This is a genomic window from Streptomyces sp. NPDC060002 (assembly GCF_042737245.1).
Taxonomy (GTDB): Bacteria; Actinomycetota; Actinomycetes; order Streptomycetales; family Streptomycetaceae; genus Streptomyces.
In genome coordinates, this window is record NZ_JBHWUW010000003.1 from 170,933 (window position 1) to 285,085 (window position 114,153).

The window sequence follows — 114,153 nt, forward strand, 5'->3', positions numbered from 1 at the left end:
GCTCTCCGGGAGCACCGAACTGACCACCCTCCTGGGCATCCCGGACCTGCACCGCCACGACCCGGCCGGCCTGTGGGCCCGGCACACCGGGCCGATGCGGCTGCGGGTGCCGATCGCGGTCGGCGCCGACGGCACCCCGGTGGAACTGGACATCAAGGAGTCCGCGCAGGGCGGCACGGGCCCGCACGGCATGCTCATCGGGGCCACCGGCTCCGGCAAGAGCGAACTGCTGCGGACGCTGGTGCTGGCGCTGGCGCTGACCAACTCCTCGGAGACGCTGAACTTCGTCCTGGTCGACTTCAAGGGCGGCGCGACCTTCCTCGGCCTGGACGAACTCCCGCACACCTCGGCGGTCATCACCAACCTGGCCGGTGAGGCCGCGCTGGTGGGCCGGATGAAGGACGCGCTGCACGGCGAGTTGATCCGCCGTCAGGAACTGCTGCGGGCCGCCGGGAACCACACCTCCGCGCTGGACTACGAGAAGGCGCGGGCCTCCGGAACACCGCTGGCCCCGCTGCCCAGCCTCTTCGTCGTGGTCGACGAGTTCAGCGAACTCCTCGCCTCGCACCGGGAGTTCATGGAACTCTTCGTGATGATCGGACGGCTCGGCCGGTCCCTGGGCGTCCATCTGCTGCTGGCCTCGCAGCGGCTCGACGAGGGTCGCATGCACCAGTTGGAGAGCCATCTCTCGTACCGCATCGGCCTGCGGACGTTCTCCGCGATGGAGAGCCGGGGCGTGCTCGGGGTGCCGGACGCCTACGAGCTGCCGCCGCAGCCCGGCAGCGGCTTCCTGAAGTCCGGTGTGGAGGCACTGGCCCGGTTCCGCGCCGCGTATGTCTCCGGGCCGTACGAGGAGCGTGGGGGCAGCGCCAACCAGGCCCGGGTGGCGAGCCAGTTGGCGCCCTGGACCGCCGGCTGGGTGGTGCCCCGGCAGGTTGCCGAGCCCGCGCCGGAGCCGGAGCCTCAGCCGGACGAGGGCGGCGAGACCCTGCTGTCGGTGGCCGTGGGCCGGCTGCTCGGCTCCGGCCCGCCCGCCCACCAGGTGTGGCTTCCGCCGCTGGACCTGCCGTCCACCCTCGACCAGGTGCTCCCCCCGCTCACCCCGCACCACGACCTCGGCCTGACCACCGTCGGCTGGCCGCTGCGCGGCAAGCTGACCGTGCCCATCGGCATCATCGACCGGCCCTTCGAGCAACTGCGCGACCTGCTCACCGTGGACCTGTCCGGAGTGGGCGGGAACGTGGCCATCGCGGGCGGCCCGCAGAGCGGCAAGTCGACCCTGGTCCGCACCCTGCTCACCGCGCTCGCCCTCACCCACACCCCGCGCGAAGTGCAGTTCTACTGCCTGGACTTCGGCGGCGGCACCCTGTCCGGACTCGCCGGACTCCCGCACATGGCGGGGGTGGCGAGCCGGCTGGACACCGAGCGGGTGGGCCGTACCATCGCCGAGGTCACCACGCTGCTGGCGGCGCGCGAGCAGTTCTTCCTCGACCACGGCATCGACTCGATGGCGACCTACCGCAGGCGGCGGGCGGCCGGCGAGTTCCCCGACCAGGAGCACGGCGACGTCTTCCTCGTCATCGACGGCTGGTCCACCGTACGGCAGGACTTCGACCGGAACATCCAGACGTTCAGCGCGATCGCGGCGCGCGGGCTCAACTACGGCGTCCACCTGATCGTCACGGTCGCCCGCTGGGTGGAGCTGACGGCGGCGGTACGCGACCAGGCCGGCACCCACCTGGAACTGCGGATGGGTGATGCCATGGACTCCGAGGTGGACGCCCGGCGGGCGGCCACCGTGCCGCGCATCCCCGGGCGCGGCCTGACCCGGGAAGGCAAACTGCACTTCCTCGCGGCCCTGCCCCGCATCGACGGCGTGGAGGACTCGGAGGACCTCACGGACGGCGTCGCGGCGCTGGTCTCGGCGGTCAAGGAGTACTGGCCGGGCGAGGCCGCCCCCCGGGTCCGCATGCTGCCCACCCTGCTGGCCGCCACAGAGCTTCCGTCCCCCGAGGGCGACTTCCGGATGCCGCTCGGCATCGAGGAGAACGAACTCTCCACCGTGTGGCACGACTTCGGCGAGAACCCGCACATGATCGTGGTCGGCGACACCGAGAGCGGCAAGACCAACACGCTGCGACTGGTGGCGCAGGCGATCATGGACCGGTACTCGCCGGCCGAGGCCCGGATCATGCTGGTGGACTACCGGCGCGATCTGGTCGAGGCGATCCCCGACGCGTACCGGCTGGGGCACGCGGTCTCCGTCGACGCGCTGAAGGACCTCGCCGACGGGGCCGCCAGGGCGGTGGGCGCCCGCGTGCCGGGCCCGGACATCGCGCCCGGCCGGATGCGACTGGCCGACTGGTGGAACGGGCCGAGGCTGTTCATCCTCGTCGACGACTACGACATGGTCGGCACCGGCCCGATGAACCAGCCCTTCGACCCGCTCCTCACCCACCTCGCCCTGGGCTGGGAGGTCGGCCTCCACATGGTGGTCGCCCGCTCCGCGGCCGGCGCCGGCCGCGGTCTCGGCGAGAGCCTCCTACGTCGCCTCCAGGAGGTCAACACCCCTGTCCTGCTGCTGTCCTGCCCCCCGTCGGAGGGCTACGTCCTCGGCAACGTCAAGGGCCAGAACCTTCCGCCGGGGCGGGCGACGCGGATTGCCCGGCGCAAGGCGGTGCGGATGCAGACGGGGCTGGTGGACCGGGCACCGGGGTCCTGACCGGGTGGGGGTCGGTACGGGGTGCGCCTGCGACGGCCGTACCCCACACCCCCTCACCCTCCACACACCGGCACCCCACCTATCCGCCCGCCGCCCGCCACCCCCGGGCCCGCCCCCTCGGCAGAACAACGGCCCCGGCCGCCACCAGCACCACCACCCCCACCGCCACCCCCGCGACCAGCAGCGCCCGGCCACGGGGCCCGGCCGGAGCGGAGGCCACCGACTCGGCCGGCCCGGCGACGGGAACCGCGCCCCGGGAACCGGCACCGGCAAGCACGGCCGACAGCGAGGCGTACGCATCCAGCCGGGCCGGGAGGGCCGGATACGCCACCGACGTCAGCCGGTGGGCCGTCTCCGCCGCCGACAGCCCGGGATACCGGGCCCGCACCAGGGCCGCCGCCCCGGCCGCCTGCGCGGCTGCGAAGGACGAGCCCGAGCCGATGAAGTGCCCGGTCCCCGCAGGCCCGACGCCCACCACCGAGTCGCCCGGCGCCGCCAGATCCGCGCCCGCCACCTGCGGCGCGCCCTCGGGGCGGCCCCCGTCCGGGCCGAAGTCCAGCACCGACACGGCCCCCGGGGCGGCGGCCGGCCAGTACACCGGCGCGGCGGACGCCGTACGGCCCGTGCCGGGGTCCACGGGCAGCGTGTCGGGCGCGACCGGCGCGACCACCAGCGCGTCCCGCCGCGCCGCGTAGGCGACGGCGGCCTTCAGTTCGTCCTTGCCGGCCGCCAGGGCCTGGCCGACGTAGATCACCCCGGCGCCCTGGTCGGCGGCCGTACGGATCGCCGTCGCCAGCCGGGCCGGCGTGGTGGCGCCCCGCCCGTCCGTGCCGCGCACCGCGAGGATCCGGGCCTCCGGGGCGAGCCCCGCCACCCCCGTGCCGTCCTGGGGGGCGGCGGCGATCAGCCCCGCCGCGAACGTCCCGTGCCCCACACAGTCCGTACCCGCCTCCCCGACCGCCGTGACCCGGCCGGAGAGCGCGGGGGCGGCCGTGCCGACACCGGTGTCCACGACCGCGACGGTCACCCCGGCACCCCGCGAGAACTGCCACACCCGGGTCAGGCCCAGTGCCTGCCGGGTCCACGGGGCGTCGGTGGCCCGCTCGGTGGACGGCTTCGCGCACGCCCCGTCCGCCGGGAGTGCGGAACCCACCGCGGGCAGCCCCACCTCGCCGGCGGCCTGGGCCGGCCCTCCGGCCACTAGCGGCAGGGCGGCGGTCAGCGCGGTCAGCAGGGCGGTGACCATCAGCCGTGCCACCGGGGGGTGTCGATCACCAGCGCGTCGCATGGCGCGCATGCTACGTGAGGCCCCGCCGCCCGCCGTTCCGGTTGTCCACAGGGGCAGAATCCGCTGCTGAAAGGGGCAGTCCGGGCCAACGGGCAGCCCCTGCGGGGGATCCTGGCAGCCGGTGCCCGGTCTCACGTGACCTGCGCTGCGGGCATCTCCCTGGCCGCCCGCAGCGTGCCCCCGTGCCCGCGCACCCCGGCCGTACCCTTCCTTCCGTGTCCCCGCCCACGGGCGAGCCCGGCGACTGCGCCACCCACCAGGAGGTCCTTGCGTGTCACGGCAGTTGCTCACGGTCTCGGCGGACCGGCCGGACGACTTCCGGACGATCGGCGAGGCCCTGGCCAAGGCACGCTCGGGCGCGGTGATCCGGGTCCGCCCCGGCCGCTACCGCGAGAACCTCACCATCCGCACCCGGGTGACCATCAGCGCCGACGGCGACCCGGGCAGCGTGGAGATCTGCCCCCGCAAGGGCACCGCCGTACTCCTCGTCGCGGACGCGGTGATGCTCACCGACCTGACCCTGCGCGGCGGCAGCGAGGACCTGCCGGTGGTCGACGCGCCCCGGGGCCAGGTCGCCATGGACGGCTGTACGGTCGTCGGCTCCGGCTGGACGGCCGTCATCGCCCGCCAGGAGGGCTCGGTGGCGATGCGCCACTGCCGGGTCTCCAACCCGGAGGGCGCCGGCTTCGTCGACACCGCGCCCACCGGCAGCGTCATCGACGACTGCCGGTTCGAGAACCTGGGCACCAGCGCCGTCGTGCTGGGCGAGGAAGCCCGTACGACGGTCCGCGACTGCACGATCCGCGACGCCCAGGCCAACGGCGTACTCGCCAACGGCGAAGCGCAGGGCCTGGTCGAAGCCTGCGTCATCTCCGGCACCGGGAAGCCCGCCGTCGCCCTCGAAGGCCGCTCCGCCACCCGGGTCGTCCGCACCACCGTCCAGGACACCTCGTCCGGCGTCTACGTCACCAGCGCCAACCGTCCCGCCCTGGAGGACGTCACCGTCACCGACACCACCGGCCCCGGCATCATCCTGGCCGCCGGCGCCGACCCGGAGCTGCTGCGCTGCCGTACCAGCAGGACCAAGGACAGCGGACTCGCCGTCACCGAGCGCTCCCGGGGCACCTTCCAGGACTGCGCGTTCGACTCCGCCGCCGCGTCCGCGATCCGGGTCACCGGGTCGAGCGCGCCCCTGCTCAGGGGCACCGTCGTACGGGACTGCGCCGACAGCGACGGAGCGGTGCTCCTCACCGGCAGCTCCCAGGCGGAGTTCGAGGACCTGACCGTGGCGGACCCTGCCGGCACCGCCGTCGCCGTGCGCTCCGGCGCAGACCCCCTCCTGCTGCGGGTCAGGATCACCGGCGCGGGCGGCCACGGTGTGGAGATCACCGAGGACGGCCGGGGCCGCCTCGAGCAGTGCATGGTCATCGAACCGGGTGCGGCGGGGCTGCGCACCGCCGACGGCGGCCGGCCCGTGGTCCGGGATCTGACCGTACGTGACGCCACCGGGCCCGGTGTCTCCGTCGGCGACGGCGGCCTCGGCACCCTCACCGACTGCGAGGTGTACGGCGGCCACGGGTCCGGCATCGCCGTGGAACGCGGCGGCCGGCTCACCCTGACCCGGGTCCACGCCGACGGCGCCGGAGCGCACGGGCTGCTGGTCGGCGACGGCGGCCGGGCCGAGCTGGACGGCTGCCGGATCAGCCGCAGCACCGGCGACGGCATCCGGGTGGACAGCGCGGAGCCCGTCTCGGTGGTCGGCTGCGTCGTCCAGGACAACCGGGGCGCGGGTCTGCGCCAGACCCGGCCGGGTGAGCGGCTCACCGTGGAACGGCTGAGCAGCAGCGGCAACACCCTCGCCGACGAGTGGGGCGCCGTCACCGGAAGTGGGCCAGGCGCCGTCGGCGACCACAGGCCGGCCGCGCCCGCCGGCCCGCTGGACGAACTGGAGGTCCTGGTCGGGCTGGCCGACGTCAAGCGGCAGGTACGCACCCTGGTCAACCTCAACGAACTCGCCCAGCGTCGTGCCAGACTCGGCATGCCCACCCCGCCGATGAGCCGGCACCTGGTCTTCTCCGGCCCGCCCGGCACCGGCAAGACCACCGTCGCCCGGCTCTACGGCGGCATCCTCGCCGAACTCGGCGTGCTGCGCTCCGGGCACCTGGTCGAGGTGTCCCGGGCCGACCTGGTCGCGCAGATCATCGGCGGCACGGCCATCAAGACCACCGAGGCCTTCGAACGGGCTCTGGGCGGTGTGCTGTTCGTCGACGAGGCGTACACCCTGCTGTCCGACAGCGGCAACTCCGGCGCCGACTTCGGCCGGGAGGCCATCGACACCCTGTTGAAGCTGATGGAGGACCACCGCGACGACGTGGTGGTGATCGCCGCCGGCTACACCGCGGAGATGGGCCGCTTCCTGTCCTCCAACCCCGGCCTCGCCTCCCGCTTCACCCGCACCATCGACTTCGCCAACTACTCGGTGGACGAACTGGTCACCATCACCCGCACCATGTGCGAGACCCACCGCTACGAACTCGACCCGCACACCTCGGACGCGCTCGCCCGGCTCTACGAACGGATGCCGCGCGACGCGACGTTCGGCAACGGCCGCGCCGCCCGCAAGGTGTTCGAGGAGATGGTGGACCGGCAGGCGTTCCGGCTGGGCTCCATGGACTCCCCCGCCGAGAGCGACCTGTCGCTGCTGCTGCCCGAGGACGTGGGAGGGGACAGCGCCGCCGACGCGGACGCGGTCCCCGACTCCGCGCAGCTGCTGGCCGAACTGAGCGCCATGATCGGCCTGTCCGCCGTCAAGCGTGAGGTGACCGCCCTGGTGAACGTGCTCACCGCCGCCAGGCACCGGCGGGCAGTCGGCCTGCCCACCCCCAGCGTCGGCCGGCACCTGGTCTTCTCCGGTCCGCCCGGCACCGGCAAGACCACCGTCGCCCGGATCTACGCCGACCTGCTGCGCTCCCTGGACGTCCTGCCCAAGGGCCAGCTGGTGGAGGTGGCCCGCGCCGACCTGGTCGGCCGGTACGTCGGGCACACCGCGCAGCTCACCAAGGAGGCCTTCGAACGAGCCCTGGGCGGTGTGCTGTTCATCGACGAGGCGTACACCCTGACCCCCGAGTCCGCTGCTTCGGACTTCGGCCGGGAGGCCGTCGACACCCTGTTGAAGCTGATGGAGGACCACCGCGACGAGGTGGTGGTGATCGCCGCCGGCTACACCGAGGAGATGGGCCGCTTCCTGTCCTCCAACCCCGGCCTCGCCTCCCGCTTCAGCCGGATCGTCGAGTTCGAGCACTACACCACGGACGAACTCGTCGCCATCATCGGCAGGATCGCCGCCGGCTCCGGCTACGACGTCGGCTCGGACACCCTGCGCTCCCTGCACGCCTACATCGACGCCATTCCCCGCGACCGCTCCTTCGGCAACGCGCGCACGGCCCGCCAACTGATGGACGCCATGATGACCCGGCAGGCCGGTCGGCTCGGCGCCATGGCCGTCCCAGGCCTGGAGGACCTGCGCACCCTGCTCCCCGAAGACCTGCCCGGCCAGGACCTGGCAACCGCCTGAGGGGCGACGCGGGGGATTTTCGGCCTGGCCGGCGGTGATCCTGAACTCTTGTACTCAGTACTCCATTTGAGCCATCGCCCTGTCCGCCTCCACCAAGCGCGTACACGACAGAGTGGCCGGATCCCGGAAAGCTGACGGAGGAGTCCTCAGCCTCACTCGGGCGACCTCGGACGAAAGGCCGGGCCGGGGACGCTCTCGATGTCCTTCGCCTGCACCGCGTGGCCTCGTTCGCAGCGGATCTGGACATCGACGTGCGCGCCGCACTCGCGGTGTCGCGCCAGTACGGCCGGCCCCTCCGGGTCGGCACGGTAACGGTCACCCCACTGCAGCAGCCCCATCACGGCCGGCACCAGATCCATGCCCTTAGAGGTGATCACATACTTCGGCCGACTCCGCGAGCCGGGCTCCTTGTACGTCTCGGTCGCCAGGATCCCTTCCTCCACCAGCATCCGGAGCCGTGCCGCGAGAAGGTTGCGAGGACAGCCGAGGACGCGTTCGAAGTCGCTGAAGCGGGACGAGCCGTACCAGACCTCGCGCAGGATCAGGATCGTCCACTTCTCGCCCACGACCTCAAGAGTCCGCGCGATCGAGCAGTTGGACGTGTCCCGGTCGAGTCTGTCGTCCATGCCGGTGCCTTGAAGAACTTCGGTCCACGCATCCATGGAAGCGATTCTAACCGAGTTTGAGTTTACTTTTAGATACCCAGCCACTGGTCCGTGATGTCGCCCAGCGCCCGGCGAAGCGCACACCCCTCACCGACGAGGAAGTCACGGCCGACAGGGACTCGAGGACTTCGTTCGCGGCCATCTGGCGCCCGAGCACCGTGCCCGGCCCGGCACCGGATGCCCCTCCGCCGCACTGCTCGACGAGATCGGCCGTTGCGCGGACGTCACCAAGCAGGCGCACACCGAAGGCGCGACGGCCGTCGTGGAAGAGACCGCCGGCCGTCTGGCCCCTGCGGATCCACAGTCCGCTCGCGGCAAGGCCATCGGGCTCTTCACCATGATGGCGGGGGACGCTGCGACCGTCCCGCGCCCTCGCCGACCGTGAGTTCGCCGACGAGGTCCTCGAGCAGGGAAATCGAGAACGCGCGCACGTTCATGAACCGAGAGTGACGACCGAGCCGCGACAGCGGGGTGGGCGACCCCCGCCGGGCGATGCGCGAGGGCATTGAGCCGAGCCCGGATGCGACAACCGTTCCACACGTCCGGGCATCGCCACTCGCGGCCACTCGAGGACTGGTGAAGCGGCCTCTCCCACCTCGGCTCATGACCGATTGACGGGCGTCGACCACCTGGGCCGGAGAGGCCCCCAACGCCCCCGGCGCACGTACCGCCCGCCCCTGACGCCCACTACCGCTCAAGGAAGTCGAGGGCTTCCGCCACGAACTGCTCGTGGAACTGGAAGATGCCTCCGTGGCCGGCGTCGGGGTAGACGACCAGGTCGGCGTTCGGCAGTCGCCGGGCCAGTTCGAACGAGTTCTTCGTCGGCACCATCCTGTCGCTCTCGCCGTTGGCGATGAACACGGGCTGACGGATGACGGAGAGGTCCTGGGACCGTGCGAGTCCCCAGCGGTGGATGGCCTTGAGCTGGGCGAAGCAAATCAACGACTGACTGGTCAACGGACTTCGGAGACATCAGAGATGTCGGGCACCGGGAGACATCCGGGTGGGATCGGCGCCCTTGAGGCCGGACCGGGAGGTCAGGTGGGCAGGCGATTGTTCTTGCGGATCTGCTTGTCGAACACTCCGGCGGGGACGAGGCGGCGCGCCGTGGTGACGCGTGAGGCCAGCGGACCGGCGGTGTATCGCAGCTTCGGCTTCTTGTCGGTGGCCGCGGTGACGATCACCTTGGCGACGACGGCGGGGTCGTCGCCGTCCTTCATCGCGTCCGCGATCACCTCGTCGAAGATGCGCCGTCGCTCCGCGTACAGAGGCAGCGGGGTGTCGGGCTGCGCGGCGTTGGTGTCGAAGCTGGTCCTGGTGAAGGCGGGCTGGACGAGGAGGACCCGGACGCCGTGCTCGCGGACCTCGTGGTCCAGCGACTCGGAGTAGCCCTCGATGGCGTGTTTCGCGGCGACGTAGACGGCCATGAAGGGCTGGGGGGCGACCCCGAGGACGGACGAGATGTTGATGACGCGTCCGCCACCCTGGGCGCGCATGTGCGGCAGGACGGCCTTCGTCATGCGGATGACGCCGAGGACGTTGATGTTCAGGACGTTCTGGGCCTGGGTGACGGAGTTCTCCTCCACGGCGCCCGCCGAGCCGATGCCCGCGTTGTTGACCAGGACGTCGATGCGCCCGAACCGGTCGATCACCGCTGCGACCGCGGCGGTGGCCGAGTCGTCACCGGCCACGTCGAGATCGAGGTACGTCACACCGGCGGGCGGGGTGAGTCCGGAGGTCTTGCGGCCGGTTCCGATCACCTCGAAACCCGCCGCGACGAAGGCGCGGGCCGCCTCCTTGCCGATCCCCGATGAGGCACCTGTCACGAGCACCACTGGCCGAGTTGTCGCCATCACGAACTCCCTGGTTTGAATTACGTCCGTATGTCTTACGTTCGTACGACTATATGGGGATCGTCGGTCGGCGGCAAGGGGTCACGTCCGGCGACCCGAGAAAGCTCCGGGAAACATGGTCTGCGTTACGGGAAGGAGCACGCGCGGACGACGAGCAGCCGACCGTGACGGCCGGCCCTCGCATCACCCGGAACGGCAAGCGAACGGTTCGGGATCACAACGGGTGCCGCAGGGCGCACCACCGGACAGGACTGCGACGACCTGGACGTCGACGGGGTCGTCGGGATCCGACCGGGGAACAGCGCGTCCCAGAACTCCGCACGGGACTCCCCAGTGGCCAGGGCGGCCATGTGGGCCCTGGTTCCGGCCGCCGCACGGGCCACGCCGTCAGGGAACCGTTCGGACAGTCCGGGAGCGCCGAGCCAGTGATCGCCGCGACCGTGGATGAATCTCCGCGACGCCCCGGCCGGCCCCGTCCCACCAGGCGAGCACCTCCTGGAGGATGTCCCAGCGCTCGGCGGTCTTCCCGTCCTGGAAGCGGAAGATGTCGAAGACGGCCATCCCGGGGGCGCCGGGGACCAGGACGCCACTGGAGTGCAGGAGCACCAGGTCGCCCTCGGACAGGGCCCGCCGGACGTCGAACGTGGCGTCCGGGAACCGCTGCCGCATGGCGGCGCCGAAGGCTTCATGACATGAAAACCACCGACCAGCCCGTGGACGAGATCGCCGGCCGAGTCGGCTTCGCCGGTGGCACGTCACTACGAGAACACCTGCGTGCCGCCGTCGGCGTCTCATCCCTCACCTACCGGCGCACCCTCCGCGGCGCCCTGTCCCCCACGCACTGAGCACCACCGCGCCTTGGTCCGGATGCCGTCGAGGGGCGCGGGATACGGATTCGGACGCGAGTGTGCTGCGCGCCTCGGTGGAGGTGCGGGCGGCCGCACCGGCGAGGCAGCCGATCGTGCTCAATGAGGACCAGCCTGGGGCCAGGGATGTGGTGCGTCAGATGCGCTGCCCGGCGTCCAGCAGGGCGAGGGCGTTGCTTATCCCCTGATCGAGGAGTTCATGGGCGAGTTGGCTGTCGGTCAAGGCGCGGGAGAGCTGCAGTGTCCCGGCCATCAGGCCGAGGAGGCTGAGCGCCTTCACACGTGCGGAGGACGGGGCCTCGGGTGCCATGCGGGTGGCAATGCCGTCGATGAGGACCAGCACGCCGTCGGTGTATGCCTGCCTGGTCGTGTCGGTGCAGCGCCCGATCTCGTCGAGCAGGGCGGCGTTGGGGCAGCCGTCGCCCAGGCTGTCGCGGTGCCGGGGCGACAGGTACGCACGCACAATCTGCTCGAGTCCGGTACGGCCAGGCGCAGCCCGCGCGACGACGCTCTCGGCCTGCGCCCTCAACTGGGCGGCGATTGCCGTGGTGACGAGGTCGTCTTTGGATTCGAAATGAGCGTAGAAGGCCCCATTGGTCAGCCCCGCGTCCTTCATGAGCGTCGAGACCCCGGAGCCGTCGATACCGTCTTGCTTGAACCGGCGGCCCGCCGTCTCGATGATCCGCCGCCTCGTCTCCGACTTGTGCTCTTTTCCGTACCGCACCACAGCACACACTCCTTCGCCGGCCGCGAGGACCGGTTGCCCTCCACCGACTTCACCAGTCTATGGTATTGCGAACGTACTCCAAAGAGTCGACAGCGGCGACGCTCGGCCGCCTTTTCGTCGCCAGCGCCCCCTGCGGCAAGGACGACGGGCGAGCGTCGGGCCTTCACCAGTGAGGGCAGGCACGGACCCGGCATCCGAACTCGCCTGTCGGCGAGCTTCATGGCGCCGGCCGTCACCATGAAGCTCGCCCACCGACCCACAGGCGAGCCGGCGCCCGTCGCCCAGGACGCCGTCCACCTGCTCCCGTCCGCCCAGGCATGACCGCGACACGCACCAGCCTCACAACCGACGAGTCACCGAGGGGCAGCGGGCCGCCGCCGAGTGGCATATCGACGCGCCCCTGGTGTCCCGGCCGCCCCACAGCCCGAGGGCCCTGCCCACGGAGTCACACCCGAGGGGCGGGCACCGGGAAGAGCATGCAACTGCTGGTGGCGTGGGCGAGGAGACGGCCCTTCGCGTCGACCAACTGGGCCTGGGCGAGGGCGGTTTGGCGGCCCTTGCTGACGACCGTGCCGATGGCGCGCACCGTGCCCGTGTCCACGGTGACCCGCCGCAGGAACTTCACCGTCAGGTCGAGCGAGGTGTACCCCATGCCCTCGGGGAGGAGGGACTGGACGGCGCAGCCCGCCGCCGAGTCGAGCAGCGTGGCGTAGACACCGCCGTGCACGCTGCCGATCGGGTTGTAGTGCTCCTCGCCCGGCGTCAGCGAGAAGACCGCCCTGCCGGGCTCCACCTCGTCCAGGGCGAAGTCGACGGTATGGCTGATCGGCGCCCTCGGCAGCCGCCCCGCCTGCACCTCGCGCAGGAAGTCGATGCCGGCCATGCGCCCGGCGGCCTCCGCCGAGATCGCGGGATCGTCCCAGTGATACGTACGCGTTCGCCCCACGGTCCAGCGCCCTTCCCTCTGACTGTCAGCTGACTTTCTCAAGTGAAGCTAGGCTTTTGGCCACCTGACTGTCAATGACGAAGGCAGGTCCCTTACGATGGCGGGATGGAGTGGCTTGAGGCGAGCACCGAGAACTGCCCCGTCCAGCGCACGCTCGACGTGATCGGGGAGAAGTGGACGCTGCTGATCCTGCGTGACGCCGTCAACGGAGTGCGCCGCTTCGACGACTTCCACCGCCACATCGGCCTGTCGGAGGCCGTCCTCAGCGACCGCCTCCGCAAGCTGACCTCGGCCGGCATCCTGAAGACCGTCCCCTACCAGGAGCCCGGCACCCGCTCCCGCAACGAATACCGCCTGACCCGCAAGGGCTGGGACCTGTGGCCCGTCCTGATGGCGCTGAGCCAGTGGGGCGAGGCATACACCCTCGGCTCCGAGGGTCCTCTACTGGACGTCCGCCACACCGAGTGCGACGGCCCGGTCCGCGTCGTCGTCGAGTGCTCCACGGAACACTCCACCCTCACTCCCCGTGACGTGACCGCCCGGCTGGGAACAGGCGCCCGCCTCGGGTCGTGAGCCATCGACCTCGCGGGCGGGCCGGACAGCCGTGAGACATCAGCCGGGTGTTGCGCTCCGCCGCCGTTACCCCTCGGCGCACGATCGAGTTCGGTGCCCCGCCGAACCGAACTCGATGGGCGCTCCGGTCGCAGGGTTCAGCGCCAGGCGGTCCTCGCCGCCGCCGTCGCCGGACACCGGCCGCACCGATGAGCGAGTTCTACGGTGAGCGTCAGACCTGTGCGGTAGATCTGCAGGACAGCGAGGCCGAGCCCGCAGCCGGCCCACTCGTTGTCGCCTCAGCCGCGAAGCGGCCGAGAGGTGCAGGGGACCACCGCGGTGTCGTCCTCGTCGCGCTCGACCGTCTGGAACGTCACCCGCTGCTCGGCGACGACCACGGCGTACGACTCCGGCGTCCCGTCCCCGGCCCACGGCTCGCCACCGCCCTCGATCAGGAAGGATTCGCCACAGCCTTCGGCCGCTTGTCACCCGGCTGGATGCCACGCGAGACGAGCAGGTTCGCGACCCGGTCGGCCGCGGCGTCGAGAGCTCGAGGTCGGCGGGGAGGCTCGTCGGCTGGACTGGGGCCCTTGCGCCGGTTGTCCGCAGCACGGTGAGTACGTCGTCGACGGCTGCGGCGACGTCGCTGTCGACGGGACGCGACGGATCCTCGGCCAGGACGGCGACCCGAAAGTCGGCGAGCTTGGTCGCGCACGGCGGTGCGCGCGCGTAGCTGAAGCCGCTGTCGTCGTCAGCCGTCCCGACCGTCGCCTGCCGGACCGGGACGAGGTCCCGGGCGTCCCCGACCTGCGCGCTGCCGCAGGCGGTGTCGGCGTCCGTCCACCGTCCCGGTCCGGCAGGCGCGCGGATCTTGCGACTGCCGCACCCGGACCGCTCGCTCAGATCTTCGTCTTCTCCCGGACCCACGCGCCGATCTGTGCGATGGCGGCGTCGGTCTCCGGAATCCGGCCGGCACCGTAGACGTACGAGTGCTGGCCGCCGGGGACCACCACGGTCGCCGTGTCGATTCCGGCGTCCTTGACGCGGGCGGCGAACTCCTCGTCCTCGCCGGCCAGGACCTCGTACGTTCCCCAGGAGACGAGGGTCGGGGGCAGACCGCTCAGGTCCGCCCGGTTCAGATTGATCCGGGTGTCCGTGAACTCGATGCCCGTGCCGCCGATCCAGGCATCCCGGAAGAACTCCAGCAGCTCCTTGCCGAGGATCTTGTCCGTCCCGGCGTTGGTCGCGATGGTCTCGTTGGCGATCTCGAGGTCGCACCAGGGGGAAATCGACACGATGGCGCCGGGCAGGGGCTGCTTGTCGTCGCGGAGGCGAAGCGCCAGGGCGACGGCGATGAACCCGCCGATCGAGTGGCCGATCGTGATGATGTTTCCGGGCTCATACCCTTCGGAGAGCAACCAGTTGAAGGCCGCCTCCGCGTCGTCCACCTGAGCCGGGTACTTGTGTTCCGGTGCCCGCCGGAAGTCCAGGACCAGTACGGGGGCCCCTGCGGCCTTGGCGATATGGCCTGCGAGCTTTCGGTCGACGTGTGCTGACGCCAGCACGGAGCCCCCGGCGTGGGTGTGCAGGAGGACGTAGTCGGTGTTGGCGTCGACGGGTTCGCACCAGATTCCCGGAACGCCGCCCGCGTCCACCTCCCGATAGGTGACGCCTTCCGGCTCCCGGGCCGCGAGATGGACTTGCTCCGCCTGGATGCGCGCCGCATCCAGTTCGGACGGGGGATTCTGCCCTGCGGCCAGCCACTCCGCGAATTCGATCGCTTCCGGGCTCAGTTCAACAGCAGCGTGCTCGGACACGTGGTACCTCCATGGGGCCATGTGGCGATACCGGCCCGCCAGGACCGGTATCGCCGGGGATTGTCAGGCGGCGTGGGTGGGGTAGTCGGTGTAGCCGGCCTCGCCGCCGCCGTAGAAGGTGGCGGGGTCGGGGGTGTTCAGGGGTGCGCCGGTGCGTACACGCTCGACGAGGTCGGGGTTGGCGAGTGCCATCACGCCGACGGTGACGACGTCGGCCAGGCCGTCTTCGATGTCCTTGGCGCGGGTGGCGATGTCGGTGCCGGCCCGGTTGAGGACGAGGGTGGTCGGCCACAGCTTGCGGAGGGTGTGCAGGAGTTCGTCGTCGCCGCCGTGGCCGATGTGGAGGTAGGCGAGGTCGAGCGGGGCGAGGGCGCGCACGAGTGACGGGTACAGCTCGTGGGTGTCGCTCTCCACGATGTCGTTGAACGGGTTGCCGGGAGAGATCCGGAAGCCGGTGCGGCCGGCGCCGATCTCCTCGGCCACGGCGGTGGCGATCTCGACGGCGAAGCGGATGCGGTTGTCGATGGAGCCGCCGTACTGGTCGGTGCGCTGGTTGGTGTTGTCGGCGAGGAACTGGTGCACGAGGTAGCCGTTGGCGCCGTGGATCTCGACCCCGTCGGCGCCGGCCGCGATGGCGGCCGCGGCGGCGCGCCGGAAGTCGTCGACCGTCGCGGCGACCTCCTCGGTGGACAGCCCGCGCGGTACCGGCAGCTCCTGAGGGCCGGACGGGGTGAACATGATGCCCGACGGCTGGACCGGGGAGGGGGCGACCGGCTGCCGGTGGTGGGGGGTGTTGTCGGGGTGGGACATCCGTCCGGCGTGCATGAGCTGGATGACGATGCGTCCGTCGGCCTTGTGTACGGCGTCGGTGACCTTGCGCCAGCCGGCGATGTGCTCCTCGGAGTAGATGCCGGGGGTGAGCAGGTAGCCCTGCCCATCGGCGTTGGGCTGGGTGCCCTCGGTGATGATCAGGGCGTGCGAGGCACGCTGGGCGTAGTACTCGGCGTTCAGCTCGGTGGGTATGCCTTCCGGGGTGGACCGGTCCCGCGTCATGGGGGCCATCGCCAGACGGTGCGACAGGGAGATCTCCCCGGCGACGATCGGGTTCCACAGGGCGTTCAACATCGGTTTTCCTCAAGATGTAAGGGGAAGAGAGTTGCGGGGCGCCGGGCTGCCGTGAGTAGCGCGTACACGGTGACCGGCCGGGACGGGCCTGGTGACCTTCCACCGTGGAAGGCAGACCGCGCGGCGGGGCAGTCGACGGTGCGGAGGAGCTTGCCGCGGACGCGGCCGCCGCCAATGGAGGGCTGGGCCCCGGCTGTCCGTCCAGAAAGGACGCCGAGTGCGTCGGTCCTCACCCACGCCCCAGGACGCATCGGTCGTGTGCGGCAGCGGCCGCACCGTTGTCACAAAAGGACTCCCGCACCGGCGTCGGAGCGGCGGTCAGCCACGGTAGCGATCGGCCGGGACCCTCAGCGACAGGTTCGGCACGAGCGTCTGACGCGCCTTCTCGAACGACTCCCAGTCGCTGATCTGCGGCAGTGACGGGATGGTGACGGGCTCCCCGGCGTCGAGGCCGGCGAGCGCCGCGTCGACGACGTCGTCCGCGCTCATGATCCACTCATCGGGGAACGCCCCGAGGTCGGCGCCGGAGCCGTCCCAGAACTCCGTGCGGACAGCGCCCGGCAGCACGGCCTGCACCGTGACGGGGCTCTCGGCGAGTTCCTGCTGCAGGGCCTGGGTGAACGTCAGCACGTAGCTCTTGGTGCCGCTGTAGACGGCGCTGACGGGCAGGATGTTGAGAGCCAGGGCAGAGGAGATGTTCACCACGGTGCCGTGCCCGCGGGCCGTCAGGCCCGGCAGGACCGCGGTGGTCAGCCTGGTCAGCGAGGTCACGTTGAGGTTGATCAGTGCCTCGGAGGCCGCGGCGTCGGAGGTTGCCAGCGGGGCGAACAGCCCCCCGCCGGCGTTGTTGATCAGTATCGCGATGCTCTCGTCCGTCCGCAGACGCTCCTCGACCACGGAGATCTGCGCCGCATCGGTGAGGTCGGCGGTGACGACGTCCACTGCGCGGCCCGTACGGCTGCGGATGTCCGACGCCAGCGTTTCCAGCCGCGCAGTGTTCCGGGCCACGAGGATCAGGTCGTAGCCCCGGTCGGCAAGCCGCTGCGCGTAGGCGGTACCCAGGCCGGCGGACGCGCCGGTGACGACAGCGGTCTTGTTCTGCGTGGTCATGGGGTGGATCTCATTTCTGGTCTGGCGGATGAGTGGGGCCGAAGCGTCGGCCTCGCTTTAGATTACGATAGATATCTAAAGCGGTCCAGTCAACGGCCCCGACGCCGTCGGCCACCGCCCGCGGTCGGAGACTGCTCGACGCGCAAGCGCGGGGCCACAGGGTCGACAGTCGATCAGATCCGGATGGGGACTCCTCGGGCGCATGGTCGGCGTGGACGGTTTCGTGTACCGCCCTCACGACGAGCGCGCGGGCACGGCGAACGACACCCCTGCGCAGACACGCATGCCGCACACCCGCCGAGCACGACGTGATCCGCCTCCAACCAGCGTCGGATCACCCCCGGCCACTGAGGGGCGAGCAGCGCGGCCCTCGGCTCGACAGCCCCTCGGCTTACCGCGTTTGGACTCACGAGCCCAGGGACGGGGCCCACTTGTCGCCAGAGGTGCTGAAAGGCTCCGTCAGCCGCTGTACATGCGCTCCACGAGCTTTCGCATCGGCGTCTGCTCTCAACCGCACCCGGGAACGCAGGCATCGCACGGTCGGAAGTCGCCGCCGGTCCGGATGCGGCCCACGAGCTCCTCGCCTTGCGACGAGAGAGAGCCGTACGGAAAGAGGGGCGCTGCGGCCGCCCGCCGACACTTCGCGTACGATAGATGCACTTTACTATCTATCGTGGGCAGGTGCCTGATGAGTCGCGTTTCGCAAGCACAAGCGCTCGAGAACCGCAGGCGCGCGGTCGCCGCGGCCTCCCAGCTCTTCCGGGAGCGCGGCGTGAACGGCATCAGCGTCGCCGATCTGATGAAGTCCATCGGGCTGACCACGGGCGGCTTCTACAAGCAGTTCCCCTCCAAGGAAGCCCTGGTGGCCGAGGCGGCTCAAGCCGCCTTCGGGGACCTTGACCTACTCCTGGCGGAGTTCGATACGGCCCACGGCGATCACGACATCGCGCGCGGCGCCCTCGTCGACTTCTACCTGTCGGCCGAGCACCGCGACCAGCCCGGCACCGGTTGTCCCACGGCGGGGTTCGCGGGGGACATGGCTCGCGAGCCCACAGCCGGGGAGGTGCGCGAAACGTACGCAGCCGGTGTCCAGGAATTCGCCGCGTGGCTGTCTACCGACGCCACCGACGGCCTTCCCGTGGTGGCCACTCTGGTCGGCGCGATCCTGCTTGCCCGGGCCACTGCGGGCACAGAACTGTCGGAGAAGATCCTGGAATCGGCCCACAAAGCCCTGACCGCATCACAAGGCCTTGACCCGGAATCCTGAACACGGGTCATTCGACCGGGGCCGACGCCACGGGTGAGCGGGCATGTGCGCCCTGCGCTTCCTGGACCGCTCCCCGCCCACAACCGCCGCCGGCGCTCCGTGTCCCGCTACGGCGACCGCGCACCAAGGTCCGCCTCCACCAGGCCCGCGGCCAGACGGAGTGGGCACACCCCGGCAGACCGAACCCACCGGCAGACCGAGCCACCGCGAGCTCCTGGCGCAACCGCGCTCAGCTCACCCGGCGGGCCTCACGCGAAATGCAGGGCCGGTGACGCTCTCGATGTCTTCCGCCCGCACGGCGTGGCCTCGTTCGCAGCGGATCCGGGCGTCGACGTGCGCGCCGCATCCGCGGTGCCGGCGCCAGTACGGCCGGACCCTCCGGATGGGCGCGGTAGCGGTCGCCCCACCGCGGGAGCCCCATCACCGCCGGGACGAGGGCCATGCCCTTGGGCGTGATCACGTACTTCGGCCGGCTCCGCGAGCCTGGTTCCTTGTAGGTCTCGGTGGCCAGGATCCCTTCCTCACCAGCATCCGGAGCCGCGCCGCGAGGAGGTTGCGAGGACAGCGGAGGACGGGTTCGAAGTCGCTGAAACGGGACGAGCCGTACCAGACCTCGCGCAGGATCAGGATCGTCCACTTCTCACCGACGACCTCAAGGGTCCGGGCAATCGAGCAGTTCGACATGTCCCGGTCGAGACGGGGGTCCATGCCGGCGTCCTGAAGAGCTTCGGTCCTCCGCGTCCATGGGGGTGACCCCAGTCCTAGCTGAGTTTACTTTTCTATACTCAGTAGGTAGCGTCATGCCCAGCACCTCAACCCGGCCGCATGCGAGAAACGGGCGCGCAGGGGGACCTGCGCGAAGAATCAAATCGACTACCGGAAGACCCACGCAGAAAGGCGGCCGGCATGAAGGCATTCGTCGTCGAGGAGTACGGCAAGGACGGCGCGCGCGCCGCAGTAGTACCCGAGCCCACGGTCGGAGACCGCGACGTCCTGGTCAGAGTGAGCGCCGCCAGCATCAACCCGCTGGACAAAATGGTCCGCAACGGGGAGTTCAGGCAGCTCCTGAAGTACAAGCGTCCGTTCGTGCTCGGTCACGACGTGGCCGGCGTCGTGACGCGGGTCGGCTCCGCCGTACACGGCCTCACAGTCGGCGACGAGGTATACGCCCGTCCGCGCGACCTGCGGATCGGCGGTTTCGCGGAGTTCATCGCGATCGACATGGACGACGTCGCGCCCAAGCCGGCCTCCCTCACCCTCCAAGAGGCAGCCGCGGTTCCGCTGGTGGCCCTGGCCGCCTGGCAGGTCCTCGTCGACCGTGCCCACGTGAAGCCGGGTCAGAAGGTGCTCATCCACGCCGGTGCCGGTGGCCTCGGCTCGACAGTCATCCAGCTCGCCAAGCACCTCGGCGCCACCGTGGCGACGACCACGAACACCGAGACCGAGAAGTTGGTCAGGAGCCTCGGCGCCGACGTCGTCGTCGACTACACCCAGGAGGACTTCTCGAAGGTACTGTCCGGCTACGACCTGGTGCTGGACTCCCTGGGCGGGGCGAACCTCGAGAAGTCGCTGACCGTGCTGAAGCCCGGCGGCCTGGCCATCAGTGTCGTCGGTCCGCCGGACGCCGGCTTCGCCGAGCAGCTCGGCGCCCCCTCCTTCCTGGGCCTGGTCATGAACACGCTCAGTCGCAAGATCCGTAAGCGGGCCGAGGCCCTGGGCGTGCGCTACCAGTTCTTCTTCATGCAGGCCGACGGCTCCCAGCTGCGCAAACTCGGCGCCCTCTACGACAGCGGGAAACTCCGCCCGGTCATCGACAGCACCTTCCCCTTCGACCAGACACTCGAAGCGATGGCACACGTCGAGCAGGGCCGCACCAAGGCCGGCAAGGTCGTGGTCTCGATGGTGCCCGACCACGGCTGAGACCAGGCCGGGCCGCCGACCCTCCGTCCGGCACGGTCACCGGAGGGAGCGACGACGCCGTAGGCGGTCCCATGGCGCCTACGGTCGCGGAGAGCCGCCGCCGCAGGCGTCTCGGTGCCGTTCCGCACGCCGTACGGCTCGCGACGCAGCGCGCCACACGGTTCTACGCCGACCCGAGCCGTGGTCAAGCCCACGCACCCGTTGCGTGTCAGGAGTGTGATCACGGCGGACGGACCGCCACGCGTGCGTGGGCAGACATGCTCAGGGCGGCAGCGTCCGTCCGTCGAGCGACGTACGTTGCCGGTCGGGAGTGCGGTCCTTGTCGACCAGGGCCGCCACGGACGCCCTCCACGAAGTCCGGCGTGCGGATGGTCGTGCGCGTGAGGGCCAGTTCGTGGCCCAGGCACTCGCGCACGGTGCGCCGCCTGCCCCGGGCCAGCAGGGCGTGCGTGATCTCCAGGCTCCGCCGCGAGGCGGACTCCAAGGCGGCCGGCGCGGCTGCCGCCCAGGGGGTGCCGAGGCGGCGCAGGCGTTTCTCGATCTCGCCGAGGGTCGGCGCGCCAAACGCCCAGTCCACGTCCCCGCGTACCTGCGCCGGTCTGCTCGCCCCCACCGGGGAGCGGCCGGCGAGGCGGTTGAGGACGACATCCACCGGGTCGCCAGGGGTTGTCGGCCAGGGCATCGCCGACCGCGTCGAGCCCGTCCGCGGGGACGAAGTGCGTGGCCGCCCCGTGTACAGCGCTTCGGCCGCGTCGAGCCGGTGCCCGGTCAGTCCGATCCCTGCCCCGAACTCTGTTTCGATGTCCGCTGGTTGACGGGCACCGTCGCCGCTGAGGGCCGCGACGGTGCAACCGTCACCGCGCCTGTCGCGATGCTCCTGCACCTCGTCGCCCAAGTCACCGAACACTGGGGCACACGGCACAACCGCGAAGGCGAGGTCATCTGGGCGGAGCAGCTGATTCCAGCCCCTCTTACCGAAGTCTCCCCCGCTCCGGCATGAGGTTCTGCACCTCCTGCGGGCCCTCCCGCTGTCCACCTCGCCTACCTCCACATCGGCCACGGCGACGAGCACGAACTCCTGCAGCAACACGATTCGTAGGCGTGGAACACAAGGCACGGCTACGCATTCCGCTGGGGTCGGCCTCCGGGGCGCATCCAGATCAAACCTCTGAACAGGCCTTTTACACCGGCCCTTCCGCGAGACGGAAGCCGTATTGCGCCCCCGTGACGGCCGCCCCGACGATGCGACCACCACCAGAGACGGGAGCCGCAACGATGCCGCACACCACCGCATTCGCCAGGAACCAGTGGTACGTCGCCGCCTACAGCACGGAGGTCGGGCGCGAGGAGTTGCTCGGGCGGACGATTCTGGGCGAGCCGCTCGTCTTCTACCGGACGGAGGAGGACGGGACGCCCGTCGCACTGCACGACCGCTGTGTGCACCGCCGCTTCCCGCTGTCGGAGAGCCGGCTCGACGGCGACCGCATCGTGTGCGGCTACCACGGCTTCACGTACGACACGACCGGCGCCTGTGTGTACGTGCCGGGGCAGAAACGCATCCCGCGCACCGCCCGGGTCACCTCCTACCCGGTGGTCGAGCAGGACTCCCTGGTGTGGGTGTGGATCGGTGACCCGGGGCTCGCCGACCCACGGACGATCCCGCGTGCCCGGCACCTCGACTCCCCCGGCTGGACCACCGTCCAGGGCATGGAGCCCATCGACGCGGACTACGGGCTGCTCGTCGACAACCTCCTCGACCTCTCCCACGAGACGTATCTGCACGGCGGTTACATCGGCACCCCCGAGGTCGCCGAGACGCCGATCACCACCGAGGTCGACGAGGGCGCGGGGATCGTGCGGGTGAGCCGGCACATGGCCGACGCCGAGTGCCCGCCGTTCTACGCCCGTTCGACCGGTATCGAGGGCCGGATCACCCGCTGGCAGGACATCGAGTACCACGCGCCCTGTCTGTACCTGCTGCACAGCCGGATCGCGCCCGTGGGCGTCCTGCCCGAGGCCGACGGCAGCGACCCGAACGGCTTCCACACCGAGATCACCTATGCGATCACGCCGTCCGCCGACGGCAAGGTGTACGACTTCTGGATGGTCTCGCGGGACTGGGCGACGGACGACGACGAGGTCACCGCGTTCCTGCGGGGCAACAACCACACGGTGGTCATGCAGGACGTCGACGCGCTCAACCTCCTGCAGCGCACGCTCGGTTCGGAACGCACCGGCTACCAGGAGCTGAGCATCAACATCGACACCGGCGGCCTGGCCGCGCGCCGGATCCTCGCCCGGCTGGTGGAGGAGGGCGACAAGCCCGCGGAGAAGGTCCTGTGAGCACGGGTCCCACCGGCGAGATCTACCGCATCGACTGGCTGCCGGGCACCGACGTGCTGCACGGCATCTGTCACTGCGGCGCCGAGCACACCTCGCAGGACCCGGTCGAGATGTGGGAGTGGATGCTCGGCCACCCCGAAGGACACCGGCCGCGAGGAAACGACTCATGAACGTGTACGAAGCCGAACTGGTCGTCGCGAGCCGCGAGTTCGCCGCCGACGGGGTGCTCGCCCTCACCCTGCGCCACCCGCTGGGCGAGCCGCTCCCGGTCTGGGAGCCGGGCGCCCATGTGGACCTCGTCCTCGGCCCGGAGCTGGAGCGCCAGTACTCGCTGTGCGGCGATCCGGCCGACCGGTCCGCGTGGCGGATAGCGGTGTTGCGCGAGCCGGCCGGGCGGGGCGGATCCGCCCTGGTGCACGAGCAGTTGAGGCCGGGCGACAAGGTTCGGGTGCGCGGCCCGCGCAACCACTTCGCGCTGCGCCCGGCAGCCCGCTACCGCTTCGTCGCGGGCGGTATCGGGATCACCCCGATCCTGCCGATGCTCGCTGCGGCCGAGGCGGCGGGCGCCGAGTGGAGCCTTCTCTACGGCGGCCGCACCCGGGCCTCCATGGCGTTCGCCGGGGAGTTGGCGCGGTACGGCGACCGGGTCACCGTCGCCCCGCAGGACGAGAGCGGTCTGCTCGACCTCGGTTCCGTGCTCGACGCGCTGCCCGAGGGCACCCTCGTCTACTGCTGCGGCCCGGGCCCGCTGCTGGACGCCGTGCAGGAGCGCTGTCCGGCCGACGCGCTCCAGGTCGAACGGTTCCAGGCGAGGGAACAACCCGGCGGTCAGGACGGTGAGTTCGAGGTCGAGCTCGCGCAGAGCGGCCGGACCCTGACCGTCGCGGCGGGCGTGTCCGTGCTGGACACCGTGCGCGCGGCGGGGGTCGAGGTGCTCTACTCCTGCGCGGAGGGCACCTGCGGCACCTGTGAGACCGACGTGCTCGAGGGCACGCCGGAGCACCGGGACTCCGTCCTCAGCCCGCAGGAGCGGGAGGCCGGGGAGACGATGATGATCTGCGTGTCCCGGTGCCGGGGGCGCAAGCTGGTCCTGGATCTGTGATCCGAGGGGCGGCGGCGCCTCTCGCCGGGCCGGCGACGGGAGGTGTGGCGGCGGCTCCTGTCGGGTCGGTGATCCGCAGGTCGGCCTCGATCCGTGCCACGGCCGCCAGCAACGGCGGCAGCAGATCCCGGCGGACGGCGGCCACCGAGGTGCGGCCGGCGTGGACGGCTATGTTCACGGCGGCCACCACCGCGCCGTCCCGGCCGCGCACCGGGGCGCCCACCGACCGCAGCCCCTCCTCCAGTTCCTGGTCGACCAGGGCGTACCCCTGCCGCCGTACCCGTTTCAGTTCCGCCCGCAGATCCTCCGGCGCGACCAGCGTCCGTGCGGTGAGCGGGCGCAGCTCCGCCCGGTTCAGGCGGAGTTCGAGCTCGGCGTCCGCAAGGGCTGCGAGCATCACCCGGCCCACCGAGGTGACGTGCGCCGGGAAGCGGGTGCCGACCGTGACGACGGCCGACATGATGCGGGCGGTCGGCACCCGGGCGATGTGGACGATGTCGTCGCCGTCCAGGACGCACAGCGAAGAGGATTCCTTCACCTGTACGACGAGGTGCTCCAGATGCGGCTCGGCGACCTGCGGCAGCGTGAGGCCGGCCAGGTAGGCGTAGCCGAGTTCCAGCACCCGCGGGGTGAGCCGGAAGAGCCGGCCGTCGCCGTGGACGTATCCGAGATCCACGAGGGTGAGCAGCAGGCGCCGGGCGGCCGCCCGGGGCAGCCCGCAGGCGCGGGCGACTTCGCTGAGGGTGCGTGCGGGGTGCGCGGCGTCGAAGGAGCGGATCACGGCGAGGCCCCGCTCGAAGGACCTCACGAAGTGCGGTGCTCGGGCCGGGATGGACATACCACCCTCCCAACTGTCAACAATTTCGTCAGCTAAACCCATTGACCCCGTCGGACGGCGGGCTCTACGTTCCCTGCACGCCAGTTGAGCACTACTGTGCGGTGTGCGCACAGCCTGTCGGAACACCCGTTCTCTGCACAGGAGGAGCCTTGCGTCGTCTGTTCGCCGGTCTCGCGGCCGGCACCTTCCTGCTCGCCACGGCGGCCTGTGGCTCGTCCGACGACTCCGGTACGTCCACCGGGAGTTCGTCGTCCGCCGGCACCACGACCGTCAAACTCGGACTCATCCCCATCGTCGACGTAGCGCCCGTCTATCTGGGCGTGGAGCAGGGCTTCTACGAGAAGCACGGCCTGAAGCTGTCGATCACCACCGCGCAGGGCGGCGCGGCGATCGTGCCCGGCGTCGTCAGCGGCCAGTTCCAGTTCGGCTTCAGCAACATGACCTCCCTGCTGGTCGCGCAGTCCAACAACGTGCCCGTGCAGGCCGTTTCGAACGGCATCGCCTCGACGGGCGTGCAGGGCAAGGACTTCGGGGCGATCACGGTGAAGAAGGGCAGCCCGCTCAAGTCCGCCAAGGACCTGGAGGGCAAGAAGGTCGCCATCAACACCCTCAAGAACATCAACGAGACCGCGGTGCGCGAGTCGGTGCGCAAGGCGGGCGGCGACCCGGACCGGGTGAAGTTCGTCGAGCTGGCCTTCGACCAGATGCCCGCCGCCCTGGACAGCGGGCAGATCGACGCGGCGATGGTCGTCGAACCGGCCCTCGCGACCGTCAAGAGCCAGGGCGGTGTGGAGATCGCCTCGCCGCTGGTGGACGTGGCCCCGGACCTCACCGTCGCCATGTACTTCACCTCCACGCAGTACGCGCAGAAGAACCCGGACCTGGTGAAGAAGTTCCAGGAGGCCACCGCGGAGTCCCTCGCCTACGCCGACGCGCACCCGGACGAGGTGCGGCAGATCGTCACCACGTACACCAAGATCCCGACGGCGGTGCTGGCGCAGGTGACACTGCCCAAGTGGCCCGCCGAGGCCAACCGTTCGTCGATCGAGGCGCTGGAGAAGCTCGGCGAGCAGGACAAACTCTTCAAGTCGACCCCGGACCTGGAGAAGCTGCTGCCGTGAGAGGCGAGAACCTCGCACTCGGTACGGCCGGGCTCGCGGCCTTCCTCGCCCTGGGCGAGGCGGTGCCGCGGCTCGGCCTGGTCAAGGAGGCCTACTTCCCGCCGACCAGCCGCGTCGCCGGGGCGCTCGGCGACGAACTCGCCGACTCCGCCTTCTGGACGGCGCTCGGCGACACCCTCACCGCCTGGGCCCTCGGTCTGGCGATCGCGGTGGGAGCCGGGATCGTGGCCGGTGTACTGATCTCCGTCGTCCCCTGTCTCCGCGAGGCGACGGCCTCGACCGTCGAGTTCCTGCGCCCGATCCCGTCGGTCGCCCTGATCCCCCTCGCCGTGCTCCTGTACGGCACCGAACTGCGCTCGGTCCTGCTGCTGGTCGTCTACGCCTCCTTCTGGCAGATCCTGATCCAGGTCCTGCACGGCGTCCAGGACGTCGACCCGGTCGCCGAGGAGACCGCCCGCTCCTACGGGCTCGGCACCTGGGCGCGGGTCCGGCACGTGCTGTGGCCGACCGCGCTGCCGTACGTCATGACCGGCGTGCGGCTCGCCGCGGCCGTCGCGCTGATCCTCGTCATCACCGCCGAACTGGTCATCGGGGCACCGGGGTTGGGCGCACGCATCGCTGTCGCGCAGACTTCTCAGGCGGTCCCCGAGATGTACGCCCTGATCGTCGTCACCGGGGTGCTGGGGCTGCTGATCAACGTGGGCGCCCGGACGGTGGAGCGGCGCGCACTGGCCTGGCACCAGTCGGTGCGCGGGGAGGTGGCGGTGTGACCGGGACATCCCCGCTCCGGCCGGCGTCGGGAGCCTGGCGGCGCGTCCTGCGGCGGCTGCTTCTCACGCTCGCCCTGCCGGCCGTGCTGCTCGCCGCGTGGTGGATCGCCTCCGACGACAGCACGAACGTGTACTGGCCGCCGCTGCGCACGATCCTGAAGACCTTCCCCGACGTGTGGACGGCGGAGCGGCTGCGCACCGATGTGCGGCCTAGCGTGCTGCGGCTCCTCGGCGGCTACGCGACGGCTGCCGTCGTCGGGGTCGCGCTGGGCACGGTCATCGGGTCCTACCGGCGGGTGCGGGCGGTGTGCGAGCCGGTCCTGGAGTTCCTGCGGGCGGTGCCGCCGCCCGTCCTGGTGCCGGTCATCATGCTGTTCGCGGGCATCGGCGACACCATGAAGGTCGTCGTCATCGCGAGCGGCTGCGTGTGGCCGGTCCTGCTCAACACGGTCGAGGGCGTGCGGGCGGTGGACCCGGTGATGGCGGAGACGGCACGGTCGTACGGCATCACGGGCGTCGCCCGGTTGCGCGGCGTGGTGCTGCCGTCGGCGAGCCCGCAGATCTTCGCGGGGCTGCGCCAGGCGCTGTCGATCGGCATCATCCTAATGGTCATCAGCGAGATGTTCGCCGCGAGCAACGGGCTCGGCTTCACCATCGTGCAGTTCCAACGGGGTTTCGCCATACCCGACATGTGGACCGGAATCCTGGTGCTCGGCCTCCTGGGCTTCGTCCTGTCGGTGCTCCTGCAGGTCGTCGAGCGCCGGGTGCTCGGCTGGTACCACGGTCTGCGCGCATCCACCCGGCGGTCCCCGTGACCCTCGCGAAAGGGCGTTCCATGCACCCGCGTCTTGCTGTGTCCGGCCTGCGGAAGGTCTACGAGGGGTCCGGACGCCGGGTCGAGGCGGTGCGCGACCTCACCTTCACCGTCGAGGCGGGTGAACTGGTCTGTCTCGTCGGCCCGTCGGGCTGCGGCAAGACGACCCTGCTGAAGTGCATGGCCGGGCTGCTCACCCCGACCTCCGGCGAAGTGCTCCTGGAGGGCCGGAAGGTGACCGGACCACCGCCGGACATGGCGTTCGTCTTCCAGGAGTACGGGCGGAGCCTCTTCCCGTGGATGCGGGTCGGCGCGAACGTCGAACTTCCGCTGAAGCAGAAGGGGTTGTCCAAGGCGCGGCGGCGGGAGCTGGTCATGGACGCCCTCCGCTCGGTCGGCCTGGAGGACGCGGTCTCCGCGTACCCGTGGCAGCTGTCGGGCGGGATGCAGCAGCGGGTGGCGATCGCCCGGGCGCTCGCCCACGAGCCCCGGGTCCTGCTGATGGACGAGCCGTTCGCGGCGGTGGACGCGCAGACCCGCGCCGATCTGGAGGACCTGGTCCGGGGACTCTGGAGGGAACGCGGGATCACCATCCTGTTCGTCACGCACGACATCGACGAGGCCGTCTACCTCGGTGAGCGGGTCGTCGTCCTGTCCGCCTCCCCGACGGTCGTCCGGGAACAGCTGAAGGTCGACCTCCCGCCGGAGCGCGACCAGTTGCACACACGGGTGGCCCCGCGCTTCGCGGAACTGCGGACCCATGTCTACGAGCAGGTCCAGGCGGCGAAGCGCGGGACTCCGGTGGACCGCCTCACGAAGTCGGACACGCCTCCCCCGCACTGACCGTGCGCCCGGTGCCGACCAGGGCGCCGTCGGCGACCTGAACGCCGACGGTGCCCGGTCAGGCCTCGGAGGCCGGGACCACGCTGAGGTGGCTCGCGGTTCGGCGCGCGCCGCGCGTTCTGCGGAGCACGGGAGCCGGGCGGTTGGCGCGCAGCACCATCGTCAGCCGGGTGTACCCCATCTCCTGCAGAGTCCTCGGGGTGTCGGCCACGATGCGGCACTCCGTGGCGCCCCAGCGGGGGTCGGGGTGCAGCAGGGGCCGGACCGCCCCGTCGTGCTCGACGGCCTCCTCGCCGACCGCGCGGATCCAGTGCGGCAGCCCGTGCCGGTAGGCCGCCTCCATGATCGGATCCTGGGCGATGTCGCGGCGGATCGCCTGGAGCCCGTGGTCGTGACCGTGCCGCTCCATGGCCGCGGCGAAGCGGGCGAGCATCGGCAGGCACCAGCCGGGCTCGTGGTCGCCGAGGACCGAGGGGGCATCGGGATGGAAGAGGACGAAACGCAGGAAGTTGTCGCCGGGCAGGGCCGTCGGATGCGGGCCCACGTCCCGGAAAAGTGACGCGAAAGCGTCGTTGGAGAGAACGACGTCCCAGCGGTGGTCGAGGACGACGGACGGGAAGGGGACGGCCTCCAGGTATGTGGCGTAGTCCTGCAGATACGCCTGGGCCTCGAGACTCTCGGGGACGGGCCGCGGTGCGGACCGCTGCCCTCCTGCCTGATATGCCATCGGGAGGTCACCCCTCTTGCCTATGCGGCCTTCACGCGGCGTCCCGATCCTGCTGCCCCGACGCGAGCGGTGTCAACTATCGTGGCATTCCATGCTGGTTGACGGCTGAAATTGGCCACAGTTGTGGCGAGACCTGGATGTGAGTTCGAAAAACCCGTTACCCTCCACGCAGTTCACGGCGACCGTCAGTATTGGTGATCGTGTGCCTGTGAGAGGGACGTGAGAGACCTAGGAGACCTGTCGGTGGCGGAGGATGGCTTCGAGGTTCCGGGCGCCGCGGCGACGGTGCTGATGGCGGCCGTCGTCGCCCGGGTCGCCGCGCTCGCCGACCGGCTGGGCGTGCCGCACGCTGAGGTCTTCGGCACCGGGCGGCTGTCCGTCGCCTCCGGTGTCCCGGAGTCGGTGGTCAAGGCCCTGCTCAGCGGCCGGCCCGCCGGTGAGCCCGATGTACAGGCCCGCTTCCTGCAGCGCCTGGACCTGCTGCGCCGTACCCGGCTCAAGCCGAACGGCCGTAGGTACACCCAGCAGGAGATCGCCGACGGCGCCGGCATGTCGCGCCAGCAGGCGGGCGCCCTCATCAACGGCGACCGACGGCCCACGATGGAGCACTGCGACGCCCTCCAGCGCTTCTTCCGCGTGCACGCCGGCTTCCTCACGGCCGAGGACCCGGAGGCGCTCGCGGGAGCCCTGCAGCACATCGAGCAGGAGCTGCTCCAGAAGCTCGCCGCGCGGGAGGCGGCCGCGGCCGCCGCGGACCCGCTGGAGCGGCTGCTGCAGGACCACGGCGTACGCGGGATCGCGTGGCGGGCCGCTCAGCTGCCCACCGACCAGCACCGCGACAAGGTCGCCGAGTGGCTGGACATGCTCCTGGAGAGCGTGAAGCGGCCCGAGTCGTGATCCGGGGGAGAACTGTGAGCATCGCGAGGGAAATGCGCCGTCTCAGCGGCGAGCTGGTCGCGGAACTGACCCTGCCGGCCCCCGCCGTGCCGGCCGACCTGTACACCGCCCTGTGCGCCGGGATGAGCAGACGGCGCGGCCGCCCCGTGCATTTCCGCATGGCCTCCTTCCCGGCCGACACGGCCAGCGGGCTGTGGCTGGACATGGCCGACCAGGACCTCGTCGTCATCGAGGAACGCACCGCGCCCGAACATCAGTTGGTGATCCTGGGGCACGAGCTGTGGCACATGAAGGCGGGCCACTGCGGCCACCACGTCGAGGGCGCCGCGGTCGCGGCCCGTCTGCTCAGCGACGGGGCGGATCTCCAGGCGACGGTGCGCAGCGTCGCCGCGCGCACCCGTTTCGACCTGACCGACGAGAAGGAGGCCGAGAGCTTCGGCCTGCTGCTGGCCAGCAAGTGCCGTATCTGGCTGCCGGGTTCGTCACCGCGGGAACGGGGCCAGCGGGACCACCTGGCCGGCCGGATAGAGGCGTCGCTCGGCTATCTGGGACCGTAGGCCAGCCTGCCCGGGCGCTGGACCGCATTCCCGGGCGCTGGACCGCAAGCCCGGGCACTGGACCGACCGCAAGCCCGGGCAGCTGCCTCCCGGACCCCCTTGCACGGCCGTCAGGTGGCGCTGCGCTCGCTCGCCCCGCGCAGGTTCCGTGCCGCGCCGTCCGGCGGACCCGCCGTCCCCGTCCCGGGCCGGCCCTCGCGCAGCAGCCGGCGCCAGTGGTCGCGGCTCCAGTCGGCCGGGGCCGTGGTGCGGGTGAACTCCTCGACGAGGGCGCGGAACCGGGCGGGGTCGCTGTGGAACGGGAAGTGGCCGGCTCCCTCGAAGATCTCCAGCCGGCTGCCGGGCATCGCCTCGTGGGCGCCGTACGCGTGCCGCACGGGCACCACGCTGTCCCGGTCGCCCCACAGCAGCATCGTCGGCATGCCGGCCGTCAGATAGCAGCGGTCGAGCATCGTGACGACCTGGCCGCGCCAGTCGACGACCGCGCGCAGGGTGCGGATGAAGGCGTTGCGCGCGGTCTCGTCCGGCAGGGCGTCGACGAGGTGGAGCAGGTCGGGGGCGTCCTGGCCGAGATCGGTGTCCAGCAGTTTCATCAGACCGACGGCGAGGCCGACCTGGAAGCGTGCGCCGGGCAACCGGAGGGCGGGCAGCGCCAGATGGGCGCCCGGCAGCGAGACCAGCCGCAGGGCGGGGTTGACCTCCCGGCCGACTCCGCCCGCGCTGACGAGGATCAGCCGTTCGGTGCGCTCGGGGAACTGGTAGGCGAACTGCATCGCCACTCCGCCGCCCAGCGAGTGCCCGACCAGGGTCGCCGACTCGATGCCGAGCGCGCTGAGCAGATCGCGCAGACCGTTGGCGTACGCGGCCACCGAGTAGTCGGCGCGGGGCTTGTCGGAGGCGCCGTGACCGAGGAGGTCGGGGGCGATGACGGTATGGGTGCGGGCGAGGTCGGGGATCAGTTCGGCCCAGGTCTGCGAGGAGTCGCCGATGCCGTGGACGAGGACCAGCGCCGGGCCCTCGCCGGCCATGCGGAAGGCACGCCGGTAACCGTGCACGACCCGGTACCGCAACTCCAGTTCCGCGTCGCCCACCGGGCGCAGCCGGGTGCCGCGCGCCGGCCGCCACTGCGGGACATCGACCACCCGCTCGCCTCCTGTCGCCCTGGCCGCCGGCCGTCCGCCGAAAGCCTTCACCTCAGCGTAGAACCCCTTTCCGCCAGGGGATTTCAAGGAGGTTTCGCCTCCGCTAAGCGGGCGAACCAAGGTCGGGTCAGGCCGGATTGTCAGTGGTGGGCGGCAAGCTGGGGGGTGCGCCGCCGTACGGGGGCGTACGCGCCGTCGGGCGCGGGGGACACGACGCCGACACGGGGAGAGCCGATCGATGCCCACTGCCGTACTCACCGACCGCGAGCGCACCGCCGTCCAGGCCTACCTGCGGCTGCTGCACACCGTCCGTGCCGCCTTCGGCGACGAGGGGGACGACGAGGGCGTCGGCGCCCCCGCTGCGCCGCAGGACCGGCTGCCCCCGGTGGTCCCGCCCGCCGTCCTGGCCGAGGCGGAACAGGCGCTGGCCGCCGCGGGCCTGGCGGGCAACGAGGAGGAGTTCTTCCGGCTGCTGCACGGTTGGTGCCCGGGCCGGTGACCCCGGAGGGCGGTCGACGCCTCAGCCGTGGTGCACGGTGACCGCCGTGGCCACCAGCCCCCGCCGGACGGTCCAGCGGCCGTCGAAGTGCCCGAGCCGGTGGCCGCCGACCACCGGTCCGGGGACCAGCAGCCGGGCGCGGAAGACGCCGTGCGCGTCCCCGGCGGGGCCGGTGGCGTGGGTGAGGTCGATGTCCGCCTCGCTGAAGTCCAGCCACTTGCGGGTGAGGGGGAACCACGCCTTGTAGACGGACTCCTTGGCACTGAACAGCAGCCGGTCCCAGTGCACCTCGGGACGCCCCGCGGCCAGCGCGCCGAGCCGCTCCACCTCGGCGGGCAGGGCGACGGCGGACAGGACGCCGTCGGGAAGGGGCTCGTGGGGTTCGGCGTCGATACCGAGGGACGCCAGGTCGGCGGCCCGGACGAGGGCGGCCGCGCAGTAGCCCTCGCAGTGGGTCATGCTGCCCGTCAGGCCGTCCGGCCACTGCGGGGCGCCGCGCTCGCCGGGCAGCACGGCCTGTGCGGGCACGCCGAGCTTCTCCATGGCGCGCCGGGCACAGGCGCGTACGACGGTGAACTCGCGACGGCGCTTGGCGACCGCACGGGCCACCAGCGCCTCCTCCTGCGGGTACAGCGGCGCGTTCCCGAACTCGCGGACGCCCTCCTCGCCGAAGGCCTCCACCGCCACCACCGACTCCGGCAACAGCTCCTCGATCACTCGGTCCCGGCCTCCCTGGGCAGGATGCGGCGCAGCCGGCCCGGCGGCTGCGTCCGCTTGCGCCATTCCCGGGGGTAGCCCACCGACACCTCCTCGAAGCGCACGCCCTCGTGCCAGGTGGTCCGCGGGATGTGGAGATGGCCGTAGACCATGGTCTCGATCCGGAACCTGCGGTGCCAGTCCGCCGTGAGCCCGGTGCCGCACCACATGGCGAACTCGGGGTGCCACAGCACGTCCATCGGGTGCCGGTGCAGCGGATAGTGGTTGACGGGGACGACGGGCAGGCCGTCGGGGATCTCGGCGAGCCGCCGCTCGGTCTCGGCGACGCGGGCCCGGCACCAGGCCTCGCGGGTCGGATACGGGTCGGGGTGCAGCAGGTACTCGTCGTTGCAGACGATGCCGGTGCCCTCCGCGTAGGCCAGCCCCTCCTCCTTGGTGGCACAGCCGGCCGGGAGGAACGAGTAGTCGTACAGCAGGAACAGCGGCGCGACGACCACCGGGCCGCCGGGGCCCTCCCACACCGGGTAGGGGTCCTCGGGCGTGGTGACACCCAGGTCGCGGCAGACCTCGACGAGGTGCTCGTAGCGGGCGACCCCGCGCAGGGTGACCGGGTCCGTGGGATGGGTCCACAGCTCGTGGTTGCCGGGCACCCAGACGACCCTGCGGAAACGGCCGGCGAGGGTCTTCAGCGCCCAGCGGATGTCGGCCACGTTCTCCGAGACGTCGCCGGCGACCAGCAGCCAGTCCTCGTCCGACTCCGGGGCCATGGCCTCGACCAGAGCGCGGTTCTCCGGATAGCCGATGTGGAGATCGCTGACGGCCAGCAGTTGTCCGGCGCCACCGGCCGTCGACGTCACCTTCCGCCCCCGCTCACGAGCCCACTCTCCGCATCCTCACGAATACACCAGTGCCACCACGAGAACACATTCACGCGTGCGGTACAAGGTCGGATCGGGCCTCCCTCAGGGGCCGGACACGGTCCCACCTGCGCCGTAGCGCGCCCCTACCCGAACATGCGCCTCACGTGAACAAGATCGGAAAATCCGTAACACGCGCGTTGCACGCCGCACCCCCGGGAAGCCGTATGATCGCCCCAACACCACCGCCATGGACGTCCCTTCCGCAGGGCGGTTTGGTGACCCACCAATCCCCCTGCCCGGGCCGGGCCCGCTTTGCCCTGCCCGCGAACCGTGAAAGGCGGCCTGCATGGTCTCTCGCGTACGCGTCTGGCTCAACCGCACGTACGCGGAGAACGTGTTCTTCTCGGATCAGCTGCGACGAAATCCCAGTGACCGCGCGGTCGAGATCCACGCCACGCACGGTGACGCGGACTCCCCCGTACTGGCGGCCGCCGACACCGCCGAGCTGGAGCCGGAGGGCCTCTCCCCGGCCGCGTACGTCGAGTACGCCCTCGCACAGTGCAAGCGCCGCAGCATCGACGTGTTCGTGCCCCGGCTGCACCAGGCGGCCGTCGTGGCGCACCGGGCCGACTTCGACGCGATCGGCACGGCCCTGCTGGCGCCGCCGCCAAAGGCCGTCGCCGTCTTCCACGACAAGGTGATCGCGTACGAGGCCGTGCAGGCGATCGGCGTGCCCGTGCCGCCGTGGTTCCGGGCCCGGACGGCGGACGAACTCGTGTCCGCTGTCGAGGAGTTGGAAGAGGCCGGGCACCGGGCGTGCTTCAAGCCGGCGTCCGGCGCGGGCGGGGTCGGATTCCGGGTGATCACCCGCACCCCCTTCTCGCTGATGCACCTCAGCGGCTTCCCGAGCCCGTACGTCCAGCTCGACATGGTCGTCGAGGCGCTGAAGCGGGCCGAGGAAGAGGGCGAGGAGCAGATCGACTGGCTGGTCATGCCGCGCCTGGAGCAGCCGGAGGTGTCCGTGGACTGCCTCACCGGCCCGGACAACATCCTGCGGATGGCCATCGGCAGGACGAAGAACGGACGCCGCCGCGGGTTCACCCTGCACGAGCAGTGGCTGGAGCCGGCGCGTCTCATCGCCGAGGGCTTCGGGCTGCACTACCTGTCCAACATCCAGTTCCGGATGTTCGGCGACCGCCCGGTCCTGATGGACGTCAACACCCGCCCGGCCGGCGGACTCCACCAGCTCTCGCTGTGCGGCGTCAACGCCCCTTGGGCAGCGGTGCAGTTGGCGCTCGGCGAGGACCCGGGCGAGATCGTGCCGCCGTTCCTGGGGCAGGACTACACGGTGGTGTCGGGGCCGCGTCCGCTGCGCACGGTCACGCTGCCGCACCAGCGGGTGGAGGAGACCGCCGAGCCGCTGCTGCCGGCCGTGCCCGCGCCCGCCGACTCCGTCGAGGTGACCACGGCGGGCGCCGCGCAGGCACTGCCGCTCTAGGCACGACCGGGCAGGAGCGTCCGGGCACGAAGACCAAGAAGGATATTTCGCTCACCGGTATGGACCAGTTCCGTCTCTCTCCTTGACAGACGGATTGGTCCATACCAACTTTGTCGCGCACCCTCTTGCACTCCCCTGCACTCCCGAACACCCCCATTCCTTCAGGGAGATCGCGTGCGCACCAGATCCCTCGGACGCCCATGGCGTCGCTTCCTCGCCCTGCTCGGCACCGCCGCTCTCGCCCTCGCCGGGGCCGTGGCCCTGCCGGGCACCGCTCAGGCGGCCAACATCCTCACCAACCCCGGTCTCGAGTCGGGCGCCCTCTCGCCCTGGTCCTGCACCGGCAACCTCGGCTCCGTCGTCTCCTCGCCCACCCACGGCGGCTCCAAGGCCCTCGCGGGGGCGGTGAGCTCGAGCGACATCGCCAAGTGCGGCCAGACCGTCCCGGTCCGGCCGAACACCACGTACGCGCTGACCGGCTGGGTGCGCGGCTCCTACGTCTACCTCGGCGTCGACGGCGGCGCCTCCACATGGGCGTCGTCGCCGTCGGCGTACGGCCGGCTGTCGGTGTCCTTCACCACCGGGGCCTCGCAGACCAGCGCCACGATCTACGTCCACGGCTGGTACGCCCAGGGCACCTACTACGCCGACGACATCAGCCTGGACGGGCCCGGCGGCGGGGGCGGATCCGACACCCAGGCGCCGACCGCGCCCGGCGGGCTTACCTCGACCGGCAAGACGTCCTCCAGCGTGTCGCTGTCCTGGAACGCCGCCACCGACAACGTGGGCGTCACGGGCTACGACGTGTACAGCGGGTCCGCCGACGTGCTCACCGTCTCCGGCACGTCCGCCACGGTCAGCGGACTGTCCGCGAGCACCGGGTACACCTTCACCGTGAAGGCGCGCGACGCGGCCGGGAACACCTCCGGGGCCTCCAACTCCGTGAGTGTCACGACGAACGCGGGCGGTGGGGGCGGGACCGGGTTCAAGCAGGCCGCGCCCTATCTGTTCGAGGGCTGGGGCGACCCGCCGAGCGTGTCCACGGTGATGAGCTCGACCGGCATCAAGTGGTTCACGATGGCGTTCATGCTGGACGGCGGCGGCTGCAACCCGATGTGGGACAGCAACCGGCCGCTGGCCGGCGGGGTCGACCAGAGCGTCATCAACCAGGTGCGCTCGGCGGGCGGTGACACCGTGCCCTCCTTCGGCGGCTGGCAGGGCAGCAAGCTCGGCGCCAACTGCTCCTCGGCGAGCGCGCTGGCGGCCGCGCTCCAGAAGGTGATCGGCGCCTACTCCCTCAAGGCGATCGACATGGACATCGAGAACACGGACGAGTTCGAGAACGAGGCCGTGCAGGCACGGATCCTCACCGCTCTGAAGACGGTCAAGGCCAACAACCCCGGCCTGAAGACCATCGTCACCTTCGGAACGTCCACGACCGGGCCGACCTACTACGGCAACCGCCTCATCGAGCAGGCCAAGTCGCTCGGCGCCGACATCGACGTCTTCACCATCATGCCGTTCGACTTCGGCGGCGGTTCCGACATGTACGGCAACACCGTGAACGCCACGGAGGGGCTGAAGAACAAGCTGAAGTCCACCTTCGGCTGGGACGACGCGACCGCCTACGCCCACATCGGCATCTCCGGCATGAACGGCCTGTCGGACCAGCAGGAGAACACCACTCCGGCGATCTGGACCCAGATCCGTGACTGGTCCAACAGCCACCACATCGCCCGGCTCGCGTACTGGGCCGTCAACCGCGACCGGCCCTGCCCGGGCGGTGGCGTGGTGAGCAACTGCTCCGGCATCAGCCAGAGCACCTGGCAGTTCACCTCGATCACGGCCGGCTTCACCGGCTGAGCACCCCCGGACGCGAGCGAAAGTCCCCCGGACCACGGTCCGGGGGACTTTTTCCGCGAAGGGTGTATCAGGATCCGGGGGAGCCGCTCTTAAGAGTGAAGGGCCCCACGGGGGAGCAACCGGGGAAGCACGGGGCTCCAGGGGGAAGCACAGGGATCAACGGGGGAAGTCCGGGAATCGACGGGGGATTCCCGGCGGTACGGGGGATCGGGTCGGTCGGCCGCTGTCACGGGGAGCGGCCGGCCGGCCCGAATCGCTGCGCCCCGCCGGTCGTACGGGCCGGCTCGGCAGCTCCCGGCTCACGCGGTCCCGGCCAGGCCCGGACGGGTCCTCAGAAGCGTCCCGCCCCCCGGTACAACTCCAGTTCGCCGTCCAGTTCCAGGGCGAGGACCGTGGCGTGCGGGTCGAGATCGGAGCCGGCCGGCGGATCGATCCACAGCACGCCGACCGCCTCGTGCAGTCCGCCCACGACACGGTGGCCGAGTTCCGTTCCGGTGCCGAGCACGGTGACCCTGCGCACCGGCGTGACCAGACCCCGGACACCGATCTCGGAGCGCGGGATGTCGAACAGCGTGAGGTAGAGGGTGCGACGGTCGGCGGAGAGGGTGCTGGGCCCGTAGTGGTGCCCGGCCGGGAGCCCCCGCACCGTCCCGTACACGGCCTCCGCGTGCTTGCGGATCCACTCCCCCAGTCCTTCGAGGCGCTCGACCTGCGGCTGCGGGACGGTGCCGTCCTCCATCGGGCCGACGTCGAGCAGCAGGTTGCCGCCGCCGCCGATGGTCTCGGTGAAGTAGCGGATCAGCCGGGCGAGCGACTTGTGGTTCCGGTCGTGGTGCCGGTATCCCCAGGAGTCGTTGATGGTGAGGCACAACTCCCACGGCCCGGCCGGGGGTTCGATGGGGGCGCCCTGTTCGGGGGTGGCGTAGTCCCCCTCGCTGAGCATGCGGGCGTTGAAGACGACGTCCGGGGAGTACGAGCGGATCAGCGTGGCGAGTTCCTTGATGCGCCACTGCTCCTCGCTGCGGTCCCACTCGCCGTCGAACCACATCAGGTCGGGCCGGTAGCGCGAGGCCAACTCGCGGATCTGACCGTCCCGGTAGGCGAGGAACCGCTCCCAGGCCGGAAGGTCCTCGTCCTCGGCGGAGCACTCGGAGTAGCGGTTGTCCTCCATCTCCGGCGAGCGGCCCGGCTTGCGGGTGGTGGCGTAGTCCGGGTGGTTCCAGTCGGAGTGCGAGTAGTACAGGCCGACCTTGAGGCCCTTCTCGCGCAGGGCGTCGGCGTAGCCGGTGAGAAGGTCGCGGCCCACGTTCAGATCCCCGTACGCCGTGTCCCACAGGGCGACGCCGTCGTGGTGGCGGCTGGTGAGGACGGCGTATCCCGCGCCGGCGCGGGCGAACAGGCCGGCCCAGGCCCGCGGATCGTAGTGCGCGCCGGTGAAGCGGTCCAGCTGGGACATGTACCGGTCGTGGGGCACGATGTCGTCGTAGAACGACCAGGACTCCTGGACGCCGTCGACGGCGTAGATGCCCCAGTGGACGAAGATCCCCAACTTGGCATCGGTGAACCAGGGTTGCATGGGCACGGCTGAACTCCTCAGCAGAGCGGAGCACTTCGGGGGCGGGGGCGGGCGCGCGCCGGGTCGCGCCCGCCCCGGGGGCCGCTGCTAGCGGCCGGTGGCGGCGCGCTCCAGGCGGAGCGTCAGGATCTGGAACGGCCGCAGTACGACGGCGACCGTGCCGTCCTCGCCGACGACCGCGGGCTCCAGCGGCCGCTCCAGCAGGTCGGTCACCTGGGCGCCCGCGAGCGGGAAGCCCGTGCGCAGGGTGCCGGTGGAGCGGCCGCCGCGTGACTCGTAGAGCCGGACGACGACGTCCCCGGACTCGTCGTCGGCGAGCTTCACCGCCTCGACGGTGACTCCTTCGCCGTCCACCGAGACGACGGGCTCGGGGGTGGCGTCCGCCGCGTCGGCCACACGCAGCGGGAGGTTGAGGGAGTAGCCCTCGGCGACCGCGTCCTCGATGCTCGCGCCGGGGAGCAGCGCGTAGCTGAAGCGGTGCCGGCCCTGGTCGGCCTCGGGGTCCGGGATCCGCGGGGCGCGGACCAGGCTGAGGCGGACGGTGGTGGTCGTGCCGCCGTCCTCGCGGACCGTGCGGGAGACGTCGTGGCCGTAGGTCGAGTCGTTGATGACCGCGACGCCGTAACCGGGCTCGCCGATGTGCACCCAGCGGTGGCCGGAGACCTCGAACCGGGCCGCCTCCCAGCTGGTGTTGGTGTGGGTGGGGCGCTGGATGTGGCCGAACTGGATCTCGGCGGAGGAGTGCGGCGCCCGGATGTCCACCGGGAACGCCGCCTTGAGGATCTTCTCCGCCTCGTGCCAGTCGATGTCGGTCTCGAAGTCGACGCGGGGACTGCCGGCCCGGAGCGTGATGGTCTGGGTGATCGTCGAGCCCTTGCCGAAGGCGCGCGTGACCCGGATCGCGCCGACGAGCGGGTCCTCCTCGACGACCGTCACCGCGTCCGGCTCCAGCAGGTCGGTGTACCGGTTCTGGTAGTGCTTGTCGATGTCCCAGGCGTCCCAGCAGTTCGGGAGGTCGGTGTGCAGACGCAGCAGGTTGCCCTGGTCGGCCAGGACTTCACGGTCGGCCCGCAGATCGTATACGGACGACAGTGTGCCGTCTTCCGCGACCTGTACACGCACCAGCCCGTTGTCGAGGACGCGCCCGGAGACCGTCACCGGCCGCGGGGGCTCCGCGCCGGTCAGCGGCGCGCTGCCGCTCGCGGGCACCTCGACGTACGCCGGCGCGCCCTCGGGTGTGCGCACCACCTCGGCACGGCCGTACGGGCTGGTGTTGAACACCCGGAGCGAGCCGCTCTGCCGCTCGCCGCCCAGCGCGGTGACCGCCTCGGCCGTCAGCACCTCCAGCTCCTCGGCGACCCGCGCGTACTCGGCCTCCGCCTCGCGGTGCACCCAGGCGATCGAGGAGCCCGGCAGGATGTCGTGGAACTGGTGCAGCAGCACCGTCTTCCAGAGACGGTCGAGCTTCGCGTACGGGTAGGCGTAGCCCGGCGCGTGCAGTGCGGCCGTCGTCGCCCACAACTCCGCCTCGCGCAGCTTGTGTTCGCTGCGGCGGTTGCCCTGCTTGGTGCGGGCCTGGGTGGTGTACGTGGCCCGGTGCAGCTCCAGGTAGAGCTCGCCGACCCAGACGGGGGCGTCCGGGTACTCCGCGCGGGCCTTCGCGAAGAACGTGTCGGGGTGCTCGACGACGACCTTGGGCGAGCCCTCCAGGTCGGCCAGCCGACGCGCCCGTTCCATGATCTCGCGGGTGGGTCCGCCACCGCCGTCGCCCCAGCCGAAGGGGGCGAGTGAACGCGTACCGCCGCCCTTCTCCGAGTAGTTGCGCACGGCACGGTCCATCTCCTCGCCGCTGAACCGCGCGTTGTAGGTGTCCACGGGCGGGAAGTGCGTGAAGATGCGGGTGCCGTCGATGCCCTCCCACCAGAAGGTGTGGTGGGGGAACTTGTTCGTCTGGTTCCAGGAGATCTTCTGGGTGAGGAACCAGTCGTTCCCGGCGAGCTTGGCGAGCTGCGGGTAGGCGGCGTTGTAGCCGAAGGAGTCCGGCAGCCAGACGCCCTTGGTCTCGATGCCGAAGTGCTCGATGAAGAACCGCTTGCCGTGGACCAGTTGGCGGGCGATCGCCTCGCCGCCGGGCAGGTTGCCGTCGGACTCGACCCACATGCCGCCGACCGGCGCCCACTGTCCCTTCTTCACCGACTCCTGGATGCGCGCCCACACCTGGGGGTAGTTGTCGCGCACCCACTCGTACTGCTGGGCCTGCGAGCAGGCGAAGATGAAGTCGTCGTACTCCTCGGCGAGCGAGGTCACGTTGGAGAAGGTGCGCGAGGTCTTGCGCTTCGTCTCGCGGATCGGCCACAGCCAGGCGGAGTCGATGTGCGCGTGACCGACGCCGGAGATGGTGTGGGCGCTGGCGTGGGCGGGGCTGGCCAGCACGGGCGCGAGGACCTCCCGGACGGCCGCGGCGCTGCCGGAGACGTCGTCCAGGTCGAGGGCGTCCATGGCGCGGTCCAGGGCGTGCATGATCTCGTGGCGGCGCGGCTCGTGCTCGCCGAGGTGGACCATGAGCTCGCGCAGCACCTGGAGGTCGAGGTCGAGGTGCCAGACCTCCTCGTCGAGGACGGCGATGTCGGCACGGCGGAATGTATACAGTGGACGGTCGCCCGCCGTCAGTACATCGCCCAGCAGGGTCGGGCCCGCGAAGTCGTTCGCCAGGATGTCCGGGTTGGAGGCCGCCTCGACCAGGTAGTCGATGCTCTCCCCGCCCGCCGCCGGGTTGCCGATCGGCACGTACTGGTTGAGCGGGTTGACCGCCTTCAGCGGCGTCCCGTCGGTCAGGTGGACGAGGGCCTCGGCCTGGTTGCCGGGCCAGTCGCCCACGAAGCCGAGGTCGATGACGGCCTCGACGCGCCTGCCGGCCCACTCGGCGGGCACCTGCCCGCGCATCCGGAACCAGGTGGTGCCCCACGGCGGGCCCCACGGGGTGTCCATCGCGAAGGGCTCGTAGACGGCGGCCTCGGCCTCCGCGAAGGGGACGGGCTCCCCCGGCGCCTGCCAGGCCTCGACCTCGAAGGGCACGCGGGCCGCGTAGATCGCGGGCTTGACGCGCTGGTTGTGGACGCGCTCGACGCGCTCCTCGATGCGGCGGCGTTCGTCATGCATGGGGATTCTCCAGAGAGGGACCACGAAGGGCGGGTAGGCCGGGAGGCCGGGGGGCGAGCTGCTCGGAGGGAGGCGGGGAAAGCGCTTTCCCTCCGAGACTCACCTAAGGTACGCCAGCCCGGGGTGGACGTCGGTGTAGCCCTCGACCAGCTTGCGGGCCACGTTCACCGAGTCGACCAGCGGATGCAGCGCGAACGCCTTCACGGCCGTCGCGCGCGAGCCGGACCCGGCGGCGGCCAGCACCTCGCGCTCGACCCCCTTCACCGCGCAGACCAGCCCGGTGGCGTGGTCGGGCAGCGGGGCCACGGCCACCGGATGCGCGCCGTTGGCGTCGACGAGGCAGGGCACCTCGATGACGGCGTCCGCGTCCAGCACCGAGAGGGTGCCCTGGTTGCGTACGTTGAGGATCAGGGTCGTGCGCTCGTCCCGGGCGATGGCCCGCATCAGGGCGAGGGCCACCTTCTCGTACCCGCCGGAGAGGTCGTCGGCGTCGCGCTCGCCGGCGCCGGCCGTCTCCCGGTTCTCCGCCATGTAGGTGGCCTCGCGTTCGGCGCGGGTGCGGTCCCAGGCGGTCAGGGCCGCGGCGTCGGGGCGCTTCATCTCCTCGTAGAAGCGGGCCTGCTGGTCGGCCAGGAAGGCGCCGCGGGTCTTCTCGACCTGCTGGTAGGCCCGTACGGCTTCCCGGTTGAAGTAGTAGTAGTGCAGATACTCGTTGGGGATCGCGCCGAGCGACTGGAGCCAGTCGACGCCGAACAGCTTGCCCTCCTCGAAGGAACCGAGCAGGTCGGGGTCGGCGAGCAGCCGCGGGAGCTCGTCGCGGCCGGCGACCCGCAGACCGCGGACCCAGCCGAGGTGGTTGAGGCCGACGTAGTCGATCCACGCCTCCTTCGGCTCCGCGCCGAGCACGCGGGCGATCCGGCGGCCGAGCCCGACCGGCGAGTCGCAGATGCCGATCACCCGGTCGCCGAGGTGGCGGGACATGGCCTCGGTGACCAGACCCGCCGGGTTGGTGAAGTTGATGACCCAGGCGTCGGGGGCCAGGCGGGCCACCCGTCGGGCGATGTCGACGGCGACGGGAACCGTCCGCAGACCGTAGGCGATGCCACCCGCGCCGACCGTCTCCTGGCCGAGGACGCCCTCGGCCAGGGCCACCCGTTCGTCGTTCGCGCGGCCTTCGAGGCCGCCGACGCGGATCGCGGAGAAGACGAAGTCGGCGCCGCGCAGGGCCTCGTCGAGGTCGGTGGTGGCGGTCACCCGGGGCGCGTCGGGGACGACGGCCGCCTGCTCGTTCAGTACACGGGCGACCGCGTGCAGCCGGCTGTCGTCCAGATCGTGCAGAACGACTTCCGTGACCCGGCCCTCGGCGCGGTCCGTCAGGAGCGCCCCGTACACGAGCGGCACCCGGAACCCGCCGCCGCCCAGAATCGTCAGTTTCACGCTTGCACCTTTCCTGCCACGACCACCTCGACGCCCGCCTCCTCGAAGGAGGACCGGGTCGCCGGATCGACCGGCGTGTTCGTCACCACCACGTCCAGGTCCTCGGGACCGCAGACCTTCGCCATGCCCGTACCCGGGAACTTCGCCGAGTCGGCGAGCAGGACGACCTTGTCCCCGGCCTTGATCATGGCTCGTTTCACCGGTACCTCGACGACCGTCGTGTCCATCACCTGCCCGCCCGGGCGCACTCCACTGGTACCGAGGAACAGCCAGTCGGCATGCAGCTGGCGCAGGTTGTCCTCGGTGAGGAAACCGACCAGGGAGCGGTACTCGCGGCGGACCATGCCGCCGAGCAGGACCAGCTCGATGCCCTCGTCGTCGGCGAGCTCCTCGTAGACCACGAGGTTGCTGGTGATGACCGTCAGCCGGCGCCCGTGCAGCTGCCGGGCCAGGCGGTAGGCGGTGGTGCCGATGTCGAGGAGGACCGACTGACCGTCGGCGACCATCGCCGCCGCGTGGGCGGCTATGGCGTCCTTCTCGCCCACCCGCACCCCGGCGACCTCGGCGAAGGGCTGGTCGCCCTCCTCCGCTACGGCGCCGCCGTGCACCCGGGTGAGCAGGCCGTCCTCCTCGAGTTTCACCAGGTCACGCCTGATCGTGGCCGGGCTCACGCCCAGCTGTTCGGAGAGATCGGTCACGGCTGCGGGGCCACCGGAGCGCAGGGCCCGCAGGATGAGTTGATGTCGTCGTTCTGCCAGCACGGCGTGAACACTACTCGTCATCTTCAATCAAATCCATGCTCACTTCTGCTGAGGTATTGACCAATGTCGCCGAGGGGCGCACGATTCCGGTCACCGAATTGAAGAGTTCTGACGAGCTCCCCCATGAGACGAGCTCCCCCGACGAGGAGGATGTGCGGTGGACGACGACCGGCCCGAGGTACTGCTCACCGGGCTGCTCTTCTACGACCTCGTCCTCACGGGGCTCGGCGGACCGCCGGTGCCGGGCGAGGAGATCTGGACGGCCGGCATGGGCTGCGGCCCCGGCGGCATCGCCAACCTCGCGGTGGCCGCCTCCCGCTTCGGCCTGCGGACCTCGCTGGCCACGGTCTTCGGCGACGACTTCTACGGCGCCCACTGTCACGAGGTCCTCGCGGGCCAGGAGGGCGTCGACCTCGGCCTGTCCCGCGTGGCCGCCGACTGGCACACGCCGGTCACCGTCGCCCTCGCACTCCCCCACCCTCGGCTTCGCCCGAGCGGGGGGACCCCTACCCACGACCGGGCCCTCGTCACCCACGGCCAGGAGCCGCCGTACTCGCAGGACACACTGATGGGCGACCCGCCCGAGGCGCGCACGGCCCTCGTGCACCTCGAGGCGGAACCGCGCGCCTGGCTCGCCAAGGCGGCCGCGAACGGCACCCAGATCTACGCCGACGTCGGCTGGGACCCCACCCGGCAGTGGTCCACCGACCTGCTCGACCAGCTCGCCCTGTGCCACGCCTTCCTGCCCAACGAGACCGAGGCGATGGCGTACACGCGCACCGACAGCGCGATCGCCGCGCTCGGCACGCTCGCGGAACTGGTGCCGGTGGCGGTGGTCACCCGGGGCGCCGACGGCGCGATCGCGGTCGACCAGGCGACCGGGGAGTACGCCGAGGTCCCCGCCCTTGACATCGATGTCCTGGACGCGACGGGCGCCGGCGACGTGTTCGGCGCGAGCTTCGTGGCCGCCTCGCTCGGCGGCTGGCCGCTGGTGGAACGGCTGCGGTTCGCCGTCCTCGCCGCCGGGCTCTCCGTACAGCACCACGGCGGGGCGCTGGCGGCCCCCGGCTGGTACGGCGTCGACCGCTGGTGGCGCTCGCTGCGGGACCCCGAGCTCGAACGGGCGTACGGCTTCCTCGCCGACCGCATCCCGCCGGACGTGGGACCGCCCGTGCGGTACGCGCCGGTCACCCCGCCCGCCCCGCGGCCCTGACCGCGCCCGCATCCAGAAGACAACCCCACGCATGCCCCTCGAATTGCACCCCGTCTGCGAAGACGCGAACAGATTTGAAAGGCGGTGGGAGCTGTGCGGCTCTCACGTAGAGGCCTGCTCCGTGCGGGCCTGGCCGGTTCGGCCGCCACGGCGCTCGGCGGCCTGGCGTCCGGCTGTGCCGTTCCGACCGGTTCGACCGGCCGGAACATGGTCCTGTGGTACTGGGACGGAGGCCTGGGCGACACGGTCGTCAACAACGCCAGGGCCCGCTACGACAGCTCGGTCGACCTCCAGGCCATCAAGATCGGCGGCTACTACCGGTCGAAGCTGATCACCACGATGGCCGGCCGCGCCCACGTCCCCGACATCGCCGGCCTGAAGGGCGAGGACATGGCGTCCTATCTGCCCAACGCCGACCAGTTCGTGGACCTGCGCACGCTCGGCGCGGACAAGTACAAGCCGCAGTACCTGCCCTGGAAGTGGGAGCAGGGCATCGCGGACGACGGCACGATGGTCGGCTTCCCGATCGACTGCGGGCCGGTGGCGCACTTCTACCAGTACGCCGTCTTCCGCGAGGCGGGCCTGCCCTACGAACCCGCCGACGTGTCGAAGGAGCTCGACACCTGGGAGAAGTTCTTCGCGGCGGGCGAGCGGCTCCGGCAGCGGATTCCGGGGACCTTCCTGCTCACCGACGTCAACAGCGTCTTCGAGAACGTGGTCCAGCAGGGCAGCGCGCGGTACGTCGACAAGGACCGCCACTTCATCGGCGACCAGGAGCATGTGCGCAACGCCTGGGCGCTCGCCGTGGAGGCCAAACAGCGCAAGATCGTGTCGAACCTGGTCAACGGCACCCCGGACCAGCTGTCGGCCGTCGAGGACGGCAAGCTGCCGAGTCAGCTGGGCGCCTCCTGGGCCACCAGCGACATCAAGAACGGCGTGCCGAAGACCAAAGGCCGGTGGCGGGTTGCCGACATGCCGGTGCGGCCCTCCAACAACGGCGGCTCCTTCCTGTCGGTCACCAAGGCGTGCCGGGAACCCGGGCGGGCGTTCCAGATCATCAGCTGGATGCTCGACGCGGGCAACCAGGCACAGGGGTTCGTGGACGCCGGGCTCTTCCCCTCGACCCCCGCCTCGTACGGCCTGAAGCAGGTGCGCGAGCCGGACGAGTTCTTCGGCGGGCAGGTCACGATGGACATCTTCGGTCCGGCCGCGCAGAAGATCGTGGTCGCCTACAACAGCCCGTTCGACGGGGCGCTCGGGCAGCCCGTCAAGGACGAGATCAAGAACGTCGGCGTCCTCGGCAAGGACCCGGAGCAGGCCTGGAGTGACGCCATGAGCAAATGCCGGCGCATCGCGAAGCACCTGGGGGTGAGCTACTGATGGCCACCCTCCCCACGCTGGAGAAGCCTCCGGTGGTCGTGGCGGACGTCCCCGTCACCCGGCCCCGGACGGGCTTCAGGAAGTACTGGCACCTCTACGCCGCGATCTCCCCCTTCTACCTGCTCTTCCTCTGCTTCGGCCTGGTACCGGTCGGCTTCTCGCTCTACCTCTCCTTCCACCGCTGGGACGGCCTCGGCTCGATGGAGTGGGCGGGCCTTTCGCAGTACCAGTACCTGCTGGACGACTCCGAGTTCTGGAGCTCGATCGGGACCACGATCGTCATCTGGGCGCTGGCCACCTTCCCCATGATCTTCCTGGCGATGGTGACGGCCGTGATGCTCAACTCGGCGGTCCGTTTCAAGAACCTTTACCGCGTTGCGTACTTCCTGCCGAACGTCACCTCGGTCGTGGCGATCGCGATCATCTTCGGCTCGGTCTTCTCCACCAACTTCGGCCTGGTGAACGCGTTCCTCCAGGCAATCGGTTTCGACCAGATCGCCTGGCTGAACACACCGTGGGGCATCAAGGTCGCCATCGCGACGCTGATGACCTGGCAGTGGACCGGCTACAACGCGATCATCTTCCTCGCCGGGCTCCAGACCGTCCCGGGCGAGCTGTACGAGGCGGCGCGCATGGACGGTGCGGGGCCGGTGCAGACCTTCTTCCGGATCACGCTGCCGATGATGCGGCCGGTGCTGCTGTTCGTGCTCGTCGTGTCCACGGTCACCGGTCTGCAGAGTTTCTCCGAACCGCAGGTGCTGCTCCAGAACACCTCGAACGACTCCACGTTCTCGGGCGGTCCGGGCCACGCCGGCCGGACGATGGTCCTCTACTTCTTCCAGCAGACCTTCGACAACAACGACTTCGGCTACGGCGCCGCCGTGGCGTGGGGCATCTTCCTCGTCGTCGTCCTCTTCTCGATCATCAACTGGCGCCTGGTGCAGCGCCGGGGCGAAGAATAGGGAGGCCCGCACACCATGGCATCCATCCAAGAAACACGGCGCACCAGGCGGATCGACGGGTCCCGCCGCAGAGGGATCGGGCTGCACGCCGCCCTCGTCGTCGGCGTCCTGCTCTCGGCCTTCCCGTTCTACTGGGCCGTGATCATGTCGACGCACACGTCGTCGGAGATCTTCTCCTACCCGCCCAAGCTGCTGCCCGGCACGCACTTCCTGGAAAACGTCCGCAGCCTTTTCGACAACATCGACTTCTTCGGCTCGATGTTCAACTCGCTGCTGGTGGCGGGATCGGTGACCTTCCTGGTCCTGTTCTTCGACTCGCTGGCCGCCTTCGTCTTCGCCAAATTCGAGTTCCCGGGCAAGCGGTTGCTGTTCGTGTTGCTCATGTTCATCTTCATGGTCCCGGCGCAGCTCCAGGCCATCCCCCAGTTCGTCATCATGGCGAAACTCGGCTGGATCGGCTCGATGACGGCGCTGATCGTGCCGGCGGCCGCCAACGCGTTCGGCATCTTCTGGATGCGTCAGTACATGAAGGGCGCGATCCACGACGAGCTCCTCGACGCCTCCCGCATCGACGGCGCGAACTTCCTGCGCCAGTACTGGCACGTGGCCCTCCCGGTGGTCCGGCCCGGCCTGGCCTTCCTCGGCATCTTCACCTTCATGGGCCAGTGGAACGACTACGCCTGGCCCCTGATCGCCCTCACCAACCCGGACAACGTGACGCTCCAGGTCGCGCTGTCCCAGCTCAACGGCACCCACGGCACGACGGACTACGGAATGGTCATGACGGGCGCGCTGCTCGCCCTCGTCCCCCTGTTGATCGTGTTCGCGATCGGCGCCCGCCAGATGATCGGCGACCTCGCGAAGGGCGCGATCAAGTGAGCGATCCGCTGCTGGCGCTCCGCCCCTGGGAGGCACCCGAGGTGACCTCGTGGGGACGGCTGCCCATGAACGCCGTCGACCGGCGCTCCGGAGCGAACTCCCTGGACGGCGACTGGCGGTTTCGGTTGCTGTCCGCTCCGGACGCGCCGGTCGGCGGCCCCTGGTCGACGGCGTCCGTGCCCGGCGTATGGACCATGCAGGCCATCCAGGGCGCTGACGACCTTCCGCAGTATCTGAACGTCCGTATGCCGTATACAGAATTCCCCCCGCTGTCGCCCGCCGACAATCCGACGGGTGTGTACGAGCGGGAGATCGACGTCCCCGCCGAGTGGGCCGGGCGCCGCGTCGTGCTCCAGGTCGGGGCCGCCGAGAGCGTGCTGCTGGTCCATGTGGACGGGCGGCCCGTCGGCATCTCCAAGGACTCCCATCTGGCGGCCGAGTTCGATCTGTCGGGCGTCGTACGCCCCGGCGGCCGGTCCGTGGTGCGGCTGACGGTCGTCAAATGGTCGGACGCCTCGCACATCGAGGACCAGGACCACTGGTGGCATGCCGGGATCACCCGCTCGGTGCTGCTGTACGCCACCGACCCGCTGCGGCTGGCCGACGTGACCGTGCGGGCCGCGCGGGACGGCGAGCTGCGGGTCGACTGCCAGGTACGGGACTCGGGCGGGGCGCTGCCCGCGGGCTGGTACGTCAGCGGCGAACTGGACGGGCTGCCGCTGGCGCAGGACGCGGAGTTCGACCTGGCCAACGCCGAGGAGGAGCGCGTCTCCGCCTTCCTCGGCGAGGCACGGCTGCGCGCGCGGGTGCCCGAGGTGCGTACCTGGACGGCCGAGACGCCCGAGCTGTACGGCCTGACGGTCCGGCTGCACCGCGCCGACGGCACCGTCGCCGACGCCTCCCGCCACCGGGTCGGCTTCCGCGACGTGGCGATCGTCGGCCGGGATCTGCTGGTCAACGGCGAGCGGGTCTTCATCAGGGGCGTGAACCGGCACGACTTCCACCCCCTGACGGGGCGGACGGTGTCGTACGACGACATGCGCGCGGACCTGGTCCTGCTGAAGCGTTTCGGCTTCAACGCGATCCGCACCGCGCACTACCCGAACGACCCCACGCTGTACGACCTCGCCGACGAACTGGGTTTCTACGTCGTCGACGAGGCGGACATCGAGTCCCACGACCACGCCCACGAGATCGCCGACGACCCGCGCTATCTGAACGCCTTCGTCGACCGGGTCTCGCGGATGGTGCTGCGGGACAAGAACCACCCGTCGGTCATCATCTGGTCGCTGGGCAACGAGTCCGACTACGGCGCCAACCACGACGCCGCCGCGGGCTGGGTGCGCCGGCACGACCCGACCCGGCCGCTGCAGTACGAGGGGGCCGCCAAGCGCGGCTGGGCCGACCCGGAGGTCGCCTCCGACATCGCCTGCCCGATGTACGCGCCCCTGGCGGACTGCGTGGCGCACGCGCTGTCCGGGCAGCAGACCAAGCCGCTCATCCAGTGCGAGTACTCCCACGCGATGGGCAACAGCAACGGCACGCTGGCCGACCACTGGGCCGCCATCGAGGTCACCCCGGGGCTTCAGGGCGGGTTCATCTGGGAGTTCTGGGACCACGGCATTCTCCAGCGTGTGAACGACGGAAGACCGGTCGGGCGTGGGGGCGCCGGACTCTATGACAACGCTGTCGCCGCGCCCGGACACCGCTGGGCGTACGGCGGCGACTTCGGCGAGAAGGACCACGACGGCGCGTTCGTCGCGGACGGTGTCGTCTTCCCGGACCGCACCCCGAAACCGGTGATGTACGAGCACCGGGAGCTCTCCGCACCGGTACGGCTCCAGAGCGTCCGGCCGGAGGGGGTGACGGTCTCCAACCACCAGCACTTCCGGGGCCTGGAGTGGCTCGCGGGCGAGTGGGAGCTGTCGCTCGCCGACGGCGCGACGCTCACCGCACCGGCGGAGCTGCCCGAGCTGCGGCCGGGCGGTACGGCCGTGCTGCCGCTGCCGTTCGCGCTGCCGGACGACGGCGGCGAGGCCTGGCTGACCCTGCGGGTGACGACGGCGCAGGATCTGCCGTGGGCTCCGCGGGGCACTCAGGTCTGCACACCACAGGTCCGGTTGCGGGCGCCCGCGCCCGTCGAGGACCCGGCAGGTTCCGGGCGCGTCGAGATCGACGCCGACGGACTCCTCGTCCACCCCCTGCTGACCTCCGCGCCCGCGCTGTCGCTGTGGCGGGCGCCCACCGACAACGACGAGCTCGGCGGGACGGCTCTGCGCTGGCGGACGTGGGGCCTCGACGCCCTCGTGCGCAGGCTGGTGTCCGTGCACCAGGAGGGCGACGGGGCGACCGTGCTCGCCGAGTACGCCGGGACCACCGGTGTCGTCCGGCACCGGCAGGTCTTCACGCCGGTCGAGGGCGGCGTCCGGATCGACGAACAGGCGGAGCTGCCGGCGGAGTTCGACGATGTGGCGCGCGTCGGCTCGGTCTTCGAGACGGTGGCGGGACTCGACCTGCTGGAGTGGTTCGGGCAGGGCCCCTGGGAGTCGTACCCCGACCGGAGCGCAGGCGCGCCGGTGGGCCATCACCACGCCCGGGTGGACGAGTTGTTCACCCCGTACCTGCGTCCGCAGGAGAGCGGCGGCCGGCACGGTGTGCGGCGCTTCACGCTCTGCGCGCCGGACGCCACGGGCCTCGCCGTCACGCTGGACGAGCCGCGCCAGGTCTGCGTCACGCGCTACCGCGCAGAGGACCTGACGGCCGTCACCCACCACGACGAGCTCGTCCCGCGCGCCGGCTGCGTGGTGCACCTCGACGCGGCGCACCGCGGCCTCGGCACGGCGTCGTGCGGCCCCGACACCCTCCCCTCCTACCTCGTCGCACCGGGCGTCCACCGCTGGAGCTGGACCCTGCGCGTCCTCTGAACCCCCTTTCCCAGCAACGGACTCACCTACGGAGCACACGTGTGTACTTCGCATGCCCACGATCAGGGCGAGGCCGCGCAGGCCGGTGCCGGAAGACGTGGTTTCCTCCGGGCCACCGCGCTGCTCGGCGCGGCCGCCACGGTCGGCCTCGCGACTCCGGCGACCGCCGAGGCGGCCTCCGCCCAGTGGCGCCCGGACCCGGAGAGCCGCCGCTTCACACTCGCCGTCATGCCCGACACGCAGTACCTCTTCGACGGCCCGAGCATCGACAAGGCACCGGTCGAGGCGTCCCTGCGCTACCTACTGGAGCGCGGCGACGACGACGGTGCCGAGAACCTCGTGTTCCTGTCCCACCTCGGCGACCTCACCCAGAACGGGGCGAAGGACGAAGTCACCGCGATCAGCGAGGCGTTCGGGCTGCTCGACCGGCGCGGGGTCGGCTACAGCGTGCTGGCAGGCAACCACGACGTGAAGTCGTCGACGACCGACCAGCGCGGTGCGACCCCGTACCTGGACGCCTTCGGTCCGCGGCGCTTCCAGGGGAAGCCCACGTTCGGCGGGGCCTCCCCCGACGGCTACAACACCTTCCACCTGTTCCGGGCGGGCGGCCGGGAGTGGCTGGTGCTGGCGCTGGACTGGCGGCTGTCGGAGAAGGGGTACGCCTGGGCCGCCGACGTGCTCGCCCGGCACCCGAGGACCCCGGTCGTCCTGACCACGCACGAGCTGGTCGTCGAGGACGACTCGCTGTCGGCGTACGGGCAGCAGCTGTGGGACCGGCTGATCGAGGACCACGACCAGATCTTCCTCACCCTCAACGGGCACTACTGGCCCGCCGGCCGGGCGACGCGCCAGAACACGGCCGGACATGACGTCCACCTGCACCTGACGAACTATCAGAACCGGTACTTCGGCGGCGCGGCGATGATCCGCCTCTACCGATTCGACCTCGACCGGAACGTCATCGACGTGGAGACGGTCTCCCCGTGGATCCTCGGCCGGGCCGCGAAGGGGCTCAACGAGCTGGAGCGGCAGGAGACCGAACTCAGCGGCGACGCCGACCGGTTCACGGTCGACATCGACTTCGCCGAGCGCTTCGCGGGCTTCCATCCGGTGCCCGCGCGCCCCTCCCGTCCCGTGTCGAGGGTACTGGTGCGCGACACGGTCGCCTACTGGCGGTTCGACGGCCACGACGACGGTACGGCGGTCGGCGGCACCGTACGCGACCTGTCCGGACGCGGTAACGACCTCGCCCTCGTGACGGTGGGCGACGGCGCCCTGACCTGGTCGTCCGACCACCACCCCGACCAACCTGGCCACGGCAGCCTGGAGTTCCGGGGATACAAGTCCCCGCTGAAGGGCGCCTACCTGCGCACGGTCGACGGTGCCCCGCTCAACTCGGCGACCTTCAGGAACGGTTACACCATCGAGGCGTTCTACCGCCTCCCCGCCGACTGGGACCCCTCGCACCACGCCTGGTCGGGACTGGTCAGCCGGACCGGAACGGGCGGCGCCGCGGGCAGGAGCGGCGACGACCCCGACGAGCCGCTCGCCACCCTCTCCCTGTCCGACGACCGGGAACCGCAGTGGGCCATGCGTCCGCTGAACCAGGAGGGCATCGCCACCAACTGGGCCCAGGAGACCCCGCTGGAGACCTGGTGGCACCTCGCGGTCGTCAACGACGGCAGGCACACCACGCTGTACGTCGAGGGCTGCCCGGCGGTGCGCAACCCGAAGGCGGCGTCCGTGGGCATCACCTCCGTCGGGCTGCCGTGGCTGCTCGGCGGCTACGAGTACGGCGGACAGATCGACCAGATCCTGCACGGCCGCCTCGGCGACGTCCGGATCGTCTCGCGGGCGCTGCCCGTCACCTCCTTCATGAACCACTGACCTTCTTCACGAGGATCACCGTGACCGAGCAGCAGCTGCCCGCCTGGGCCGACCCGTCCGTCCCGCCCGCCGTTCTCGACGCCCAGGGCGTGTCGAGGCGCGGACTTCTGCGCCGCGCGGGCCTCTTCGGCGCCGCGTTCGCCCTCGGCGGCGCGGCCACCCCGGCCGTCGCCGCCGCCGGCCGGGGCCACGGCGGTGACGACCCGCGTCTCGCCTACCTGGTGGGCGACCACCACGTCCACTCCGTCTACAGCCATGACGCGAAGTACACCTTCTCCCAGCAGGCCCGGGCCGCCGCCCGGTACGGCCTCGACTGGATGGTGTTCAACGAGCACTCCAACTTCGGGCACGCCTCCTACGGCGCCGCGCTGGAGCACGAGGAGATCCTCGGGGCCCGCGCCGCGAACCCGCGCCAGCTGATCTTCCAGGGCCTGGAGTGGTACATCCCGGCCGCCGAGCACTGCACGGTGTTCGCCGCCCCCGGCCCGCACGAGACGGACCTGCTCACACGGTTCGAGCTCGCCTACGACGGCAAGCTGCTCAACTACACCGAGGGCGCCGCCGGCGCGGCCGACACCGCCCGCAACGAGGCGCACGCCGTCAAGGCCGTCAGATGGCTGGCCGAGCAGCGCCGCACCGGCTACGTCGACGACGTCCTCGTCTTCGCCAACCACCCGCTGCGCCTCGGCATCGACTCCCCGCACGAGATGCGCAACTGGCGCGACGCGGCCCCCGAGATCGTGATCGGCATGGAGGGCGCGCCGGGCGCCCAGGGCGCGGCGATCCCCGGCCTGCGCGGCGCCACGTCCATCCGCGGCGAGTACGAGAACAAGCCGTCCGCCCAGTCCTGGGCGGGCTACCCGGCGGACGCCTACCTCACGTACGGCGGCTTCGACTGGGCCACCGCGACCGTGGGCGGCCTGTGGGACTCGATGCTGGCCGAGGGCCGGCTGTTCTCGGTCACCACCAACTCCGACAACCACCGGACCGTCCTCGACACCTGGAAGAACGGCGACTGGCCCGCCGGGCAGAACTTCGACAACACCGGCAGGCTGCCCGATCCGGTGCACACCGACACCCCGCAGCCCGGCAGCGACTTCTGGCCGGGGCAGTTCAGCCGCACCCACGTCGGCGTGACCCGCTACGGCTACCGCGCGGTGATGACGGGCCTGCGCGAGGGCCGGGTCTGGCTGGACCACGGGCATCTGCTGGACGGCCTGGAGATCCGGCTGCGGCGGGAGCACGGCACCGGGCGGGGCGTCACGCTCGGCGGCCGGCTGCGGGTACGCAAGGGCGAGAAACTGACCCTGGAGATCACCGTCACCAGCGCCTCCCGCCCCAACCCCCAGGGAATCCTGCCGCAGTTGGCGCACGTGGACGTGATCCGGGGCGCGGTGCGCGGCGCGGTGTCCGACCGCGACACCTGGCGGGCTCCCGACACGAGGGTCGTCCGCACGACGGACGTGAGCGGCCGCAAGGGGACCTACACCCTGCGGATCCCGGTCGCGGTGGGCGACGAGTCCTGCTACCTCCGTCTGCGCGGCAGCGACGGCAACCGGAACGGAACCGGTTACCTGGGCGCTTCCGTGGACCCGCACGGCCCGATCCCGCACGAGCCGGGCAACGGCGACCCGTGGGCGGACACCTGGTTCTACTCCAACCCGATCTTCGTGGACGTCGTGGGCTGAGGCGCCCCGAAGGGGGCGCGGGGAACTGCGCGACCAGCCACAGCGGTCCCGCAGTTCCTCACCACGTCAAGCCCTGACGGCGCAGCCTTACGCGTAGAAGCGCGACAGGCTCTGCAGCACCGCGGCCGGCTTCGCGCCCCCCTCGATCTCGATCGCCCCGTCGACGGCGATCTGCACCCCGCCCGGCACCTCCTCGACCTCCGTCAGCTTCCCGGTCAGCCGGATCCGCGAACCGACCTTGACCGGTGAGGGGAACCGCACCTTGTTCAGCCCGTAGTTGACCTTCGTCGTGACGCCCTGGACGTCCAGCAGCTCGGTGAAGAGCGGGATGAACAGGGAGAGGGTCAGGTACCCATGGGCGATCGGCGCTCCGAAGGGCCCGGCGGCCGCCCGCTCGGGATCCACATGGATCCACTGGTGGTCCCCGGTCGCGTCCGCGAACGTGTCGATGCGCTCCTGGGTGACCTCGATCCATTCGCTGGTGCCCAGGTCGCTTCCGGCCAGCTTCTTCAGCTCGTCGAGACCGTTGACGGTGATGCTCATATTCCGTTCCTCACAGGAGAGTCGTTCAGGAGTCGGTGCCGAACCGGGAGCGCACCCGGGACTTCAGGAGCTTTCCGGAGGCGGTGCGCGGGAGTTCGTCCGCCACCACCACCGACTTGGGGATCTTGTACTTGGCGAGCCGCCCGGACAGCGAGGCCAGCACCTCGTCGGGGTCCAGCGAGGCGCCCTCGCGGGGCACGACGACCGCGCGCGGCACCTCGCCCCACTTGTCGTCGGACACGCCGATGACCGCGCACTCCACGATGTCGGGGTGGGCGAGGAGCAGGTCCTCGATCTCGGCGGGGTAGATGTTCTCCCCACCGGAGATGATCATGTCCTTGATGCGGTCGACGATATGCACGTAACCGTCCTCGTCGACCCGGGCCGCGTCCCCGCTGCGGAACCAGCCGTCGGCGAAGGCGGCGGCCGTCTCCTCGGGCAGCCCCCAGTAGCCGGGCATGACGTGCGGCCCGCGGACGACGACCTCGCCGGTCTCGCCGACCTCGACGGGGGTGAGGTCGGGGCGCAGGACGCGTACGTCGCTGAAGAAGTGCGGGACGCCGGCCGAGCCCGCCTTGCTGACGGAGTGCTCGGCGTCCAGGAACAGCGTGCCGGGGGACGCCTCGGTCATCCCGTAGCCCTGGAGGAAGGTGAGCCCGCGTTCCTGGTAGGCGGCGATCAGCGGCGTCGACACCGGGGAGCCACCGCAGGTCAGGATCCGCAGACTGGACAGGTCCGCGGCCGCCCAGCGCGGGTGCCGGGCGATCTGCTCGAACATCGTCGGCACCCCGAACATGAACGTGATCCGGTGCTGTTCGATCAGGCCGAAGGTGGCCTCCGGGTCGAAGGCCTTGACCAGGACGCAGCAGCCGCCCTTGAGGAGCACCGGCAGGGTGAGCATGTTCAGGCCCGCCGTGTGGAACAACGGCGCGGAGACCAGGGCGCGTTCGTCGGCGGTCAGATCGGTGTCGACGAGGACGTTGACCGCGTTCCAGGTGAGGTTGCCGTGCGTGAGCATGGCGCCCTTGGGGCGGCCGGTCGTGCCCGAGGTGTACATGATGATGCAGGTGTCGTCCGGGGTGACCGGCGTGTCGATCGGCTCGTCGGAGGCCGCGGCGAGCTCCCTCTCGTACTCGGCGCCGACCTCGAGGTAGGTCCGGACGTCCGTGTTCCCGGGCAGTCCGGCGACCAGACCGGCGTGCGAGGGGCCGTAGACGAGCGCCTTGGCGCCGGAGTCGGCGAGCTGGTAGGCGATCTCGGGGCCGGCGAGGCGGGTGTTGAGGGGGACGAACACCGCGCCGAGGCTGCCGGCGGCGAACAGGGTCTCCAGGTAGGAGGGGTGGTTCGGGCCCAGGTAGGCGATGCGGTCGCCGCGCCGCACGCCCCGGGCGCGCAGGGCGTGGGCCAGGCGCGTGGTGCGTGTATGCAGTGTGCGATAGTCCGTCGACTGCTCACCGTGGACCAGGGCGGTGCGGTGCGGGGTCTTACGGGCCCGGCGTGCGGGCCAGGACCCCAGTCCCTCGTTGCGCATCTTCCACGCCCCTTACGGTGTGGTCAGCCCGAGCAGACGGGCGGCGTTCTCCTTGAGGATCTTCGGCTTCACCTCGTCCTTGATCGTCAGCTTGTCGAAGTCGGCGAGCCAGCGGTCGGGGGTGAGGACGGGGAAGTCGGAGCCGAAGAGGACCTTGTCCTTCAGCAGCGTGTTGGCGTACTGCACGAGCTGCGGCGGGAAGTACTTGGGCGACCAGCCGGACAGGTCGATGTGCACGCCCGGCTTGTGCGTGGCGACGGCGAGGGCCTCGTCCTGCCAGGGAAAGGACGGATGCGCCAGGATGATCTTGAGGTGCGGGAAGTCGGCCGCCACGTCGTCCACGTGCAGCGGGTTGGAGTACTTGAGCCTGATCCCGCCGCCGCCCGGGACTCCGGCGCCGATGCCCGTCTGACCGGTGTGGAACAGGGCGATGGTCCCCGTCTCCTCGATCACCTCGTACAGGTCGTACGCCACCGAGCGGTCGTTGGGGAAGAAGCCCTGGATGCTGGGGTGGAACTTGAAGCCCTTCACCCCGTACTCCTCGACCAGGCGCCGGGCCTGCTTCACGCCCGCCTTCCCCCGGAAGGGGTCGATGGAGGCGAAGGGGATGAGGACGTCGGCGTTGGCGGCGGCGGCCTCGGCGACCTCCTCGTTCGGGACGGGCGCCGTGCCGGTCGCGGACTCGGCGTCCACCGTGAAGATCACGGCGGCCATCCTCCGCTCACGGTAGTAGCGGGCCGTCTCCTCCAGGGTGGGCTTCCGCTTCCCCTCGACCTTGAAGTAGGCGGAGGAGGCGTCGTGCAGGTCGTCGTCCAGCGAGGAGTGCCCCTTGGAGGACACCTCGGCGTGGGTGTGGACGTCGATCGCGACCAGTTCGTCGACGTTCATGGACGGGGTCGCGGCGGGGGTCGTGGAGGGGCTCATCACGCCTCCGGGAACGTGGGGGCCGGGATGCCGACGGTCTGGAGCTCGGCGCCGACCGAGGTGGGGAAGACGTCGGCCAGCGTCTCGGGCGTCCAGCCGCCGTCGGCGTAGGCCGTGCGGATCTCCTGCGGATGCGACCAGAGTGCCACCTTGTCGCCGCCGATGCCGATGGCCTGGCCGGTGATGCCCCGGGCGGCCTCGGAGGCCAGGAAAGGCACCAGGGCCGCGCAGTCCTCGGGGGTGCCGAAGCCCTCGCCCTTGCGCAGGAAGTCCGGGAACGGCTCGCCGTTCTTCAGGGCCTCGACATAGGGGGCGAAGGCGGGGATGGTCTCGGTCATCGCGGTCGCGGCGACGGGGACGATCGCGTTGACGGTGATGCCCGCGCGGCCCAGCTCCATGGACCAGGTGCGGGCGAAGGCCGCGATGCCGGCCTTGGCGGCCGCGTAGTTCGTCTGGCCGAAGTTGCCCCGCTGACCGGCCGGGGAGCCGACGAGGATCAGCGTGCCGCCCTCGCCCTGCTCGCGCATCCGTACGGCGGCGGCGCGGGCGCAGGTGAAGGTGCCCTTGAGGTGGGTGGCGATCACCGCGTCGAAGTCGTCGTCGGTCATCTTCCACAGCACCTTGTCGCGCAGGATGCCCGCGTTGGTGACCAGGATGTCGAGCCGGCCGAACTCCTCCACGGCACGGTTCACCAGCCGGTCGGCGGCCTGCGTCGTCCCGACCGGGACCACCTCGGCGACCGCCCTGCCGCCGGCCGCGACGAGGGACTTCACGGCCTGCCCGGCCACGGCCTCGTCGACGTCGTTGACGACCACGGACGCGCCGCGGGCGGCCAGGGCATGGGCGTAGGCGAGGCCGAGGCCCCGGCCGCTGCCGGTGACGACGGCGACCTTGCCGGTGAGATCGATGCTGGGCACGACGGTGTCCCTTCACATGGGGTGCGCGGGGTGCTGACTACGAGATCGAAGCTAAGAGCAATAATTGTTGTCGTCAATAGTTGTTGTCGTCCTATGGGTGCGTCATGCTGGAATCCGTACGTCGAACCACCCCGGAAGGGGACCGAGCCCAGGGAGCCCGCCATCGCCCGCCAGGACAACGCAGTGAACGCCGCCCCGATCGACGCGGACGAGCCCTGGATGCGCGGGCTGCACGCGGACACGGGATACCTGCTGTACCGCCTGGGACTGCGCTCGGGTCAGCTGTTCAACACCTTCCTCCAGGAGTCGGGGGTGCGGCTGCGCCACTACGCGGTGCTGCGCTTCCTCGCCACCTGCGAGGGCGCCCTCCAGCGGGAGCTGAGCGCACGGCTCGGCTATGACCCCAGCGCGATCGTCGGCCTGGTCGACGACCTGGAGAAGCTGGGCTTCGCCGAACGCCGCCCGGCACCGGACGACCGCCGCAGCCGGATCGTCGCCCTCACCCAGGACGGCCGCGCGTTCCTGCGCGGCACCGACGAGGCGGGCCTGCGGGTGACGAACGAACTGCTGGACCCCCTGGACCCGGCCGAACGCGAGACGCTGCACAGCCTGCTGCGGCGGATCGCCGAGGACGGACTCGCCTGATGCCGTGAGGAGGACCCGATGGACCAGGGCGCCCTCGCCGTGACCGCCCGCTCCGCGCCCGGACGGCTGCTGGCCGTGCTCGCCGCGTTCGACCACACGCACCCCGCGCTGTCCCTGACCGACATCAGCCGACGCGCCGGCCTGACCCTGACGACCGCGCACCGGCTGGTGAGCGCCCTGACCGAGTGGGGCGCCCTGGAGCGGGACCCGTCCGGCCTGTACCACGTGGGGCTGCGGCTGTGGGAGGTCGCGGCACTGGCCCCGCGCGGCCTGGCGCTGCGGCAGGTCGCGCTGCCGTTCCTGGAGGACCTGTACGAAGCCACGCACGAGAACGTGCAGTTGGCGGTGCGGGACGGGTCCGAGGTGGTCTACACCGAGTGGTTGTCGGGGCGTTCGGCGGTCGGTGTGCACATCCGGGTGGGCGCCCGCTGGCCGCTGCATGTCACCGGCGTGGGGCTCGCCCTGCTGGCGCACAGCGACTTCGAACTCCAGGAGGCCTACTGCGCTGGGCCGTTGGCCGCCTACACCGCTCACACCATCACCGATCCGGTGCGGTTGCGCCGGGTGCTGGCCGAAGTCCGGCGGGCCGGCGTCGCGGTGAGCAGCCGTCAGGTCACCGAGGACGCCCTGTCGGTGGCGGCCCCGGTGCGCGGCCCGGGCGGTGCGGTGACGGCCGCCGTGTCGGTCGTCGTCCCGCACGCCGACGCACAGGTACCGGTGCTGGCACCGGCCGTACGCCTCGCGGCACGCGGGATCTCCCGGGCCCTGGGCTGGCAGCCCGACAGCCGGGGGCCCGGGTGAGTCGCCGCACCCTCCCCACGGCACACCCGAAACCCCCGCGGCACACCCGAAACCCGGTTGGTGACTCGGGGGCCCCCGGCGAGAATGCACGACCATGATGGAGATCGGTCCACTGGGCCCCGAGGACCGCGCCGCCTGGGAAGTGCTGGCGCGCGGCTACAAGGCGTTCTACCGCACGGAGGTGCCCGACGACGGGTACGAGGAGATGTGGCGACGCCTTCAGGAGGGCAGCGAGGTGCACGCCGTCGGCGCCCGGACGGACGGGAGGCTGGTGGGCATCGCCCACTACCTGTTCCACGCCTCGGCCTGGATGGCGGACAGCTGCTACCTCCAGGACCTCTATGTCGACGAGGCGGTGCGTGGCAGAGGGGTGGCACGGGCGCTGATCGAGCGGGTGGCCGAGGCGGCGCGGGAGCGGGGCGCCGCCCGGCTGTACTGGTCCACCCAGCAGCACAACACCACCGCCCGCACCCTGTACGACAAGGTGGCCGCCTTCAACGGGTTCATCCGCTACGACCACCCGCTCTCGTAGAACACCACGGGCCGGGAACGGGGACCGGCGGCGGGCGTGGGCCCGAGCCAGGCGCAGGCCGAAAGCCCGGCGTGAGCCCGAAAGCCCGGCGTGAGCTTGTGGGGCAGGTGTGGCCGGGGCGGGTCGCCCCCTCCCCCGTGCGGCGAGCCGCGGCGGTCCCCTCCCCTACGAACGAGCCCTCGCACCTTCCTCCGGCGATCCGGTGCGTGCCGGCCCCGCCGGACGAGTCCGGGGGTGTCACCCCGGTGGGCAGCAGCGCCTCTCAGGCCGTCCTCACAGGAATCTCAGGTTTCGACCCGGGGATTCAAAGGATCGCCCCATCTGGGAGGCGCAGGATGCACGCGCAAAGGTGGACAACTCAGGAAGGCGTGCCGTGGGCGTCTCGCACATATCGAACCGGTCCGAACAGCAGCCGGGGGGCTGGTCCCGGCGCGGGATCCTGGGCGTGCTCGGGGCCGTACCGGCCGTCGCGCTGACCGGGTGCAGCTCCGGGTCGGAGGACGCCTCGGAGAACACGACGACAGGGGCCGGGACGTCGGGTTCCGCGTCCACGAAGGCCTCGGCGGCCGCCAGACAGCCGGTGATCTCGGTCACCCCCGCCGACGGCACCAAGAAGGCGGCCTTCACCAGCCCCGTCGAGGTCACCGTGACCGACGGCACGCTCGCCTCCGTGAAGGTGACGGGCAACGACGGCTCGACGCTCGCGGGCTCCCTCGACGAGGCCGGGACCACATGGAAGTCCACGGCCCACCCGTACTCCGGGACGAAGTACACGGTCACCGCCCAGTTGGAGGGCGCCGACGCGCAGACGGCCACCTTCACCACCAAGTCCCCGGGCGAGACCTTCGTCGGCTACTTCACCCCCGAGGCGAACTCCACCTCCGGCGTGGGCATGCCGGTCTCGATCAACTTCTCGCACGCCGTGTCCGACAAGGCCGCCGTGGAGAAGGCGATCGCGGTGACCGCCGAGCCGGCCGTGGAGATCGTCGGACACTGGTTCAGCGACACCCGGCTGGACTTCCGGCCGAGGACGTACTGGGCGGCCGGGACGACCATCACCCTCGGGCTGCGGTTGAAGGACGTCGAGGGCTCGAATGGTGTATACGGCATGCAGTCGAAGGACGTCACGTTCCACATCGGACGCGCACAGATCAGCACCGTGGATCTGTCGAGCAAGACGATGGTGGTGAAGCGCGACGGCGCGACCCTGGCCACCTACCCCGTCTCAGGCGGCGACTCCGAGCACACCACCTGGTCCGGGATCATGGTGATCAGCGAGCGGTTCAAGCAGACCCGGATGGAGTCCTCCACCGTCGGCCTCGGCGACGAGTACGACATCTCCGACGTCCCGCACGCCCAGCGTCTGACCACCTCCGGCACCTTCATCCACGGCAACTACTGGGCCTCGACCTCGATATTCGGCAGCCAGAACACCAGCCACGGCTGCGTCGGCCTGCACGACGCCAAGGGCGCGAGCGACAGCTCGGTCGCGGGCTACGAGTACTACGTGAGCTCGATGCTCGGCGATGTGGTGATCGTCAGGAACTCGGGCGAGAAGACCGTGGAGGCGGCCAACGGCCTCAACGGCTGGAACCTCTCCTGGGCGGACTGGACCGCGGGCAGCGCGCTTTAGCACGTTTGCGTGGTTCAAGCCATGAACTTCCTTGCCCCGAGAGGACTTTCCTTGCTTTAAGTCTTGACGGCCTCCGGGACGGAGAGCACATTGGGCCCACTTTGAGAGCGCTCTCAAGCACTCTTGAGGACACCCGCGCCCATCACTCCGTACCCGAGAGGCCCACCCCCATGAGTGCAACCTCCGGCATACCCAGACGGCGACGCGCACTCGTCGCCGTGCTCAGCACCCTCGGCCTCGCGGCCGCCGCCGCGGCGGCCGTCACCCTGCCCGCGAACGCCTCCGCGCCCACGCCCCCGACCGGCTGGACGCAGGTCTTCCTCGACGACTTCACCGGCGCCTCGGGCACCGGGGTGAACACCTCCAACTGGCAGTACAGCACCGGGACTTCGTACCCCGGCGGGCCTGCCAACTGGGGCACCGGCGAGGTCGAGACGATGACCAACAGCACCGGCAACGTCTCACTCGACGGCAACGGCAACCTGCGCATCACCCCACTGCGCGACTCCGCGGGCCGCTGGACCTCGGGCCGCATCGAGACCACCCGCACCGACTTCCAGCCCCCGTCCGGCGGCAAACTGCGGGTGGAGGCCCGCATCCAGATGCCGAACGTGACCGGCACCGCCGCCGAGGGCTACTGGCCCGCGTTCTGGGCGCTCGGCGCGCCCTACCGCGGCAACTACCAGAACTGGCCGGGCGTCGGCGAGCTGGACATCATGGAGAACGTCCAGGGCCTGAACAAGGTCTGGTCGACGATGCACTGCGGCACCAACCCGGGCGGCCCGTGCAACGAGACCACCGGCATCGGCAACTCCGTCGCGTGTCCGAACACCACCTGCCAGTCCGGCTTCCACACCTACAGCATGGAGTGGGACCGCTCGGTGAGCCCCGAGGCGATCCGGTTCTACGTCGACGGCGTCAACTACCACACCGTCACGGCGAACCAGGTCGACGCGACGACATGGACCAACGCGACGAACCACGGTTACTTCGTGATCCTGAACGTCGCGATGGGCGGCGGCTTCCCGGACGCCTTCGGCGGCGGTCTGGACGGCGACACCCAGCCTGGCCACCCGATGGTGGTCGACTACGTGCAGGTACTGCAGGCCGCGGGCGGCGGGGGCGGCACCACGACTCCCCCGCCGACCGGCAGCCGTGACGCCTACGGCACGATCCAGGCCGAGTCGTACGACAGCCACTCCGGCACGGTCACCGAGACGACCACCGACACCGGCGGCGGCCAGGACATCGGCTCCCTCGCGAACGGCGACTACGCGGTGTACAAGGGCGTCACCTTCGGTTCCTCGGCGGCGACCCAGTTCAGCGCGCGGGTCGCCGGCGGTGCGGCCGGCGGGGTCAGCGGGCTGGTCGAGGTACGTCTCGACAGCCGTACCGCCACGCCCGTCGGCAGCTTCGCGGTGGCCAACACCGGCGGCTGGCAGTCATGGCGGACGATCCCGGCGAACATCAGCTCCGTCACCGGGACCCACGACGTCTATCTGACCTTCACCAGCGGCCAGCCCGCGGACTTCGTGAACGTCAACTGGTTCACCTTCGGCCACTGACCGAGGGCCGCGCGGCGCCGGGCGGTCGACCTGTGGACACAGGTCGGCTCCCGGCGCCGCGGGTGCGACGAGCGCGACCTGCCGCCGAGACGTTCAGCCGCGGCCGCGGCCGCGGCTCGTCGCGGACCCGTACGAGGGCCGCTACGTGAGGAAGGGCGCCGCCCCGGTCTGACACCCTCGGTCGAAACGCACCCCGGTCGCCTCAGCGCAGTTCCGCGCGAAAGGCCACCGGGGTGTTTCCCGTGTGCAGTTGGAAGAACTTGGAGAAGTTCGCCGGGTCGGGAAAGCCCACCGCCGCACCGACCCGGCCGATCGGCAGGTCCGTGTGGGCCAGGAGCCGCTTCGCCTCCAGGACGACACGCTTGTCGATGAAGCCCTTGGGCGTCTCGCCGGTGGCGGCGCGGACCGCGCGCACGAGGGTACGGCGGGAGTAGCCGAGCGCGTCGGCGTAGGCGCTGACGCTGTGGTTGGTGGCGAAGTCCCGCTCCACGGCGTCCCGGAAGAGCGTGAACGTGGTGTCGGCCCGGCTGCGCGCCGCCTCCGCGCTGCTCGCCGCGAGGTGCGCCAGCCGCAGCAGGAACGCGGTGAGGGAGTGCCGCAGCACCGCCGTGTGCAGACTCAGGGGCAGCGTGCCGTCGGCGCCGCCGTCGTCGTACTCCCCGCGCAGATACGTCAGTGCCGCGCGCAGGCCCGCGAGCTGGCGCCCGTCCGGGTGCAGCAGCGGCGGCACGTCGTAGCGGTACAGGCCCGCGGCCTCGACGGTGGCGCGGGGCAGAAAACCGGGCTGCATGGTCAGGACCGTTCCGCGGTACCCGCTCGACTGCGAGAAACGGTGGACCTGCCCCGGGCGGATCCACAGCACGTCGCCGGCCCTCGCCTCGTGCTCGGCGAAGTCGATCATGTGGCGGACGGGGCCGTCGTCGAAGAGCATCACCACGTGGAAGTCGATGCGGTGCACACGGTCCAGCGGTGCGTCGGTGTGCCAGGTGCGGCCGGTGCCCATCGGGCCCACCTGCATGCCGACGCCGCCGACGCTGAGTTCGACGGGAAAGGGAAAGGTCCTGATGCCCTCACCGGTGCCGTCTTGGGTACTTGTGTCCACCATGTCCTGTCCGTGCCGCCCAGTTGCCGCTCCGTGGCGCTCATGTGTCGCCGACGGGTGTCCCACTTTCACCACAGGCTGACACAGGGAGACCTTCCTTCGTAAAAGTCAGACTTTTAGGTTTGAACACAGAAGAGCAGCAGACCCCCTCCTATCGAGGATTTCTTGAAGATGAGCACGCAGACACCGAACAACTTCGAGTGGACCGAACTTGACCGGCGTGCCGTCGACACCGCACGCCTTCTCGCGGCGGATGCCGTGCAGCAGGTGGGCAACGGCCACCCCGGAACGGCCATGAGCCTGGCCCCGGTCGCGTACACGATCTTTCAGAAGGTGATGCGACACGACCCGGCGGACCCCGAGTGGACGGGTCGCGACCGCTTCGTCCTGTCTCCCGGCCACACCTCGCTGACCCTCTACACCCAGCTCTTCCTCTCCGGCTACGAGCTGGAGCTGGAGGACCTGAAGAGCTTCCGTACGCACGGCTCGAAGACGCCCGGCCATCCGGAGTACGGGCACACCGCCGGCGTCGAGACGACGACCGGACCGCTCGGCCAGGGCGTCGCCAACGCCGTCGGCATGGCCATGGCCGCCCGCTACGAGCGCGGTCTGTTCGACCCCGACGCCCCGCGGGGCGAGTCCCCGTTCGACCACACGGTCTGGGGCATCGTCTCCGACGGCGACCTGGAGGAGGGCGTCTCCGCCGAGGCCTCCTCGCTCGCCGGCCACCAGAAGCTCGGCAACCTCGTCTTCGTCTACGACGACAACCACATCTCCATCGAGGGCGACACCGCCACCGCCTTCTCCGAGGACGTGCTGAAGCGGTACGAGGCCTACGGCTGGCACACGCAGCGCGTCGAGCCGACCGAGGACGGCGACGTCGACGTCCCCGCCCTGTACGCGGCCCTGAAGGCGGCGCAGGCCGAGACCGGACGCCCTTCGATCATCTCGCTGCGCACGATCATCGCCTGGCCCGCGCCGAACGCCCGCAACACCGAGGCCTCCCACGGCTCGGCCCTCGGCGCGGAGGAGATCGCCGCCACCAAGCGGCTCCTCGGATTCGACCCGGAGCAGAGCTTCGAGGTCTCGGGCGAGGTCCTCGCGCACACCCGCGCCGCCCTCGACCGGGGCGCGCAGGCCCACGCGGTCTGGGACAAGCAACTGGAGAAGTGGCGCGGCGCCGACCCCGGGCGCGCCCAGCTGTTCGACCGGGTCCTGGCAGGTCAGCTGCCCGAGGGCTGGGAGGACGCGCTGCCGGTGTTCGAGCCCGGCAAGCCGGTCGCCACCCGCGCCGCCTCCGGCAAGGTGCTCCAGTCGCTGGGGGCGGTCCTGCCCGAGCTGTGGGGCGGCTCCGCCGACCTGGCCGGCTCCAACAACACCACCATCGACAAGACCTCCTCCTTCCTCCCCGAGGGCAACCCGCTGCCCGGGGCGAGCCCGTACGGCCGTACGGTCCACTTCGGCATCCGCGAGTTCTCGATGGCCGCGGAGATGAACGGCATCGCGCTGCACGGCAACACCCGCGTCTACGGCGGCACCTTCCTGGTGTTCTCCGACTACATGCGCAACGCCGTCCGGATGTCGGCGCTGATGCAGCTGCCGGTGACCTACGTGTGGACGCACGACTCCGTCGGTCTCGGCGAGGACGGCCCCACCCACCAGCCGGTCGAGCACCTGGCCTCGCTCCGTGCCATCCCGGGCCTGAACGTCGTCCGCCCGGCCGACGCCAACGAGACGGCGATCGCCTGGGCCGAGATCCTGAAGCGGCACGCCACCCGGCCGGCCCCGCACGGTCTGGCCCTCACCCGTCAGGGCGTGCCGACGTACGCGCCGGACCCGGACGCGGCGAAGGGCGGTTACGTCCTGGTGGACTCCTCGACCGCGACCCCCGACGTCGTCCTCGTCGCCACCGGCTCCGAGGTGCAGCTGGCCGTCGCCGCGCGCGAGACGCTCGAGGCCGAGGGCGTCGGCGCGCGGGTGGTGTCGATGCCGTCCGTGGAGTGGTTCGAGGAGCAACCGCGCGAGTACCGCGACCGCGTCCTGCCGCCGGCGGTGAAGGCCCGCGTCGCGGTCGAGGCGGGCATCGGCCTCACCTGGCACCGGTTCGTGGGGGACGCCGGACGCATCGTCTCCCTCGAGCACTTCGGCGCCTCCGCCGACGCCGACACCCTGTTCGCCGAGTACGGCTTCACCGCCGAGAACGTCGCCGCCGCGGCCCGGGAATCCCTCTCCGCCGCGCGTGGCTGATCCGACCGCCAGAAAGAAGATGATCGAAGTGACCGAAGCAACCGCGACCGCGGGAGCACTGGACCGCCTCTCCGCCGAGGGCGTCTCCATCTGGCTGGACGACCTGTCACGCGAGCGGATCGCCTCCGGCAACCTCGCCGAACTCGTCGAGACGAAGAACGTCGTCGGCGTCACCACCAACCCGTCCATCTTCCAGGCCGCGATCGGCTCCGGCGAGGGTTACGAGGAGCAGCTCGCCGACCTGGCGGTGCGGGGTGTCACGGTCGACGAGGCCGTACGGATGATGACGACGGCCGATGTGCGGGCCGCAGCCGATATTCTGCATTCTGTATACACGGCTACGGGTGGTCGTGACGGCCGGGTCTCGATCGAGGTCGACCCCCGTCTGGCCCATCACACCGCCGCCACCGTCGCCGAGGCCAAGCAGCTCGCCTGGCTCGTCGACCGCCCCAACGTGATGATCAAGATTCCGGCGACGCGGGCCGGTCTCCCGGCGATCACCGAGGTCGTCGGCCTCGGCATCAGCGTCAACGTCACGCTGATCTTCTCGCTGGAGCGCTACCGCGAGGTCGTCGACGCCTATCTGGCGGGCCTGGAGAAGGCCGCCGCCAAGGGCCTGGACCTGTCCACGATCCACTCGGTGGCCTCCTTCTTCGTCTCCCGCGTCGACTCAGAGATCGACAAGCGGCTCACCGCGCTCGGCACCGACACGGCCCGCACGCTGAAGGGAAGGGCGGCGCTCGCCAACGCGCGGCTGGCCTACGAGGCGTACGAGGAGGTCTTCGCGGGCGACCGCTGGACCGCGCTCGCCGGGGCCGGGGCGAACGAGCAGCGTCCGCTGTGGGCATCCACCGGTGTGAAGGATCCTGCATACAAGGACACGCTGTACGTGGACGATCTGGTCGCACCGGGCACGGTCAACACCATGCCCGAGGCCACGCTGAACGCCACCGCCGACCACGGCGACATCACCGGTGACACGGTCACCGGCGGCTACGCCCAGGCGCATGCCGACCTCGCCGCCGTCGAGGCGCTCGGCATCTCCTACGACGAGGTCGTCACCCAGTTGGAGGACGAGGGTGTCGCCAAGTTCGCGGTGGCGTGGCAGGACCTTCTGGACGCGGTCACGAAGTCGCTGATGAGCAAGGGAGTTGACGCGGAATGAGCACCAGCAGTCTCGGCGCGGCCTGGGAGAACCCCCTGCGGGACGTCGGCGACCGGCGCCTGCCCCTCATCGCGGGCCCCTCCGGCCTCGTCATCTTCGGCGTGACCGGCGACCTGTCCCGCAAGAAGCTGATGCCGGCGGTCTACGACCTCGCCAACCGCGGTCTGCTCCCGCCGGGCTTCTCGCTCGTCGGCTTCGCCCGCCGCGACTGGGAGGACCAGGACTTCGCGCAGGTCGTCCACGACGCGGTGCGCGAGCACTCCCGCACGCCGTTTCGCGAGGAGGTCTGGCAGCAGCTCGCCGAGGGCATGCGGTTCGTCCCCGGCGACTTCGACGACGACACGGCGTTCAAGCAGCTGCGTGACGCGGTCGAGGAGCTGGACTCCTCCCGCGGCACGGGCGGCAACTTCGCCTTCTATCTCTCCGTACCGCCGAAGTTCTTCCCCAAGGTCGTCGAGCAGCTCAAGAAGCACGGGCTGGCCAGGGGGCCGGAGGGTTCCTGGCGGCGGGCGGTCATCGAGAAGCCCTTCGGGCACGACCTGGCCAGCGCGCAGGAACTGAACGCGGTCGTGCACGACGTGTTCGAGCCGGACCAGGTGTTCCGCATCGACCACTACCTGGGCAAGGAGACCGTCCAGAACATCCTGGCGCTGCGCTTCGCCAACACCATGTTCGAGCCGATCTGGAACCGGTCGTACGTCGACCATGTGCAGATCACGATGGCCGAGGACATCGGCATCGGCGGCCGGGCCGGCTACTACGACGGCATCGGTGCCGCCCGTGACGTCATCCAGAACCACCTGCTCCAGCTCATGGCCCTCACGGCCATGGAGGAGCCCGCCGCCTTCGACGCGAACGCGCTGCTCACCGAGAAGCTCAAGGTGCTCAGGGCCGTGAAACTGCCGGAGGAGCTGGGCAGGCACACCGTGCGCGGGCAGTACGCGGGCGCCTGGCAGGGCGGCCAGAAGGTGCCCGGCTATCTGGAGGAGGACGGCATCGACCCGGTCTCCACGACGGACACGTACGCCGCCGTGAGGCTGAACGTCGACAACCGCCGCTGGGCGGGCGTGCCGTTCTACCTGCGGACCGGCAAGCGCCTCGGCCGCCGGGTCACCGAGATCGCGGTCGTCTTCCAGCGCGCTCCGCACTCCCCCTTCGACGCCACCGCGACCGAGGAGCTCGGCGCGAACGCCATCGTCATCCGCGTCCAGCCGGACGAGGGCATCACGGTGCGGTTCGGCTCCAAGGTGCCGGGCACCTCGATGGAGATCCGGGACGTCACGATGGACTTCGCCTACGGCGAGTCCTTCACCGAGTCCAGCCCGGAGGCGTACGAGCGCCTCATCCTGGATGTGCTCCTCGGCGACGCCAACCTGTTCCCCCGCCACCAGGAAGTGGAAGAGTCCTGGAAGATCCTCGACCCGATCGAGGAGTACTGGGCACGGCACGGCAAGCCCGCGCAGTACGCCTCGGGCAGCTGGGGACCCGAGGAAGCCGACGAGATGCTCGCACGAGACGGACGGAGCTGGCGCAGGCCATGAAGATCGACCTGGACGACACCACGGCAAGCAAGATCAACAAGGCGCTGGTGCAGGGTCGCCGCGCCATCGGCACACCGGCCGTGGGCATGGTCCTGACGATGGTCATCGTCACGGACGAGGAGAACGCCTACGACTCGATCAAGGCGGCCGAGGAGGCCTCGCACGAGCACCCCTCGCGCACCCTGGTCGTCATCAAGCGGCATGCCCGCAGCCCGCGCGACCGCACCAACTCCCACCTCGACGCCGAGGTCCGGGTGGGTGCCGACGCGGGCACCGGCGAGACGGTCATCCTGCGGACGTACGGGGAGGTGTCCGACCACGCCGACTCCGTCGTCCTGCCGCTGCTGCTGCCGGACGCCCCGGTCGTCGTGTGGTGGCCGGTGGACGCGCCGGTGAACCCCGCCAAGGACCCGCTGGGCGCCCTCGCGCAGCGCAGGATCACCGACATGTACGCCGTCGAGCGGCCGCTGACGGCGCTGGCGGCGCGCGTGAAGTCGTACGCGCCCGGCGACACCGACCTCGCCTGGACCCGGCTCACCCCGTGGCGCTCGATGCTCGCGGCGGCACTGGACCAGGCCCAGGTGCCGATCACCTCGGCGGCCGTCGAGAGCGAGGCCGACAACCCCAGCGCCGAGCTGCTCGCGCGCTGGCTGGAGGCCCGGCTGAACGTCACCGTCGACCGGGTCGTCACCCCGGGACCGGTCGTCACGGCCGTCCGGCTCGGCACCGCGAACGGCGAGATCGTCATCGACCGCCCCGAGGGCCCGCTCGCCACGCTGACCCTGCCCGGCCAGCCCTCGCGCACCCTCGCGCTGAAGGTCCGCGCCACCTCCGAACTCATCGCCGAGGAGCTCAGGCGCCTCGACGCGGACGAGATGTACGCCATCGCCCTGCGCGGCGAGGGCACCAAGGAGACCCCCTCCCATGTCTGACACCCCCCGGCTCGACCAGCGGCCCGAGTGGACCGCGCTGAAGGACCACCGCGCCCGGTGGCAGACACCTCTGCGGGAGCTGTTCGCGGCGGACCCGGAGCGCGCGGAGCGGTACGTGGTGCGCGTCGGCGACCTGCGCATCGACTTCTCCAAGAACCTGGTCACCGACGAGACGCTCGCCCTGCTGCGCGAACTCGCCGCCGCCACCGACGTGTTCGGGCTGCGCGACGCCATGTTCCGCGGCGAGAAGATCAACATCACCGAGGACCGAGCGGTCCTGCACACCGCGCTGCGGGCCCCCGCGGACGCCGTGGTCGAGGTCGACGGCGAGAACGTCGTGCCCCAGGTCCACGCCGTCCTGGCCAGGATGAGCGGCTTCGCCGAGCGTGTGCGCTCCGGCGAGTGGACCGGTCACACGGGCCGCCGTATCCGCAATGTCGTCAACATCGGCATCGGCGGCTCCGACCTCGGGCCGGCGATGGCGTACGAGACGCTGCGGGCCTACACGGACCGCTCGCTGACCTTCCGGTTCGTCTCCAACGTCGACGGCGCCGATCTCCACGAGGCGGTCCACGGCCTGGATCCCGCCGAGACGCTGTTCGTCGTCGCCTCCAAGACCTTCACCACGATCGAGACGATCACCAACGCCACCTCGGCCCGCACCTGGCTGCTGAAGGGTCTGGGCGGTGAGGAGAAGGCGGTCGCGAAGCACTTCGTCGCGCTGTCCACGAACGCCGAGAAGGTCGCGGACTTCGGCATCGACACGGCCAACATGTTCGAGTTCTGGGACTGGGTCGGCGGCCGCTACTCCTTCGACTCGGCGATCGGCCTGTCGCTGATGATCGCCATCGGCCCGGAGCGGTTCCGAGAGCTGCTCGACGGGTTCAGGATCGTCGACGACCACTTCCGGACCGCGCCCGCCGAGTCCAACGCCCCACTGATCCTGGGCCTGTTGGGCATCTGGTACGGCAACTTCTTCGACGCGCAGTCGCACGCCGTACTCCCCTACAGCCACTACCTCTCGAAGTTCACCGCCTACCTCCAGCAGCTCGACATGGAGTCCAACGGCAAGTCGGTGGACCGCGAGGGCCGGCCCGTGCGGTGGCAGACCGGGCCCGTGGTGTGGGGCACCCCGGGCACCAACGGGCAGCACGCCTACTACCAGTTGATCCACCAGGGCACGAAGCTGATCCCGGCCGACCTGATCGGCTTCGCCCGACCGCTCGACGAGCTGAGCGGCGAACTCAAGGCACAGCACGACCTGTTGATGGCCAACCTGTTCGCGCAGGGGCAGGCGCTCGCCTTCGGCAAGACCGCCGAGGAGGTCCGGTCGGAGGGCGTGCCCGAGGAGCAGGTGGCGCACCGCACCTTCCAGGGCAACCACCCCACCACCACGATCCTCAGCCCCGAGCTGACCCCCTCGGTGCTCGGTCAGCTCATCGCCCTCTACGAGCACAAGGTGTTCGTGCAGGGCGCCGTGTGGGACATCGACTCCTTCGACCAGTGGGGCGTGGAGCTCGGCAAGGTGCTCGCCAAGCGCGTCGAACCCGCCCTCACGGAAGGCGCCGAGGTCCCCGGCCTCGATCCCTCCACCGCCGCTCTCGTCGCCGCCTACCGCGAACTCAGGAAGTAGTGAACTGACATGACATCGATCCAGCTGGGCCTGATCGGTCTCGGCAAGATGGGCGGCAACATGCGCGAGCGCATCCGCCGCGCCGGCCACACCGTCATCGGATACGACCGCAACCCCGAGGTCTCCGACGTCAGCGATCTCGCCGAACTCGTCGACAAGCTCGAAGCGCCGCGCACCGTCTGGGTGATGGTCCCGGCCGGCGCGGCCACCCAGTCCGTCATCGACGAGCTCGGCGGACTGCTCCAGAGCGGCGACACGGTCGTCGACGGCGGCAACTCCCGCTGGACGGACGACGAGAAGCACGCCGAGGAGCTCGGCGCCAAGGGCATCGGCTTCGTCGACGCCGGTGTGTCCGGCGGCGTCTGGGGCCTGCAGAACGGCTACGCCCTGATGGTCGGCGGCGAAGCCGAGCACGTCGCCAGGGTGCAGCCGATCTTCGACGCGCTCAAGCCGGAGGGACCGTACGGCTACGTCCACGCGGGCAAGGTGGGCGCCGGGCACTTCTCGAAGATGGTCCACAACGGCATCGAGTACGCCATGATGCAGGCGTACGCCGAGGGCTGGGAGCTCCTCGAGAAGGTGGACTCCGTGGAGAACGTGCGCGAGGTCTTCCGGTCCTGGCAGGAGGGGACCGTCATCCGGTCCTGGCTGCTCGACCTGGCCGTCAACGCCCTCGACGAGGACGTGCACCTCGACAAGCTGCGCGGCTACGCGGAGGACTCCGGCGAGGGCCGCTGGACGGTCGAGGCCGCCATCGACAACGCCGTACCGCTGCCCGCCATCACGGCGTCCCTCTTCGCGCGGTTCGCCTCCCGCCAGGAGGACTCGCCCCAGATGAAGATGATCGCGGCGCTGCGCAACCAGTTCGGCGGCCACGCCGTCGAGTCGGCGAAGAAGTAGGCCCGGCCGTGGGGGATCTGCTGCTGGTCCGCCACGGGGAGACGGAGTGGAGCCTGTCGGGACAGCACACCAGCTTCACCGACCTGCCTCTCACCGGACACGGTGAGGAGCAGGCCAAGTCGCTCGCTCCGCTCCTCTGCGGCCGGACCCTCTCGCTCGCCCTGACCAGCCCGCTGCACCGCGCGACACGCACCGCCGAACTCGCCGGCATCACCGGCGCCCTGCCCGAACCCGACCTGCACGAATGGAACTACGGCGGCTACGAGGGCGTCACCAGCGACGAGATACACCGCACCCGTCCCGCCTGGGACCTGTGGACCGACGGCGTACCTCCCGGCCCGGACGGTCGCCCCGGCGAGTCGCCCGAGGAGATCGGCCGGCGCGCCGACCGGGTGCTGGCCCGGGTGGACACCGCGCTGGCGCGCGACGACGGTGACGTCGTCCTCGTCGCCCACTCCCATTTCCTGCGGGTGCTGACGGCTCGTCGGCTCGGCCTGCCGCCCGCCGAGGGACGGTTGTTCCAGCTGGCCACGGCCACGCTGAGTCGTCTGTCGACGGAGCACGGGCGGCCCGTGATCGCCGAATGGAACGTACGGGCATAGGCGGTTGACACCGCTCGGCAAGGCCCGCCAGAGTCGCGGCTGATGGAGATCAACGATCTGACACCGGCCGAACGGCGACTCTGGCGGGCCTTCGCCACGGGGGCGGCCGTGGACTTCCGGGCGCAGGGCGAGGAGTACGGCCCCGAACGCAGCGTGCGGGCCGCGGTGTTGCGGGCTCTGCTGCTCAACGGCCCCCGTGAACCTGGGGAGATAGCCGCCCTCAAGCTCGCCGGCGCGCGCGTCACCGGTCTGCTCGACCTGCGGCACGCGGTCGTCGACAGCATGTTCCGCCTGGTCCACTGCCGCTTCGACGAGGCTCCGCGGCTCGTCGGCGCCCAGCTCAACTACGTCAGCCTGCGCGACTCCGAGCTGCCCGGTCTGGACGCGTCGCACACCCGGATCGACGGGGGGCTACGGCTGACCCGCTGCCGTATCGGCGGCCCCGTGCACCTCAGCAGAGCGCAGATCTCGGGTGCGTTGTACCTCGACGGGGCGGAGGTCACCTCGACGGACCCCGCCCAGCCCGTCCTCCAGCTCAACCAGGTCTCCATCGACGACGACCTCTGCGCCCGCGGTCTGCGCACCCAGGGCCTGATCCGGCTCGACGGCGCCTCCGTCACCGGCTCGATCGACCTGGAGGACGCCGAACTGAACAACCCCGGCGCGCAGGTGCTGAGCGCGGAGTCCCTCGACGTGGGGGCCAACCTGCTGGGCCGGCGGCTGCGCGCGCACGGCCGGATCGATCTGCGCGGCTCCCGCGTCCCCGGCCGGGTGGACCTGCTGCGCTCCCGCCTGTCCAACCCGGGCGGCACCGCGCTGCGGGCCAGCAGCTGCGTCATAGGGGAACTCTGGCTGCGCGAGGGCGCCCCGGTCCAGGGCCGGCTCAATCTGCGGCGCGCCGAGGTGGGCCAGCTCCAACTGGAGCCGGAGATGCTCCCCGACCAGGTGCGGCTGCTGGACCTCACCTACACCTTCCTCACCCCGCACGAGCCCGCCGAGCGGCGGCTGCCGATGCTGGAGCGCGACGACGGGGCGTTCGACCCGCACGCCTACGAGCAGCTGACGGCCGCCTACCGGCGCATCGGCGACGATCGCGCGGCCCGGGTGGTGCAGCTGGCCAAGCAGCGCCGGCATCGCGGCACCCTGCCCTGGTACGGCCGGGTGTGGGGCCACCTCCAGGACGCGGCCGTCGGCTACGGGTTCCGCCCGCTGCGCGCGGCCGTCTGGCTGCTGTCCCTGCTGGCCGTCGGCTCGATCGCCTACGCCGGGCACCACCCGCCCCCGCTCAAGGCGGGCGAGGCACCCGACTTCAACCCGGTCTTCTACACCCTCGACCTGCTGCTGCCCGTGATCTCCTTCGGACAGGAGAGCGCGTTCGCGCCGAGAGGCTGGTACCAGTCCCTGTCGTACGTCCTCATCGTGACCGGCTGGATCCTGGCCACGACGGTCGTCGCCGGTGTGACCAGGACGGTCAGCCGGCAGTAGGTCAGCGCACGGCGTGCTGGGCGGCCGGCCGCACCGGCGCGTTGACGGCGCCGTACCCCTGGTAGCCGCCGTCGCGCTGGACGAGTTCGAAGAAGACCCGGCCGACGGTGTGCGTGTAGCAGTGCCGGAAAACGCCGTGCGCGTCCCGGTCGTAGAGGATGCCGAGGTCACGGTAGGTCTCCAGCTCCCCGTCGGCGAACTCGAAGCGGGCCGCGAGGTCGTCGTGGTAGTTCGCCGGGATGGGCAGCAGGCGTCCGCCGGCCTCGGTGAACCGGCGGGCCGCGGCGACCACGTCGTACTCCGCGACTGCGCAACTCCGTGAAACGGGATTTCCGCGACACCCGGTTCCCCGACTCCGGGTCCTGCGACTCCCGGTCCCGTGACACCCGGTTCCCCGACTCCGGGTCCTGTGACTCCCGGTCCTGTGACTCCCGGTCCCGCGACACCTGGTCCCGCCACTCACGGGCCCCCGGCCGCCTTCCTGGCGCCGGGGGTTCGGCCGTGCATACCGGTGATGAGGTGGGGTGGGGGTGGGGGTGGGGGCCGGAGTGACGCTCACCCCTGGGGGACGCCCCGCTCGACGGCCGCGTCCAGCAGGGGAGCCAGCTCCGTCGCGACCGTCGTCAGTGCCCGTGCGTCCCGTTCCGCTCGGGCGATCAGGATCGCTCCCTCCAGGGCGCTGACCATGAGGGTGGCGAGTGAGCCGGCCCGGGTCGCCGGGACGCCCATGCCGGTCAGAGCGTCGGCGACCGGGCCCGTCCAGGCGGCGAACGCGGCGGCCGCGGCCTCCCGGGTGGCGTCGCCGGAGGCCGCGCGGTCGACGGTCGCGGCGGCCACGGGGCAGCCGGCGGCGAACCCGGACGCCGCGTACTCGTCCGTCCACTGGCGCACCATCGCGGCGAAGAGCCCGCCGGGAGTGGGCTCTCCGGACTTCGCCGGCTCGTCCAGGAAACGGGCGACGCGTTTGCCGGCGTAGCGGCCCGCCCAGCCCACGGCCTCGTTGACCAGCTGCTGCTTGCCGCCGGGGAAGTAGTGCTGGAGCGAGCCCCGGGGCGCACCGGCGTGCACGGCGACCTCCCGCATGCCGGTCGCGCCGACTCCGTCGCGGCGGATGAGCTGGGCCGCGCTGAAGACCATCCGCTCACGGGGTCCGCGTTCGGGCACCGGCATGGTCGGCCTCCTTCGAGATCGGGCATTCCCCCGAATCCTATGACCGGCGTCATAGGATCTGCCACGCACCCGCTACTATGACCGCTGTCATAGACACGGAGGCGACGGAAAGGCGGCCGCCATGCAGGTCGGATTCATCGGTCTCGGCGTGATGGGCCGCCCCATGGCGCTGCGGCTGGCCCGCGCCGGGACACCCCTGGTGGTGTGGAACCGCACGGCGGCCTCCGCCGAGGCTCTGCGCGCGGGCGGCGCCGAGGTCGCGGCGGACCCCGCCGACGTGTTCGCGCGCGCCGACGTCGTCATCCTCATGCTGGCCGACGGGGCCGCCGTCGACGCCGTCCTCGGCCGCGGCACCCCGGACTTCGGCGCGCGCGTGACCGGGCGGGTGGTCGCCACCATGGGCACGACCTCACCCGAGTACTCGCGCGCACTGGAGGCGGACGTGCGCGCGGCGGGCGGCCGGTACGTCGAGGCACCCGTATCCGGCTCGCGGGTCCCGGCCGAGGAGGGCCGGCTGGTGGCGATGCTCGCCGGCGAGGAGGCGGCCGTGGACACCGTACGGCCGCTGCTCGCCCCGATGTGTCACGAGACGTTCCGCTGCGGTCCGGCGCCCGGCGCGCTGCTGATGAAACTCGCGGTGAACCTGTTCCTGATCACGCAGGTGACCGGCCTCACCGAGGCGTTCCACTTCGCGGAGCGGCAGGGACTGGACCGACGGCTGTTCCTGGACGTCGTGGCCGCCGGTCCACTGGCGAGCGGGGTGTCGCGGATGAAGGCGCCCAAGCTGCTGACGGGCGACTTCGCGGTGCAGGCCGCCGCGCTGGACGTCCTCAAGAACAACCGCCTGATCGCCGACGCCGCACGGGCGTCCGGCCTGGCCTCCCCGCTCCTCGACACCTGCCACGCCCTGTTCGAGGAGACCGTGGCCCTGGGCCACGCGGGCGCGGACATGGTCGCCGTCCTGCACGCGCTGGAAGCCCGCAGCGACGACCATGCCCATCACGGCAACAGGGCTACCGCCTAGCCGTCGTTGGTTCCCTTGGGGATGCCGTACGCGCGCTCCACCCGCAGACGCAGCACCAGGCGGCGGTCGCGGACCATGGCGGCGCGGTAGTCGTCCCAGTCGGGATGCTCGCCCAGGATGTCGCGGTAGAGGCGGACGAGTTCCTCGACGGTGGCGTCGTAGGGGTCCTCCGCGACCGGTGAGAGGTCGGCGGTGGCCTCGGCGACCGTGTAGGCGCGACGGTCCGAGGCGGTGACGTGGTACGACGCCCGGGGGTCGCGGCGCAGGTTGCGGGTCTTGGCGCGGCCGTCAGTGACGGAGATCCGGATGACGCCCTCGTCCGGGTAGTAGCGGTGGCTGACGTTCGACAACTGGGGGCGGCCGTCGTGCTTGAGGGTGACCAGCACCCCACCGCGGCCCTCGGAGAGCAGTGCGAGCAGCGCGTTCTGCGTCGTGTCCTGAGTCATGTCGGCACAACCGGCGCCACCCCGGAACGCATTCCCCCGGGCCGTATTGCCCGCTCCCCCAGGTCGCCGCGCACTCAGCGAGCAGGCACCGCCTACCCACGCTGAGTAGACACTGTCTACTCCTGCCTGGTAGACAGTGTCTATGAGTGACTCCGAAAAGCCGGATCCTGAACCGGACCCCGATCTGCGGACCCGTCTCGTCGACGTCGGCGTTGACCTGGTCTCCCAGGAGGGCGCCGGAGCGCTCACCCTGCGGGAGATCGCGCGCCGGGCCGGCGTCTCGCACGGTGCGCCCCGCCGCCACTTCCCCACCCATCTGGAGCTGCTGTCCGCCATCGCCCACCGCGGCTTCGCCCAGCTGGGCTCCAGGGTCTCGGCGGCTCCGAGCGACGGCACGGCCGATCCTCGCGCCCGGCTGAACGAACTGGCGCGTGCCTACCTGGAGTTCGCGATGGCCAACCCGGGCATGTACGAGCTGATGTTCCGTCACGATCTGCTGGAAAGCGGACACTTGCGGTTGCGGGACACCAGCCTTCCGTTGTTCGGAGTCCTGGTGGACCTGGTCGGCCGGGTCCGGCCCGACTGCGACGCCCGGTCGGTCGCGGGAGCTCTGTGGGCGAACCTGCACGGCATCGCCCAGCTCTGGCGCTGGGGAAGCCTCCAACTCGCCACGGGCGCGGACGACTTCGCACCCCTTCTGCGCACCGCCCTGGACGCGCATCTCGGTCCGCAGGCCGGCCGGTGAAGCGTTCCCGCCTCTCCCCGCCACTCACGCTGGCGAGCAGCGTGGCCGGTGCCATGGTGGTCGCCCTGGACGGCACCGTGCTCACCGTCGCCCAGCCCACCCTGCGCCGCGACCTGGGCGCCTCCTTCACCCAGGTCCAGTGGACCAGCACCGGGTATCTCGTCGCGGTGGCGGGTCTGCTGGTGTTCGCCGGACGGCTCGCAGACCGCTACGGACACCGGCGCACCTTCGCCCTGGGCATGCTCGGCTTCGGCGCCGCCTCGGCGGGCATCGCGCTGGCGCCGGACGTCGGCTGGGTGATCGCGCTGCGCGTCGTGCAGGGGGTGTTCGGAGCGCTGTTGCAGCCGGCCACGCTGGGGATGCTGCGGGATGCGTACCCGCCCGAGCGGCTGCGGACGCCGATCGCCGTGCGCACCGCGTCCATCGGGGTGGCGGCGGCGGCCGGGCCGGTGGTGGGCGGCGCGCTGGCCACCGAGTTCGGCTGGCGGGCCGTGTTCCTCCTCAACATCGTGCCCACGCTGGTGTTCGGCCTGCTCGCCCTCGCCTCCCGGGACCGACGGGACCGACCGCGTATGGCCGCCGGTGTCCCGCTCGACCTGCCCGGTGCCCTGCTGCTCGCCGTCGCCCTTGCCTGCCTGGTGCACACCCTCGTCACCCTCCCCGGCGTGACATGGTCGGCGCCGGTCGCCCTCCTCGCCGGCGCCGCCTTCGTACGGCACGAGCGCCGGACCGGCTCCCCGCTGCTGCCCCCGGAGATCGTGGGCTCCCGGGCGGTGGGCGGGGCCCTCGGCGTGCTCGTCATCGCGTCCGCGGCCCTCAACGGCTCCCTGCTGACCTGCGTCTACGTGCTCCAGGACGACCTGGGGCTGACCCCGCTGCGCAGCGCGCTGCTCAGCCTTCCGCTGGCCGCGCTGCTGGTGGCCGCCGCGCCCGCCTCCGCCGTCCTGCTGCGCCGGTGCGGCGCTCGCGTCACGGTCGCCGCAGCGATGATCGTCCTCGCCGCCGGTCTGCTCGTCCTCGCCCGGGCCTCGGCGCCGGTGGCTCTGTGCGCCGGATTCGCGCTGGTGGGCGCGGGATTCGGCACCGTGATGGTCGCGGCGACCCATGTCGTCGTACGGCAGGCCCCCGCCGAGTCGGCCGGGGTGGCGGGCGGGTTGCAGCAGACCGCGATGAACGTCGGTCCGCTGCTGGGCGTGGCTTCGGCGACCGTGCTCATGGACCTCGGCGCGGTGCGCTCGCCGCTGGTCGTGCTGGCGTTCGTGGCCGCGGCGGCGCTGCCGGTCTGCCGGGCCCTGCCGGGCGGTCCGCGTCCCGGCCCGGCCGGCCTTCCGCTCGGCACTGCGGCTGGTGGAAGCGACGCAACGCACACCGATCACGACGTCGAAAGGGGTCCGCACTCGCGTTCCCTACGCGACCATGAGGTCTGAGGTCGTCCGGGCGGGGTAGGCCGGGACCGCACCTTGAACGAGCGCACCGGAGGAGAACGATGGCACTGCTGCGGCAAGAGGTCGACCCGAGCGAGGTCGGGCTGGACGCGAAGGCGCTGGACCGGCTCGACCAGCACGTCGCCCACTTCGTCGACGAGGGGCGCCTGCCCGGGTTCCTCGTGGCCGTCTCCCGCGGCGGCCGGGTCGCCCACGTCACGGCGCACGGCCACCGTGACATCGCCGCGGGACTGCCCGTCGAGGCCGACACCCTCTACCGGATCTACTCGATGACCAAGCCGGTCACCTCGGTCGCCGCGCTGATACTGGTCGAAGAGGGCCTGCTGCGCCTCGACGACCCGGTCGCCGACCATCTCCCGGCCTTCGCGGAGCAGCGGGTGTACACGGGCGGCTCGGGCGCCGACCTCACCACCCGCCCGGTGGGGCAGCCCCTGCTCGTGAAGCATCTGATGACCCACACCGCGGGCCTGACCTTCGCCTTCTACCACTGCCACCCCGTCGACGCCCTGTACCGCGAGGCCGGTCTGGAGTCGGCGGTGCTGCCGGGCTCGGATCTGGCCGGGACGGTGGAGGCCTACGCGCGGCTGCCGCTCCAGTTCGAGCCGGGCACGCAGTGGAACTACTCGGTGGCCACCAACGTCCTGGGCCGGATCATCGAGGTGGTCTCCGGCCGGCCGCTGGACGAGTTCATCGCCGAGCGGATCCTCCGCCCGCTCGGCATGCCGGACGCGGGCTTCCAGGTCACGGACGAGCAGGCCGGCCGGCTGGCGGAGCTGTACGGCGACGCCGACAGCGGCGGTATCGAGCGGATCTTGGGCCTGCCGCTGTTCGGCCGCCCCCGGTTCCTGTCGGGCAGCGGCGGCATGGTGGCGACCGCGTACGACATCCACCGTTTCAGTGAGCTGCTGCGCCGCCGCGGCGAGCTCGACGGTGTGCGGCTGCTCAAGCCCGAGACGGTCGACCTGATGACCCGCAACCATCTCCCCGGCGGCGCCGACCTGCGCAGCTTGGGCAGCCGCCCCGCCCACGACGAACCCGGCAACGACGGTGTCGGCTTCGGTCTCGGGGTGTCCGTGGTCATCGACCCGAGCCGTACCCAGGCGCCCTCCGGACTCGGCACCTACGGCTGGAGCGGCGTCGCCACGACGACCTTCTGGGTCGATCCGAGCCGCGATCTCACGGTCCAGTTCCTGACGCAGCTGAGGCCGAAGAGGTCGCTGAAGCTCTACCCCGAGCTCAAACGACTGGTCCACGAGGCGGTCACCGACTGACCGCCCGTCAGCCCTCGATCCGCAGCGTGAACTCGAGTCCCTGGTCACCGAGTTCACGAAGCCATTCCTCGGAGCGCGGCGCCGTCCCGGCCGCCCGGCTCAGCCCGGCCGGCAGCGAGCCGTCCAGAATGTGCCGGACGCCCAGGGCGAGCGGTCGGGAGACACAGCGTGCCATCGCGCTCTCCTCCTCGTCGCCCTCCAGGTCCAGGAGGTAACTCCCGGACCACGCCGTACCGTTGCCGACGCCCTCGGCCCGGTCGCCCGAGTCGCCCGCGCCGTCCCCGGGCACGCGCACCTCCAGCGACACGGCGAGGACCACGCGGTCGCGGTCGGTGTCCGTGGTGGGGTGGGCGGCCGCCAACTCCCGGGCCATCGCGGCGATCCTGGTGTCGTCGCCCGTCCTCAGCTGCTCGAAGACCGTGTCCCAGGCCCGCAGCCAGCCGTCCAGGCGCAAGGTTCCGCGTACGAAGGTCAGCGGCTTCCAGGCCCGTGGCAGCTCGTACTGTTCGATGAACGGCACGCTGTCGCGGTTGGGGTACACCTCGAAGGTCTCGCCGTCGACGAGGTGTTCCCGCGTGGCCTCCCAGGGCCGGTCGACCACGGTCTCGATGCCGTGCTCGACGTAACGCGCGGGTGACCGCAGCGCGTTGAGGACGCCGAAGGGGGCCCAGCTGAAGCGGTACCTGAAGTCGTTGGGGACGGCCGGGATGCCTCCGCAGTACGAGGTGAGGCGGTACGAGGCCGCCGTGCCGTCGCCGATCACCTCCCGGGCGCGCGCCACGAGGCTGTGCGCGAAAAGGTGGTCGATGCCCGGGTCGAGCCCGGCCTCGGTGAGAACGACGATCCCGGCCCCGGTGGCCGCGGGCACCTGCTCCAGCACCGCGTCGCAGACATAGCTGGAACACGCGAAGTGGGCCCGCCGGGCCACGCACACCGCCAGCAGCGCCGCGTGCTCGGACGCGGGCAGCATCGACACCACGACGTCCCCGGGGGCCAGTCGGTCGTCCAGTGCGTCGAGGGTGTAGGCGAGCGGCTCGGCGCGTCCGGTCAGCCCCAGCCGGTCGAGGGCCTCGGCCGCCCGCTCCGCCGTGCGGTGCCACAGCCGTACGCCGTCGGTGTGCTCGCACAGGGCCGCCAGGCCGCTGCCCGTGGAGAGGCCGGCGCCGACCCAGTGGACGGTGCCGGTCGCCGGAACCAGGTCAGACACGGCCGGACTCCTCGTCTGCGAAGCCGAGTTCGCGGGAGGCCCGACGGAAGCGGTCCAGACAGCGGCCCCACGGTCCGCCCACGCCGAAGTCCAGCAGTCGGGGCGTGAGGTCGGCCGAGAAGTCGACGCTGGACTCGCGCGGCAGCAGGGACGGCAGGTTGTCGATGGCGATCAGGTCGAGCGGGGGTTCCTTGCGCAGCCGGCGCACGGGGTCCGGCCACTCGGTGGTGCGGTCGTAGACGGGCAGGACGTTGAGGGGCGAGCCCACGTCGCAGGTGACGTCGGAGAGGGTGCGCAGCCTGCGGGCCGGGTCGTCGAGGTCCTCCTCGCGGACGAACGGCGGCACCGGGGTGGTGGCGAGAACGCAGTTGACCATCACGTCGTGGGCCAGCAGGGCGGCGCGGTCCAGGTCGCTCGTCTCCGCCAGGTCCCAGCAGGTGGGGTCGGCTCCGGCCGTGGCGAACGCGGCCCGTGCACCCCGGCCGCTGCGGCCCAGGGCGCCGGTGACGAGGGCGGTGAACTCCTCGTCACCGGGTGCCGGACGCAGCGTCTCGTCCAACTCGTCCTTGGCGGTGGGACGCAGGGGGGCGGTCAGCCGGCCCCGGTGCTGGAGGACCGCCAGCGCCGCGCCCTGGTAACCCGCCCAGAATCCGAACGCGGCGAGGCGGCGGCCATCGTCGTCGACCAGGTACTCCAGGTCCAGGAGGGCCCCTCCCCCGGCGGCGAACCGGCGCAACAGGTCGACGGCGCCCGGCTGTTGTTTGTAGGCGTGCCCGAAGAAGATATGACGGTGCCTCAGTTGGGCGGGCCGGTCCGGGAGTTCCTTCAGGCCGAGGACGACCGTCTCGGACGGCGCCGAGACCCAGGAGCCCGCGGGGGCGATCCGGGCGCCGACGGCCTCGTACTCCCGCGTCGGGAAGACGCGCTGCGGGGAGTCCTCGACGGTCAGTTCCAGGCCGGCCTTGACGAGGCGGCGGGCGTCGTCGGGGACGACCGGGGTGCGCCGTTCGGTGGTGCGGACCTCGTGCCGCAGCCACAGGTGCAGTTCGGTCATACGCGGTTGACCTCCGGACGCGGGGCGTCGGCCGCGAAACGGTCGGCGCTCAGGGGGGTGACGTCCACGAAGGGTACGCGGCCGAGAATCAGGTCGCGGACGACCTCGCCGACGGCCGGCCCCTGGAGGAAGCCATGGCCGGAGAAACCGGTCGCGTACAGAAAACGGGATACCGAGGACGACTCGCCGATCAGCGCGTTGTGGTCCGGGGTGACCTCGTACAGCCCGGCCCAGCCACCAGTGCGGCGCAGGTCGAGGAGGGCTGGGGCGCGGCGCTCCATGGCCGCGGCGAGGCGGGGGATCCACCGGTCGTGGGTGTCGGTGGCGAAGCCCGGCCGTTCGTCGGGGTCGGACATGCCGACCAGCAGACCGGGGCCCTCCGCGTGGAAGTAGAGGCTGCTGGTGAAGTCGATGGTCATGGGGAGGCCCGGCGGCAGGCCGGGGACCGGTTCGGTGACCGCGATCTGGCGGCGCAGCGGCTGCACCGGCAGCTCCACGCCGGCCATCGCGCCGACGGCCCTGGACCAGGCGCCGGCCGCGCAGACCACCGTGTCGGTGGTGAAGCGGCCGAGGGTGGTCTGCACGGCGGTGATCGTGGCGCCCTGCCGTTCGATGCCGGTGACCGCGGTGTGCCGCAGGATGCGCGCCCCGTACCGGCGGGCGGCGGCCGCGTACCCGTGGACGACGGCCTCCGGGGTGCAGTGCCCGTCGTCGGGCGAGAACGCGGCCGCGAGTAACCCGTCGGTGCGGATCAGCGGGGAGAGGCGCCGCGCCTCGGCCGGGTCGATCATGCGGCTGGGCACACCCAGCGCGTTCTGGAGCCGCACACCCGCCTCGAAGGAGGCGACCTCCTCGGGCGTGGACAGCAGGAAGAGATAACCGACCCGGTGCAGCCCGATGTCGTACCCGGTCTCCTCCTCGAACCGCCCGAACGTCTCCAGGCTGCGCGCCCCGAGCTGGATGTTCAGCTCGTCGGAGAACTGGGCGCGCACCCCGCCGGCGGCTTTCGAGGTCGAGCCCGCGCCGAGTTCGTCGCGCTCCACCAGCAGGACGTCACGGACGCCGGCGGCGGCGAGGTGACAGGCGATGCTCGTGCCCATCACCCCGCCGCCGATGACGACTACCGAGGCATGCGTGTTCACCGGAGCGGCTCCTTGTCACGGCGGCACCGGCCCGAACGCCGGGACCGGGGCTGTCGTACGCCATGGCCGCCGTGATCCCTACCCGTCGGGGCGGCGGTCCCAAGCGCGATCAGGACCAGTGCGCCACCGCGTCCAGGTGGGGCAGCCGGTGGTCCAGGCGCTCCCGCTTGGTGCGCAGATAGGTGATGTTGTTCTCGCACGGCTCGATCAGCAGCGGGACCTCCTCGGCCACCCGGATGCCGTTGTCCACCAGCGCCTCACGCTTGCGCGGGTTGTTCGACATCAGGCGGACGGAGTCGACGCCCAGGTCGCGCAGGATGTCGGCGGCCACCTTGTAGTCGCGGGCGTCGACGGGGAAGCCGAGCGCGACGTTCGCCTCGACGGTGTCCAGGCCCTCCGCCTGCAACGCCATGGCCCGCAGCTTGCCGAGCAGCCCGATGCCCCGGCCCTCGTGACCGCGCAGGTAGACGACTATGCCGCGGCCCTCGGCGACGACCGCCCGCAGCGCGGACGCCAGCTGGTCGCCGCACTCGCAGTGCTGGGAGCCGAACGCGTCGCCGGTCAGGCACTCCGAGTGCAGCCGGGTCAGCACGTTCTCGGCGCCGATCTCGCCGTAGACCAGGGCGACTTGCTCGTCACCACGGTCGTGGTCCATGTAACCGACCGCCTGGAAATTCCCGTACACGGTGGGCAGGGGTGCATTCACCACGCGTTCCACACCGGTGCGCTGCGGGGTCTTCGTGCCGAGTACGCCAATTTTTTCTGTCATGATCTGGTTCCTAAGCAGAGACGAAGGGCCGGGAAGAAATGAGTGGTTCGGAAATACGGTCGGCGGCGTACGGACTGGTGCCGACGGACACCACCGAAGACGTACGGACCCGGGGCGCCGGCGTCTCGGCACAGGTGGCGGTCCTGCCCGTCGGAAGCTTCGAACAGCACGGGCCGTACCTGCCGTTGGCCACCGACACGCTGGTCGCCTGTGCCATCGCCCGGGAGATCGCCGGGGCGTACCCGGTGCACCTCCTCCCGCCGGTGACCATCGCCTGCTCCCACGAGCACGCGGCCTGGCCGGGAACCGTCAGCATCTCCTCCGTGACCCTTCACGCGGTGGTACGGGACATAGCGGCGTCGCTGCGCCGCTCGGGCGTCGAGGCCTTGGTGCTGGTCAACGGACACGGCGGGAACTACGTCCTGGGCAACGTCGTCCAGGAGTCCTCCGCCGCAGGTGAGCGGATGGCGCTCTTCCCGGCCCCGGAGGACTGGGAAGCGGCGCTGGAGCGGTCCGGGGTGTCCACCTCGCTGCTCACCGACATGCACGCCGGGGAGATCGAGACCTCGATCCTGCTGCACGCCCACCCCGAACTCGTCCGGCCCGGATACGAGTCGGCCGATTTCGTCGCGGACGACCGCCGTCATCTGCTCACGCTGGGAATGTCCGCCTATACCGATTCGGGCGTCATCGGCCGTCCTTCCCTGGGGTCCGCGGAAAAGGGGAAGGAACTCCTGGCGAGCCTGACGGATTCCTTCGGCGCGTATTTCTCCTTGCTCACCGCGGGCGCTCCGACGGCTTCGGGAACCGAAACCCGCACCGCCGCCGCAACGAATGAGTCCGACGCCGGTGACGACTCCGGAACGGGTGCCGCGACGTCGTCGTGACGCCGCTCGTCGAGCCCGGGGCCCGTCGCTTCGGCGGCCCCGGCCCGCAGCCCCGCGTACCAGCGGGCGACCAGCACGACCGCCCCCGGCAGCGCCGCCACGAAGCTGAGCACGCCGTAGACGACGGCGACCGCGAGGCCGGTGCTCGCGCCGAGCCCGGCGGCGCCGAACGCCCAGGCGGTGACGCCCTCGCGCGGGCCCCAGCCGCCGACGTTCAGCGGCAGGCCCATGGCGAGCAGGGCGAGGACGGCGATCGGCAGCAGTTCGAGGACGGAGGCGCCGGAGCCGGCGACCCGCGCGGCGACCACGAACATCCCGAGGTGCCCGGCCAGGACGACCGCCGAGGACACGGCGACGCCGGGCCCGTTGCGCCTCGACAGCAGTGACTCGCGCGCCTCGGCCAGTCCCGCCCGCAGCCGGCCGCCGCGCCGCGGTGCCGAGGAGTTCATCCGGACGGCGAGGACGACGGCGAGCGCGCCCACGCCGGCCAGCAGGACCAGCGGGGCGATGTGCCGTACGTCCTGCATCACCGGGGAGGGCAGGGCGAGCAGGACCGTTACGCCTGCGACGGCCAGCACGAGCTGTCCCGCGGTGCGCTCCAGGACCACGGCCCGCACGCCGCGTCCGACATCACCGGCGCTCTGCCCGTGCCGTACCGCGCGGTGCACGTCGCCGAGGACGCCGCCGGGCAGGGCCGCGTTGAGGAACAGGGCCCGGTAGTAGTCGGCGACGGCCGGGCCGAGCGGCAGCCGGATGCGCAGCCCGCGGGCCACCAGCGCCCACCGCCAGGCGCTGAACACCGTGGTGACCGCGCCGATCCCGAGCCCCACCAGCAGCGTGGGCGCGTCGATCCGGCGCAGTCCGTCCATGAAGACGCCGGTGCCCAGCCGCCACAGCAATACGCCGAGGATGGCGACTCCGGCGACCGTCCCGAAGTGCGTGCGGAACGCTCGGTTGCCGAGCAGCGCGCGCAGCCGGGAGGGCTTCTTCGCCCGCGGCTCGGTCACGATGACACCGATACGGGCCTCGGACACGGCGGCGCCGGTGCGGGCCACCGAGGGGCTGCGCGGGGGCCGGCGGGCGACCGCCCTGGCTCCCTCCGCCGCCCACCCGGGCGGCGGCACGGCCGTCACCCGGGGGCCCACCGTCTCCGCGCTCATCACGCCCCGCCCGTCGGCCGGGCCAGAGCCAGCAGATCGCTGTGGTGGACGGTGACGTGCAGTTCGCCGGCCGCGCAGGCCGCCAGCCGGGCTGCCAGGTAGGCCTCGGCGCGCTCGGCCAGTGCCGGGCGCTCCTCCACGGCCGCGCCGACCCAGCCGCGCAGCCACTGGGCGGTCAGGCCCACGTTCTCGGGGCCGAGCCGCCACGGGCTCGGGTGCACCTTGACGGTCGCGCCGTGGGCGGCGAACGCCTCGCAGGCCACGGTCACCGAGTCGGGGCCCAGGAGGCCGCCGCGCCGCTGGTGGTCGTTGAAGGCGGCGGCGATCTCGTCGTCCAGCGGGTCCGGGGCGCTGAGCTCGACGCGTCCGGCGACCGAGAGGGTCAGCAGCGCCGGGCAGCCGGCGCCCGCACAGGCCGCGGCGAGCGTCTCGACCTCCTCGCGGGTGAGGACGTCCAGCAGCGCGGACGCGGTGACCAGCGAGGCGCCGAGCAGGGCGTCCGGGGTGAGGCGGGCGACGTCGCCACGCCGGGTCTCGACGGTGACCCGGCTGCCGTCGGCGGCCGCCCGGGGAGAGGCGACGGCCGCGAAGTGCAGGAGGTAGGGGTCCCGGTCGTGCAGGATCCAGTGCTGGGCGCCGTCCAGGCGGGGGGCCAGCCAGCGGCCCATCGAGCCGGTGCCGCAGCCCAGGTCGTGGATGGCGAGACCGCCGCGCCCGGGCAGGTTGGCGAGCCGGATCCGCAGCGGGTCCAGCAGCTCCATCGACCGGGCGGCGGCGTCGGCGGGCTCGCGCAACTCCAGCCATTCGGGGGCGTAACGGGGCTGCTCGTCCGGCCCGACGTCCCGCAGCCGTACGGTCGGCCGCTCGCCGGTCCGGCTCACCGGTCCGGCGCCGGCGATCACGCCGAGCACCGCGTCGTCGGCGCCGGAGGCCACTGCCTGCGGCGCGCCCTCGGAACCCGCCGGCTGCGGTGCGGACTCCGCGCCCGGCGCCACCGCACGCGCCGCGGTGCCGCCGTCGGGGATCAGGGACTCCGCCATGGAACCAGGCTCCTTCCGGACCGGCTGTGCCGGGATGCCGCCCATGCGTCGTGCCACGTCGGCCGGGGTCGCCGTCGTCTTCCTCATGCCGCCCTCCGGGGTTCGCTGGGAAGCCGGCCCAGGACGCCGGCCAGGCTCTGGGCGGTCGTCGCCCAGCCGTTCAGGGCCGCCCGGCGGCCCCGCGCGGCGGCCTTGAGACGACGTCGTACGTCGGCCTCGCCGAACCAGCCGCGCAGTTCGACCGCGAGGGCGGCCGGGTCCTCCGGCGGGACGAGAATGCCGGGGACGCCGCCGTCGGGGGCGCGGCCGACCGCCTCGGGCAGCCCGCCGACGTCCGTCGCGAGAACGGGGATGCCGCGGGCGAGCGCCTCGGTGACGGCCATGCCGTACGTCTCCGCGTACGAGGTGAGGACCATCAGGTCGGCGGAGGCGTAGGCGGCGTCGAGCTCGGCGCCGGTCTTCGGGCCCGCCAGCTCCAGCCGGTCCTGGAGGCCGTACTTGGCGATCAGGCCGCGCAGATGGGTGACGTACTCCGGGTCCTGCCCGAGTCCGCCCACGCACACGCAGCTCCACGGCAGGTCTCTCGCCGCGGCCAGTGCCTCGACCAGCCGGTGCTGGCCCTTGCGCGGGGTGACGGCGGCCACGCACAGCAGACGCGACACGCCGTCGGTGCCGGAGGCGAGGGGGGCGATGTCGGCGCCGGGGGCGGCGACATGGACCCGGTCGGGGGCGAGCCCGTGGTGGGAGACGAGACGGCGGACCGCCCAGTCGCTGGTGGCGATCACCGCGGGGACGGCCCGCAGCACGGCCCGCTCCTTGGCGTCGAGCTCGGCCGCCACCTCGGGCGCGAGGCCCCGCTCGTCGCCCAGCGGAAGGTGGACGAGGACGGCGAGCCGCAGCCGCTCCGCCTCGGGGGCGATGATCTCCGGCACCCCGCAGGCAACGAGCCCGTCGAGGAGGACGATCGTGCCGTCGGGGAACTCGCGCAGCGTCCGCGCCAGTTCCGCGCGGGCGGCCGCCTCCGGGCGGGGCCAGGAACCGGACACCTGGTGCTTGTGCACCTGCCAGCCGAAGCCGGGCAGGTCCAGGCAGAGGCGCCGGTCGTAGGCGTTGCCGCCGCTGGGGTTCGCGGGGTCGTCGACCCCGCCCGGCATCACGAACTGGACGGAGCGCAGGGACATGGGGATGATCCCGCCGATCTTGGGAAGCGCGGCCTGCGCGGGCACGTACCCGAGCGCGGCCTTGTGCACGGCCGCCTTCTCCACGGTCACGTCGGTCACAGCGCACGCTCGTAACTCGCCCAGGCGACGTGCGACTCGTGCAGGCTGACCGCGACGGCGGCGATGCCCCGGGCGCCCTCGCCGAGCGCGCCCTTGTGGATCCGCTCCACGAGCCGGTCCGCAATGACCTTGGCCAGGAACTCGGTCGAGGTGTTGACCCCGGCGAAGTCGGGCTCGTTGTCGAGGTTGCGATAGTTCAGCTCGCTGACCACGGCGCCGAGCTCCTGCGTGGCGAGCCCGATGTCGACGACGATGTTGTCGTCGTCCAGCTGCTCGCGGCGGAAAGTGGCGTCCACGAGGAACGTCGCTCCGTGCAGGCGCTGCGCGGGTCCGAAGACCTCGCCGCGGAAGCTGTGGGCGATCATGATGTGATCGCGGACGGTGACACTGAACAACGGACGACCCTCCAGGTGCGGCGCCTCTGCTCCCCCCGGCCGTTGGCCGCCCGGGGGATGCCGTGTAGTACGGACCTTCACTTCCCCTTGTTCAGCCCGATCTCACTCTTTTCTCAGGTCAGGCGCTCTTGTTCGTACCTGACGCGGTGGCAGAGGGCCGGAATCTCGCCCGTCGCGAGCTTCGGCATCACCTCCGGGAGCTCCTCGAAAGCGCTGTCTCCGGTGACGAGGGCGTCGAGCGCCGGGTCGGCCAGCAGCTCCAGGGCGAGCGCGAGCCGGTCGGCGTACGTGCGGCCGGCCCGGCCTGCCGGGGAGACGGTGCCGACCTGGCTGCTGCGGATGACCAGCCGCCGGGAGTGGAAGTCCTCGCCGAGCGGGAGGGAGACCTTCCGGTCGCCGTACCAGCTCAGTTCGAGGACGGTGCCCTCGGCGGACAACAGCTCCAGGGAACGGGTGAGGCCCTGTTCGGTGGCGCTGGCGTGCACGACGAGGTCGAGTCCGTCGCGGGCGTCCTCGGGAACGGCGAAGTCGACGCCGAGCGCCTCTGCGACCTTCGCCCGCGCCGGGTCGGCGTCCACCAACTGCACGCGGACGCCGGGGAAGCGGGCCAGCAGCGCGGCCACCGAGCAGCCGACCATGCCGCCGCCGACCACCGCGATCCGGTCGCCGACCAGCGGCGCCGCGTCCCACAGGGCGTTGACGGCCGTCTCGACGGTGCCGGCGAGGACGGCCCGCGGCGCGGGCACCGAGTCCGGTACGACCGTCACGGCGGCCGCCGGGACGACGTATCGCGTCTGGTGCGGGTAGAGGCAGAAGACCGTGCGCCCGACCAGCGCGGCCGGTCCCTTCTCCACCACCCCGACGTTGAGGTAGCCGTACTTGACGGGCCCCGGGAAGTCGCCCTCCTGGAACGGCGCCCGCATCGCCGCGTGCTGGCTCTCGGGCACCCCGCCGTTGAAGACGAGGGTCTCCGTGCCACGGCTGACGCCGGACCACAGCGAGCGCACCAGCACCTCGTCCTCGGCCGGGTCGGGAACGACGACCTCGCGGATCTCTCCCTCACCCGGAGAGCTGACCCAGAACGCACGAGCGGTGACAGACATCGGCATCCTCCTGAACGATCGGCAACCGGCCCACGTACCGAGGTGTGCACAGTCCGCGCACAGTACGCGGCACTGATCATCTTTGTCATCTGGCCGGAGGAATGTGCGGTGGCCCTGAACAACACTTACGACGCAAGGCTGGTCCAGCAGGAGACCGCTGTGGGAGCGGGCGTTCAGATCCTGCTGCTGGCTCTGCTCGGCTCGGCGATCGGCCTGGGGCCGGCGGGCTGGGTGACCGGTCTCGTCTTCGCCATCGCCACCTGGGGGGTGCTCTCCCGGGCGCTGTACCGCTCCAGCCTGCGCTCGTTCGGCCCGGCCAACCGGGTCACGCTCGGCCGGGCGACGCTGGTCGGCGGGGTGACCGCCCTGGTCGCGGACTCCTTCGAGAGCACGCCGCCGGTGACGCTGCTGGTCGGCCTGACGGCCGTGGCCCTGATCCTCGACGGCGTCGACGGCAAGGTCGCCCGTCGCACCGGCACCTCGACGGCGCTGGGCGCGCGCTTCGACATGGAGGTCGACGCGTTCCTGATCCTGGTGCTCAGCGTGTACGTCTCGATGGCGATGGGACCGTGGGTCCTCCTGATCGGCGGCATGCGCTACGTGTTCGTCGCGGCGGCCCGCGTCGCCCCCTGGCTCAACGCCCCGCTCCCGCCGAGCACCGCCCGCAAGACGGTCGCCGCGCTCCAGGGCGTCCTGCTGATGGCGGCGGGCGCGAACCTGCTGCCGTACGCGGCCAACTTCGCCGTCGTGCTGCTGGCGCTGGGCTCGCTGGTGTGGTCCTTCGGCCGGGACGTGCTGTGGCTGTGGCGCACCTCGCGGATCGCCGCGCAGGCTCCGGCGCCGAAGGTCCTGGAGCTCGTGTAGCTCCCCTCTCCCATGGGGCAGGGCCCGGACCGGGTTCACGGTCCGGGCCCTGCCCCATGGGCTTTCCGCGTGGTTACGGCCGTGCCGACCGCGTCCGTACGACGGCGAAGGCGGCCGCCGCGAGGCCCAGCACGCCGACGACCAGCCCCGCGATGCCCAGTCCGCGGGCGGTGGAGTCACCGGCGTCGGTGGCGGTGACCTGGACCGTGCCGCTCTCGGTGCCGGCCGTGCCGCTCGCGCCGCCCGTGCCCTTCGAGGCGGCGTCGGCGGTGCTGTCGCCGTCGTCCGACGCCGTCGCTGTCAGCTTCAGCACCGGCGCCGGGTTCTCCGGTTCGTCCGCGCCCGCCTCGGCCTCCTCGATCCAGCGGACCGTCCTGCCGTCGGAGTAGGTCTGGAGGGTCTTGAAGGCCAGCGACCCGATGTCGTCGGGGAGCCGGCCGAAGGCGACGTCGAAGTCCTCGTACTGGCCGGCGCCGATCTTCCCGCCGGTCCAGGTGATCTCGGAGACGGCCTCGGTGATCGTGCCGTCGTCGGTCTTGACGGGCGTCGTGAGCTTCGTGGTCGTCACTTTCGCGGTCCAGCCGTCCTGCGGGTGGACCAGCACACCGAGCACGGGGTGGTCGGTGGGCAGGAAGACCTGGACCTTGGTGGTGCTCGCGGTGTCCTCCTCGTCGGGGACCCGGAAACTCAGGACGCCGTCGGTGGCCCCCTTGGCGTAGCTCTCGGGGTGCACGGTGACGTGCGCGGAGGCGGCACCTGCGGTGGCGAGGACCGCGGCGGCGGCCAGCACGGTGCCGAGACCGGCGCGGCGCAGGGCGGGGTGTGTCGTGAACATGAGTGGGTGATCTCCGTACGGGAGGAATGGGGGTCCGGCTCGAGGCCGGCTCGGGGTCAGATCGCGTACGGGATCGGGGCGGGCGGTCCGCGGCGGCTCACCGCGTGGCGCAGCAGCCGCTGGCGGGGCGGGCCGGGAGCCGGGGCGGCGGGGTGGACCGACGGCACGGGCAGCGGGACGGGGGTCCCCCGCCACCAGGCGGCGAGGCCCGGCAGGAAGGCGACCGCCCAGCGCAGCAGCGACCACAGGGCGGCCTCTCCGCGCCGCAGCCACCAGGAGGCGGCCAGGGCGGCTAGGACGTGGGCCGCCGTCGCGTGCGGGGTCATGGCCGTGACGGCGTGGGCGTGCAGGTGCACACCGTGCGCGTGCATACCGTGCGCGGACGTCATGGGCATGGCGGGCATGGTCTGCGCGGCCGTACGGGAGCGGGCCGCGTCGAAGGCGACGTGCAGGCCGGCCTGGGTGGCCAGCATGGCCGCGCCGATCCCGGACAGTGCGCGTTCCCGGGCGCCGAGCAGCCACCCGGCGGCGAAGACGGCCAGGAATCCGGCGCCGTCCGCCCACGGCGGCGGCGTGTCACCCGTGGCGAGCCCGTGCCCGGCGGCGGCCAGCAGCACGCACACCGCGGCGAACACCGCGGCGCGCAGACTCCGCAGGGCCGGGGACGCACTCATGGTGAGGGATCCTCCCACGTTCGACTGATACGTCGACCGCCGCTACCGCGTTCACGTGCGCCCGCGTTCACACTCTCCCGTGTGGGCGTCCGCCGAGGGGAGGAGCGCGACGGCGGCTGCCGGTACGGCGGCCAGGAGGAGCCAGGGGACGGCCGGCGGGAGCCCGGCGTCCAGGAGGGCGCCGGTGGCCGCGCTGCCGGGCAGCACGATCAGCCCGGAGACCGAGGACAGCGCCCCGGTGTACAGGCCGAGGCGGCCCTCTTCGGCGAGGTCGGGCACCCAGGCGCGGGCGGCGGGGACGACGAGCATCTGACCGAGCGTGAGCAGCAGGACGAAGCCGGCCGCGGGCAGCAGCCCGGCCGTCCCGGTCGGTCCGGCGGGCCGGGCGGCGGCCACGACGGCGAATCCCGCGGCGATCAGCACGAGCCCGGCCGCCATGGAGCGGCGCAGGCTCAGCCGCTCCCCCGCCCACCGGGTGACCGCCAGCTGGGCGGTCACCACCAGCAGCGACGACAGCGCGAACAGCCAGGCCAGCGGCGCCTGCGAGGCGGCCGCCCGCTCCACCTCGGCGGGCAGCGCGAGGTAGAGCTGGTTGTAGGCGAGGAGATAGGTACCGTACGCGCAGCACAGGGCGAGGAAGCGGCGGTTGCGGAGCAACGGGCCGACGCCGCCGCTTACCCGGACCCGGGAGCGGCCGGGGATGTGCTGCGGCAGCAGCCAGGCGTGACCGGCCAGGACGAGGACGAAGACGCCGGCTCCCGCCAGACACACCGCGCGGAAGTCGACGGCGAGGAGCAGCGCGCCGAGCAGCGGCCCGGCGAACGCCCCGGCCTGCCCGGCGACGGTGAACAGCGCGAGCACCCGGGTCCGCGGCCCACCGCCCGACTCCTCGTGCACGACGGCCTGCCGCGCCACCTCGGACTCGACGGCGGGTGAGAACAGCGCGGCCGCGAACCCGATCAGCAGCACCGCTCCGACGACCGTCCAGGTCTGCTCGGCGTACCCGAGCCAGCCGAACCCGGCGATGCGCAGCGCGCACCCGGCGAGGACGACGGGCCGGACGCCGTACCGGTCGGTGAGCGCCCCGCCGACCACGAACAGCCCCTGCTGGCTGAAGGTCCGCAGCCCCAGCACGAACCCGACCAGCCAGCCCGCCATGCCGACCGCGTCGCCCAGATGCCCGGCGAGGAAGGGCAGGACGGCGAAAAAGCCGGTATTGAAGGCGAGTTGAGTGAGTATCAGCAGGCGCAGAAGCGGGGAGAGCGGAGGCGAACCCTTCGTGCTCCGGCGCGGGGAAAGCCTCGTCACCGTCATCCTGAGATCGCCAACTCTCGCGCCTTGGAGGGCTGTTCGTCGGCAATCGGGTCTGCCGTACGAGGTCGCCGCGGCCGCGTTCGGCGTAGTCCGCCGGCCGCGGTCACCGCCAGTGCGCCGAGGAGGGCGAGGACGGTGGCGGGGGCGAGGACGGCCCAGGGGGCGCGTTCGGCGTAGGGCTGGTTCTCGGCGAGGAGCAGGCCCCACTCGGGGGACGGCGGCTGCGCGCCGAGGCCGAGGAAGCCAAGGGAGGCCAGCGCGAGGGCGATGCCGGGCAGACGCAGGAGGGCGTGGCGGGCCACGGGCGGGAGGACGGCGGGCAGGAGCTCGCTCCTCAGCAGATACCCGGGGCCGGCGCCCAGGGAGCGGGTGGCGGTCAGGTGAAGGGTGGCCCGCTCCTGCCGCAGCAGCGCGCAGGTGTGCGCGGCGAGGGGCGCCCAGGCCACGACGGCCAGGGCGAGAACGGGCGTCGTGGGCCCGCGGCCCCAGAGCGCGGTGACGAGGAGCGCGGCGAGTACCGGCGGTACGGCGTTCACGGTGTCGACGAGCGGCCCGGACAGCCGGGGCAGCAGCCCGAGCAGCACTCCGGCCGTCAGCGCGATCGCGCTGACGGCGAGGGCGAGCAGCAGGGTGTCGAGGGCGCCGTGCGCGACCCGGGCCAGGACGTCGCGGCCGAGCGCGTCGGTGCCGAACGGGTGAGCGGTGGAGGGGGGTCGGAGGCGGGCCGCGGTGTCGAGGGCGAGCGGATCGCGCGGCAGCCCGAGGGAGATGACGGCGGACAGCAGAAGACCGTACGCGATAGGCGGGATCCTGCGGACCGGCGGCGATGGCCGGTGGAGTGTGTGCAATGCGCCGTCGCGCAGCGCGGGGCCGATGAGCAGCCGGGCCGCGAGCCGGGCGCCGCCGGTGGTGACGGCCGCGAGGGCGACGAGGACGAGAGTGCCGGCCCGCAGTACCGGCAGGTCCTGCGCGATCGCGGCCTGCAGGGTGGTCCGGCCGAGCCCGGGGATGTCGAAGATCTGCTCCACGGCGACGGATCCGCCGGTCAGACCCACGACGAACAGCCCGAGGTTGGGCAGCAGTCCGGGCACACAGCGGCGCAGCGCCTTACGGGCGATGCTCCGGCCGGGCAGTCCTCGTGCGGCGGCGGCCAGCGCCCAGGGCTCGGCGAAGGCGGTCGGCAACTGGTCGTCGAGGAGGCGTCCGAGCACCGCGCCGGCGGGCAGGCCCAGGGCGAGCGCGGGCAGCACGGTCCACTGCGGGCCGTACCAGCCGAGAGCGGGCAGCCAACCCCACTGCACACCGACGACGGTGGCGAGCACGGAAGCGGTCAGGAACTCGGGCAGCGCGGCGAGCACGGCGCAACCCGAGCCGCCCGCGGGCCGGCCCTCAAGTCGCCGCCGCGCACCGAGGTACAGGGTGCGGGCGCACACGCCGGCGGCGGTGACCAGGGCGACGGCCGACGCCACCACCATCAGCAGCAGCGACGCGCCGAGGGCGTCCAGGACTCCGGGCAGGACGTCGGCACCGGAGATCCACGACCGTCCGGCGTCGCCGCGCGGCAGCCCCGCGAGCCACTGCCCGAGCAGCCGCAACGGGCCGTCCTCCAGTCCGAGTTGGGCGCGGACGTCGGCGAGCACCTCGGGGGTGGCGTCACGGTCGGCTGACCGCGCCTTCAGCACGGTCAGCGCCGGGTCGGTGTGGGACAGCCAGGGCAGCAGCCCGATGCCGCACACCAGCAGCGCGGCCAGCACGGCGCGCCACAGCAGCGCGCCCATTCTGCTCCTCATGCCGTCAGCGCCGGGTCCCGGCGCCGACGAGAGCGCGCTCGTACGGATCGAGGAGTACACCACTGACCTTGGCGCCGACACCGGTGATGACACGCTGGTGGACGAGCGGGACGACGGCGTCCGTGCCGAGGATCGCGGCCTCGGCGGCCATGGCGGCGTCCTGCCGCTCGTCGGTGCCGGCCACCGTCTGCGCCTCGGCGACCGCCCGGTCGACGCCCTTGTCGCACAGCAGGGCGAGGTTGTAGCCGCCGTCGCAGGTGAAGTCACCGGCCAGGAGGGAGACGGGGTCGCCGGTGTCGAGGAGGCTGTTGCGGGCGCCGACGAAGGCGTCGAACTTCCCCGCGAGCGCGTCGCTCTCCAGCCGCGAGTACTCACGCACCTCCAGCTTCACCTTGAAGCCGGCCTTCTCCAGTTGCTGCTTCAACACCTGTGCGGCTTCCGGGAGTTCGGGCCGGTTGGCGTAGGTGGCGAGGGTGAGCGAGGCACCGCCGGGGCTACCGGCCTTCGCCCGCCCGGCGGGCTCGACGCGCTTGCCCTCGGCCCAGGTGACGGCGGGGCCGTAGATACCGGCGCCGGCGTCCGCGTGTCCCTCGTAGACGCCCTTGGCGAGCGCGGAGGTGTCGACGGCGGCGCGGGCGGCGGCGCGCAGTGCCGGGTCCTTGAAGACGCCCGACTTCACGTTGAGAAGCAGGCTGGTCGTGCGGGTCGTGGCGGTCTCGCGGCGGGTGTCCGCGTCGAGGGTGGCGGCCTGGGAGACGGGTATCGCCTCGGCGAGGTCGACCTGGCCGGTGCGCAGGGCGTTGGCACGGGCGGTGCCGTCGGCGATGAAGCGCACGTCGACGCCTGAGGCCTGGGCCCGGCCGCCCCAGTAGTCGTCGAAGCGGTCGAGGCCGGCGGCGGTGGCGCCGGTGACCCCGGTGAGTTCGAAGGGGCCGGTGGCGGTGCCTGCCGGGTCGACGGCGCCCTTCGTCCCGTAGGCCTTCGGGGCGAGGACGGCGAGTCCGGGACTGGACAGGCGCAGAGGCAGGACCGGGTCGGGGGCGGCGGTGGTGACGCGTACGCCGGTGCCGCCCTCCGCCTTCGCCGTGAGGGTGACGCCGGAGAGCGCGGCCGGGGCCGGCTCGGCCTCGGTGGCGTGCGTGAGGGAGGCGGCGACGGCGGCGGGCGTGACCTCCGTACCGTCCTGGAAGACGGCCTCGCGCAGGGTGAACAGCCAGTTGCGGGCGTCCTCGCGGCGCCAGGACGCGGCGAGCGCGGGGGCGGCGGCGCCGTTGGCGTCGAGGCCGGTCAGCCCCTCGGTGACCCCGAGGCGGCTGAGGATCGTGGCGTCGGCGCCGTACGGGGAGAGGTTCTCGGCGGGCGGGAAGGCGAGGGCGACGCGCAGCCGGGAGCCGTCGCCGGCGCCGGAGGCCGCAGCGTCGTCGCCACCGGAGGAGGCGAAGCAGCCGGCGAGCAGCGGGGTGAGGAGGAACGCGGCGAGAGGCCGGGGAGGACGGGGGCCGCGGGGACGGCGGGGGAAGCGCATGGAGTTACCGGCCTGGGGGACGAGGGCGAGAGGAGGAAGGAGGGGCAGCAGCGGCAGTGACGGAGGGAGCTGGGGAGCCTGAAGGGACGGAGGTAGTGGAAGGGGAGGGGGAGGCGGGGCGGAGGGCGCCGAGGGGGACGTCGAAGTGCACGATGCCCTGACTGCCGGTCACCTCTTCCCGCTCGTCGTGCACGACGGTGCCGAGCGACCGCCAGAACCCCTCGGCTCCCTCCACGGCCGGGTCCGTGTGCAGATAGACGGACCGGTAGCCGCCGTCCGCGGCCGCGAAGGCGAGGAGTTCGGCGACCAGCCGCCGGGCGAGGCCGCGCCGACGGTGCTCCCGGCGGACGTAGACGCGGCGCAGTTGCGCGGTCGTGCCGCAGGGGTAACGCTCGGCGACGTGGCGCGGGTTCGGCGGGTGCGCGGGCCCCCGGGAGTCCAGGGCCGCCGTGGCGACGACCTCACCGTCCGCGCCGTCGAGCGCGACCAGCAGGGTGTGGCGGGCCGGGACGAGGTAGGCGGCGTCGGGGTCGATGATGTCGCCGTGCCAGCGGGGCACGTAACCGGTTCCGAAATCGCGGTAGACGGTGTCGAGCATGACGGCTCGGGCGCCGTCGAGGTCCTGGGGGCCCGCGGGCCTGATGCAGTAGTCACGCACTTGCACATCTTATGCATTAAGCACAGAAGGTTGATCACTTAACCACCACTCCCGGATTTGACAGAGATCACGGCACGCCCCTAAATCTAGCCACATGACTTTCATTTTCAACAAGGGGGTGCTGTGATGCGCGTCGCGTTCGTGGGGAAGGGCGGCAGTGGCAAGACGACCCTGTCGGCCCTGTTCGCCCGGCAGTTGGCGCGATCCGGCGCCCCGGTGCTGGCCGTGGACGGCGACATCAACCAGCACCTGTCCGAGGCGCTGGACCCCACGGCGGGCACGGCGCCCTTCACCGCCCCGCCGCTGGCCGCGCATCTGGGCGACATCAAGGACCTGCTACGCGGCACCAATGCGCGGATCACCTCCCGCGAGGCGATGGTCAAGACGACCCCGCCGGGCCGCGGCTCCCGGCTGCTGCGCCTCCTGGGCGACGACGCACTGCACACGCGGCACGTCCAGAAGGTCGGTGGCGTGCCGTTGATGGTGACGGGCGAGTTCGACGAGAGCGACCTGGGGGTGGCCTGCTACCACTCCAAACTGGGCGCGGTGGAGCTCTATCTGAGCCACCTGGTGGACGGACCGGGCGAGTACCTGGTGATGGACATGACGGCCGGCGCGGACGCCTTCGCCTCCGGCCTGTTCACCCGGTTCGACATGACGTTCCTGGTGGCCGAACCCACCCGCAAGGGCGTCTCCGTCTACCGCCAGTACCGCGACCACGCCCGCGAGTTCGGCATCCCCCTCGCCGTGGTCGGCAACAAGGTGACCGGCGAGGACGACCTGCTCTTCCTCAAGGAGGAGGTGGGCGACGACCTCCTCACCCACCTCATGCACTCCCCGTGGGTCCGCTCGGCCGAACGGGGCAACCCACACGGCGAGTTGGAGGCACCCAACCACCATGCCCTCAACCTCCTGCGCGAGACGGTCGACGCCCGCGGGAAGAACTGGCCGGTCCTCCACCGCCACGCCGTGGAGTTCCACCTCCGCAACGCCCGCGCCTGGGCGGACGCGGCGACGGGCGAGGATCTGGCGGCCCAGGTGGACCCGGAGTTCACCCCGGGCCCGGCATCACTTCACTGACAGGAGCGCGGCCAACTCCTGCGCACCCTCGCCGGCATGAGTCGGCCGTGGCGGGCCCGGCGGTAATCGCTTCCAGTGCCGCGTACGCAGAGGCGAACCACGGTTCGTCCCGACGCAGGCGGGCCGTCGCGAGCCGGTCCCCCGCGGTGATCTCCAGGCCGACGGCGTAGACGCTCGGGGTGATCAGCAGGAAACGGGCGACGCGCTCGGGGTGGCGGGCCGCGTAGAGGACCGCCAGGTTGGCTCCGCCGGAATGGGCGAGCAGGTCGATGCGGTCGAGGCCGAGATGCTCACGCAGGGCCTCGACGTCGTCGACCAGGCGATCACATCGGTACGACGCCGCGTCCTGCGGGATCGCCGACTCCCCCGTGCCCCTCGGATCCAGCCCGATCAGTCGGCGGTGCGACGTGAGCCCACCCAGGTCACCCAGGTAATTGGCGGACTGCATGGGCCCGCCGGGCAGACAGACCAGGGGCGGTCCGACTCCGGACTCGTGGTGGGCGAGGCGGGTTCCGTCGTGGGCGGTGAAGGTGACCACGTGCCTGAGCGTTTCAGGGCGGTCGCCGACGTAGAAGCGCATGGCGGTCGGCGTCCACTCCACGGCGTACGTGTGCCAGGCGTCGGCGCGGCCCGCCGTTCGGGTGGGTCAAGTGAAGTCGTAGGTGCCGCCGCCCGCCTCGGTGCAGCCCTTGCAGTACTTGGCCCGCAATGCCCATCACTCACGGGCATCCACGGAAGTGGGGCGCGGCGGACGCGCGCTCCCGCACCCGCGCCCGCCGCGCCCCGTGGCCTCAGGCGGCCTTCGCCACCCCTTCCCGGTGGCGACGGATGATCTCCGCGTAGTGGCGTCCGGTGCCCTTGATCGTGCGGGCCTGGGTGGGGTAGTCGACGTGGACGAGGCCGAAGCGCTTGTCATAGCCGTAAGCCCACTCGAAGTTGTCCAGCAGGGACCAGGCGAAGTAGCCGGCCAGCGGTGCGCCCTTGCGGGCGGCCGAGGCGCAGGCGGCGAGGTGGCCGGTCAGGTAGGCCTGGCGCTCGGGGTCGTCGACGGTGCCGTCGGGGCGGACGACGTCCGGGTACGCGGAACCGTTTTCCGTGACGTACAGCCGCCGGGCGCCGTACTCCTCGGTCAGGCGCAGCAGCAGCGTCTCGATGCCGCTCGGATCGACCTCCCAGTCCATGCCGGTACGCGGGACACCGGCCTGGCGTAGGGAACGAGCGTGCGGAGCAGGACCGTTGGGGTCGTCGCTCACCCTCGCCGGGAAGTAGTAGTTCAGGCCCAGCCAGTCCAGCGGAGCGGCGATCCTCGCCAAGTCATTTGGCTGTTCCGGGAGTTCGACGCCGTACACCTCCCGCATGTCGGCCGGGAAGCCCCGGCCGTGAACCGGGTCGAGCCACCAGCGGTTGGTGTGGCCGTCCATGCGGTGGGCGGCGGCGATGTCCTCGGGGCGGTCGGTGGCCGGGTGGACGGTGGAGAGGTTGTTGACGATGCCGATCTCCGCGCGCGGGACGGCCGCCCGAATGGCCTGGACGGCGAGTCCGTGGCCGAGGAGCAGGTGGTAGGAGGCGCGGACGGCCGCCGTCAGGTCCGTGAGGCCGGGGGCCATCTTGCCTTCGAGGTGGCCGATCCAGGCCGAGCACAGGGGTTCGTTCAGGGTGGCCCAGTGGGTGACGCGGTCGCCCAGCCGCTCGGCGACGACCGCCGCGTACGCGGCGAAGTGCTCGGCGGTGCGCCGCTCGGGCCAGCCGCCGCGGTCCTGGAGAACCTGCGGCAGGTCCCAGTGGTAGAGGGTGACGGACGGGGTGATGCCCGCCCCCAGCAGACCGTCGATCAACTTGTCGTAGAAGTCCAGGCCCTTGGGGTTCGGCGGACCGTCGCCGCCCGGCAGCACCCGGGGCCACGAGACCGACAACCGGTAGGCGTTGGAGCCGAGTTGGCGCATCAGGCCGATGTCCTCGCGCCAGCGGTGGTAGTGGTCGCAGGCGACGTCGCCGTGGTCGTCGTCCGCGATCTTTCCGGGAGTGTGCGAGAAGGTGTCCCAGATCGACGGCGAACGGCCGTCCTCCGCCACGGCTCCCTCGATCTGGTACGCCGAGGTGGCGGTCCCCCACAGGAAGTCCTGGGGCAGGGCGGCAAAGTCGATGGTCACTGAAGTCCTCTCGGAATCGAACGGGTTGCTCACTTCACGGCTCCGGCCGTCAGTCCGGCGACGAGATAGCGCTGGAGCAGCAGGAAGCCGGCCACCACCGGCACACTCACGACCAGCGAGGCGGCCATGATCTGGTTCCAGTAGACGTCGTTGAGGGTGGAGTAGCCCTGGAGTCCGACGGCGAGCGTGCGGGTGGTGTCGTTGGTCATGACGGAGGCGAACAGCACCTCTCCCCAGGCGGTCATGAAGGCGTAGACGGCGACCGCCACGATGCCGGGTATCGCGGCCGGTACGACGATCCGGAAGAGCGCGCCGAGCGGGCCGCAGCCGTCCACCAGCGCCGCCTCGTCGAGGTCGCGCGGCACCGAGTCGAAGTAGCCGATCAGCATCCAGATGGAGAAGGGGAGGGAGAAGGTCAGATACGTCAGGATCAGCCCGCCGCGCGAGCCGAACAGCGCGATGCCGGTGGCGTTGCCGATGTTGACGTAGAGCAGGAACAGCGGGAGAAGGAAGAGGATGCCCGGGAACATCTGCGTCGACAGCACGGTGACCGTGAAGGCCCGTTTCCCACGGAAGTCGTAACGGCTTACCGCGTAGGCGCTGAACACGGCGATCACCACGGAGCAGACGGTCGCCGCGCCCGCCACGACCAGCGAGTTCACGAAGTACCTGGCGAGCGGGACCGTCGACCAGATGTCGATGTACGGGCGGATCGTCAGACCGCTGGGCAGCCAGTGGAACTCGCCCGTGACGTCGGCGAGGGGTTTCAGGGAGCTGGAGATCATCACGTACACCGGCAGCAGCACGAACCCGGTGAGCAGGGTGAGGAAGATCCGCCGGGACCAGACAAACGAACTCGGTGGAGCCAGCGCGGAGTTACGACGCACGAGAAGCCCTCCGTCCACGTGAGGTGACGGCGAGGTAGACGCCCGTCACGGCCAGCAGGAAGACCAGCAGCAGGACCGACATCGCCGAACCCGTGCCGAAGTTCCAGGTCACGAAGGAGGCTTGGTAGATGTGGACCGAGATGAGGTCCGCGGCCTCCGGGGCGGCCCTGCCGAACAGGACGAACGGCGTGTTGAAGTCGTTGAACGTCCAGAGGAACAGAACCAGGATCAGTACCTGGTTGACCGGACCCAGGGACGGCAGGGTGATGCGGCGGATCTGCTGCCACCTGCCCGCGCCGTCCAGTGCGGCCGCCTCGTACAGCTCGCCGGGGATGTTCTGCAGGCCGGCCATGACGATGAGGAAGGCGAACGGCCAGCCCTTCCATACCGACACGGTGAGCAACGCGTAGAAACTGTTGTCGCCGATCAGCCAGAAGGACGGCTTGTCGGTGAGGTGCAGCTGGTCGTGCAGGACGTGGTTCACCAGGCCGTTGTCGTGCTGGAACATGAAGACCCAGGTGATCACGGCCGCGTAGACCGGCAGGGCGTACGGCACCAGGAAGAGCGCCCTGAGCAGGCCCCGGCCGCGGAAGGTGTCCTGCATGAAGATCGCCGCCGCGGTGCCGATGAGCCAGCACAGGCCCACCGAGAGCAGGGTGAAGCCGACGGTGACGAGGAAGGAGTGCAGCAGGGCCTCGCCGACGGGGGCGTCGAAGTCCACCGACACCTTGTAGTTGTCGAGGCCGGACCAGGGCGCCGTGCCCCAGTCGCGGATGTAGAACTGGGTGAGCTCCTTGAAGCTCATCATGATGCCGATCACCATCGGCACGAGGTGTACGAGGAGTTCGAGAACGAGAGCGGGCAGGAGCAGCAGGTAGGGCAGTCCGATACGGCGGATCCGGCCGGGACGCGGGCGCGGGGCCCGGCCGGGGCCAGGGTCCACCCGAGGCTTTTCCACCTCGGCCGTGGTGGTCATCGGGCTCACTTCGCCGGCATTTGCTGCTGGGCCTTGGCGAGCTTGGCCTTCACCGACTCGGCGGTCACCGGGCGCCCGGCGGCCGCGTCGGCGAACAGTTCCTTGACGGCCGTACCGATCACCGTCTCGAACTGGGACTCGTCGGCGACCTGCGGCAGCGCGGCGGCGCTCTTGGCGAGGGTGTCCTTCAGGACCGCGTTCGCGGGCGAGTTGAACCCGGCGTCCGACTGGGCGGAGGCGACGGGCGGGATGGTGCTGTAGGCCTTGTTGAGGATTTTCTGCTCCTCGTCGCCGGTCATGAACTTCACGAACTCGGTGGCGCCGTCGAGGTTGTCGGTGTTCTTGAAGACCGCCAGGTTGATGCCCGCGACCATCGAGTTGACCTGGGCGCCGGTGCCGGGGGTGCCGGACTGCACGGGCACCGGGGCGATGCCGTACTTGTCCTCGCTCATGCCCTGGGACTTGAGGTTGGCGGACGCGGTCTGCCACAGCAGCATCGCCGTCTTCCCCTTGGCGAAGTCGCTCACGGACTGGTTCTGCGCGTACTCGGCGTTGCCCGGCGGGATGGCCTTGTCCTTCGCCATCAGGTCGACGTACTGCTTGACCGCCGAGACCGCGCCGTCGGACGTGAAGTCGGGCTTTCCGTCGGCGGTGAAGTAGTCGGCGCCGTGCTGTTTGGCGAAGGTGAAGACGTGATGGACGTTTTCCGAGACGTTCGCGCCCTCGGCGCCCAGGACCTGCTTGCCCTTCGCCTGGATTTTCTTGCCGTCGGCCACCAACTCGGCCCAGGTGGACGGCGGTTGGGCTATGCCGGCGTCGGCGAAGATCTGCTTGTTGTAGTAGAGGGCGTAGGCCATCGAGTACAGCGGCACCGCGGCCGGGTCCTTGCCCTCGGCTCCCGTCGAGCCGAGGGCTGAGTCGACGAAACGGTTTCTGCCGCCGATCTTCGCGAAGTTCGCCTCGCCCCAGGGCAGCAGCGCGCCCGTGGCCTGGAGCGAGGCCGACCAGGTGTTGCCGATGTTGAGGACGTCGGGGCCCTGGCCGGACGTGGTCGCCGTGAGGATCCGGTTGAGCAGGTCCGACCAGGGGACGACCTCCAGCTTCACCTTGATCCCGGTCCGCTTCTCGAACTTGTCGAGTTCCGGCTGGAGGACCTTCTTGTCCACCTCGATGCTCGCGCCCTGGTTCGAGGCCCAGTACGTCAGGGTCTTCGGCGAGTCGTTGGAACCCTCGCCGTCCGTCGAGGTGCCGCCTCCACAGGCCGTGGCCGCGAGGGCGAGTGACATGAAGACGGCGCCTGTGGCCGCGGCTCGGATGGTGCGCATGGGTCGGCTCCCGGTGTCATCAGGACTTAATTTAGGACGTGAGTTAAACCTCGGAAGAGGGCCGCGTCAAGAGTTCCGGCACGGTCCGGGGAACTCCCGTCCCACCACTTGACGCACACGTTCGGGTAGTTGAAGCATTCAGCGCTGAGAGAGCGCTCTCCATACAGCGACCGTTCACTTCCTTAAATCAGCCGTTCACTTCGAACGGCCTGGACCGAGGAGAGCCGCCCATGCCCCACACTCCGTCGTCGGAGCCGCCCGCCGTGCGCCGCAGAGCAGTCCTCGCCGCCGCCACGGCCGCGGCGGCCCCCGCGCTCGCCGGACTCGCCTCCGCGCCGGCCTCCGCCGCCCCGCGCGGGAAGCGTCTGCGCGCCCTTCCGGGCGGTGGCGACCTCGGCTCGAACGTCCTCGTCTTCGACCCGTCGACCCCGGACATCCAGGCCCGGCTGGACGCGGTGTTCCGACAGCAGGAGTCGGCCCAGTTCGGCACCGGACGCTATGCGTTGCTCTTCCGCCCCGGCTCTTACCACGGCCTCAACGCCCAACTGGGCTTCTACACCTCGATCGCGGGCCTCGGGCTCTCCCCCGACGACACGACCATCAACGGCGACGTGACCGTCGACGCGGGCTGGTTCGGCGGCAACGCCACGCAGAACTTCTGGCGTTCGGCGGAGAACCTCGCGCTCGTCCCGGTCAGCGGGACCAACCGGTGGGCGGTCGCCCAGGCGGCCCCGTTCCGCCGGATGCACATACGCGGCGGCCTCGACCTCGCGCCTTCCGGCTACGGTTGGGCCAGTGGCGGCTACATCGCCGACAGCCGCGTCGAGGGCGGGATCGGCCCGTACTCGCAGCAGCAGTGGTACACCCGGGACAGCGCGATCGGCAGCTGGCTCAACGGCGTGTGGAACATGGTGTTCTCGGGGGTGGAGGGCGCCCCCGCGCAGAGTTTCCCCAACCCCCCGTACACCACGCTCGACACGACCCCGGTCTCCCGGGAGAAGCCCTTCCTGTATGTCGACGGCGCCGGCGCGTTCCGCGTCTTCCTGCCCGCCAAGCGCACCAACGCGCGTGGGGTCACCTGGGGCAACGGCACACCGCGCGGCAGCTCGCTGCCCCTGTCGCGGTTCTACGTCGCCAAGCCGGGCGTCTGCGCCGCCACGCTCAACCAGGCCCTCGCACAGGGGCTGAACCTGCTGCTGACGCCGGGGATCTACCACCTCGACCGGCCGGTCCAGGTGAACCGCGCCGACACCGTCGTGCTGGGCCTGGGTTACGCCACCCTGATACCGGACAGCGGCGTCACCGCGGTGAAGGTGGCCGACGTCGACGGCGTCCGGCTGGCGGGCTTCCTCGTCGACGCCGGCCCCGTCAACTCCCCGACCCTGCTGGAGGTCGGTCCGCCCGGAGCCTCGCGCGACCACTCCGCCAACCCCACCACCGTCCAGGACGTGTTCGTCCGGATCGGCGGCGCGGGCGCCGGCAGGGCCACCACCAGCCTGGTGATCAACAACCGGCACACGATCGTCGACCACACCTGGATCTGGCGCGCCGACCACGGCGAGGGCGTCGGCTGGGAGACCAACCGGGCCGACTACGGCCTCGTCGTCAACGGCCACGACGTGCTGGCCACAGGCCTGTTCGTGGAGCACTTCAACAAGTACGACGTGCAGTGGAACGGCCAGCGCGGCCGCACGATCTTCTTCCAGAACGAGAAGGCCTACGACGCGCCGAACCAGGCGGCGATCCAGAACGGCTCGGTAAAGGGTTACGCCGCCTACAAGGTCGGCAACCACGTCACCGCGCACGAGGGCTGGGGGCTGGGCAGCTACTGCTACTACAACGTCGACCCGACGATCGTCCAGCACCACGGCTTCGCCGCCCCGAACGTACCGGGTGTGAAGTTCCACGACCTGCTGGTGGTCTCCCTGGGCGGCCAGGGCCAGTACGAGCACGTCATCAACGACCTCGGGGCGCCGACCTCCGGCACGTCGACGGTGCCGTCGACCGTGGTGTCGTATCCCTGATCCGCCTGCGCGGACGGCGACGACCCTGATGCGGCGCGGGCCTCGCCCCATGGACGCGGGCCTCGCCCATGGTCGACAGGGGTGGGTGGCACGAGCCTTTGGTTCGTGCCACGAACACCAGGTGTTCGTGGCACGAACCGACAAGGCGGCTTGCGGCCTGCGCCCTCGCGGGGCGAGGCATGGACCTCTACCGCGTCATCGCCGTCGCCGGCGCCGGGGCGTACCCCGTCGGCCGGGCCGAGAAGGTGCCCCGGCCCTGGGTCCGGCTGCGCAGGCGGGTCGCGTAGCCGAACAGTTCGGCCAGCGGCACGGTGGCGGTGACCACCGCCGAACCGCCGCGCACGGCCGAGTCGGTGACCCGCCCGCGCCGCGCGGCCAGATCACCCAGGACCCCGCCGACGGCGTCCTCGGGAACGGTGACCGTGATCTCGACAACCGGTTCCAGCACGACCATCGCACAGCCGCGCAGGGCTTCCCGCAGCCCGAGCCGGCCGGCCGTACGGAAGGCCGTCTCGGAGGAGTCCTTCACATGGGTCGCCCCGTCCGTCAGGGTGACCCGCAGCCCGGTGACCGGATGTCCGCCCACGGGACCCTCGGCGAGGGCGTCCCGGCAGCCGGCCTCGACCGCGCGGACGTACTCCTGCGGCACCCGGCCACCGACCACGGTCGACCGGAACGTGAAACCGGTTTCAGCAGCGCCTCCCGCCTCGTCCGCGCCGAGCGGCTCGACATCGAGCACGATGTGCGCGAACTGGCCCGCCCCACCGTCCTGTTTGACATGCCGGAAGACCAGGCCGGACACCCCGCGGGCGACCGTCTCGCGGTAAGTCACCCTCGGGCGGCCCACGTTGACCTCCAGTCCGAGGCTGCGGCGGATCTTCTCCACCGCCACCTCCAGATGCAGTTCACCCATGCCCGAGAGCACGGTCTGACCGGTCTCCGGATCGGTCCTGACGACCAGCGAGGGGTCCTCCTCGGCCAGCCTGGCAAGTGCCGAGGCCAGCCGGTCGGCGTCGGTGCTCGCGCGCGCCTCGACCGCCACGGAGACGACCGGGTCGGCGACCCCGGGCGGTTCGAGGACGACCCGCGCCCCCGGCGCGCTCAGCGTGGAACCCGCACGGGCCGACTTCAGTCCGATCACGGCCACGATGTCCCCGGCGACCGCGCGCTCCAGCTGCGCGTGCCGGTCGGCCTGCACACGCAGGATCCGGCCGATCCGCTCGATACGCCGGGCGCCCGACTCCCATACCGCGTCTCCCTTCTCGATCGTTCCCGAGTACACCCGCAGATAGGTGAGCCGTCCCGTGGGGGTCGCGGAGACCTTGAACGCGAGCGCCGCGAACGGTGCGGCGGGGTCGGCGGGTCGTTGTTCGCCTACCGCATCCTGCATACGGTCGCCACCCTCGCGCGCGGGGCCGGCACCTTCGTGCATACCGTGGACAGCACCGTGTATGTGGTCGGCGGCATCACTCATACCGTCGGCTCCATGCCGCGTACCGGCGGCACGTGGCATGCCGTCGGCGGCTTCGCGCATACCGCCCCTGGCGTTTCGCATACCGTCGGCGCCACCAGGCATACCGCATACCGGCGGCACGTCCAACGGTGACGGCAGATAGGCGACGACGGCGTCGAGCAGCGGTTCGATCCCGCGGTTGCGGTAGGCCGAGCCGCACAGGACGACCACGCCGTCGCCGGTGCGGGTCAGCTCGCGCAGGGCGCCGGAGAGGGTCTCGACGGAGAGTGTCTCCCGGTCGCAGAACTCCTCCAGGGCGGCCGGGTGCCGCTCCGCCACGGCTTCCTCCAGCAGCCGGCGCCGGCGCAACGCCTCCTCGCGAAGATCGTCCGGTACGACGTCCTCGACGGCCGCCTCACCGCCGTCGCTCCAGGTCAGCGCACGCATGCGCAGCAGGTCGACGACGCCGGTGAAGCCGTCTTCGGTGCCGATCGGCAGTTGTACGACCAGTGGGAGCGGATGGAGCCGTTCCCGGATCGACGCCACCGCGGCGTCGAGGTCGGCGCCCACCCGGTCCAGCTTGTTGACGAACGCGATCCTCGGTACTCCGTGCCGGTCGGCCTGCCGCCACACGGACTCGCTCTGCGGTTCCACGCCCGCGACGGCGTCGAACACCGCCACCGCCCCGTCGAGCACCCGCAGGGATCGTTCGACCTCGTCGGCGAAGTCGACGTGCCCGGGGGTGTCGATCAGGTTGATGCGGTGGCCGTCCCAGTCGCAGCTGACGGCCGCGGCGAAGATGGTGATTCCGCGGTCGCGCTCCTGGGGGTCGAAGTCGGTGATGGTCGTGCCGTCGTGGACCTCGCCGCGCTTGTGCGTGGTCCCGGTGGCATACAGGATCCGCTCCGTGACGGTGGTCTTGCCGGCGTCGACGTGGGCGAGGATGCCCAGGTTGCGCACGGCGGAGAGATGACGGTCGAGGTGGTTGCGCACGGCCCTTGGCCTTTCGGGGTGTTTCCGAGAACGGGCAGCGCGATTCCCGGACGAACGCCGGGCACGTGGTCGCCGTGCCGATGCGCTGACGTGCAGTCAGATATGGCACGTCAGCGAGGCATTGCCGTACTCAGGCGTTCGTCAGGACGTCCGGTGCCGGCCGCGCAGCGAGCACCGGACGGACGGAGACACGAGGATCACCTCGTAGCGGGATCGGGGAGCGACGACAGCGGTGTGGTCACGCATGGCCGGGCCCCCCTCGTTCGTCTCGGTACCGCGCTGCCCGTGTCGTGGGCCGCGCTCGGTTCTGGCGAGTGTAGGGGCGAACGGGCCCGCGCCGCACGCGGTTTGTCGCACGCGCCACGCGGCCGCTCCGGCACGGCTGTTCCGGCACGACTCCGCCTACCGGCGTGGCGCGAGCGCGCCCGTCGGTCACCCGCTCGCGGTCTGCGCCGCCGTGTAGAACTGCCTCCGCACCCGGCGCAGCCACGCGTCGGCGGCCGTCTCGTCGGGCTGTTCGGGCAGCACGCTGCGCGTCTCCGCGAACGCCTCCTCGAAGCCGCTCAGCAGTGGCAGCGCGGCTTCGGGATCGGCCGCGACCTGCTCACCGAACCTGTGGTAGTCCTCGGGGTCGTCGACGCGGATCGTCAACCGCCCTGTGGCGTACAGCTCGTAGCCCTGGGTGCACAGTCGCTTGAGGTGGCGGGCGTGCTTGGCGGTCCGTTTGCGGGTGTCCGCGGCGAGGGGACCTTCGCTGCGGTTCCGTAGCTTGCGGAACTGCTGCGTGGCGTAGCCCAGGTAGGCGTCCCGGACCCGACGTGCGCTGAGCAACGTCTCACGGAGGGAGATGAGTTCCTCGCCGAGCGGGGTCCGCACCTCGTACAACTCGTCCGGCAGCCAGACGAGTTCCATCACGGTCGGGTTGCCGCCGAGGGCGAGTCGGCACCACTTGCCGGCTTCGTGCAGGGTGCGGTCGGGTGACGTGCTGACGTACGACTCCTTGGGCTGGTGCAGACCGTGCAGGTCCTCGGTGGGGGCGGCGAACATGCCGAGCCGGTCCACGTCGGAGCCTTCGTGGGCGAGCCCGTAGGCGGTCGAGCCGACGATGCCGGACAGCAGGATGTTGGTGACGGTCACAGGTGCCCCCGGTCGTTCCCCTGATGGTGATCGCCTGCCCCCTCGGCCGGGCGGCAGGACCGCCATGATGCCCCGGCTCCGGCCCGGACCACCTCGCATTTTCCGGCCGGACGGCCTGCTCCACCGGCGGTCGGGCCCGTGCCCCGCCCCGCCCGGCGCTTCACCCGTACGGATCAGTGCGCTGGTCGAGCGGCCCTGCCGGTGGTGCCGTGTAGGGGCAGACGTAGCAGCAGCGGAGCCCACAGGGTGCCTGGCACGCACCCAGGTCGACGAGAGGAATCCCTCGGGAACCCGCCCGGGGCGCGTTCACGCGGGGACCGGCCCCGCCCCGCCCCGTCCCCGAACCGTCCTCAGGAGGTATTCGTGACCAGCCCTCGCCTGTCGTCCCGCCCGTCCACCCCGCCCCGTCCCGCCGGGCCGCCCGGTCCGGCCGGCCCGACGCGTCCCGGCCGTCCGACCCGTGCGCTGGCCGTCGCCCTGGCCGTCGGCACGCTGCTGGCCACGGCGGCCTGCTCCGACGGGGACGACAGCGCGTCGACCGACGCGAGCACCGCGACCTCGTCGGCCGGCAAGCGGACCGCCACCCCGTCCCCCACCATCACACCGCTCACCTCGGCCGGCGCGCAGACGGCGCTGATCACCGCGGGAGACCTCGAGGACAGCTGGACGCAGGTGAAGACCGCGGCCAGCTGGGGAAACCGGCTGCTCATCGGCACGGTCGACGCCGCCCAGTTCCTCACCGGCAAGACGCAGGCGGCGGACTGCCAACGCCTGCTCGACGGGCTCTACGACGAAGACCTCCTGGGGACCCCGCCCGGCCCGTCGGCGCTCACCGGCTTCACCGAGGGCGACTCGCGGCTGCTCTACCAGGTCGCCGCCTACCAGCCGGCCGGCCTCGACCAGTCGTTCGACTGGCTGAAGTCGCTGCCGACCGCGTGCGACCAGTTCAACGCGGTCGCCTCCGACGGCTCCACCCGCACCGTGCAGGTCGTCGAGGCCTCCCTGCCCAAGGCGGGCGACACCCGGCAGGGCCTCACCGTGACGGTGGCGGGCCCCTCCGGCGGCACCCCGGTCACCCTCACCCTGGACGTCGCCGTCGTACGGGTCGGGGACGACGCGATCACCGTCACCAACGGCGGCACCGACGGCGCGGACCACGACAGCACCGAGGACGCGGTCAGCCACGGCACCACGCGACTCAAGGACGTACGGGAAGGCCGTACGCCGGCGCCCGAGCCCAGCGAGTTCGACTGAGCGCGCCCGGTTCGGATGGAGCGCCTCCCCGCTTCGGCCTTCTTCCTCCGCCCAGCACCATGTGACATATTACTGCTGTGACCAAGCGACCGAGCGGTGACGTCGTGGTCGTCGGCGCCGGCATGGTGGGCGCCGCCTGCGCGCTGTACGCGGCCCGTGCCGGACTGGACGTGATCCTGGTCGACCGGGGCCCGGTGGCCGGCGGCACGACCGGCGCGGGCGAGGGCAATCTCCTCGTGTCCGACAAGGAGCCCGGACCCGAGCTCCAACTGGCGCTGTTGTCGGCTCGGTTGTGGGACGAGCTGGCCCAAGAGCTGGGCGCGGCCGTCGAGTACGAGCCCAAGGGCGGTCTCGTCGTCGCCTCCACGCCCGAATCGCTCACCGCCCTGACGGACCTGGCGGGCGGACAGCGCGCGGCCGGGGTACTGACGGTCCCCGTGGCGGCGGATCAACTCCACGGACTGGAGCCGCACTTGGCACACGGGCTGGCGGGTGGCGTGCTGTACCCGCAGGACGCCCAGGTGATGCCCACCCTGGCGGCGGCCCACCTCGTACGGGCCTCGGGCGCGCGTCTGGAGACCGGTCGCACGGTGACGGGGGTACTGCACGACACCGCCGGGGCCGTGCGGGGCGTCCGCACCGACCGGGGCGACCTCCTGGCGCCGGCCGTGGTGAACGCGGCCGGGACCTGGGGGGCCGAGGTCGCCGCGCTGGCGGGGGTCCGGCTGCCCGTACTCCCCCGGCGCGGCTTCGTCCTGGTCACCGAGCCGCTGCCGCGCCGGGTGCGGCACAAGGTGTACGCCGCCGACTACGTGGCCGACGTGGCGAGCGACTCGGCCGCCCTGCGGACCTCACCGGTCGTCGAGGGGACCGCCGCCGGGCCCGTGCTGATCGGCGCGAGCCGTGAACGGGTCGGCTACGACCGGTCCTTCTCGCTGCCGGTCGTGCGCGCCCTGGCGGCGGGCGCGACGCGCCTGTTCCCCTTCCTGGAACACGTACGGGCGATGCGCGCCTACCTCGGTTTCCGCCCCTACCTGCCCGACCATCTGCCCGCCGTCGGGCCCGACCCGCGGGTGCCCGGGCTGTTCCACGCCTGCGGGCACGAGGGCGCGGGCATCGGGCTCGCGACCGGCACCGGTCGCCTGATCGCGCAGACGCTCACCGGCCGGCGCCCGGAGCTGGATCTGACGCCGTTCCGTCCCGACCGCTTCGACCGCCCCGACCACCTTGCCCGCTCCGCCGTGGAGGCCGCGCCGTGAACCCCCTGAAGCTGGCGCGGGCCCGCCCCGGCGCACCGTTCACCGTCACGTTCGACGGCCGGGAGATCGAGGCGTTGCCCGGGCAGACGATCGCCGCCGCGCTGTGGGCGGCCGGCGTCACGGCGTGGCGCACCACGCGGAGCGAGGGGCGTGCGCGCGGGGTCTTCTGCGGGATCGGCGTGTGCTTCGACTGTCTGGTGACCGTCGACGGCCGCCCCGGCCGACGGGCC

At 71.4% G+C, this 114,153-nt stretch carries 97 protein-coding genes and 3 pseudogenes (2 of these 100 only partly in view); 49 read left to right on the plus strand and 51 right to left on the minus strand.

Annotation, left to right across the window (positions count from 1 at the left end; translation table 11 throughout):
- Positions 1 to 2,722, plus strand: the 3' portion of a protein-coding gene (gene eccCa, locus ACFWBD_RS04545; protein WP_385662866.1) for a type VII secretion protein EccCa. It extends 1,244 nt beyond the left edge of the window; only the last 2,722 of its 3,966 coding nucleotides appear in the window; its start codon lies beyond the left edge, outside the window; its stop codon occupies positions 2,720 to 2,722.
- 79 nt (positions 2,723 to 2,801) lie between these two features.
- On the opposite strand, the gene ACFWBD_RS04550 is transcribed toward eccCa, so the two are convergent.
- Positions 2,802 to 4,010 carry a S8 family serine peptidase gene (locus ACFWBD_RS04550; protein ID WP_385662539.1) on the minus strand — a complete coding sequence of 403 codons (1,209 nt, stop codon included), beginning with the start codon at positions 4,008 to 4,010 and terminating at the stop codon, positions 2,802 to 2,804.
- Positions 4,011 to 4,281: 271 nt separating this feature from the next.
- Here ACFWBD_RS04550 and ACFWBD_RS04555 point away from each other — a divergent pair, with 271 nt between their 5' ends.
- Entirely contained in the window at positions 4,282 to 7,584 is a 3,303-nt protein-coding gene (locus ACFWBD_RS04555) for a right-handed parallel beta-helix repeat-containing protein (protein ID WP_385662542.1), read from the plus strand.
- A 152-nt stretch (positions 7,585 to 7,736) separates the two neighbouring features.
- Here the strand turns inward: ACFWBD_RS04555 and ACFWBD_RS04560 are convergent, their stop codons facing one another.
- The 4 genes from ACFWBD_RS04560 to ACFWBD_RS04575 all read right to left on the minus strand — a co-directional run bounded on the left by ACFWBD_RS04560 (position 7,737) and on the right by ACFWBD_RS04575 (position 10,771).
- Complete coding sequence (locus tag ACFWBD_RS04560) at positions 7,737 to 8,210, minus strand: winged helix-turn-helix transcriptional regulator (RefSeq protein ID WP_385662869.1); 474 nt, start codon at positions 8,208 to 8,210, stop codon at positions 7,737 to 7,739.
- Between the two features lie 726 nt (positions 8,211 to 8,936).
- The gene (locus ACFWBD_RS04565; RefSeq protein WP_385662545.1) at positions 8,937 to 9,206 is read right to left on the minus strand and encodes an alpha/beta fold hydrolase; all 270 of its coding nucleotides are present in this window, start codon (positions 9,204 to 9,206) and stop codon (positions 8,937 to 8,939) included.
- A gap of 80 nt (positions 9,207 to 9,286) precedes the next feature.
- Positions 9,287 to 10,102, minus strand: a complete 816-nt coding sequence (locus ACFWBD_RS04570; RefSeq protein ID WP_385662546.1) for an oxidoreductase — start codon at positions 10,100 to 10,102, stop codon at positions 9,287 to 9,289.
- 387 nt (positions 10,103 to 10,489) lie between these two features.
- Positions 10,490 to 10,771: a hypothetical protein gene (locus ACFWBD_RS04575; RefSeq protein ID WP_385662549.1), complete on the minus strand. Its 282-nt coding sequence runs from the start codon at positions 10,769 to 10,771 to the stop codon at positions 10,490 to 10,492.
- A gap of 23 nt (positions 10,772 to 10,794) precedes the next feature.
- Here ACFWBD_RS04575 and ACFWBD_RS04580 point away from each other — a divergent pair, with 23 nt between their 5' ends.
- Positions 10,795 to 10,947, plus strand: a complete 153-nt coding sequence (locus ACFWBD_RS04580) for a hypothetical protein (RefSeq protein ID WP_385662551.1) — start codon at positions 10,795 to 10,797, stop codon at positions 10,945 to 10,947.
- 157 nt (positions 10,948 to 11,104) lie between these two features.
- On the opposite strand, the gene ACFWBD_RS04585 is transcribed toward ACFWBD_RS04580, so the two are convergent.
- On the minus strand, positions 11,105 to 11,695 hold the full coding sequence (locus tag ACFWBD_RS04585) for a TetR family transcriptional regulator (protein WP_385662554.1): 591 nt from the start codon (positions 11,693 to 11,695) through the stop codon (positions 11,105 to 11,107).
- Positions 11,696 to 12,140: 445 nt separating this feature from the next.
- Positions 12,141 to 12,641 carry a PaaI family thioesterase gene (locus tag ACFWBD_RS04590; protein ID WP_385662557.1) on the minus strand — a complete coding sequence of 167 codons (501 nt, stop codon included), beginning with the start codon at positions 12,639 to 12,641 and terminating at the stop codon, positions 12,141 to 12,143.
- Between the two features lie 105 nt (positions 12,642 to 12,746).
- On the opposite strand from ACFWBD_RS04590, the gene ACFWBD_RS04595 reads away from it, so the two are divergent.
- Positions 12,747 to 13,214: a winged helix-turn-helix transcriptional regulator gene (locus ACFWBD_RS04595; RefSeq protein ID WP_385662559.1), complete on the plus strand. Its 468-nt coding sequence runs from the start codon at positions 12,747 to 12,749 to the stop codon at positions 13,212 to 13,214.
- Between the two features lie 878 nt (positions 13,215 to 14,092).
- Here the strand turns inward: ACFWBD_RS04595 and ACFWBD_RS04600 are convergent.
- The 3 genes from ACFWBD_RS04600 to ACFWBD_RS04610 form a co-directional block, all read right to left on the minus strand.
- On the minus strand, positions 14,093 to 15,010 hold the full coding sequence (locus ACFWBD_RS04600; protein WP_385662562.1) for an alpha/beta hydrolase: 918 nt from the start codon (positions 15,008 to 15,010) through the stop codon (positions 14,093 to 14,095).
- A 63-nt stretch (positions 15,011 to 15,073) separates the two neighbouring features.
- The gene (locus ACFWBD_RS04605; RefSeq protein WP_385662564.1) at positions 15,074 to 16,135 is read right to left on the minus strand and encodes an alkene reductase; all 1,062 of its coding nucleotides are present in this window, start codon (positions 16,133 to 16,135) and stop codon (positions 15,074 to 15,076) included.
- 318 nt (positions 16,136 to 16,453) lie between these two features.
- Positions 16,454 to 17,245 carry an SDR family NAD(P)-dependent oxidoreductase gene (locus tag ACFWBD_RS04610; protein ID WP_385662566.1) on the minus strand — a complete coding sequence of 264 codons (792 nt, stop codon included), beginning with the start codon at positions 17,243 to 17,245 and terminating at the stop codon, positions 16,454 to 16,456.
- 688 nt (positions 17,246 to 17,933) lie between these two features.
- On the opposite strand from ACFWBD_RS04610, the gene ACFWBD_RS04615 reads away from it, so the two are divergent.
- Positions 17,934 to 18,512: a TetR/AcrR family transcriptional regulator gene (locus tag ACFWBD_RS04615; protein WP_385662569.1), complete on the plus strand. Its 579-nt coding sequence runs from the start codon at positions 17,934 to 17,936 to the stop codon at positions 18,510 to 18,512.
- A gap of 456 nt (positions 18,513 to 18,968) precedes the next feature.
- On the opposite strand, the gene ACFWBD_RS04620 is transcribed toward ACFWBD_RS04615, so the two are convergent.
- Positions 18,969 to 19,220, minus strand: a complete 252-nt coding sequence (locus tag ACFWBD_RS04620; RefSeq protein ID WP_385662571.1) for a winged helix-turn-helix transcriptional regulator — start codon at positions 19,218 to 19,220, stop codon at positions 18,969 to 18,971.
- Between the two features lie 198 nt (positions 19,221 to 19,418).
- On the opposite strand from ACFWBD_RS04620, the gene ACFWBD_RS04625 reads away from it, so the two are divergent.
- Positions 19,419 to 20,432, plus strand: a complete 1,014-nt coding sequence (locus ACFWBD_RS04625) for an NADP-dependent oxidoreductase (protein WP_385662574.1) — start codon at positions 19,419 to 19,421, stop codon at positions 20,430 to 20,432.
- A gap of 220 nt (positions 20,433 to 20,652) precedes the next feature.
- Here the strand turns inward: ACFWBD_RS04625 and ACFWBD_RS04630 are convergent, their stop codons facing one another.
- A complete protein-coding gene (locus tag ACFWBD_RS04630) occupies positions 20,653 to 21,726 on the minus strand; it encodes an enoyl-CoA hydratase/isomerase family protein (protein ID WP_385662576.1) in 1,074 nt (357 codons plus the stop codon).
- Between ACFWBD_RS04630 and ACFWBD_RS04635 the strand changes: the two genes are divergently transcribed.
- Genes ACFWBD_RS04635 through ACFWBD_RS04645 form a run of 3 tightly spaced genes read left to right on the plus strand, consistent with a single transcriptional unit; the run spans position 21,708 to position 23,877 of the window.
- On the plus strand, positions 21,708 to 22,775 hold the full coding sequence (locus tag ACFWBD_RS04635; protein ID WP_385662579.1) for a Rieske 2Fe-2S domain-containing protein: 1,068 nt from the start codon (positions 21,708 to 21,710) through the stop codon (positions 22,773 to 22,775). The genes ACFWBD_RS04630 and ACFWBD_RS04635 overlap by 19 nt on opposite strands.
- Positions 22,772 to 22,945 (plus strand): hypothetical protein, encoded by a 174-nt coding sequence (locus ACFWBD_RS04640; protein WP_385662581.1) that lies wholly within the window; start codon positions 22,772 to 22,774, stop codon positions 22,943 to 22,945. Before ACFWBD_RS04635 ends, ACFWBD_RS04640 begins: the two co-directional genes overlap by 4 nt.
- On the plus strand, positions 22,942 to 23,877 hold the full coding sequence (locus ACFWBD_RS04645; protein WP_385662584.1) for a PDR/VanB family oxidoreductase: 936 nt from the start codon (positions 22,942 to 22,944) through the stop codon (positions 23,875 to 23,877). The genes ACFWBD_RS04640 and ACFWBD_RS04645 overlap by 4 nt, the downstream gene beginning before the upstream one ends.
- Here ACFWBD_RS04645 and ACFWBD_RS04650 read toward each other — a convergent pair.
- A complete protein-coding gene (locus ACFWBD_RS04650) occupies positions 23,792 to 24,715 on the minus strand; it encodes an IclR family transcriptional regulator C-terminal domain-containing protein (RefSeq protein ID WP_385662587.1) in 924 nt (307 codons plus the stop codon). The genes ACFWBD_RS04645 and ACFWBD_RS04650 overlap by 86 nt on opposite strands.
- Positions 24,716 to 24,864: 149 nt before the next feature.
- On the opposite strand from ACFWBD_RS04650, the gene ACFWBD_RS04655 reads away from it, so the two are divergent.
- The 4 genes from ACFWBD_RS04655 to ACFWBD_RS04670 are packed head-to-tail and all read left to right on the plus strand — an operon-like array spanning position 24,865 to position 28,263.
- A complete protein-coding gene (locus ACFWBD_RS04655; RefSeq protein ID WP_385662590.1) occupies positions 24,865 to 25,836 on the plus strand; it encodes an ABC transporter substrate-binding protein in 972 nt (323 codons plus the stop codon).
- The gene (locus ACFWBD_RS04660) at positions 25,833 to 26,606 is read left to right on the plus strand and encodes an ABC transporter permease (RefSeq protein WP_385662593.1); all 774 of its coding nucleotides are present in this window, start codon (positions 25,833 to 25,835) and stop codon (positions 26,604 to 26,606) included. Before ACFWBD_RS04655 ends, ACFWBD_RS04660 begins: the two co-directional genes overlap by 4 nt.
- Entirely contained in the window at positions 26,603 to 27,421 is an 819-nt protein-coding gene (locus ACFWBD_RS04665) for an ABC transporter permease (protein WP_385662595.1), read from the plus strand. Before ACFWBD_RS04660 ends, ACFWBD_RS04665 begins: the two co-directional genes overlap by 4 nt.
- A 20-nt stretch (positions 27,422 to 27,441) precedes the next feature.
- Complete coding sequence (locus tag ACFWBD_RS04670; protein WP_385662597.1) at positions 27,442 to 28,263, plus strand: ABC transporter ATP-binding protein; 822 nt, start codon at positions 27,442 to 27,444, stop codon at positions 28,261 to 28,263.
- Positions 28,264 to 28,321: 58 nt separating this feature from the next.
- Here the strand turns inward: ACFWBD_RS04670 and ACFWBD_RS04675 are convergent, their stop codons facing one another.
- On the minus strand, positions 28,322 to 28,990 hold the full coding sequence (locus ACFWBD_RS04675; RefSeq protein ID WP_385662600.1) for a hypothetical protein: 669 nt from the start codon (positions 28,988 to 28,990) through the stop codon (positions 28,322 to 28,324).
- Positions 28,991 to 29,281: 291 nt separating this feature from the next.
- On the opposite strand from ACFWBD_RS04675, the gene ACFWBD_RS04680 reads away from it, so the two are divergent.
- Both ACFWBD_RS04680 and ACFWBD_RS04685 read left to right on the plus strand, forming a co-directional pair.
- Positions 29,282 to 29,887 (plus strand): helix-turn-helix domain-containing protein, encoded by a 606-nt coding sequence (locus tag ACFWBD_RS04680; protein WP_385662872.1) that lies wholly within the window; start codon positions 29,282 to 29,284, stop codon positions 29,885 to 29,887.
- Positions 29,888 to 29,919: 32 nt separating this feature from the next.
- Positions 29,920 to 30,444: a toxin-antitoxin system, toxin component gene (locus ACFWBD_RS04685; RefSeq protein ID WP_385662874.1), complete on the plus strand. Its 525-nt coding sequence runs from the start codon at positions 29,920 to 29,922 to the stop codon at positions 30,442 to 30,444.
- Between the two features lie 110 nt (positions 30,445 to 30,554).
- On the opposite strand, the gene ACFWBD_RS04690 is transcribed toward ACFWBD_RS04685, so the two are convergent.
- Positions 30,555 to 31,586: an alpha/beta fold hydrolase gene (locus ACFWBD_RS04690; RefSeq protein WP_385662604.1), complete on the minus strand. Its 1,032-nt coding sequence runs from the start codon at positions 31,584 to 31,586 to the stop codon at positions 30,555 to 30,557.
- 238 nt (positions 31,587 to 31,824) lie between these two features.
- On the opposite strand from ACFWBD_RS04690, the gene ACFWBD_RS04695 reads away from it, so the two are divergent.
- A complete protein-coding gene (locus ACFWBD_RS04695) occupies positions 31,825 to 32,085 on the plus strand; it encodes a hypothetical protein (protein WP_385662607.1) in 261 nt (86 codons plus the stop codon).
- Positions 32,086 to 32,106: 21 nt separating this feature from the next.
- Here the strand turns inward: ACFWBD_RS04695 and ACFWBD_RS04700 are convergent, their stop codons facing one another.
- On the minus strand, positions 32,107 to 32,802 hold the full coding sequence (locus ACFWBD_RS04700; protein ID WP_385662610.1) for a 4'-phosphopantetheinyl transferase: 696 nt from the start codon (positions 32,800 to 32,802) through the stop codon (positions 32,107 to 32,109).
- Positions 32,799 to 33,659, minus strand: coding sequence for a metallophosphoesterase family protein (locus ACFWBD_RS04705; protein WP_385662613.1), 861 nt, complete (start codon positions 33,657 to 33,659; stop codon positions 32,799 to 32,801). Before ACFWBD_RS04705 ends, ACFWBD_RS04700 begins: the two co-directional genes overlap by 4 nt.
- Before the next feature lie 349 nt (positions 33,660 to 34,008).
- On the opposite strand from ACFWBD_RS04705, the gene ACFWBD_RS04710 reads away from it, so the two are divergent.
- Positions 34,009 to 35,160 (plus strand): ATP-grasp domain-containing protein, encoded by a 1,152-nt coding sequence (locus tag ACFWBD_RS04710; RefSeq protein WP_385662616.1) that lies wholly within the window; start codon positions 34,009 to 34,011, stop codon positions 35,158 to 35,160.
- Between the two features lie 174 nt (positions 35,161 to 35,334).
- Entirely contained in the window at positions 35,335 to 37,023 is a 1,689-nt protein-coding gene (locus tag ACFWBD_RS04715; RefSeq protein ID WP_385662619.1) for a fibronectin type III domain-containing protein, read from the plus strand.
- A 331-nt stretch (positions 37,024 to 37,354) separates the two neighbouring features.
- On the opposite strand, the gene ACFWBD_RS04720 is transcribed toward ACFWBD_RS04715, so the two are convergent.
- The 4 genes from ACFWBD_RS04720 to ACFWBD_RS04735 all read right to left on the minus strand — a co-directional run bounded on the left by ACFWBD_RS04720 (position 37,355) and on the right by ACFWBD_RS04735 (position 43,956).
- Positions 37,355 to 38,605 (minus strand): alpha-L-fucosidase, encoded by a 1,251-nt coding sequence (locus ACFWBD_RS04720; RefSeq protein WP_385662622.1) that lies wholly within the window; start codon positions 38,603 to 38,605, stop codon positions 37,355 to 37,357.
- 81 nt (positions 38,606 to 38,686) lie between these two features.
- Positions 38,687 to 41,758, minus strand: a complete 3,072-nt coding sequence (locus ACFWBD_RS04725; RefSeq protein WP_385662625.1) for an alpha-mannosidase — start codon at positions 41,756 to 41,758, stop codon at positions 38,687 to 38,689.
- A 99-nt stretch (positions 41,759 to 41,857) separates the two neighbouring features.
- Positions 41,858 to 43,195 (minus strand): 6-phospho-beta-glucosidase, encoded by a 1,338-nt coding sequence (locus ACFWBD_RS04730; RefSeq protein ID WP_385662627.1) that lies wholly within the window; start codon positions 43,193 to 43,195, stop codon positions 41,858 to 41,860.
- Positions 43,192 to 43,956, minus strand: a complete 765-nt coding sequence (locus tag ACFWBD_RS04735) for a DeoR/GlpR family DNA-binding transcription regulator (protein WP_385662876.1) — start codon at positions 43,954 to 43,956, stop codon at positions 43,192 to 43,194. The genes ACFWBD_RS04730 and ACFWBD_RS04735 overlap by 4 nt, the downstream gene beginning before the upstream one ends.
- A gap of 157 nt (positions 43,957 to 44,113) precedes the next feature.
- Between ACFWBD_RS04735 and ACFWBD_RS04740 the strand changes: the two genes are divergently transcribed.
- The 7 genes from ACFWBD_RS04740 (at position 44,114) to ACFWBD_RS04770 (ending at position 54,889) form a co-directional block, all read left to right on the plus strand.
- Positions 44,114 to 45,169, plus strand: coding sequence for a carbohydrate kinase family protein (locus tag ACFWBD_RS04740; protein WP_385662630.1), 1,056 nt, complete (start codon positions 44,114 to 44,116; stop codon positions 45,167 to 45,169).
- A gap of 93 nt (positions 45,170 to 45,262) precedes the next feature.
- Positions 45,263 to 46,549: an ABC transporter substrate-binding protein gene (locus ACFWBD_RS04745; RefSeq protein ID WP_385662633.1), complete on the plus strand. Its 1,287-nt coding sequence runs from the start codon at positions 45,263 to 45,265 to the stop codon at positions 46,547 to 46,549.
- Positions 46,549 to 47,511 carry a carbohydrate ABC transporter permease gene (locus tag ACFWBD_RS04750; RefSeq protein ID WP_385662636.1) on the plus strand — a complete coding sequence of 321 codons (963 nt, stop codon included), beginning with the start codon at positions 46,549 to 46,551 and terminating at the stop codon, positions 47,509 to 47,511. Before ACFWBD_RS04745 ends, ACFWBD_RS04750 begins: the two co-directional genes overlap by 1 nt.
- 15 nt (positions 47,512 to 47,526) lie before the next feature.
- Complete coding sequence (locus ACFWBD_RS04755) at positions 47,527 to 48,390, plus strand: carbohydrate ABC transporter permease (RefSeq protein ID WP_385662638.1); 864 nt, start codon at positions 47,527 to 47,529, stop codon at positions 48,388 to 48,390.
- Positions 48,387 to 51,314: a glycoside hydrolase family 2 TIM barrel-domain containing protein gene (locus ACFWBD_RS04760; protein WP_385662641.1), complete on the plus strand. Its 2,928-nt coding sequence runs from the start codon at positions 48,387 to 48,389 to the stop codon at positions 51,312 to 51,314. The genes ACFWBD_RS04755 and ACFWBD_RS04760 overlap by 4 nt, the downstream gene beginning before the upstream one ends.
- 39 nt (positions 51,315 to 51,353) lie before the next feature.
- On the plus strand, positions 51,354 to 53,201 hold the full coding sequence (locus ACFWBD_RS04765) for a LamG-like jellyroll fold domain-containing protein (RefSeq protein ID WP_385662643.1): 1,848 nt from the start codon (positions 51,354 to 51,356) through the stop codon (positions 53,199 to 53,201).
- A 20-nt stretch (positions 53,202 to 53,221) separates the two neighbouring features.
- Positions 53,222 to 54,889: a histidinol-phosphatase gene (locus ACFWBD_RS04770; RefSeq protein WP_385662646.1), complete on the plus strand. Its 1,668-nt coding sequence runs from the start codon at positions 53,222 to 53,224 to the stop codon at positions 54,887 to 54,889.
- Between the two features lie 87 nt (positions 54,890 to 54,976).
- Here ACFWBD_RS04770 and ACFWBD_RS04775 read toward each other — a convergent pair whose 3' ends face one another.
- The 4 genes from ACFWBD_RS04775 to ACFWBD_RS04790 are packed head-to-tail and all read right to left on the minus strand — an operon-like array spanning position 54,977 to position 58,804.
- Positions 54,977 to 55,432: a MaoC family dehydratase gene (locus ACFWBD_RS04775; RefSeq protein WP_385662649.1), complete on the minus strand. Its 456-nt coding sequence runs from the start codon at positions 55,430 to 55,432 to the stop codon at positions 54,977 to 54,979.
- Positions 55,433 to 55,457: 25 nt separating this feature from the next.
- On the minus strand, positions 55,458 to 56,963 hold the full coding sequence (locus tag ACFWBD_RS04780) for a long-chain fatty acid--CoA ligase (protein WP_385662652.1): 1,506 nt from the start codon (positions 56,961 to 56,963) through the stop codon (positions 55,458 to 55,460).
- 12 nt (positions 56,964 to 56,975) lie between these two features.
- Positions 56,976 to 57,851 (minus strand): amidohydrolase family protein, encoded by an 876-nt coding sequence (locus tag ACFWBD_RS04785; protein ID WP_385662879.1) that lies wholly within the window; start codon positions 57,849 to 57,851, stop codon positions 56,976 to 56,978.
- A gap of 35 nt (positions 57,852 to 57,886) precedes the next feature.
- Positions 57,887 to 58,804: an SDR family NAD(P)-dependent oxidoreductase gene (locus tag ACFWBD_RS04790; protein WP_385662655.1), complete on the minus strand. Its 918-nt coding sequence runs from the start codon at positions 58,802 to 58,804 to the stop codon at positions 57,887 to 57,889.
- A gap of 219 nt (positions 58,805 to 59,023) precedes the next feature.
- On the opposite strand from ACFWBD_RS04790, the gene ACFWBD_RS04795 reads away from it, so the two are divergent.
- The 5 genes from ACFWBD_RS04795 (at position 59,024) to ACFWBD_RS04815 (ending at position 63,980) form a co-directional block, all read left to right on the plus strand.
- Complete coding sequence (locus tag ACFWBD_RS04795) at positions 59,024 to 59,449, plus strand: MarR family winged helix-turn-helix transcriptional regulator (RefSeq protein ID WP_385662881.1); 426 nt, start codon at positions 59,024 to 59,026, stop codon at positions 59,447 to 59,449.
- An 18-nt stretch (positions 59,450 to 59,467) separates the two neighbouring features.
- A complete protein-coding gene (locus ACFWBD_RS04800) occupies positions 59,468 to 60,250 on the plus strand; it encodes an IclR family transcriptional regulator (protein WP_385662658.1) in 783 nt (260 codons plus the stop codon).
- A 94-nt stretch (positions 60,251 to 60,344) separates the two neighbouring features.
- Complete coding sequence (locus tag ACFWBD_RS04805; RefSeq protein ID WP_385662660.1) at positions 60,345 to 60,782, plus strand: GNAT family N-acetyltransferase; 438 nt, start codon at positions 60,345 to 60,347, stop codon at positions 60,780 to 60,782.
- 373 nt (positions 60,783 to 61,155) lie between these two features.
- Positions 61,156 to 62,415, plus strand: coding sequence for an Ig-like domain-containing protein (locus ACFWBD_RS04810; protein ID WP_385662663.1), 1,260 nt, complete (start codon positions 61,156 to 61,158; stop codon positions 62,413 to 62,415).
- 170 nt (positions 62,416 to 62,585) lie between these two features.
- On the plus strand, positions 62,586 to 63,980 hold the full coding sequence (locus ACFWBD_RS04815) for a glycoside hydrolase family 16 protein (protein WP_385662665.1): 1,395 nt from the start codon (positions 62,586 to 62,588) through the stop codon (positions 63,978 to 63,980).
- A 202-nt stretch (positions 63,981 to 64,182) separates the two neighbouring features.
- Here ACFWBD_RS04815 and ACFWBD_RS04820 read toward each other — a convergent pair whose 3' ends face one another.
- Positions 64,183 to 65,085, minus strand: coding sequence for a helix-turn-helix domain-containing protein (locus tag ACFWBD_RS04820; protein WP_385662668.1), 903 nt, complete (start codon positions 65,083 to 65,085; stop codon positions 64,183 to 64,185).
- 168 nt (positions 65,086 to 65,253) lie between these two features.
- Between ACFWBD_RS04820 and tkt the strand changes: the two genes are divergently transcribed.
- Genes tkt through ACFWBD_RS04860 form a run of 8 tightly spaced genes read left to right on the plus strand, consistent with a single transcriptional unit; the run spans position 65,254 to position 75,587 of the window.
- Positions 65,254 to 67,329, plus strand: a complete 2,076-nt coding sequence (tkt, locus tag ACFWBD_RS04825; RefSeq protein WP_385662671.1) for a transketolase — start codon at positions 65,254 to 65,256, stop codon at positions 67,327 to 67,329.
- Positions 67,330 to 67,348: 19 nt separating this feature from the next.
- Positions 67,349 to 68,494: a transaldolase gene (gene tal, locus ACFWBD_RS04830; protein ID WP_385662674.1), complete on the plus strand. Its 1,146-nt coding sequence runs from the start codon at positions 67,349 to 67,351 to the stop codon at positions 68,492 to 68,494.
- A complete protein-coding gene (gene zwf, locus ACFWBD_RS04835) occupies positions 68,491 to 70,035 on the plus strand; it encodes a glucose-6-phosphate dehydrogenase (RefSeq protein WP_385662676.1) in 1,545 nt (514 codons plus the stop codon). Before tal ends, zwf begins: the two co-directional genes overlap by 4 nt.
- Positions 70,032 to 70,967: a glucose-6-phosphate dehydrogenase assembly protein OpcA gene (gene opcA / locus ACFWBD_RS04840; RefSeq protein WP_351759817.1), complete on the plus strand. Its 936-nt coding sequence runs from the start codon at positions 70,032 to 70,034 to the stop codon at positions 70,965 to 70,967. The genes zwf and opcA overlap by 4 nt, the downstream gene beginning before the upstream one ends.
- The gene (pgi, locus tag ACFWBD_RS04845; RefSeq protein ID WP_385662679.1) at positions 70,960 to 72,600 is read left to right on the plus strand and encodes a glucose-6-phosphate isomerase; all 1,641 of its coding nucleotides are present in this window, start codon (positions 70,960 to 70,962) and stop codon (positions 72,598 to 72,600) included. Before opcA ends, pgi begins: the two co-directional genes overlap by 8 nt.
- 18 nt (positions 72,601 to 72,618) lie before the next feature.
- Positions 72,619 to 73,500 (plus strand): phosphogluconate dehydrogenase (NAD(+)-dependent, decarboxylating), encoded by an 882-nt coding sequence (gene gnd / locus ACFWBD_RS04850; protein ID WP_385662884.1) that lies wholly within the window; start codon positions 72,619 to 72,621, stop codon positions 73,498 to 73,500.
- A gap of 8 nt (positions 73,501 to 73,508) precedes the next feature.
- Positions 73,509 to 74,102, plus strand: a complete 594-nt coding sequence (locus tag ACFWBD_RS04855; RefSeq protein WP_385662682.1) for a histidine phosphatase family protein — start codon at positions 73,509 to 73,511, stop codon at positions 74,100 to 74,102.
- Positions 74,103 to 74,144: 42 nt separating this feature from the next.
- Positions 74,145 to 75,587 carry a membrane-associated oxidoreductase gene (locus ACFWBD_RS04860; RefSeq protein ID WP_385662685.1) on the plus strand — a complete coding sequence of 481 codons (1,443 nt, stop codon included), beginning with the start codon at positions 74,145 to 74,147 and terminating at the stop codon, positions 75,585 to 75,587.
- 1 nt (position 75,588) lies between these two features.
- Here ACFWBD_RS04860 and ACFWBD_RS04865 read toward each other — a convergent pair.
- Both ACFWBD_RS04865 and ACFWBD_RS04870 read right to left on the minus strand, forming a co-directional pair.
- Positions 75,589 to 75,897, minus strand: a pseudogene (locus tag ACFWBD_RS04865) (sugar phosphate isomerase/epimerase and 4-hydroxyphenylpyruvate domain-containing protein); the annotation flags it as partial.
- 245 nt (positions 75,898 to 76,142) lie between these two features.
- The gene (locus ACFWBD_RS04870) at positions 76,143 to 76,757 is read right to left on the minus strand and encodes a TetR/AcrR family transcriptional regulator (protein ID WP_385662688.1); all 615 of its coding nucleotides are present in this window, start codon (positions 76,755 to 76,757) and stop codon (positions 76,143 to 76,145) included.
- Between the two features lie 121 nt (positions 76,758 to 76,878).
- Here ACFWBD_RS04870 and ACFWBD_RS04875 point away from each other — a divergent pair, with 121 nt between their 5' ends.
- Positions 76,879 to 77,781: an NAD(P)-dependent oxidoreductase gene (locus ACFWBD_RS04875; protein ID WP_385662690.1), complete on the plus strand. Its 903-nt coding sequence runs from the start codon at positions 76,879 to 76,881 to the stop codon at positions 77,779 to 77,781.
- On the opposite strand, the gene ACFWBD_RS04880 is transcribed toward ACFWBD_RS04875, so the two are convergent.
- A complete protein-coding gene (locus ACFWBD_RS04880; RefSeq protein WP_385662693.1) occupies positions 77,778 to 78,227 on the minus strand; it encodes a PPOX class F420-dependent oxidoreductase in 450 nt (149 codons plus the stop codon). The genes ACFWBD_RS04875 and ACFWBD_RS04880 overlap by 4 nt on opposite strands.
- Before the next feature lie 142 nt (positions 78,228 to 78,369).
- On the opposite strand from ACFWBD_RS04880, the gene ACFWBD_RS04885 reads away from it, so the two are divergent.
- Genes ACFWBD_RS04885 through ACFWBD_RS04895 form a run of 3 tightly spaced genes read left to right on the plus strand, consistent with a single transcriptional unit; the run spans position 78,370 to position 81,688 of the window.
- Positions 78,370 to 78,972 (plus strand): TetR/AcrR family transcriptional regulator, encoded by a 603-nt coding sequence (locus ACFWBD_RS04885; RefSeq protein WP_385662696.1) that lies wholly within the window; start codon positions 78,370 to 78,372, stop codon positions 78,970 to 78,972.
- 53 nt (positions 78,973 to 79,025) lie between these two features.
- Positions 79,026 to 80,399 carry an MFS transporter gene (locus ACFWBD_RS04890; protein WP_385662887.1) on the plus strand — a complete coding sequence of 458 codons (1,374 nt, stop codon included), beginning with the start codon at positions 79,026 to 79,028 and terminating at the stop codon, positions 80,397 to 80,399.
- 59 nt (positions 80,400 to 80,458) lie between these two features.
- Positions 80,459 to 81,688, plus strand: coding sequence for a serine hydrolase domain-containing protein (locus ACFWBD_RS04895; protein ID WP_385662698.1), 1,230 nt, complete (start codon positions 80,459 to 80,461; stop codon positions 81,686 to 81,688).
- A 7-nt stretch (positions 81,689 to 81,695) separates the two neighbouring features.
- Here the strand turns inward: ACFWBD_RS04895 and ACFWBD_RS04900 are convergent, their stop codons facing one another.
- The 4 genes from ACFWBD_RS04900 to ribA form a co-directional block, all read right to left on the minus strand.
- Positions 81,696 to 82,895 (minus strand): saccharopine dehydrogenase family protein, encoded by a 1,200-nt coding sequence (locus tag ACFWBD_RS04900; protein WP_385662701.1) that lies wholly within the window; start codon positions 82,893 to 82,895, stop codon positions 81,696 to 81,698.
- Complete coding sequence (locus ACFWBD_RS04905; protein ID WP_385662704.1) at positions 82,888 to 83,949, minus strand: saccharopine dehydrogenase; 1,062 nt, start codon at positions 83,947 to 83,949, stop codon at positions 82,888 to 82,890. The genes ACFWBD_RS04900 and ACFWBD_RS04905 overlap by 8 nt, the downstream gene beginning before the upstream one ends.
- Positions 83,946 to 85,091 (minus strand): NAD(P)/FAD-dependent oxidoreductase, encoded by a 1,146-nt coding sequence (locus tag ACFWBD_RS04910; protein ID WP_385662707.1) that lies wholly within the window; start codon positions 85,089 to 85,091, stop codon positions 83,946 to 83,948. Before ACFWBD_RS04910 ends, ACFWBD_RS04905 begins: the two co-directional genes overlap by 4 nt.
- 109 nt (positions 85,092 to 85,200) lie before the next feature.
- Entirely contained in the window at positions 85,201 to 85,860 is a 660-nt protein-coding gene (gene ribA / locus ACFWBD_RS04915; protein WP_385662710.1) for a GTP cyclohydrolase II, read from the minus strand.
- 38 nt (positions 85,861 to 85,898) lie between these two features.
- On the opposite strand from ribA, the gene ACFWBD_RS04920 reads away from it, so the two are divergent.
- Entirely contained in the window at positions 85,899 to 86,747 is an 849-nt protein-coding gene (locus ACFWBD_RS04920; RefSeq protein ID WP_385662713.1) for a creatininase family protein, read from the plus strand.
- A 143-nt stretch (positions 86,748 to 86,890) separates the two neighbouring features.
- Here ACFWBD_RS04920 and ACFWBD_RS04925 read toward each other — a convergent pair.
- The 5 genes and pseudogenes from ACFWBD_RS04925 to ACFWBD_RS04945 all read right to left on the minus strand — a co-directional run.
- A pseudogene (locus ACFWBD_RS04925) lies at positions 86,891 to 87,907 on the minus strand (YbhN family protein); the annotation flags it as partial.
- Positions 87,907 to 89,034, minus strand: coding sequence for a trans-aconitate methyltransferase (locus ACFWBD_RS04930; protein ID WP_385662716.1), 1,128 nt, complete (start codon positions 89,032 to 89,034; stop codon positions 87,907 to 87,909). The pseudogene ACFWBD_RS04925 and the gene ACFWBD_RS04930, both read right to left, overlap by 1 nt.
- Positions 89,031 to 90,227 carry a glycosyltransferase family 4 protein gene (locus ACFWBD_RS04935; RefSeq protein ID WP_385662718.1) on the minus strand — a complete coding sequence of 399 codons (1,197 nt, stop codon included), beginning with the start codon at positions 90,225 to 90,227 and terminating at the stop codon, positions 89,031 to 89,033. Before ACFWBD_RS04935 ends, ACFWBD_RS04930 begins: the two co-directional genes overlap by 4 nt.
- On the minus strand, positions 90,224 to 90,622 hold the full coding sequence (locus ACFWBD_RS04940; protein ID WP_385662720.1) for a 6-pyruvoyl tetrahydropterin synthase family protein: 399 nt from the start codon (positions 90,620 to 90,622) through the stop codon (positions 90,224 to 90,226). The genes ACFWBD_RS04935 and ACFWBD_RS04940 overlap by 4 nt, the downstream gene beginning before the upstream one ends.
- 113 nt (positions 90,623 to 90,735) lie before the next feature.
- Entirely contained in the window at positions 90,736 to 91,725 is a 990-nt protein-coding gene (locus tag ACFWBD_RS04945) for a zinc-binding alcohol dehydrogenase (protein ID WP_385662722.1), read from the minus strand.
- Positions 91,726 to 91,833: 108 nt separating this feature from the next.
- On the opposite strand from ACFWBD_RS04945, the gene ACFWBD_RS04950 reads away from it, so the two are divergent.
- Positions 91,834 to 92,589, plus strand: a complete 756-nt coding sequence (locus ACFWBD_RS04950; RefSeq protein ID WP_385662725.1) for a CDP-alcohol phosphatidyltransferase family protein — start codon at positions 91,834 to 91,836, stop codon at positions 92,587 to 92,589.
- 73 nt (positions 92,590 to 92,662) lie between these two features.
- Here the strand turns inward: ACFWBD_RS04950 and ACFWBD_RS04955 are convergent, their stop codons facing one another.
- The 6 genes from ACFWBD_RS04955 to ACFWBD_RS04980 are packed head-to-tail and all read right to left on the minus strand — an operon-like array spanning position 92,663 to position 99,385.
- On the minus strand, positions 92,663 to 93,424 hold the full coding sequence (locus ACFWBD_RS04955) for a YcnI family protein (protein ID WP_385662728.1): 762 nt from the start codon (positions 93,422 to 93,424) through the stop codon (positions 92,663 to 92,665).
- A gap of 56 nt (positions 93,425 to 93,480) precedes the next feature.
- The gene (locus ACFWBD_RS04960; protein WP_385662731.1) at positions 93,481 to 94,098 is read right to left on the minus strand and encodes a hypothetical protein; all 618 of its coding nucleotides are present in this window, start codon (positions 94,096 to 94,098) and stop codon (positions 93,481 to 93,483) included.
- A 51-nt stretch (positions 94,099 to 94,149) separates the two neighbouring features.
- On the minus strand, positions 94,150 to 95,412 hold the full coding sequence (locus ACFWBD_RS04965; RefSeq protein WP_385662734.1) for an MDR family MFS transporter: 1,263 nt from the start codon (positions 95,410 to 95,412) through the stop codon (positions 94,150 to 94,152).
- Complete coding sequence (locus tag ACFWBD_RS04970; protein ID WP_385662737.1) at positions 95,409 to 97,202, minus strand: ABC transporter permease subunit; 1,794 nt, start codon at positions 97,200 to 97,202, stop codon at positions 95,409 to 95,411. The genes ACFWBD_RS04965 and ACFWBD_RS04970 overlap by 4 nt, the downstream gene beginning before the upstream one ends.
- A gap of 4 nt (positions 97,203 to 97,206) precedes the next feature.
- The gene (locus ACFWBD_RS04975) at positions 97,207 to 98,727 is read right to left on the minus strand and encodes an ABC transporter substrate-binding protein (RefSeq protein WP_385662740.1); all 1,521 of its coding nucleotides are present in this window, start codon (positions 98,725 to 98,727) and stop codon (positions 97,207 to 97,209) included.
- A 4-nt stretch (positions 98,728 to 98,731) separates the two neighbouring features.
- Positions 98,732 to 99,385 (minus strand): GNAT family N-acetyltransferase, encoded by a 654-nt coding sequence (locus ACFWBD_RS04980; protein WP_385662743.1) that lies wholly within the window; start codon positions 99,383 to 99,385, stop codon positions 98,732 to 98,734.
- Positions 99,386 to 99,511: 126 nt separating this feature from the next.
- Here ACFWBD_RS04980 and ACFWBD_RS04985 point away from each other — a divergent pair, with 126 nt between their 5' ends.
- Positions 99,512 to 100,465, plus strand: coding sequence for an ArsA-related P-loop ATPase (locus tag ACFWBD_RS04985; RefSeq protein ID WP_385662746.1), 954 nt, complete (start codon positions 99,512 to 99,514; stop codon positions 100,463 to 100,465).
- A 37-nt stretch (positions 100,466 to 100,502) separates the two neighbouring features.
- Here ACFWBD_RS04985 and ACFWBD_RS04990 read toward each other — a convergent pair.
- The 5 genes and pseudogenes from ACFWBD_RS04990 to ACFWBD_RS05010 form a co-directional block, all read right to left on the minus strand.
- Positions 100,503 to 101,003: pseudogene (locus tag ACFWBD_RS04990) on the minus strand (alpha/beta fold hydrolase); the annotation flags it as partial.
- A 253-nt stretch (positions 101,004 to 101,256) separates the two neighbouring features.
- Entirely contained in the window at positions 101,257 to 102,615 is a 1,359-nt protein-coding gene (locus tag ACFWBD_RS04995; protein ID WP_385662748.1) for a GH1 family beta-glucosidase, read from the minus strand.
- A gap of 29 nt (positions 102,616 to 102,644) precedes the next feature.
- Positions 102,645 to 103,484, minus strand: a complete 840-nt coding sequence (locus tag ACFWBD_RS05000; RefSeq protein WP_385662890.1) for a carbohydrate ABC transporter permease — start codon at positions 103,482 to 103,484, stop codon at positions 102,645 to 102,647.
- A 7-nt stretch (positions 103,485 to 103,491) separates the two neighbouring features.
- Positions 103,492 to 104,478 (minus strand): carbohydrate ABC transporter permease, encoded by a 987-nt coding sequence (locus ACFWBD_RS05005; RefSeq protein WP_385662751.1) that lies wholly within the window; start codon positions 104,476 to 104,478, stop codon positions 103,492 to 103,494.
- A gap of 5 nt (positions 104,479 to 104,483) precedes the next feature.
- A complete protein-coding gene (locus tag ACFWBD_RS05010) occupies positions 104,484 to 105,803 on the minus strand; it encodes an ABC transporter substrate-binding protein (protein ID WP_385662754.1) in 1,320 nt (439 codons plus the stop codon).
- Between the two features lie 230 nt (positions 105,804 to 106,033).
- On the opposite strand from ACFWBD_RS05010, the gene ACFWBD_RS05015 reads away from it, so the two are divergent.
- Positions 106,034 to 107,827, plus strand: a complete 1,794-nt coding sequence (locus ACFWBD_RS05015) for a coagulation factor 5/8 type domain-containing protein (RefSeq protein ID WP_385662757.1) — start codon at positions 106,034 to 106,036, stop codon at positions 107,825 to 107,827.
- 187 nt (positions 107,828 to 108,014) lie between these two features.
- Here the strand turns inward: ACFWBD_RS05015 and ACFWBD_RS05020 are convergent, their stop codons facing one another.
- Together ACFWBD_RS05020 and ACFWBD_RS05025 are read right to left on the minus strand one after the other, a co-directional pair.
- Positions 108,015 to 110,273 carry an elongation factor G gene (locus ACFWBD_RS05020; protein WP_385662760.1) on the minus strand — a complete coding sequence of 753 codons (2,259 nt, stop codon included), beginning with the start codon at positions 110,271 to 110,273 and terminating at the stop codon, positions 108,015 to 108,017.
- 432 nt (positions 110,274 to 110,705) lie between these two features.
- Positions 110,706 to 111,410, minus strand: coding sequence for a DNA polymerase beta superfamily protein (locus ACFWBD_RS05025; protein WP_385662763.1), 705 nt, complete (start codon positions 111,408 to 111,410; stop codon positions 110,706 to 110,708).
- Between the two features lie 363 nt (positions 111,411 to 111,773).
- Between ACFWBD_RS05025 and ACFWBD_RS05030 the strand changes: the two genes are divergently transcribed.
- The 3 genes from ACFWBD_RS05030 to ACFWBD_RS05040 all read left to right on the plus strand — a co-directional run.
- Positions 111,774 to 112,664 (plus strand): hypothetical protein, encoded by an 891-nt coding sequence (locus tag ACFWBD_RS05030; RefSeq protein ID WP_385662766.1) that lies wholly within the window; start codon positions 111,774 to 111,776, stop codon positions 112,662 to 112,664.
- Positions 112,665 to 112,741: 77 nt separating this feature from the next.
- Positions 112,742 to 113,923 carry an NAD(P)/FAD-dependent oxidoreductase gene (locus ACFWBD_RS05035; protein WP_385662769.1) on the plus strand — a complete coding sequence of 394 codons (1,182 nt, stop codon included), beginning with the start codon at positions 112,742 to 112,744 and terminating at the stop codon, positions 113,921 to 113,923.
- Positions 113,920 to 114,153: the 5' portion of a (2Fe-2S)-binding protein gene (locus tag ACFWBD_RS05040; protein WP_385662772.1), read on the plus strand. Its footprint extends 42 nt past the window's final position; only the first 234 of its 276 coding nucleotides appear in the window; the start codon lies at positions 113,920 to 113,922; its stop codon lies off the right edge, out of view. Before ACFWBD_RS05035 ends, ACFWBD_RS05040 begins: the two co-directional genes overlap by 4 nt.

What these genes read in the sequence shown, in the direction of transcription:
- ACFWBD_RS04550 (WP_385662539.1), bottom strand. Translation starts at nt 4,010, where the DNA reads ATGCGACGCGCTGGTGATCGACACCCCCCGGTGGCACGGCTGATGGTC.
- ACFWBD_RS04560 (WP_385662869.1), bottom strand. Translation starts at nt 8,210, where the DNA reads ATGGACGACAGACTCGACCGGGACACGTCCAACTGCTCGATCGCGCGG.
- ACFWBD_RS04570 (WP_385662546.1), bottom strand. Translation starts at nt 10,102, where the DNA reads ATGGCGACAACTCGGCCAGTGGTGCTCGTGACAGGTGCCTCATCGGGG.
- ACFWBD_RS04575 (WP_385662549.1), bottom strand. Translation starts at nt 10,771, where the DNA reads ATGCGGCAGCGGTTCCCGGACGCCACGTTCGACGTCCGGCGGGCCCTG.
- ACFWBD_RS04580 (WP_385662551.1), top strand. Translation starts at nt 10,795, where the DNA reads ATGAAAACCACCGACCAGCCCGTGGACGAGATCGCCGGCCGAGTCGGC.
- ACFWBD_RS04595 (WP_385662559.1), top strand. Translation starts at nt 12,747, where the DNA reads ATGGAGTGGCTTGAGGCGAGCACCGAGAACTGCCCCGTCCAGCGCACG.
- ACFWBD_RS04605 (WP_385662564.1), bottom strand. Translation starts at nt 16,135, where the DNA reads ATGTTGAACGCCCTGTGGAACCCGATCGTCGCCGGGGAGATCTCCCTG.
- ACFWBD_RS04610 (WP_385662566.1), bottom strand. Translation starts at nt 17,245, where the DNA reads ATGACCACGCAGAACAAGACCGCTGTCGTCACCGGCGCGTCCGCCGGC.
- ACFWBD_RS04615 (WP_385662569.1), top strand. Translation starts at nt 17,934, where the DNA reads ATGAGTCGCGTTTCGCAAGCACAAGCGCTCGAGAACCGCAGGCGCGCG.
- ACFWBD_RS04620 (WP_385662571.1), bottom strand. Translation starts at nt 19,220, where the DNA reads ATGGACCCCCGTCTCGACCGGGACATGTCGAACTGCTCGATTGCCCGG.
- ACFWBD_RS04625 (WP_385662574.1), top strand. Translation starts at nt 19,419, where the DNA reads ATGAAGGCATTCGTCGTCGAGGAGTACGGCAAGGACGGCGCGCGCGCC.
- ACFWBD_RS04635 (WP_385662579.1), top strand. Translation starts at nt 21,708, where the DNA reads ATGCCGCACACCACCGCATTCGCCAGGAACCAGTGGTACGTCGCCGCC.
- ACFWBD_RS04630 (WP_385662576.1), bottom strand. Translation starts at nt 21,726, where the DNA reads ATGCGGTGGTGTGCGGCATCGTTGCGGCTCCCGTCTCTGGTGGTGGTC.
- ACFWBD_RS04645 (WP_385662584.1), top strand. Translation starts at nt 22,942, where the DNA reads ATGAACGTGTACGAAGCCGAACTGGTCGTCGCGAGCCGCGAGTTCGCC.
- ACFWBD_RS04650 (WP_385662587.1), bottom strand. Translation starts at nt 24,715, where the DNA reads ATGTCCATCCCGGCCCGAGCACCGCACTTCGTGAGGTCCTTCGAGCGG.
- ACFWBD_RS04670 (WP_385662597.1), top strand. Translation starts at nt 27,442, where the DNA reads ATGCACCCGCGTCTTGCTGTGTCCGGCCTGCGGAAGGTCTACGAGGGG.
- ACFWBD_RS04675 (WP_385662600.1), bottom strand. Translation starts at nt 28,990, where the DNA reads ATGGCATATCAGGCAGGAGGGCAGCGGTCCGCACCGCGGCCCGTCCCC.
- ACFWBD_RS04680 (WP_385662872.1), top strand. Translation starts at nt 29,282, where the DNA reads ATGGCGGCCGTCGTCGCCCGGGTCGCCGCGCTCGCCGACCGGCTGGGC.
- ACFWBD_RS04685 (WP_385662874.1), top strand. Translation starts at nt 29,920, where the DNA reads ATGCGCCGTCTCAGCGGCGAGCTGGTCGCGGAACTGACCCTGCCGGCC.
- ACFWBD_RS04695 (WP_385662607.1), top strand. Translation starts at nt 31,825, where the DNA reads ATGCCCACTGCCGTACTCACCGACCGCGAGCGCACCGCCGTCCAGGCC.
- ACFWBD_RS04710 (WP_385662616.1), top strand. Translation starts at nt 34,009, where the DNA reads ATGGTCTCTCGCGTACGCGTCTGGCTCAACCGCACGTACGCGGAGAAC.
- ACFWBD_RS04725 (WP_385662625.1), bottom strand. Translation starts at nt 41,758, where the DNA reads ATGCATGACGAACGCCGCCGCATCGAGGAGCGCGTCGAGCGCGTCCAC.
- ACFWBD_RS04750 (WP_385662636.1), top strand. Translation starts at nt 46,549, where the DNA reads ATGGCCACCCTCCCCACGCTGGAGAAGCCTCCGGTGGTCGTGGCGGAC.
- ACFWBD_RS04755 (WP_385662638.1), top strand. Translation starts at nt 47,527, where the DNA reads ATGGCATCCATCCAAGAAACACGGCGCACCAGGCGGATCGACGGGTCC.
- ACFWBD_RS04775 (WP_385662649.1), bottom strand. Translation starts at nt 55,432, where the DNA reads ATGAGCATCACCGTCAACGGTCTCGACGAGCTGAAGAAGCTGGCCGGA.
- ACFWBD_RS04780 (WP_385662652.1), bottom strand. Translation starts at nt 56,963, where the DNA reads ATGCGCAACGAGGGACTGGGGTCCTGGCCCGCACGCCGGGCCCGTAAG.
- ACFWBD_RS04785 (WP_385662879.1), bottom strand. Translation starts at nt 57,851, where the DNA reads ATGAACGTCGACGAACTGGTCGCGATCGACGTCCACACCCACGCCGAG.
- ACFWBD_RS04795 (WP_385662881.1), top strand. Translation starts at nt 59,024, where the DNA reads ATGCGCGGGCTGCACGCGGACACGGGATACCTGCTGTACCGCCTGGGA.
- ACFWBD_RS04800 (WP_385662658.1), top strand. Translation starts at nt 59,468, where the DNA reads ATGGACCAGGGCGCCCTCGCCGTGACCGCCCGCTCCGCGCCCGGACGG.
- ACFWBD_RS04805 (WP_385662660.1), top strand. Translation starts at nt 60,345, where the DNA reads ATGATGGAGATCGGTCCACTGGGCCCCGAGGACCGCGCCGCCTGGGAA.
- ACFWBD_RS04815 (WP_385662665.1), top strand. Translation starts at nt 62,586, where the DNA reads ATGAGTGCAACCTCCGGCATACCCAGACGGCGACGCGCACTCGTCGCC.
- ACFWBD_RS04820 (WP_385662668.1), bottom strand. Translation starts at nt 65,085, where the DNA reads ATGGTGGACACAAGTACCCAAGACGGCACCGGTGAGGGCATCAGGACC.
- tkt (WP_385662671.1), top strand. Translation starts at nt 65,254, where the DNA reads ATGAGCACGCAGACACCGAACAACTTCGAGTGGACCGAACTTGACCGG.
- tal (WP_385662674.1), top strand. Translation starts at nt 67,349, where the DNA reads ATGATCGAAGTGACCGAAGCAACCGCGACCGCGGGAGCACTGGACCGC.
- zwf (WP_385662676.1), top strand. Translation starts at nt 68,491, where the DNA reads ATGAGCACCAGCAGTCTCGGCGCGGCCTGGGAGAACCCCCTGCGGGAC.
- opcA (WP_351759817.1), top strand. Translation starts at nt 70,032, where the DNA reads ATGAAGATCGACCTGGACGACACCACGGCAAGCAAGATCAACAAGGCG.
- pgi (WP_385662679.1), top strand. Translation starts at nt 70,960, where the DNA reads ATGTCTGACACCCCCCGGCTCGACCAGCGGCCCGAGTGGACCGCGCTG.
- ACFWBD_RS04860 (WP_385662685.1), top strand. Translation starts at nt 74,145, where the DNA reads ATGGAGATCAACGATCTGACACCGGCCGAACGGCGACTCTGGCGGGCC.
- ACFWBD_RS04870 (WP_385662688.1), bottom strand. Translation starts at nt 76,757, where the DNA reads ATGCCGGTGCCCGAACGCGGACCCCGTGAGCGGATGGTCTTCAGCGCG.
- ACFWBD_RS04875 (WP_385662690.1), top strand. Translation starts at nt 76,879, where the DNA reads ATGCAGGTCGGATTCATCGGTCTCGGCGTGATGGGCCGCCCCATGGCG.
- ACFWBD_RS04880 (WP_385662693.1), bottom strand. Translation starts at nt 78,227, where the DNA reads ATGACTCAGGACACGACGCAGAACGCGCTGCTCGCACTGCTCTCCGAG.
- ACFWBD_RS04885 (WP_385662696.1), top strand. Translation starts at nt 78,370, where the DNA reads ATGAGTGACTCCGAAAAGCCGGATCCTGAACCGGACCCCGATCTGCGG.
- ACFWBD_RS04890 (WP_385662887.1), top strand. Translation starts at nt 79,026, where the DNA reads ATGGTGGTCGCCCTGGACGGCACCGTGCTCACCGTCGCCCAGCCCACC.
- ACFWBD_RS04895 (WP_385662698.1), top strand. Translation starts at nt 80,459, where the DNA reads ATGGCACTGCTGCGGCAAGAGGTCGACCCGAGCGAGGTCGGGCTGGAC.
- ACFWBD_RS04905 (WP_385662704.1), bottom strand. Translation starts at nt 83,949, where the DNA reads ATGACCGAACTGCACCTGTGGCTGCGGCACGAGGTCCGCACCACCGAA.
- ribA (WP_385662710.1), bottom strand. Translation starts at nt 85,860, where the DNA reads ATGACAGAAAAAATTGGCGTACTCGGCACGAAGACCCCGCAGCGCACC.
- ACFWBD_RS04920 (WP_385662713.1), top strand. Translation starts at nt 85,899, where the DNA reads ATGAGTGGTTCGGAAATACGGTCGGCGGCGTACGGACTGGTGCCGACG.
- ACFWBD_RS04930 (WP_385662716.1), bottom strand. Translation starts at nt 89,034, where the DNA reads ATGAGGAAGACGACGGCGACCCCGGCCGACGTGGCACGACGCATGGGC.
- ACFWBD_RS04945 (WP_385662722.1), bottom strand. Translation starts at nt 91,725, where the DNA reads ATGTCTGTCACCGCTCGTGCGTTCTGGGTCAGCTCTCCGGGTGAGGGA.
- ACFWBD_RS04955 (WP_385662728.1), bottom strand. Translation starts at nt 93,424, where the DNA reads ATGTTCACGACACACCCCGCCCTGCGCCGCGCCGGTCTCGGCACCGTG.
- ACFWBD_RS04960 (WP_385662731.1), bottom strand. Translation starts at nt 94,098, where the DNA reads ATGAGTGCGTCCCCGGCCCTGCGGAGTCTGCGCGCCGCGGTGTTCGCC.
- ACFWBD_RS04965 (WP_385662734.1), bottom strand. Translation starts at nt 95,412, where the DNA reads ATGACGGTGACGAGGCTTTCCCCGCGCCGGAGCACGAAGGGTTCGCCT.
- ACFWBD_RS04970 (WP_385662737.1), bottom strand. Translation starts at nt 97,202, where the DNA reads ATGAGGAGCAGAATGGGCGCGCTGCTGTGGCGCGCCGTGCTGGCCGCG.
- ACFWBD_RS04975 (WP_385662740.1), bottom strand. Translation starts at nt 98,727, where the DNA reads ATGCGCTTCCCCCGCCGTCCCCGCGGCCCCCGTCCTCCCCGGCCTCTC.
- ACFWBD_RS04985 (WP_385662746.1), top strand. Translation starts at nt 99,512, where the DNA reads ATGCGCGTCGCGTTCGTGGGGAAGGGCGGCAGTGGCAAGACGACCCTG.
- ACFWBD_RS05005 (WP_385662751.1), bottom strand. Translation starts at nt 104,478, where the DNA reads ATGACCACCACGGCCGAGGTGGAAAAGCCTCGGGTGGACCCTGGCCCC.
- ACFWBD_RS05010 (WP_385662754.1), bottom strand. Translation starts at nt 105,803, where the DNA reads ATGCGCACCATCCGAGCCGCGGCCACAGGCGCCGTCTTCATGTCACTC.
- ACFWBD_RS05015 (WP_385662757.1), top strand. Translation starts at nt 106,034, where the DNA reads ATGCCCCACACTCCGTCGTCGGAGCCGCCCGCCGTGCGCCGCAGAGCA.